Genomic DNA, 115,343 nt, shown 5'->3' with positions numbered 1-115,343 from the left:
TCCCGATCGTTCTGCCGATCTGGTTTCCGTGTACGACCGTTCCCTGTACGAAATAGGCATATCCAAGCAAAAGCTCTGCCTTTTCCATATTTCCGGCGGCAATCTCTTCACGGATAAACGTACTGCTGATATCGCGCCCCTCATACTGCATCTTGTCCACGATCTGTGCCTCGTAATGATACTCCGGCGCATATTTTTGTAACATACGGTAATCTCCGCGCCGTTGGTATCCGAAGCTGCAGTCTGTACCGGCAACGATACAGCGGATCGAAAGCTGCTCCACAATTTTTTTTAGGAATTCTTCCGCCGGCATATGCATGATTTCTTCGGTAAACGGGCACTCGATCAGATAATCGATACCGATCTGCTCAAAGAGATGCATTTTTTCCTCGTTGGTCGTAAGCACCCGTGCCGCGTCCTGTTCCAAAGATTTTTTCGGCGGTACATCAAATGTAAAAATGACCGCCTTCATCCCTTCTTTTTTCTTTTGAAAGACATAATCCATGAGCAGTTCATGTCCACGGTGCAGTCCGTCAAATTTTCCAATGGACAGTACCGTCGGCTCTGCCACATGAAAATCAAGTCTGCCTTTTATGTACTCCATACTTCTGTCCTATTCCATAAAAATTTTCACCGGCTTTAAAGTAAGTCCGGCATCATCGATACGGTAAATTCCGATAAACGCTCCGTTCCAGTCGTATACCCGGACCGGTTCAGCGGAACCGTCTGCGCGGTAATCCGAAAAACACGAAAGCGCCATACGGTTTCCGTTGTAGAGCATTTTTTCATACTCCGGCTTTGCCGTGACTGCCGGATACTGCGCAAATATCGAATCTATCGGCCGGATTGCGGAATCTATCGTCCCGTCCTTTGCCATCTGCTCGATCTGCGAAAGCGTAAAGGACTGCTCCAGCGTAAAGTCCGCCACCCGCGTGCGCACCAGGGATTCCACACAGCCGCCACAGCCAAGTGCCTCTCCGATATCCTCACACAGTGTCCTTATATAAGTTCCCCGTGCGCAGGAAACCCGAAAGCTCACTCTCGGCAGCGCGATCTCTTTTATCGTAATCTCATAGATCATCCGCTTTCTCGGCTTGCGCTCCACCGTAACGCCTGCTCTTGCCAGATCACACAGTTTTTTTCCGTCCACTTTCAATGCCGAATACATGGGCGGAATCTGTTCGATCTCACCGACAAAACGCTGCATGACCGTGCGCACTTCCTGCTCTGTCACAGTCACGTCCTTTTCTTCAAGCACAGTTCCCGAAATATCCAGTGTATCTGTTTTCTTTCCAAGCAGCAATACCGCCTCATATTCCTTGTCCTTGTCGGTCAAAAGCTCGCAGACTTTTGTCGCCTTGCCAAGGCACACCGGCAGGACTCCGGTTGCGTCCGGATCTAAGGTTCCGGTATGTCCGATCTTTTTCTGACCGAGGATACCTCTTAATTTTGCAACTACATCAAAGGAAGTAAAACCCTTTTCCTTCCTCACATTTATGATTCCATTTTTCATGATCCAAGTTCCAGTTGTTGTTCTATTTCCGCAAGAAGAATGTCACGGATCTCCGAAATCGAGCCGTACATGGTGACTCCCGCCGCGCGTATATGTCCGCCGCCGCCGAATTTCATCGCGATCTTCGCAACATCGACCTCACTTTGGGAACGCATGCTGACTTTATAGCCGTGTTCTTCTGTCTCGTACAGAAAAACAGCGACCTCCACATCCTTTGTCACGCGGAGCTGATTTACAATGCCGTCCAAATGCTTTGGCAGCACATCAAATGCTTTCATATCCGCATCCGTCACCGCAGTAAAGATCACTTTCCCATCCAGATGCAGCGTACTGTCCATCAGGGCTTTTCCCATGATCCGGTTCTGATTGTAGGTCTTCTCATAAAAAGTCTTATCTACAATAGAGGTAAAATCAATTCCCATTTCCATGAGCTTTCCGGCGATCGCCATTGTTTTCGCGGATGTGCAGGAATACTGGAATACTCCGGTATCATGCACGATCCCGACATAAATGCACTCTGCGATCTCTTTTGTGATCTTTTCTTCCTCGATCAGTTCAAAGACCAGTTCGCTGGCGGAACTCGCTTTCGGGAAAATATAATTTTCATCCGCAAATCCCGTATTGCTCACATGATGGTCGATACATACGGTCTTTTTTGCCTCTTCAAAATATACCGCAGCATCTCCGAGTCTTGCAGTATCTCCACAATCCAGCATGATAAAAAGATCATACGCCGGCATCTGCGGATATTCACTTTTGATTTTTTCGGAATTTTTTAAAAATTTGAAAATATTCGGAATCGGCTGTAAATACAGATCCACCTGTATCTGTGGAGCGTATGTTTTAATATAATTATAAACAGCCAGGCAGGAGCCTACGCAGTCTCCATCCGGTCTTACATGACCGGCGATCGCTACGGTTCCCACCCCTTCTAACTGGGATTTTAAATTCTCCATCAGCTTCCCTCTTATTCTTCTCTGCTCTTTGCTTTGCTCTCGTCCTGTTCGCATACATCATCGATCATTTTGGACATATTGACACCATATTCGATCGACTGATCCATAATAAAGCGGATCTGCGGTGTATTTCGCAGATTAACGCTCTTCGCCAGTTCCCGGCGGATATATCCTTCCGCGCTGGTAAGCCCGGCAAGCGTATCCTTCTGGGATTTTTCATCCCCGAGGACACTGATGTATGCTTTTGCGCTCTTTAGATCCGGCGCAACTTCAACCGCGACAACGCTGGTCATCGGGTTGATACGCGGATCCTTGATCTCGCTGCGGATAATGTTGGACAGTTCACGATGCACTTCCTCATTGATCCGCATATTTTTCATACTGTTCTTGCGCATGGTTTCTCCTTTTTTTACTCAAATCTATCTCGGAACTTCGACCATCTTATATGCTTCTACCAGATCCAGTTCCTGAATTTCATTAAATCCTTCAAATACCAGACCACATTCATAGCCTGCTTTTACTTCCTTCACATCATCTTTAAAACGCTTTAAGGATGCGAGATCACCTTCAAAGATCTGCTCGCCCTCTCTGCTGATACGCACTTTGCAGCCACGTTCAAACTGGCCGTCCAGCACATAGGAACCAGCGATCGTTCCGACACCGGAAGCCTTAAACAGCTGACGGATCTCGGCATGACCGATCACTTTTTCCTCAAAGATCGGATCTAACATACCCTTCATTGCTGCCGCAACGTCTTCGATCGCGTTGTAGATAACCTTATACAGTCTTACATCAACGCCCTCACGGTCTGCGGTTGCCTTCGCCTGCGGATCCGGTCTGACATTGAAACCAATGATGATCGCGTTAGACGCAGACGCCAGGATGACATCCGACTCGTTGATCGCGCCGACACCACCATGGATGATCTTTACAACAACTTCCTCGTTGGAAAGTTTGACAAGACTCTGTTTTACTGCTTCCACAGAACCCTGTACATCCGCTTTTACGATGATATCCAGCTCTTTGACATTACCGGACTGGATCTGTGAGAACAGATCATCCAGCGACATTCTGGAGCGTGTCTCTTCCAACAGTTTTTCTCTGTCCTGAGATACATAGGTCTCTGCAAAGCTTCTCGCGTCTTTTTCGTTGTCCATTGCGATGAATGTTTCACCCGCAGCCGGAACATTGTTTAAACCGATGATCTCTACCGGCGTGGAAGGTCCTGCCTCTTTTACGCGTCTTCCCTTGTCATCTACCATGGCACGCACTTTACCGTACGCGCTTCCGCATGCGATCGGTTCGCCGACTTTCAACGTACCTTTCTGTACCAGTACGGTTGCTACCGCACCTCTTCCTTTATCCAGTTTCGCCTCGATCACAACACCTCTTGCCTTACGCTTCGGATTTGCCTTTAACTCGCATACCTCAGCGGTAAGAAGGATCATCTCAAGCAGCTGGTCGATTCCTTCTCCGGTGCGTGCGGATACCGGAACAAAGATCGTGCTTCCGCCCCAGTCTTCCGGGATCAGTTCGTATTCTGAAAGCTCCTGTTTTACACGCTCGATATTTGCGCTCGGCTTATCGATCTTGTTGATCGCAACAATGATCTCGATTCCCGCTGCTTTCGCATGGTTGATCGCTTCGATGGTCTGCGGCATAACACCGTCATCCGCAGCGACAACAAGGATTGCGATATCTGTGGAATTCGCGCCACGCATACGCATTGCGGTAAATGCCTCATGTCCCGGTGTATCCAGGAATGTGATCGTCTGTCCGTTGCAGCTTACCACAGACGCACCGATGTGCTGTGTGATACCGCCTGCCTCACGGTCTGTCACTTTGGTTGAACGGATCGCGTCAAGAAGGGATGTTTTACCATGATCAACGTGTCCCATAACACATACAACAGGTGGACGCGGAACCATTTTGCTCTCATCCTCTTCGTCCTCTTTTAAGAGTTCTGCGATCACATCGATCTTTTCTTCCGGTTCGCAGATGCAGTTGAATTCAAGCGCGATCTCTTCCGCTGTCTCATAATCCACATCCTGGTTTACCGTAACCATCTGTCCTTTTAAGAACAGCTTCTTCACGATCACGGATGCCTGCACTTTCATCTTATCCGCAAGCTCTTTGATGGTCAGATGTTCCGGAAGTGTGATCGTTTTGATCTCCTCCTCTGCCGCTTTCTGCTGCGGTGTCTGCGGCTGCTGGTTTCTCTTCTTGTGGCCGCTGTGCTTCTCCAGGTTTACATAATTTTCCTGTCTCTTACCAAGCTTATCATGTTCCTGTTTCTTTGCATTTCCTCTGCGGTTGGTATCACGGCTCTCCTTGCGAAGTTCTTCCGGTGCTGCCTTCACCGCGTCTTTATTGAATTTTGAAATCTCCTGCTCTAATTTTCCACGGTATTCGCCTCTCTGACGATCCTGGCCGTTTCTGCGGTTTCCGTTGCCGCCACGGTCATTTGCGCCACCCGGACGATTGTTGGAATACGGTCTTGCGCCACCACGGTTTCCGTTATCCGGACGTCCATTTCTGTCTCCGCGTCCACCCTGCTGACGGTCTCCGTAATTTCTCTGTTCGCCGTTACGGCCACCCTGCGGGCGGTTATTGTTGTAGCGTCCGCCACGGTTTCCATCCTGGCGTGTATTGTTGTCGCGTGTATTATTATCACGCGTATTCTCGCGAACATTTTCTGCAGGTCTTGCGTTTTCATTTTTTACTGTTTCCCCGGCCGGAGCACCCTGCGGCTTTCCGTTCTGCTGCGGTCTTGCTGCCGCATTCGGATTCTGCGGACGTCCGTTTCCGTTTCGCTGCATACCGGTTCCCTGTGTGCGGTAACCCTGCTGTCTTCTGGTTCCCATCTGCTTGCTGTTCTGCGGGTTAAACACAGCTGAAATGCTCGCTTTCTTCTTTGGACGCTCATTTGCCTTTGCTTCTGTCTTCGCTTCCGTCTTTCCCTCTGTTTTTGTTTCTGCAGGCACTGCCTGTTTCTTTTCTTCTGTTTTTTCGTTCATATCCTGTATAGTTTTTCCTTTATTTTTAAATTTATTCCGAACAATCTGCTGTGCCACTTCATCAATACTGCTGCTGTGGCTGCTGACTGCATGTTCCGTACCGCTCAACGCATCTATAATTTCCTGGGATTTCAAGTTCAATTCTTTTGCCAATTCATGTACTCTCAATATTAACTCTACCTCCATATTCAGTTGTTAGTTTATATCCAGCTGCTTTTGCAATGTATCTGCAATTCCTTCATTTGTCACCGCCAGGGAAGCACGAAACTCCTTTCCTATGTGATGTCCAAGTTCCTCTTTCGTTCCATACACCGCAAACGGGATCTGACGGAATTCACACATGTTCTCGAATTTCTTTTTGGTATTATCCGACGCGTCCTGTGCCACAATGACTAACGCGGCTTTGCCACTCTTTATCGCGTTTTCCGTACAGAACTCTCCGCTTTGCACACTGCCTGCCTTTTCGGCAATGCCAAGCATCGACAACACTCTATCTGGTTTCAATGCGTTCCATCTCCTCCTGCAGTTTTTCGTAAATTTCTTCCGGGATCGCTGTTTTTAAGGAACGTTCCAGCCCTTTGCTCTTTTTTGCTTTTTTAAAGCATTCCGCCGATCTGCAAAGATAAGCCCCTCTTCCGTTTTTCTTTCCGGTTTCATCTAATACGATCTCATTTTCTGCGATTTTCAAGACACGGATCAGCTCCCGTTTCTCTTTCATTTCACCGCAGCCGACACACTGGCGCATCGGTATCTTTTTATTCGTCATAGCTTTCTTCTTCGCCTGCATATTCTCCATCTTCGTAGCCTTCGCCGTCATAATCCTCTTCATAGTCCTCGTCTTCATAGTCGTTGACATAGTCCATGAAATCTCCGGATTCTCTTGCCTGTGTCTCACTCTTGATATCGATCTTGAATCCGGTAAGTCTTGCCGCAAGTCTAGCGTTCTGACCTTCTTTTCCGATCGCAAGTGATAACTGGTAATCCGGTACGACAACCTTGGCTGTCTTTTCTTCATCATCCGCAATAACGGAGATAACTTTTGCAGGGCTTAACGCGTTTTCAATAAGCATTGCCGGATTTTCGTTCCAGTTGATGATATCGATCTTTTCTCCGCGCAGCTCGTTTACGATCGCATTGACACGCGCTCCGTTCATACCGACGCATGCTCCGACCGGATCTACATCCGGATCATTGGACCATACCGCGATCTTGGTTCTGCTTCCGGCTTCTCTCGCGATACTCTTGATCTCAACAATGCCGTCCTTTACTTCTGTAACTTCGGACTCAAACAGACGTTTTACCAATTCCGGATGTGTTCTGGAAACCAGGATCTTCGGCCCCTTCGGTGTTGCCTTTACTTCAAGGATATATACCTTGATACGTTCTGTCGGCTGGAATACCTCACCTTTTACCTGCTCATTCTCTGTCAGGATCGCATCCACTTTTCCGAGGTTGATACTTACGTTCTTGCCGACATAGCGCTGTACGATTCCGGTCACTACGTCTTTTTCCATACTGTAATACTGGCTGTAAAGCACTTTTCTTTCTTCCTCGCGGATCTTCTGTAAGATGACATTCTTTGCGTTCTGTGTCGCGATACGGCCAAATTCCTTGGATTTTACTTCCACATTTACGATATCGCCCAGTTCATACTTGGAATCTTCCATACGCGCATTCGCAAGGCTGATCTCCGTACAAGGATCCTCTACCTGTTCTACCACGGTTTTTTCCTGAAATACATGATATTCACAGGTTTCCGGATTCATGTTCACCTTGACATTGTCTGATTTTCCAAAATGATTCTTGCAGGCGGTGATCAGAGAATTCTCGATTGCCTCAAGCAGGGTATCCTTCGAAATGTTTTTTTCCTTCTCCAATATATTTAACGCCTCTAATAACTCATTGTTACTGCTCATTTTCTTTATCCTCCTAAATATTCTTTGTTATTGTACGCTAAAAATCAAATGCCAGTCGGATCAGCGCCATGTCGGATTTCGCAAATTTCATCTCTGCGCCGTCGTCTTTTGTGATCGTAACAGAATCCGAATCATACGCAGTCAGCACCCCGTAAAATTCCTTCTCGTGCTCGATTGCCCGGTAAGTACGGATCTCCAGTCGTTTTCCCATACTTCTCGCATAATCTTTTTCTTTTTTGAGCGGTCTTCCAAGTCCCGGTGAGCTCACCTCAAAAACATAAGAGCCTTCAATATAGTCTTTTTCATCTAAAAGTTCATTCATCCGGCGGCTGACGTCCTCGCAGTCATTTACCGTGATTCCGCCCTCTTTGTCAATGTATGCCCGAAGATACCAGGTACCGCCTTCTTTTACATACTCAACATCCACAAGTTCAAACTGTAATTCTTCCAGGATCGGCAGGATCAGTTCTTCTGTCTTTTGTTCATAGATCTCTCGCTGTGTCATCTCTTTCACCATCCTTTTCTTATGAAGTCTTCTTTTGGTCTAACTGTACCTAAACGTGAATTGAGAGTGGACGAAACGCCCACTCTCAAAGTAATCATCATCATGCTATCGTATTTACTATAACACTTTCATTTTTAAGATGCAACCTTAATTTATAAAACCGGTTCTATCTTTTTATGAAAGAAAAAAGTACTGTAAAACTTACAGTACTTTCTCGGGTTGGGCTGTTAAAACAGTCAGCAGTTCGTACGGGAATCGAACCCGTGATTCCGCCGTGAGAGGGCGGCGTCTTAACCTCTTGACCAACGAACCGTGTATTACTATATCATACGATTTTTAATATTGCAATACCTTTTTTGAATTTTTTTTAATTTTTTTCAAAAAACTTTTTCTTTCCAGGTTTTATGCTAAAATAAAGTCAGTTGTAAACAGCTAATCCAAATCACAGAAAGGATATTTTTTATGGATAAACGTATTGTTGACCTGCACGTCCATTCCACGGAATCGGACGGCACCTTTACACCGGAGGAACTTGTCACGGAAGCACTGCATGCCGGTCTTTGCGCTTTTGCCCTGACGGATCATGACACAATAGGCGGGATTGCCGCTGCAAAAGCCGCTGCCCGTGAAACCGGTCTTACCGTTATTCCCGGCATAGAGCTCTCCTGCTACAATGATGACCACGAAGTTCACATGGTCGGTCTTTTTATAGACGAAACAAACGCAGCGTTTAAAGAATCTTTAAAAAGCGTACAGGATTCCCGCGAAGAACGAAACAAAAAAATGATCGACCGCCTGCGGGAGGAAGCCGGGTTTGATATTTCCGTAGAAGCGCTCCGCGCCTATTTCCCGGACGCTGTCCTGACCCGTGCGCATATTGCCCGCTATCTTTACGAAAAGGGCTGTATCCAGAACTTAAACGTTGCCTTTCAAAAATATATCGGCGATCACTGCCCTTACTATGTTCCACGGGAAAAAATGACACCCGTTCAGGCGATCGATCTGATCCACGCTGCCGGAGGGCTCGCCATCCTCGCCCATCCGCTGCTCTACCATTTGAGTGACGCCCGCTTAAAACAGCTTATGACTGACTTAAAAGCCCACGGGCTCGACGGCGTTGAGGCGATCTATTCTACTTACACCGCCGGCGAAGAACGACAGATGAAAGAACTTGCCGCCGAACTGGATCTTGCCGTCTCCGGCGGTTCTGATTTTCATGGCGCAAACAAACCAAAGATCCATCTCGGAACAGGAAAAGGCAGTCTTTTCGTTCCGTATGCGGTGTTCGAGCATCTGAAAAGCCTGAAAGAAGCGCATCCCAATTAATGTAATTTTGTTACTGTCATAAAAAAGACACGCCGGATCATCCTCTGACGTGTCTCTTTTTTAATCAACCGGTTCTGCCGGGATAAATACCCGTTCCATATATTCTTTCGGTGCCTTTGGCACTTCCGCGACTGCTTCTTTGCAGAACTGTTCCTGCGAATTCACAAGCATTTTTCCGCGCTTGTCGATCTTTTCGTAGGTGCCGTCTTCCTGCAGCACATTTGCCTTGGTGTTATCCGCAAGCTCTACTTTTAAAATGTGCATGACTTTCTTTTTCAAGTTCTCGTTTTCCACTGGGAAAATGATCTCCACACGACGATCCAGATTTCTTGGCATCCAGTCTGCGCTGCCCATATAGATCTCTTCCTGCCCGTCATTATAAAAATAGAAAATACGGCTGTGCTCGAGGAAATTTCCAACGATGGAACGCACTCTGATGTTCTCGCTGACTTTCGGGATCCCCACACGCAGACAGCAGATACCGCGCACGATCAGGTCTATGGAAACGCCTGCCGCCGATGCCTCATACAATGCCGCAATGATCTCCTGGTCGCAGAGAGAATTCATTTTTGCGACAATGCGCGCTTTCTTTCCCGCCCTGGCGTTTTTGGTCTCACGCTGGATCAGCTTGATAAACTTTTTACGCAGCCAGATCGGCGCAACGACAAGCTTATTCCAGCTGAGCGGTTCCGAATAACCGGAAAGCATATTAAACACCGCTGTGGCATCCTCTCCGATCGCCTCCGAGCATGTGAACATTCCGCAGTCCGTATAAAGCTTTGCGGTTGAGTCATTATAGTTTCCGGTTCCGAGATGTACATATCTGCGGATGCCGTCTTCCTCCCGGCGCACCACAAGCGCGATCTTGCTGTGTGTTTTTAGGCCCACCAGACCGTAAATAACATGGCATCCTGCCTTTTCAAGCATCTTTGCCCATACAATATTATTTTCCTCGTCAAAACGCGCTTTTAACTCCACCAGTACCGACACCTGTTTTCCGTTCTCCGCCGCCTGTGCCAGTGACGCGATGATCGGCGAATTTCCGCTTACACGGTAAAGTGTCTGCTTGATCGCGAGTACATCCGGATCCACTGCTGCCTGACGGATGAAATCCACCACCGGATCAAAGGTCTGATACGGGTGATGCAGCAAAATATCGCCTTTCCTGATCTCATCAAAGATATTCTGTCCCGGCTCGATCTGCGGGACACGCTGCGGCGTATAGGGCGCATAGCGAAGCTCCTCTTTATCTTTTAATCCGTATAATTTCATCAGAAATGTAAAATCAAGCGGTCCGTTGATCTTATAGATATCATCATCCGATGCGATATGCAGCTCTTCTTTTAAAAAGTTCAAAAGCTTCTTATCAATCTTCGATTCTACTTCCAGACGGATCACTTCACCCCACTGGCGCATTTTAAGCTGTTTCTGGATCTCCTTTAACAGATCGGATGCCTCATCCTCATCAATGCTCAGATCCGCATTCCGCATGATACGGTACGGATATGCACAGATCACATTGTAATTCAAAAACAGTTTTGCGATGTTCCGCTCGATGATCTGCTCTAACAGAATATAGGTCGTATCTTCTTCTTTCTCGGAAGGGATCTCTACCAGACGCGGCAGCACGGACGGCACCTGAACCGTAGCGAATTCAGCGTCATGCTTTGCCATACGTTTATCCGTATTTTCTTTTTTCATCAAAAGCGCAACAATATTGAGCGTCTTGTTCCGGATCAGCGGAAACGGTCTTGACGCATCTACCGCCATTGGAGTGAGCACCGGGTAAACGTTCTCTTTGAAATATTTATCGACATAAGCCGCCTGTTCACTGCTTAATTTCTCGAACTCATCAATGACGATGATCCCGTTTGCTTTCATGAGCGGAACTAAAGACCGGTTATAGGTCGTATACTGTGTCTCCACCAGCTCCCTGGTTGCCGTATTGATGGCGGAAAGCTGTTCTTTCGCTGTCATTCCCGCTATGTCTTTCTTTTTATAGCCGGCATGCACCATATCCTTTAACGATGCGACACGCACCATAAAAAATTCATCCAGGTTCGATGATGTGATACTTACGAATTTCAGCCGTTCTAACAACGGGATCGTCTTATCCCTCGCCTCATTTAAAACCCGCTCATCAAATTTGATCCAGCTCAGTTCCCGGTTTTCAAAATATTCCGGCTTAAAATACTCTTTTGCTGTTTCCATATTCCCGCCTCCTCTGTCATGTATGCTTTTCTTTTATAACCGGTTTCACACTGAAGATACGTTCGAAATCTCCCGACTTTGCGGCAAACAGTCCCTTTTCCAGGACGATGTCATCCATCGACTCGATCGTGATCACTAACTGCTTTCCGCGCAGCGAAGCCTTGACATTTTTAAATTTCTGTTTATGGCTGCGATCCATTGCGTTTGATACTTTTAATATTGCCGCCAGTTTCGCCACGACCATGTAGCTCTCCTGGTCTAACTTATCCGCAAGAACTTCGTAATCATCAAGCGGATAGGTATTGTATTTTACCGTACACGCGACGATCTCCCTCTCCAGATGGGAAAGCCCTATGATCTCGGATGCCATGATAATGCTGTATGCACATTCCGGTCCATTTACCAGGCTCACATATTTTCCGCAGTCATGCAGGATCGCAGCGACCTGGAGCAGCAGGCGCTCTCTTTTCCCCATGCCATGCACACGCTTCATGCTGTCAAAAACAAGCGTCGCCATCTCGGTCAGTGCGTCGATATGCGGCGTATAGCCATGATAGCGCTGTGCCATATATTTTGATGCGGAAATGACATCCTCGTCAAAATCATGCTCCACCCTGATCATATTATGTTCTAACGCGTAGTCACACGCGATACCGTCATTGATATCGGAACCCGGTACCCAGATGGAATCCGCGTCCAGTTCTTCCGCGATCCGCTTATAAAGCACGATCGAAGGGAGAAGAAGCGGGTCGGTCGCATTGGAAAGGCTCAGCTCCTCCGCGATCTTTCCAAGGCTGTTGCGGTTCATTTTATTTAAGTATTTTACGAATTTCCCCGCGTCTACGGTCGTGCGGTCCAGATTCTTTTCGAGCTTGCGCACGATCTCCGTACTGTAATCTCCCATCATGATCAGGTACTGCAGCCGGTTGTCTTTCAGATAAATATCTTTGAAACGCTCCAGTTCCTTATCTACCAGTTCTTTGATCAGATCATCATAATATATGACAGCGTTTCCGATCTCGGAAAGTTTTTCATAGATACGCATGGTTCCAAGTAAAAGGTGCTGCGTCGTGATCGCCTTTCCTTTCTGGAACAGCGTGATCTGCAGACTTCCGCCCCCGACATCGACAACCGCCGCGCCCTTTTCGATCATCTTGTTAAATTCCGGACGTGCCGCAACGGATTTATAGCTGATAAACCGATGCTCCGAGTTACTCAACACCTCGACATCAAGTTTGGTGCGGAGCTTGATCTGATCCAGAATGAACAGTTCATTTTTCGCGTCACGGATCGCCGCGCTCGCGCACACTTTGTACGCATCCACCTTGTACCCCGCCATGATCTTGGTATATTCGGACAGCACGCTGCACAGTTCCTCTGCCAGTTCATATCCGATATATCCCTTCGCGTAAGCATCCTTTCCAAGCTCTACCCTCTTGCGGATATAATCGACCTCACGTATCTTTCGTTTGGCTGAGAGTTCAAATATCTTCATGCTGATCTCATAAGATCCGATATAGATTGCTGCAAATGTCGTAATATTCATACTTCCATCCTCTCTGCACTGCCCCCACTTTAAGCGTCCGCTCCCTGCTGTCCGAGCAGATAGTTGATGAACTGCTGCGCCGTCCGGCCGGAAAGTCCGCCATGGGAAAGCTCCCACTTGTTTGCTTCCGCAAGCAGTTCTTCCTCGCTCATCGTTACATGCTGTTTCTCTGCCAGTACTTTTACGATATTTTTAAATTCCTTCGGTGTCGGTGCCCCGAAATAAATCGACACACCAAACCGTGCCACAAGGGAAAGTTTTTCCTGCACGGTATCGTTATTGTGCAGATCGTCCTCCTGCTGTGTACGGTCACTGAATGTCTCTCTGACTAAATGTCTGCGGTTCGATGTCGCATAGATCAGTACATTATCCGGCTTTTTCTCCAGTCCGCCCTCGATCACCGCCTTCAGATACTTATATTCTATCTCAAATTCCTCGAAAGAGAGATCATCCATATAAATGATAAATTTATAATTCCGGTTTTTGATCTGTGCGATCACCGCGTTCAGATCCTGGAACTGATGCTTGTATACTTCGATCATCCGAAGTCCATCATCATAATATTCATTGATGATCGCCTTGATACTGGAAGATTTTCCGGTTCCGGCATCTCCGAATAACAGACAGTTGTTTGCCGATCTTCCCTTTACAAACGCCTCGGTATTATCGATCAGTTTTTTCTTCGCGGATTCATAACCGACAAGGTCATCCAATTTGACATGCGCGATACGGCTGATCGGCGCAATAACGGCATTTCCCTTTTCATCGTGTTCGATCCGGAATGCCTTGTGCAGTCCCAAGGTTCCAACCCCGAAGTCCTTATAAAACTCTGCCACATAAGAAAGGAACTGCTGCACATCCTCTGCCTGTTCCAACTGTCTGCTCAGAGAAACAATGCGGTCGCGGATTCTCTTATTTAAGATCTTTCCGTTATCCGCCGTGCTGACATAGTTCTTTAACACCGCAATGTCATCCAGTTCCAGCTCCTCTTTTAAGATATCGAGATCAAAATCGAAAAAGCCTTTAAAGATTGAAAAATCATGCAGTGCGATCTCCTCCAGGCTTCCGCCGATCTTTCCCCGCTTTTCACTGGCTGTACTGTAAGCATTCTCATTGTTGATCAAAAGAAACGTCAGGAAATTGTGCCAGAGGTTTCCCTCAAACCCGTGGCTTCCCGCAAGCTCCAGCAGATCATGAAAGCATTCATAAAATAAAGCTCTGATGTCCTCTTTGTTGTAGTAATCGTTTTTATAATTTTCCAGGATCCATGTGAAATTATAAAACAGCCTCCCGTTCTTAAAATCTTTATAAATAATCAGTTCTTTTGCACTTTTCATTTCTGCTGCCTTTCTTTCCTGTTTGTTAGTAATTTCCGAGTATTTTTAACTTCACCGTCTCTTCTTTCAATCCGCGGAGCGCGTTTTTTACCGCACAGTCCTCAAGGTTTCCGACAAAGTCTATGAAGAAACGATACTCCCAGTTTCTGTCCTGGATCGGGCGTGATTCAATGTGATCCATGTTCAGATTATTATAGATAAAATGGGAAAGCGCATGGTACAACGATCCGCTTTCATGCGGGATCTCAAAACAGATACTGATCTTTTTGGCGTCCCGCACATACATCTTTTTGCTGGACACAATGATAAAACGTGTACTGTTGTTTGGATTGTCCTGCACACTTTCTTTTAACAGCTTCAGTCCGTAAATATCCGCCGTCAGCCGGCTCGCGATTGCCGCCTGGTTCTTCTTCGCATCCTCTTTGATCTTCTTTGCCGCCATTGCGGTATTCTTGGTGCTGATGCTCTCCCATCCGCGATGCGCTTCCAGAAATCCGGCGCACTGCATCAGTCCCTGCGGATGCGAATACACCTGGGTAATATCTGAAAGCTGTGCGTCTTTTGTACCGAGCAGGCAGTGATCGATCTTTATGATCTGCTCACCGACGATGCAGTTGTCATACTCCATCAAAAGATCATAATTCTGGGACACAATGCCAGCAGACGAATTTTCAAGCGGAAGTACCGCATAGTCGGCTTCTCCGTTTTTGATCGCCTCCATCGCGTCACGCCAGCTCTCGACATGGAAATTCTCGGTATCGTTTCCGAAAAAGGTTTCCATGGCTACCTGCGCATACGCGCCCTCCACGCCCTGAAAAACGATCTTTTTATGTTCTACCGGAAGACTCTCCACCGGTACAAAATCCATTTCGTCCGTGATCCCATGCTCACGCAGCATCTGGTACTGCCGCTTTCTGCTCATTGCCATGATCTGTTCAAACAGTTCCGTAACTCCACATCTCGTAAAATCTGTCGAGGCAAGTCCGGCGATCTTTTCCAGTTTGCTTTTTTCCCGCTCTTTATCCAAAACTTTTTTTCCGGTGCCGATCTTGTATTCCGCCACCTGTTCCGCCAGCTTCATTCTCTTCTCATATAATGCCACAATGTCAGCATCCACGGAATCGATCTCCTTACGGATATCCACTAATTCTCGCATAATCTTTCTCACCTTTATCCTGTTTTAATTTTATATTAAAAGTCCTGTTCTTATTTGTCAATGAACAAAAATGCCTCTCTAGGAAAAGTCAAAGAGTGACAGCTGGTTGGATTCCGGCAGCCCCTCGAGCAGCCCGAGATCCGACATCAGTTCGATCGCTGTTTTCGTTGCTTTCGTCCGCTGTCTGAAATCGTCTTTGGAAAGGAATTTTCCATCTTTTGCCGCCTCTACGACCTGTTCTGCCGCCTTGCCTCCGAGACCTTCAATCGTATTCAGTGCCGGCATCAGTTTTCCGTCAATGATCTGGAAATACCGGTCACTCGCCCGGTAAATATCCACGGGCATAAATTCATAACCGCGCGCATACATTTCCTGAACGATACGCATGTCGCGGTAAACATCCTGCTCCTTTTTGGAGAGCTGGTCTTTCCGCTTTTCGTAATCATGCATAAAGTAATTTAATTTGTCCTTGCCCTGGCACATCAGTTCATAGTTGAATCCAGTCGCGCGGATCGAAAAATATGCCGCATAGTAGGCAAGCGGATAGAATACCTTGCAGTAGGCGATACGCCACGCCATCATAACATACGCAGCCGCATGCGCCTTCGGGAACATGTACTTGATCTTCTTACACGACCAGATATACCAGTCCGGCACACCGTGCTCGAGCATTAACTTCTCCCACTCCGGCTTTAAGCCCTTTCCTTTTCGCACGGACTCCATGATCGTAAACGCGGTCTCACTTTCGAGTCCCATACTGATCAGATAGATCATGATATCGTCACGGGTACAGATCGCCGTGGAAATCGTTGCCGTTCCCTCTTTGATCAGGGTCTCCGCATTTCCTAGCCACACGTCCGTACCATGGGAAAGCCCGGATATCCGCACAAGATCCGAAAATTCCGTCGGCTGTGTGGCGAGAAGCATTCCCATCGCGAAATCCGTACCAAACTCCGGTATTCCGAGCGCTCCAAGCTGACAGCCGTTGATATCGTCCGGTGTCACCTGAATGGCGTCCGTATTCTGAAACAGCGACATGACCGCCTTGTCATCAAGCGGGATCGTTCTGGCATTTAATCCGGTCAGATCCTCCAACATACGGATCATCGTCGGATCGTCGTGCCCGAGGATATCAAGCTTTAACAGGTTGTGGTCAATGGAATGGTATTCAAAATGGGTCGTGATCGTATCGGTCGTCATATCATTGGCCGGATGCTGGATCGGTGTGAAGGAATAGATCTCTTCTCCGACCGGAAGCACTACAATACCACCCGGATGCTGTCCGGTCGTCCGGCGGATCCCGACGCACCCCTGCACGATACGGTCGATCTCACAGTTTCTCTTGTGAACCCCACGTTCCTCATAATAATTTTTAACGTATCCGAACGCGGTCTTGTCCGCAAGTGTACCGATCGTTCCCGCACGGAACGTCTGACCGGCTCCGAAAATAACTTCGGTGTATTTATGTGCCTTACTCTGGTAATCCCCGGAAAAGTTCAGATCGATATCCGGCTCTTTGTTTCCCTTAAATCCAAGGAATGTCTCAAACGGAATATCAAATCCATCCTTTTTTAACAACTTGCCGCATTTCGGGCAGATCTTGTCCGGCATATCACAGCCCGCGCGCCCGGTATAGGCCTTTACATCTTCCGAATCAAAATCGGAGTAATGACAATTCTCACAGTAATAATGCGCATGCAGCGGATTTACTTCCGTGATACCGGACATGGTCGCTACGAACGAGGATCCTACCGATCCACGGGAACCTACCAGGTATCCGTCCTCATTGGACTTCCACACCAGTTTCTGGGCAATGATATACATAACCGCGTAACCGTTGGAAATGATGGAATTCAGCTCACGGTCCAGCCGCTCCTTTACAACGGACGGCAGTTCTTCCCCGTACATCTCGTGCGCCTTGTTATAACAGATATCACGCAGCATCTGATCTGAATTTTCAATGACCGGCGGACACTTGTCCGGACGCACCGGAGAGATCCGTTCGCACATATCCGCGATCAGATTCGGATTTTTGATGACTACCTCTTCCGCCTTTTCACTGCCAAGATAGGTAAATTCGTTTAACATCTCCTCGGTCGTGCGCAGATATAATGGTGCCTGATCGTCCGCATCTTTAAACCCGTTTCCGGCAAGAATGATCCTGCGGTAGACTTCGTCCTCCGGATCAAGAAAATGCACGTCACAGGTTGCGACCACAAGTTTGTGAAATTCTTCACCAAGTGCAACGATCTTCCGGTTGATATCCTGCAGTTCTTCGATCGAGCTGACCGGTGATTTTTCATCCCGCAGCATGAACATGTTGTTTCCAAGCGGCTGGATCTCGAGATAATCATAAAAGTTGACCAGTCGCGCGATCTCCTCGTTCGGACGTCCGAGCAGGATCGCCTGATAGAGTTCCCCGGCTTCGCAGGCGGAACCAAGCAGAATTCCCTCCCGGTATTTTACAAATTCACTTTTGGGGATCTTCGGCCGTTTGTTAAAATAGGTAAGGTGGGAAAGTGACACCAGTTTATAGAGGTTCACGCGTCCGATATCGTTGGTCGCCAGCATGATCGCATGGAAAGATTTCATCTTGCGCACACTTTCTTTGTCGATATTTCCCTCCGCGTTCACCTCATCCAGGGTGTGGATCCCGCGCTCTTTTAACATCTCGATAAATTTTAAGAAAATGTCTGCGGTACACGCGGCATCATCCACCGCCCGGTGATGGTTTCCAAGGTGTACACCGATCGCTTTTGCCACGGTATCCAGACGGAAACGGTTCAGATTCGGCAGCAGTAACTGCGCCAACGTCATGGTATCTCCGATCGTAAAATCATAGGAGATTCCCTGTCTGTCGCAGTTCTTTTTGATGAAGCTCATATCAAATTCCGCATTGTGCGCCACCATGATCGAGCCTTCGCAGAATTTCATAAATTCCGGGAGGATCTCTTCGATCGTCGGCGCGTCAATGACCATATCATCCCGTATGCTCGTAAGCTCCTCGATCTTATATGGGATTGGTTCTTTCGGGTTTACAAACGTGGAGAAGCGGTCTACGATCTGTCCGTTTTCTACCTTTACCGCACCGATCTCTATGATCTTACAGGTATTCGGACTTAATCCCGTGGTCTCAAGATCGAATACGACATAACGGTCATCCAGGCTCTGGTTTTTGGAATTTTCGATAATATCCTTCAAGTCGTCCACCAGATACGCCTCTAATCCGTAGATCACCTTAAAGTCCGTGCCATCCGGTATCGCATGATTTGCGATCGGGAATGCCTGTACTGCCCCGTGATCCGTAATGGCGATCGCTTTGTGCCCCCAGGCGGCGGCGCGTTTTATGATATCCCCGACATCGGAAACGCCATCCATATCGCTCATCTTGGTATGGCAGTGCAACTCCACCCGCTTCTTCGGACTGTTGTCCATGCGCGATGAGGTAAAGTCCGGGATCTTCTTGATGCCGACCACCGATCCGATCGTGAGCTCACTGTCAAATTTATCGATCGTTGTGACACCTTTGATCTTGACATACGCACCTTTCTTCAAACCGCCCAGCAGTTCATCGAGATTTTCATCGCGGACAAAGATCTTTAATACGATCGTATCGGTAAAATCGGTCACAGACATGATCACGATCGTTTTTTCGTTGCGGATCGGTCTGGTATCTAACGATAATATCTGACCGCGGATCACAACCTCTCCCATTTCTCCCGCGATCGTCTCAATTGCGATCGCTTCCTCATCAAAATCCCTGCCATAGATAACATCCGGGTTGTCCGAACGGCGGTAGGAAAATTTTCTTCCCTCTTCTCTCGGTTTGGCGGATTTGAATGTTTTTGCCGGAGCCGGCTGCTTTTTCGTCTCCTTTTCCTTTAAAGGTTTTGTCTCTTCTTTTTCCTGCGAAACCGGTTCATCCTCCCGGTGCTGTCCAAGCGCCGACATTTTAACGATATGCTCCACCTCATGCGCGATCTGGATATCACTGTCTTTCCGATGTTCCGAAAGCTCCGCTTCTTCCTGAAACTGCGGTTCGATCATCAGCTTCAGTCCACAGCGTTCGCAGACTATCTTTTCCAGAATATCGATCAGTTCATCAGATCGTTTTTCCGCCACGATCGTATCCGGCAGCGTTAAGATCATATGATCTTCGCGGTCAAATTCCAGTGTCGCCTGACGGAACAGATTATAAACTAAAAGACTGTACTCCCTTAATTCCAGAAGGATACTGTCTTTGTATACATTCATCAGATTTTCCGGCGTATACTGGCTGGACAACTGAAACTTTTCAATAAATTTGATTGTCATATCCCTGGTCGGAAAAAGCTGCTTTTTGATCCCTGTCTCTAACTGATAGATCTTCTTTTTCGGGATCAGCCGTCTTCCCGCTATGTAAACGCGCAGGATGTCCTTCCTTGTATTGGTGGACACCCTGGTTACTTCTACTTCCGATAACAGATTTTTTGTTTCCTCTCCCACTTTTAACGTCGGAAATACCTCAAAAAACGGTTTTGCCATTTACTTTCACCTGTTTTATTTCTCTTTTTCCTGTTCCCAGTGCAGCAGTTCCTCACGCAGTGCAGGCAGAAGTTCTGCCTCCGGAACTTTCTTATAAATCTCTCCGTGCTTAATGATGAGTCCCTCTCCGACACCGCCTGCGATCCCGATATCGGCTTCCCTTGCCTCACCCGGGCCGTTTACCACGCAGCCCATGACTGCGACTTTGAGATCGAGCGGAATATCTGCCACCATATTTTCAACCTGATTTGCCAGACCGATGAGATCGATCCTTGTTCTGCCACAGGTCGGACAGGAAACCACTTCGATGCCTCCCTTTCTCAGTCCCAGTGTCCGTAAGATGATCTTTGCGGATTTGATCTCCTCCGTCGGATCTCCGGTCAGTGAGACACGGATCGTATCACCGATCCCCTGATTCAGGATCAGCCCAAGCCCGATCGCGGATTTGATGTTTCCGCTTGTGACTGTGCCTGACTCGGTAATTCCGACATGAAGCGGATGATCGGTCTGCTTTGCGATCAGTTCATGTGCCTTTACGCACATCATTACATCCGAAGACTTGATGCTGATGACCAGATTGTCGTATCCCATGTCCTCGATCAGTTTTACTTTATCCAGTGCGCTCTCCACGAGTGCTTCCGCCGTGACGCCATGGTACTTTTCCAGCAGATCCTTTTCCAGCGAACCGCTGTTTACACCCACGCGGATCGGAATTCCGCGCTCTTTCGCCTCTGTAACGACTGCACGCACGCGTCCCTCATCCCCAATGTTTCCCGGATTGATCCGGATCTTATCCGCGCCGTTTTCCATCGCTGCGATCGCAAGCCTGTAATCGAAATGGATGTCTGCCACAAGCGGGATTTCGATCTGTTTTTTGATCTCACGCAGTGCCGCTGCCGCTTCCATCGTAGGCACCGCGCAGCGGATGATGTCACATCCGGCCGCCGTGAGTTTTTGGATCTGTGCCACCGTATCCGCCACATTTTCTGTCTTTGTATTGGTCATGGACTGGATCAGGATCGGATGGTCTGCCCCGATCACCCGGTTTCCGATCCGTACTTCTTTTGTTTTCATTCTCTGCATATCTACACCTCTAAAACAGTTTTCGGATATCACTGAACATAATGAACACCATGAGTGCCATCAGGCACATCATTCCGACAAAATGTACCATTCCTTCCTTTTCCGGATCGATCCGTTTCCTTCGTATGGCCTCAATGATAAGGAATACCAGCCGCCCGCCGTCCAGTGCCGGGATCGGCAGAAGGTTCATCACACCGAGGTTTGCGGAAAGTAAAATGGAAATGTTCAACATATTGATAAACACATAAAACATGCCGTCTGTCTTGCTCTCTTCATAAGTGTCACCGATCGTTTTTACGATGCCGACCGGTCCTGACATATCCTGCACGCCTACTTTTCCGGTGAAAAGCATCCTCACGCTCTCAAACGTCAGATCCACCCAGTATTTTGTATAATAAACGCCGTATTTTAAGGAATCTCCCACATTTGCCCTGGTTCTCGCATTGTTTTCATAAAAACCGACATAGTAGCCGCCGCTTTCTTCATCATAAACCGGTGTCAGGGTAACCTGTGTTTCTTTGCCATCCCGTTCATAGGTGACATCCACAGTCTCGCCTGCGTGAAAATAAAGATACAGATTGATCTCTCTGCAAAAATGAATGTTTTTGTGGTTCATTTTTACAATGGTATCTCCCTCCTGCATCCCCGCTTCCTGCGCCGGATATCCGTCCATCACACCACTGATCACCGGCTTGTCATAACCGATGCACGCAATTAAGATCACCGAAAAAACAAATGCCATGATGAAATTAAAAAGCGGGCCTGCTGCCACGACCGCAATGCGCGCCCAGACCGGTTTGTTGGCAAACGCCCGGTCATCACTGCTGTCTCCGTCCTCACCTTCCATCATGCATGCTCCGCCAAACGGAAGCAGATGAATGGAATATTTGGTCTCTCCTTTGGTTATGCCAAAGAGTGTCGGCCCAAGTCCCAGACAGAACTCATTTACGCGTATCCCGCACTTTTTGGCAACCAGAAAATGTCCCAGTTCATGAAACAGAATGATGATGCTGAATATGATGATCGCAATAACAATTTTCAATCTACCACCTGCCTTCTATATATTCATAGGCTGCACGTTCCGTATCCAAAATCTCTTCTACCGATGGATTCTTCACATAGTTACAGTGTTCCATGCACGCCCCAATGATTTCCGGTATCTCCAGAAATCGGATCTCGTGATTTAAGAACTTCGCAACCGCCCGCTCGTTTGCCGCATTGAAAGCCGTCGGCACATTTCCTCCCTGCTCCATCGCACGGTAAGCAAGTGCCAGCCCACGGAAAGTATCCGTATCCGGGCGTTCAAATGTGATCTGTCCAAGCTTATAAAAATCAAGCCGTTCTCCGCTTAACGGTCTCCGGTCCGGATAGTACAACGCGTACTGGATCGGCAGACGCATATCCGCCGTACCAAGCTCCGCTATGATCGCCCCGTCTTCGTATTCCACCATGGAGTGGATCACACTCTGTGGCTGTACCACAACCTGGATCTGTGAAAGTTCCACGTCAAAGAGCCATTTTGCCTCCATGACCTCGAGTCCTTTGTTTACCAGTGTGGCAGAATCCACCGTAATCTTCCTTCCCATGCTCCAGTTCGGATGTTTGAGCGCATCCTCGACTGTTACATCTTTTAATTCCTCACGCGTCTTTCCTCGGAACGGTCCGCCGGATGCCGTGAGCAGGATCTTATGGATCTTATTGTGCCGTTCCCCGTTTAATGACTGAAAGATCGCGCTGTGCTCGCTGTCCACCGGCAGGATCGAAACGTGATTTTCCTCCGCCATCGGCATGATCAGATGCCCTGCTGTGACAAGCGTCTCTTTATTCGCAAGCGCAATATCCTTTCCCGCGCGGATCGCTGCGATCGTTGGCCGGATTCCAAGCATTCCGACGATCGCCGTGACCAGGATCTCCGCTTCCGGTATCTGTGCCACGGCAAGCAGTCCATCCATGCCGTCTAAGATCTCAACGGAGAGATCCGCTGTCTTTATCTTTAATTCTTCTGCTTTCTTTTTGTCCCATACCGCCACAAGACGCGGATGAAACTCCCGGATCTGCTGCTCTAACAGAGCAATATTGCTCCCGGCGGCAAGCGCGGCGACAGAGATATCCCCCTGTTCCCGCACTACATCCAGTGTCTGTGTTCCAATCGAACCGGTAGATCCCAGGATCGCTATTTTCTTCATCTTTCAAACCCTCTTTTTATTTTATGAAATAATCCGCCAGATAGAATATGACAGGTGCCGTAAAAATAACAGAGTCAAACCGGTCCAGTATTCCGCCATGACCCGGGATCAGTTTTCCATAATCTTTGATCTCATAGTTTCGTTTGATCGCAGACGCGGTAAGGTCCCCGATCATGGAAATGACCGCGCCGACTGCACAGATCGCCGCCATCGCGAAAATATCTTTCTGTGTGGTTCCCATTTTGTTCTGGAAAACAAATCCGTAGATCAGTCCGAGCAATGCAGCACCGATGATCCCGCCTGCCGCGCCTTCCCAGGATTTTTTCGGGGAAAGCTTCGGCGTCATCTTGTGTTTTCCGATCAGCATACCCACGCAGTACGCACAGGTATCACAGCCCCAGGAGCACAGAAAGATCAGCCATACGGTATACGCGCCCTGCAGAAGCATTCTGGTCTGGTAAATATAGGACAGCATGACTGCCACATAAAACACACCGAAAAATGCCGCAAGCATCTGCTCTGTATGATATTTTGGGTAAGAAAACACATAAATAAACATCAGAACGACCAGAAATCCGATCACAAACATCATCGTATCCGGAATGAGCGCGAATTTTAAATTGCAATAGAATAACACTGCCGCAAGAAATCCTGCAATTCCCGCAATCGTTCGTTCAATATGAAAAATTCGATACAATTCAAACATTCCGATCAGCGCGATAACCGCTGTCGATGTCAGAAGTATATTTCCTCCGGTGATGATCAGCGCAAGCGCAAGTGCTACCAGCACGATCCCGCTTATCAATCTTGTCTTAAACATTATTCTTCCTCCTTTAATCCGCCATATCTGCGGTCGCGGTTACTGTATTCTTCCACCGCTTTTTTTAATTCCTCCGGCGAGAAATCCGGCCACGGAACTTTTGTGAAATAAAACTCACTGTATGCAAGCTGCCACAAAAGATAATTGGACAGCCGCTGTTCCCCGCTGGTGCGGATCAGCAGATCCGGATCCGGAATGTCATGCGTATCCAGATAACGCGTAAAACTCTCTTCATTGATCTCCGAAACAGGCAGTCTGCCTGCGTCATGATCCTCCACCATCTTTTTCATGGCACGGATCATCTCATCCCTGCTGCCGTAATTGAGCGCGATCTGAAAATTCAGACCGTCGTTCTGCTTTGATGCCTCTTCCAGCTCCGCGATCTGCTTTTGCATCGCCGGATCGAGACCGGTGATATCCCCGATCACACGCACACGCATATTGTTTTTCGCTGCGGTCTTAATACAGTTTTTCAGATAACTGTTTAGCAGCTTCATCAGCGCACTCACTTCGCTGTCCGGCCGGTTCCAGTTCTCTGTGGAAAACGCGTACAGCGTCAGATAGGATATTCCCATATCATGCGCTGCCTTACAGATCACTTCTACATTTTTTGCTCCCATCGTATGTCCATAATTACGCGGCATTCCTTTACTCTTCGCCCATCTTCCATTTCCATCGAGAATGATGGCGACATGCTGCGGTATCTTCATCTTCGTATCCTCCTTGTTGTAACAGGTCTGTCTGTTATTTTAACACATTTCAAAGAATTTTCCTACTCACAAAGCTGTTTTACAAGAAAAGGCATGGCAAAAAACTCTGCCATGCCCCTAGAATCCTATGTTCTGCACTAATCTTAAATTTTTGTGAACTGCAAAAATCCGCTTATACCGTAAGGATTTCCTTGTTTTTCTCATCCACTGCCTTGTCAATCTGCGCAATGTATTTATCGGTCAGCTTCTGCACACCATCTTCCAGTTCTTTGATCTCATCTTCAGAAATATCCGCTGATTTGGAAAGCTTTTTGAATGCGTCATTGGCATCACGGCGGATATTACGCACTGCCACTTTTGCGCTCTCACCCTTTTTCTTGATGTCTTTCGCGATCTCTTTTCTGCGTTCCTCGGTCAGTTCCGGGAATACCAGACGGATCACTTTTCCATCATTGGTCGGGTTGATGCCGAGATCGGAAGTCATGATCGCTTTTTCAATCTCCTTTACCAGGGATGCTTCCCATGGCTGGATCTGGATCATACGCGGTTCCGGTACATTGATATTCGCAACCTGCTGTAAAGCAGTCGGTGTTCCGTAATAATCTACTTTGATCTTGTCTAATACATGCGGATTGGCACGTCCTGCGCGGATCCCTCCGAATTCTGCAAGCAGATTATCCAGAGACTTCTGCATTTTTTCATTGTATTGTGCTAATCTCTCGTCCATTTTATTTCCTCCAATAATACTAATGATTTATACGGTGACTTTTGTCCCGCTGAATTTGCCGCTCATCGCGTTCACGATACTGTTTTCTTCGTTTAATCCGAAAACATACATCGGCATCTTGTTCTCCATACACATGATCGATGCTGTGAGATCGACAACCGCCAGTTTCTTCGCGATCACTTCCTCGATCGACACTTCATCGAATTTCTTTGCCGCAGGGTTTAACTTCGGATCGCTGTCATATACGCCATCCACTGCCTTTGCCAGATAGATGCCGTCCGCGTCCATTTCGATCGCGCGCAGCACGATACCGGTATCTGTGGAAAAATACGGATGTCCGGTTCCACCTGCGAAAAATACGACCATTCCTTTTTCAAAGTATTTGTTTGCACGGTCTTTGGAAAACAGTTTTGTCATGGATCCACACTCAAACGGTGTTAAGATCTGTGTTTTCATTCCCACATAACGGAAGATCTCGGACACATAGATGCAGTTCATGACCGTAGCGAGCATTCCGATCTGATCTGCCTTGGTACGGTCGATCGTCTCGCTGGTACGTCCTCTCCAGAAGTTTCCTCCTCCGATCACGATACCGACTTCCATACCGCCGTCCACGATCTGCTTTACCTGTTTTGCGACTTCCGTAACGGTTGCTTCATCAAATCCCGTCTTTTTTTCTCCGGCAAGCGCTTCGCCGCTCAGTTTTAAAAATACTCTTTTCATGGATTATTTGCCTTTCTTCTCTCCAAAGAGATTTTCCATATCGATATCCGCATAGCACTGAGAACAGAAACCTTCAATAACCGCTCCGTTATTGATCTGTACAGAACGTGATTTGATGTTTCCGACAACAACTGCGGAAGTATCTACAACAACCGGTCCCTGCACATCAATATCACCCTTGATCGCGCCTGCGATCACTGCAGATGTTGCTTTTACATTTCCGATGACAACAGAACCAAGTCCGATCTTTACCGTTCCGACACTTGTGATCTCACCCTCGATTTTTGCGGAATCTGCAAAGAACTCAGAAGAGTTGCTGTTTCCGGTTACGGTACCGGTTACGGAAAGTTTTCCATTACAGGTCACATCACCTTTGATCTCACCCTGGATATCCAAAGATCCGGTAGATGTGATATTACCTTCGATCTTCATTCCGGTTGTGATCACTGCTGTCTCATCGGTAACTGCCGCCGCATTCACTCCGTTTACGGTGTTTTCTGTTTCGACTTCTGCGTTTGTTAAATTTTCTTCCTGCTTGCTGCTCATAATAGCATCCTCCTTGGCATCCTCTTTTTCTTCGATATCTTGTTCCGGTTCTACTGGCATCTCCGGTAAAACTTCTTCTGGCTCTGCTGCTTCCGGCACGATCTCCGGTTCTTCTGCAGTCTCTTCTGCCACATCTTTCACTGCTTCCTGTGGCTCTTCTTCCATGATCTCTTTTATTTCTTCCGGTTCCGGCAGTGTCTCTGTTTCCTCTTCCGGAAATGCGATATCCGGTAACGGTTCCACATCCTCTGCCTCAGCTTCCGGTTCTTTTACCGGTTCGTCTTCCGGCACCGGCGCTACATCCAGATCATCTTCCGGCATCGGAACTTCTTCTGCTTCCTTGCTTACTTTTTCCAGAAGCCCATCTAATTTCAAGAGTTCGGATTCCACATCCACGTCATTGCTCACAGTTCCTGTGTCCGCAGTGGAATCAACCGGTTCGATGTCTTCCAGCTCATCTTCCCCCGGCATCAGCTCATTTACTGCCTGCGATAAGTCATCTTTAAATTCCTTAAAAAAGCTCATTCTCTTACCTCCATATTATATTGCAACACCTATTCAACGCTATCTGCCTTGATATGCTGAACCAGCGTCGTATTCTCATCAATCGGAAGAATCTGTGCTCCCATTCCCTGTAATGCCTCAATCATCGGGCCAAGTGCTTCCACTGTCGTAGACTTGGTGTTGGAATCATGCATAAGCACCACGGATGTTTTATATTTTGGCACATCCGTAAGGACATTATTAAGCAGTTCATCTGCCGTATATGCCTGTGAGGTTGCGTCTCCGCTAGATACATTCCAGTCGAAATAGGTCACACCCTCTTCATTCAGGAAACGGATAAATTCCGACATATCCGTATTGCTGACCTGATTGCTGCTTCCTCCCGGAAAGCGGTACAGTCTGCACTCCTGTCCGGTTATATCATAAAGATAGGACTGCAGCTGATTGAAATCTGTCTCAAACGCATCCAGCGAATCATATACCACACTGTATTTATGAGAATATGAATGCATTCCCAGCGTGTGTCCTTCATTCACTATGCGCTGATACATCTCTTTTGACTGATCGTCCGTCTTGCCGACCACAAAAAACGTTGCCTTCACATTGTACTTTGCAAGCGTGTCCAAAATTGCCGCCGTATTGTCACTTGGTCCGTCATCAAACGTAAGATATACCTTCAACTGGTCGTTCTCTTCCGCAAAGTTTTCCGAATCCGATTCCACCGCGTTGGAAACGTTTGCGATCACCTGCTCGGTAGCCTTTTCGCCTCCTATCGACTCCGTAGAATCATAGGAAAACACACCGGATTTATCTGACGTATTTTCACTCATTGTCTCCGCCGCGCTTTTGCTCACGGTCGCGTCCGAGACAAGCTGTGAAATCTGTTTTTCCAGACTGTTTACTTTAAACAGCAGCACCACACACAGGAACATGCACAAAAGCATCCAGATCCCGATAAAGGAAATCAGTCCTCTTTTGATGCGGTTGATGCGCTTTCTTCTCTCCTGTTGTTCCTTCAAGCTGCTTTGGTTCTTTCCTTCCATAAGTGACCTCCAGGTCATAACATCTTTTTTTATTGTATCATTAATTGTATATTCATTTCAACCAATTTTTCAAACCTTTTTATTAAATATGGATTTTCCGGGTTCTTCCGGCATTTCAAAATATCTGTTCTTATCATTATGCGGAAACAGCTTTTCCATATAAAGGCTTCCAAGAAGATTTTTCACCCGGTCAGGATCCACCTGATTCACCGGCATTTCTTTCATATCGCGCAGGTTTAAGAGCAGCTGTCTGATGTGTTCCTCTTCGATCTTTTGTCTGTCATCTTCTGTCCTTTGCGCAGCCTGTGCATCCGCCTCCTCCGCCATCTGTATCTCCTCCGGTTCCTGGGTCGCAAGCTCCTGAGTCATAAGTTCGCGTGTCTCCGGGATCTTATAGATCAGGTTCTCACACGTCTTGGCAAAACACTCCGGATCATACTTTGCCAGAAACGTCAGATCATCGATGGTAAGCGTCCGCTTATTGTATATTTTTACATAGATTGACGCAAGCTTTGCATTTTTTTCCATAGTATTACTTCTCCCTTTCCTATTTAAAATACCATATCTGATCTTACTTTTCCACCCAAAGAGCTAAAAAAATACCGCATCAGCATTTTTACTGCTGATGCGGTAACTTATGAGATCCCATTCATCGGATCTGGTCTTACAATTATAACTGTGCTGCAACCTCTGCTGCGAAATCTTCCTGTTTCTTTTCGATTCCTTCACCGGTCTCAAAACGAACAAATTTCTTGATTGTAACAGTAGCTCCAACTTCTTTTGAAACCTGCTCCAGATATTTTTCTACGGTCTGTTTTCCGTCTTCTGCTTTTACATATACCTGGTCTACCAGACAGATCTCTTTTAATTCTTTCTTGATACGGCCCTGGATCATTCCCTCTTTTACCTTTTCCGGTTTCTGGGATTCCTTCGGATCATTGTTGATCTGTGCCATTAAGATTTCTTTTTCATGTGCGATGTAATCTGCGCTTACTTCGCTGTCAGAAACATATTTCGGATTTAAAGCCGCGATCTGCATTGCAAGGTTCTTTAATGCTTCTTTTACGGTATCGTTTACTACTGCAGTTTCTGCTACAACTAATACGCCGATACGTCCGCCGCCATGGATATACGGAACAACACATCCGTTATCAGCACTGACTTTTTCAAATCTTCTGATCTTTAAGTTCTCACCGATCACTGCAACCTGCTCAACCAGTGCATCCTTTACGGTCTTAGCAGCGTCACCCTGCCATTTTTCTTCCATAAATGCATCTACATCTGTTGCTTCTGTGGTTAACACCTGCTTTGCAACTTCTGCAACGTAGTTCTGGAACTTCTCGTTCTTTGCAACGAAATCTGTCTCAGAGTTTACTTCTACGATAGCTGCCTTTGTGTCACCGTCTACGGCAACATTTACAACACCTTCTGCAGCAACTCTGGAAGCTTTCTTCTCTGCTTTTGCCTGTCCATTCTTTCTTAAGAATTCAACAGCCTCGTCCATATTTCCGTTTGTCTCATTGAGTGCCTTTTTACAATCCATCATTCCTGCGCCGGTCATTTCACGCAGATCTTTTACCATTGCTGCTGTAATAGCCATTTTCGATTCCTCCAAATAATAAATTGAATTTATGCTTCTTCCTCTGCTTCACCTTCTGCAGCTTCAAGATCTACATTTTCAAGACCCTGATTTGCTTCGATAACAGCATCAGCCATTTTGGAAACGATCAATTTTACAGCTCTGATCGCATCATCGTTACCAGGAATGACATAATCTAATTCTTCCGGATCACAGTTGGTATCTGCAATACCGATAAGTGGAATACCAAGTGCGTGTGCTTCCTGTACACAGATTCTTTCCTTCTTCGGATCTACGATGAAGATCGCATCCGGGATCTTCTTCATTTCTTTGATACCGCCAAGGTTCTTCTGTAATTTTTCAAGTTCTTTCTTTAACTGGATAACTTCTTTCTTCGGAAGAACATCGAATGTTCCGTCTTCTTCCATCTTTTCGATCGCTTTTAATCTTGCGATACGGCTCTGGATTGTCTTGAAGTTTGTAAGCATACCACCAAGCCATCTCTCGTTTACATAGAACATATTGCAACGTTCTGCTTCTGTCTTGATCGCATCCTGTGCCTGTTTCTTTGTTCCAACGAAAAGGATTGTGCCGCCGTCTGCTGCAATATCAGATACTGCTTTGTAAGCTTCATCTACTTTTCCAACGGATTTCTGTAAATCGATGATGTAGATTCCGTTTCTTTCTGTGTAGATGTACGGAGCCATTTTCGGGTTCCATCTTCTGGTCTGATGTCCGAAATGAACACCTGCTTCTAATAACTGTTTCATTGAAATAACGCTCATGTTTCTACCTCCAACTGGTTTTTCATCCATATGCTTCCTTTTGCAGGATAACCTTTCGGCACCCATCCTGCCATCGACATATGTGTCTTTTTTTGCAACTTATCCGGGCGTTTCTCGGATAAGCGCTCTGCAACTTTTGTAGTATATCACAAAAGCCCCTGACACGCAAGGGCTTTTTGTTTTTCCATTATGAATTTATGGTGCGAGAACCTTTAAGATCTCATCATAGGAAGCTCCGGAACGGATCTTGAAATCTCCCGTCCGCAGTCTGCTGTCATATCCTTTACTTATCATATAACGGTTGAACGCGGTCGCATCATCCACAAGTCCCGCTTTATACAGGTTAAACGCCACGGTATCTGAAGATTCCCCGGATTTGACGGTAAATGCCACTTCACCGGAAGTCTCCTGCTTTACTTCTCCCACAACATTTCCTGTGGTATCTTCCGGCGCTGCCGGCTCTGCAGCGGCTTCGGTCTGCGGCTCTGTTTCCGGTTCCGATGCGTTTTCTGTGTTTTCATCGGCATTTTCTTCGGTGCCTGCTTCTGTATTCTGTACATCCTGCTCTGTCTCAGGCTGCGCTTCTGTCCCGGTATTTTCTTCTGTTCCGGTTTCCGTCTGTCCCTCATCTGCCATAACCATGCCAAGCTGTTCTGCCCGCTGCATGATCTCCTGATCCGAAAGTTTTTCTTTTTTTCCGGAAAACGCGACCATCAATACCAGTGTGGTGACAATAATTCCAATTCCAAGTCCCCGTAAATAATACTTTAACTTCACTATGCTTCTTCCTCTCTGAACAGTCCCAGTACCAGCTTCACTTCACCGACGCCAAGTCCTAATTCTTTCGCGATCTTTATCTCAGACGCTCCCTGTCTGTGAAGCTCTAAGATCGCTGCATTGTGATTGCTCTCCTGCTGCACCGTTTCTTCTTTTTCTTCCACTTCCGGTTCTGCTTCTTCTTCCGGTACTTCTTCTGTCTGCTCTTCGCTTATTTCTTCCACTTCCGGCAGCTGCTGTTCTGCTTCCTGCTCGGCCGCTTTTTCCGCCAGAAACGCGTTGATCGCCTCGATGAAGTCTGCTGTCTTTGCTTCCATTTCCTGCGAAAGTTCCTCTTCGCGCTCTTTGATATGCTCCTCAAATTTTGCAAGCGCAGCCGCAAGATCCGTATCCTGCGTTTCTTTCTTCTGATCAATTTCCGAAAGCAGCTTCTGCAGTTCTTCCATGTGCTCGGTCATCGTCGCATGCTTGTCGTTTAACATGCTATATAAAAACATAATCTCATTATGCGTTTTATTCATATTTTCCATCACGGTATCGGAGAACTCGCTGATCGCCATGATCTTTTCGTTCGTCTCTTTATCCAGCGCGCGATCCACGCGGTCGGAAGACTGTTCGATCGAGTTTACGATCGACTGTTCGATCTGCGTATCGATTTTCTGCTGTGCGCTCGTAAGCTCACGTTCCAAGATCCTCCGGATCTCATCCTCACTGAGTTCCGAAACCTTGTTCAGTTCCGAGCCGGAAAGTCTTTCTGTAATCAGAAAGCTTCCGACCATAAATACTATCCCAACCAGTAAAAGGGTAATTTCTAATCCTGTCATTGCCGTAATACTCCTTTATATGCGAATGTCAAACCCACCGGACATTCCCTTTGCTTTTATCTTTCCGTCTTCTTTTTTTCTGTCGCGCTTCTTATTTTTCTGCTGTTCATACTGAGAATTGCCCTTTTCCTTCGCATCATAGCGATATTCCTGTTCATTGGCATCATCCGCATGTACTACCTGCTTTAATTTCTGCTCTCCCTGTTTACCAAAATGTGTCTGTATGTTCTGCTGATCCACCATTGGTTTTGCGTCTTCCTGCTGTTTTAAGGTACCGACGTCCTGAGACCTCTGTACCATTCCATTTAAATCAACTGGTCGAATTGACATATCCTCACCTCTATAATGGAATAATCTTTATTTCTCCGTCCTGACGGATAAACTGACTGTAAGTACGTTCATTTTTTAATGTCATTCTCGTATCCGATATCACGATCGTTACACCGGAATAGATCGTATTGGCAACTTTGACACGGGCAGAACTTCCAAGCGCCAGGATCCCGTTTATTTTTGCCGCTTCTGCTTTTAAAGGTTCTGCTGCTCCCTTTAACTGCTTTAACTGTTCCGCAAGTTTTCTGACATAAGTAAGCTGTTCCTGTGACAGATGCTCGCCGTGCTTTAACTTTTCACTGTATGTTGTCACGATCGGTTTGATCCGGTCGATCTGCTCATTGTATGTGCGGATCTGTTTTTGCAGTTCCACATACCGTTCCTTTTCAAGCGGATCCGCCCCGACCTCGATCTGTGTGATCGTCTCCATCGCAGATCCGATCGTCTTTGCCGAAACAAGATTGCCGGCACGGATAATCCCTCCGGTAATAAAGCCTTTCTTACCGTCTACGATCACATCACTGTAAGCATCTACCTGACTGTGCAGGATCGCTTCCGAATCCACATAGCCACCGGAAATAACTTTCGCGTTTTCTATAAATTTACAGAGGACATTTCCACCTGCCTGCAGCACACCTTTTCCCATGCCGTGGATCCCGCGCTTTACGATGATCTGTCCGCCCGCATAAAGTTCCGCATCCTCCACGATGCCTTCTACCACGATATCACCTTTTGCCGAAATGCGGAACCCGCCTTTTACATTACCACGAACTGTCACACTTCCGCTGTACTCAATATTTCCCGTGGAATTGTCAACATCTGCCGGCACCTCATATACATCCGACACAAACACCTTGCCACCCACCAGGCTGGCATGTCCGGTCACATCCGAGTAAAGTTCTCTTTTGTCCTCCGAGATCGTGATATTGTTTCCATAAGACAGCTTGTTCCCTTTTACGGCATGCGGTCTTATCTCCTCACCATAGACATTGATCCCCGGCTTTCCCGGATCTTCCGGTATCAGCTCCGCGATCTTCTGTCCCTTCTCCACATGACCGATGGTATTGAGATCCTTGTAATTTACAGTTCCGTCTTCATTTCGTTTCGGCCGTAGATTGGTATTGGTATTGAAAAAATACTGTATTTTCGCATCATGTCCCTCGACAGGTTCTTTTCCCTGCGCGATCACATAATCCGTCGCGTACCTGCGTTCCCCGAGAAAAGAAAGAATCTGCTTTTGACTGATCCCTGCCTTTATCTTTTCTTTTCCAAGCCTTGCTGCGATATCTTCGAGCGTAAGCGTTTTTCCTCCGTTTGCCGGCGGATAAAAGCGCGCTGTCGCATGCATTTTATCCTGAAACACAAACAGCTCCATTGTTTCATCCAGCTTGCCGATACTGCCAGGCTCTCCTACCCGGATCTTCCTTTTCTCCTCGGTCTGTTCTGCTGCTTCTTTGATCTTTTTTAAATCATACTTATCCAGCCCGTGGCTGTCCAGATAAGCCGTTATCTCGGTAACCGCAAGAAGTTTTCCGTCTTCCTGTGGCGGTATGATCTCCACATAAACTCCGTCCTGACAGGTAACCAGTTCAAAATACGCATTTTTTCCCATAGTATTTTCCCCACTTATTCGTTTACAAGAATATCCATATATTTTCCCATTTTCGCTCTCATTTTAAGCAGTGCTTTGGTATGAAGCTGGGAAACTCTGGACTCCGACACTTCCAGTACCTTACTGATTTCTTTTAAGGTCAGATCCTCATAGTAATATAACAAAATGACCTTTTTCTCTTTCTCTGTTAAGACCTCCAGAGCCTCTTCCAGAACCTGTTTCAGTTCACTTTCACTGACAACATCCTCCGGCTGTGAGAAATGCGAATTCCCCCTTGCATCCATCACAGGCTCCTGTCCCTGCTCCAAAAATTCATTTAACGATATTACGTTTGTAATTTTCAGTCTCGACTGCCACTCCGTCAGCTCTTCCTGCTCCAGTCCCAGTTCTCCCGCGACCTGTTCGTCTGTGGCGTTTTTTCCCGTCCGCATTTCAATATTGCGGATCGCTTCGTCGATCTTTTTTTGCTTCTGTCGCACGGTTCGCGGTATCCAGTCCATCTTTCGGATCTGGTCCAGAATAGCCCCACGAATACGCAGGCTGGCATAAGTTTCAAATTTCACATCCTTTTGCATGTCAAATTTGTCAATGGCATCGATCAACCCGAAAATACCGTAACTCACCAGATCCTCATATTCCACATTATATCCCAGGTACATGCTGAGCCGTCCCGCGACCACCTTCACAAGCGGCGCATATTCCAGGATAATCTGTTCGCGCATTTCCGGAGTAGGAGACTTTCGATATGTTTCCCACAATTTTTGCTTGTCAACTGCCTTCATAATTTGCTATTCATCCCCATCAGACTTTATATTTTCCATGTCTTCAGCGGCTTCCGTGCCATCTGCTGTCTCTTCGCCTTCCTCTGTTTGCTCTTGTTCTTCTTCCTCTTCCTGCATCGGTGCAAAATTCTTATCCAAAATCACTTTTACCACGCAGCCGAGGATATAAAAGCAGATCAATACCAGAAGTAAAATCTTTAAAAATCTGCCAAATTCCATATGCTGCATAATGGAAATCACACAGGTAACAAAACCTGCCGTCAGCATAACGATCGCCGGCACCTGTTTTGTCTTCATCCACACCCCTCCACTCTATATGATTTTGAGCGGCTTTCCAACGGATTTAATGTAATAGTCTCCATTATCGCAATGAAGTTCTACGGTTCGACCGTAATTCAGTCCGGTATCTTCCGCAATCAGCCGTATTCCAAGCTGCTTTAGTTTCGCGCGGGAAGCTTCCGCATTCCGCTGTCCTACATTTCCGATATCTGAAAGTCCACTCACTTCAAACATCTTAGCTCCGCCCGCAATCTTGGCTACCAGTCTGCTTTTTACTGCTCCTGCCTTGATCATCCGGTTTAAAAGTTCCTCGATTCCGGTATCCGCAAACTTCGCAATATTTGAATTATTTCTCATCTTTGTGCTGTCCGGCAACATGATATGTGCCAGTCCGCCGATCTTGGTCGACGGATCATACAGCGCAATTCCTATACAGGATCCCAGCCCCAACGTTGTGATAATGTCAGGATCCCTGCATAGATTTAAATCAGCCATTCCAACCTTAATCACTTCACTCATCCAACTCTCTCCTTATATAGAAATTCCGAGAGATGATAATATTTTATCATAAGATTCCAATTCCGGTAACAAAATAAAGTATCCGTTAATCATAACATCATCACCAAACTCTGTTTCTATCATCAGTGCATTATCACCATATTTTCCAAACTGAATTGCAGGAACGCTCAAAATAGCCGCCGCCATATCAATCGCAAGATACGGGATCGTTGGTGCTATCGTCAGTCCGGTCATGGACGAAAGCGCATTCAAATAGGAACCTGCGATAATATTACCAATTTCCTTGATCGCAGAGAGCTCCATCTCATCAAACTCCTGCTTTTGCTCTCCTTCTCTTCCCAGCAATTTATTTACCAGAAAATGTGCCGAATCCGGTTTCAGCAAAAACATCATGCTTCCATCGATATCGCCCTGCACTTCCAGATAAATTCCGATGATCGTTTCATCTTCCGGGCAGATCGCAGATCCCAACTCCTGAAAAGTCAAGAGTTCTACCTTCGGAACGCTCATATCGATCCTGAGATTCAACATCGTGGAAATTGCCGTAGTCGCATTTCCTGCACCAATGTTTCCAATTTCCTTGAGCACGTCAAAATAGACGTTATTTACCTCTGCTAAACTAAGTTCTGACATACTTCCTCCTGTCTTTCGGAAATCATCGCATGTATATACAGGATATAGCAAGGCCCATTCAGACCTTGCTATATTCACACACTATAATACTGCCTATTCAATTTCCTCTCCGATAATAGAATTGATATTGAACAGGGAAATCAGTTCCTCTCCATTCTTTCCAATTCCGTTGATGAATGTATCTTTATCCACCTTCTTATTGTAAGCTACCTTGTCGATCTGATCCGCGCCAAGTGTAACTACTTCTTTTACTTCATCAACAATGATTCCCAGTGCGCCCTGCTGTTCAATTTTTAAAATAATGATACGGGATGCATTCGTAAAAACATCATCATCCAGTCCCATACGTTTGCGCACGCTCATAACCGGAACGATCTCACCACGAAGGTTGATGATTCCTTTGAAATAAGTCTGTGCCTTCGGCACTCTTGTGATCTTCTGCATACGGACGATATTGTCTACATAGCTGATATCAATACCATACTGTTCGCTTCCGATTTTGACTACAATATATTGTTTTTTCACGCTTTCTGTTGTTTCAATAGCCTCTGCCATTTAAAGACACCCCCTGCCTACATTAATGTATTAACATCCAAGATCAGTGCGACTTCACCGTCTCCAAGAATGGTCGCGCCGCTGATGAGCTTGTTGTTGTTAATATATTTACCGAGTGACTTGATGACGATCTCCTGCTGGCCTATCAGATTATCAACGACAAGTCCTGCATATTTTTCGCCCTTCTTTACGATTACAACCGTAAGGCTCTCCGGTTCCTCTTCTCTTGGTGCGCTGTCCAAAAGCTTGTCCAGACGAATGATCGGAATGACCAGACCACGAAGGTGGATCACTTCTTTTGCCTCTACATATTTGATATCCTTAACCGGAATATCCTCGATATTCTGGATCGAGCCAAGTGCGATCGCGTATTTTTCATCACGGATCTCAACCATCAATGCCTGAATGATCGCAAGCGTCAGTGGCAGGCGTACCGTAAAGGTTGTTCCCTCACCAAGCTTCGTCTTTACTTCTACATCACCGCCGAGTGCTTCGATATTGGATTTTACAACATCAAGACCTACACCACGTCCGGAAATATCCGTAATTGTTTTTGCCATGGAGAAACTCGGCATAAACAGGAAGTCAATGATCTCCTTCTGGGTAAGTTTCTCTGCCTGTTCTTCGGTAACAAGACCGCGTTCGATCGCTTTGCTCTTAACACGCTCTGTATCGATTCCGTTACCATCATCGCCAACTTCGATGATAACGTTGTTGCCTTCCTGGAATGCGTTTAAGCGGATCGTACCGGTTTCCGGCTTTCCTCTCTCCTTACGCAGTTCTGCGCTTTCCAGACCATGATCTGCGGAATTTCGGAGCAAATGCTGCAACGGATCACCGATCTGATCGACAACGGTACGGTCGAGCTCGGTATCCTCACCGCTCATGACCAGTTCCATCTTTTTGTTCAGCTTTCTGGACAGGTCACGGATCATACGCGGGAATTTGTTCACTACGCTCTCGATAGGAACCATTCGTACCTTCATGACTGACTCATGCAGGCTTGTCGTGATACGTTCCAGATATTCGATCTGTTCATGGAAACTCTGGTTCTGGAAGTTTCCTCCGTCGGAAGAGCTGATGGATACCAGACTGTTCTTTGCGATAATAAGCTCGCTGACCTGGTTCATCAGCGCATCCAGTTTTTCAATATCAACACGCACGGTACGGCTTGTAACCGGTTTTCCGCCCGATTTATTCTTTGCTGCTGCTTTTGTGGTCTCTTTCTTTGCAGGCGCCTCTGTTTTCTGAGGTGCCGGTGCCGCCGGAGCTGCTTTTGCCGCATCCTGTTTTGCAGCCTCTTCCTCAGCCTTTGCACTTGCTGCAAACAGAGCTTCAGATTTTACTTCCTCGCCGACTGCTTCATCAATCTCGGATACATTGCGGATCGTGGTAAGTACGGTTTCAAGGTCTGCGTCTGTTGTCAGATAGAAGGTGAAGTCATTTTCAAACTTCTCATCTTCGATATCCTGTGAACTCGGGCGGTAAACCACAATCTGTCCAAGTTCTTCCACTGCCTTAAATACCAGAAATGCTCTTGCCGCTTTTAACAGACATTCTTTCTGGATAAATACGGTAAGTCCATATACTTTGTTTCCGGCTTCCTCTGCGGATTTGATCTCATTTTTTTCATTCTCCGTGAAATCAACGTGCAGATATTTTTTCTTATCGCCGTCTTCTGCTTTTGCTTCCTCAGCCTTCGGGCTTTCTGCCGGAGCAGGTGCTGCCTCAGCCGCTACTTCTTTGCCCTCCGCTTTTGCAAGGAAAGTGTTCAGTCCCTGGATCAGGGATTCGTTGTCCTCTGTTCCTTCATCGGAAGATTCCTTGATGCAGTCAAGATACGCTTCGATCGCATCCAGGCAGCGGAACAGAAGGTCTATCATATCACTGGTGACTTTTACTCTGTCACTGCGGACTTCCTGGAATACATCTTCCATGTCATGGGTCAGATGCTGCATGCGCTTAAATCCCATGGTTCCCGCCATACCCTTTAAAGAGTGTGCCGCACGGAAGATCTCGTTGATCACGTCCTTATTGTCCGGTTCCTTTTCCAAAGTCATGATATTGTCACTCAGACTCTGGATGTGTTCACTTGTTTCATCAATAAAAATTTCAAGATATTGGCTTACATCCATTTTACTGTACCCCCACATTCTTAATAATTTCCTGTGCCACCTGTGTCAACGGAGCGACTTCATTCACCACTCCGGTCTCCACAATCGCCTTTGGCATGCCATAGACCACACAGGTCTCGGCATTCTGTGCAATAACATAAAGCGGTTTTTTCTCCCGCAGTGAAAGAATGCCTTTTGTACCATCCGCACCCATTCCTGTCAGCACAACGCAGGTGATCTCATCATATCCGCTTTCGCGTAAAGACCGATACATAATATCCGCGCACGGTTTCAATCCTCCGATCGCCGGTTCATCATTCAAAGATACTTTGTGCCGTCCATCGCTGCACTTTGTGATCTCCATATGCTTTCCGCCCGGCGCGATATACACGCATCCTTTTTTTAAGATATCTCCGTCTTCCGCCTCTTTCACTTCGATCGGACTGATCTCATTTAAGCGGTCCGCCATGGATTTTGTGAATCCTCTCGGCATATGCTGCACCAAAACCATCGGTGCATCCATATTTTTCGGAAGATAAGGGATTACGCTTTGTAAGGCCTTCGGACCTCCGGTAGAGCACGCAAGCGCAACCAGCTTGTTCCCTCTTCCCAGGGATGTCTTTGGCTTGATCAGCTGTCTTACCTGCGTTACTGTCTTATCAGTGCTTCCCGATGATATGCTCCTGTTCGCATATGCACGGGTGCTGATCACCGCCGTAAGCACAGCCGTAAGGCGCTTTTTAAAGTCTTCACCCTTTGCTTCTATGATGTTGGTCGGTTTTGTGACAAAATCAATCGCGCCCCGCTCCATGGCAAGTAATGTGATTTCTGCATCTTTTGTAGTCTCTGTGCTTACCATGATCACAGTCGCTTTGATTTTTTCCTGCTGCAACTTTTCTAACAGTTCCAGACCATTCATACGCGGCATATTCACATCCAGAACCACGCCATCATATTGTGTCGTTTTCAGTCGTTCGTATGCCTCCAGTCCATCTCTGCAGATATCGGTTGCCTGGAATCTACTGTCTGAATTAATTATATCACAGATAACCCTTCTCATGAGTGCAGAGTCATCAACGACAAGAATATTTTTCTTCATGCTGAATCATCCTTTTCTATTTCTTCGGGCTTTTCGTTCTTCCTTAAAGATGAATCGAATAATATCTTCTCTTACCCTGCTGTCTTTTAAAATGAATTCGACTCTCTGTTCGTATTTTGCAGGCGTTACGTCTTCCACTTTCCCGCTGCTTATCACACGTCCGACGATCGGGTAGACCGCATCCTGCGCTTTTTCTCCAAGTCTGATATAGACCAAAATATAAGAATCTTCCGGCAGTTCCACGTCGGTCACAAAACGCATCCCGCCGCCGCTGATATCCCGTACATACGCAGACATCTTTTCGCCTGCAGCTTCTTCGCTCTCACGAAGCGCAGTCTCGATCTCATCTGTATGTTCAAGCATCGCAATCTCTTTATTGATAATATAAAAAGCCGCTTCCATGGCACAGTTTAACCGGTAATACTCCCTGCGCTGGTATTTGTTGAGCGGCGTGTGAAGCGCGACCCGCAGCATAAAACGGTTATCCGTTTTATAGCGTTCCTTCACTTCTCCATATCCGCGGTACAGCCCGCTTTTTGTATAAAACACGAGTTCATACCGAAGACCAAGCGGCAAAAGACGGATCTGTCCGTTCTCGCTGGGCATCGATATCTCGATATCCCCGTTTTCAAAAAAATCCAAGAGCTGGCTTTTATAAATATGTGGCGGTTCGCCGGTTGTTTTCGCGTTTTCGATCTGATTTACAATTCTGATATCGATTTTATTTCCAACTTCAATAATCGCTGTATGCATATGCTTACCTCATTTGTATTTTACCTGTTTAGAAAGTTAGAAAAAAACTGGGATATTCCTTTTTTTACCACTGCTTTTTTCTGTTCCCCGTAAAGCAGATTATCCGCAAGTGTTTCAAACGCCCGCGCCGCATTCGATGAAGGCGCTTCCAAAGACACCACCTGCTGTTTTTGTACTGCCCGCTCCAATGCAAGGTCAAGCGGAACCATCCCAAGATACTGTAAATCTCCTCCAAGAAATTTGGAAACCACAAGCCGCATTTTTTCATAAAGTGCTTCCCCGTCTTCGACCGAAGCCACTTTATTCGCGACAAATCGGATCTTTGTCTCCTGTGGTTCAAATTCCGGCTGCTGATATAAAATTTTAAGCAGCGAATAAGAATCGGTAATCGAACTCGGATCCGGTGTAGTGACAAGCAGTACTTCCGGACTACTCACTACAAACTTCAGCACACTGTCTGAAATTCCGGCACCGGTATCAATAATGATCACGTCTGCCAGCTCGTCTAAAGTTCCAAGTTCATCCACCAGACGGTCTATCTGTGCCGCTGTCAGGTGATTTAGTCCGGCAATTCCGGAACCACCAGAAACGAAACCGACTCCCATCGGGCCTTCCATCACAATTTCTGAAAGCTTTTTCCCCCGATAGACCAGATCTCCGAGATTATATTTTGGGATTGTACCAAACATTACTTCTACATTGGCAAGCCCGATATCTGCATCAAAAATTATAACCCTTTTCCCCGATTTGCGCAATTGAATTGCCAGATTAACCGCCAGGTTGGATTTGCCGACACCACCCTTTCCGCTGGTGATCGTCAGCACCCTCGCTTTCGCTTTTACCTTAGGCGTAACTGTCGTTTTTATATTCCTTTGCTTGATCACGTTCCGTAACTGCTGTGCCTGATCCTGCATGCACTATTTTCCTCCCAACAGCTGCTTTACAATTTTCTGGGTGTGGAATAATTCAATATCATCCGGCACATTCTGTCCATTCGTTGTATATGAAAGATCTGCGCCTGAATACAATCTGATATTCAGTAAATTTCCATACGCTGATGTTTCATCAAGCTTCGTAAATATGAGTTTGTAATCCGCAATATCGTGATAGACATCCGCGATATTGACAAGATCCTTATATTTTGCCGTAGCGCTCACGACTAAAAATACTTCTTTTTCATATTTTTTATCCAGACTGTTTACCAGCTTTTTAATGTCATCCTTCTGTTCCATGTTCTTATGCGAAAATCCTGCGGTATCGACCAATATCAGATCATAGTCTGCCAGCTGTGCGATCGCCTGATTCAGTTCCTCCGGCGCATAGACGATGGAAAATGGCGTATCCAAGATATTCGCATAGGTCTTTAACTGCTCCGCCGCCGCGATCCGGTAAGTATCCGCTGACAACAGTGCCACCTTTTTTCCGGCATCCAGTTTGAATTTGGAAGCGACTTTCGCGATCGTTGTTGTCTTACCGACCCCGGTAGGTCCGATAAAGAAAACAACCTTCGGCTTTTTCTCTCCGAATTCGATCGGCCTCGGCTGTCCGAATTTCAAGATCATTTTCTGATATATACTGGAAAGGATGTAGTCAACACTTGACCCGCCGCGCACTACTTTTTCGATATCCTCTAAAATCACATTGGCATATTTCTCATTGATCTCATTTTCAAGCATAATGCCATAGATCATTTTTAAGAACTTCATGCCTTCTTCCTGTTCTTTTGTCATCTTCGCAGTTTTCTCCTCACGCTTTGACTGGCTCTTTGCCGTTTCCGTCTCTGCCGGAGCAAGCTTCTTTTCAAGCAGATCCTGAATATTTTCAATGCGCTCTTCCAGACGGTTCTGGCTCTCGCGCTTTAAGACTTCCGCCTGTCGGTTCGTCTCCCGTCTTGCCACAGTCTCCTGCGGCTGGATCGGAATTTTGATCTCCTCATCCGCAGAAAAATTGATATTATCCTGAATCGCAAGGCCGGAGCTTTTTGCTACCGGCTGCTGTTCCTCTACCGCAGCCGTCACTTCATATGCACTATCCTTTAAAAAATGAAACAGTCCTTTCGACTTGATCGGTCTGACATTCATGATAACCGCATTCTCACCAAGCTGTTCTTTCGCGATGCGGATCGCTTCTTCCTGCGTTCTTCCCTGATACTTATTTATGGTCATTTTATCCTGTCACCATCCCTACTGACTGTAATTCTACATTGGATTCCACCTCATTGTAAGACACAACGATCAGATCCTTAAAATAATCCTCTGTCAATTTCTTAAAATACATACGAACGATCGGAGACGTCACAACGATCGGATTTTTACCAAGGCTCTCCAGTTTTGCCACTTCTGTTTCCACGGAAGCCATGATCGCCTTTGTCCGTTCCGGATCCAGTGTAAGATACGCGCCCTGCTCTGTCTGTTTGACCGATCCCATGATATCCTGTTCCACCTTCGGATCCAGTGTGATCACGCTGGTCGTTTCATTCGCAGGGAAGTACTTACTTGAGATCGCACGCTTTAAGCTCTGTCTTACATATTCGGTCAGTACATCCGTATCCCTTGTCGTCGCCGCATGGTCCGCAAGCGTTTCAAAAATGGTCAAAAGATCACGGATGGAAATTCCCTCCGCAAGTAGGTTCTGGAGTACTTTCTGTATCTCACCAAGCCCAAGCAGCTTCGGAACCAGCTCGTCCACAAGGGCAGGATTGTTTTCTTTTAAATTGTCCACAAGATTCTGTACGTCCTGTCTGGTCAGAAATTCCGCAATATGGGAACGGATCACTTCTGTCAGATGGGTTGCGATAATGGACGGCGGATCTACAACCGTATAACCGAGACTTTCCGCCTTTTCCCGCTGTCCTTCGGTGATCCAGATCGCCGGCAGATGGAACGACGGTTCAAACGTAGGGATACCTGTGATCTCTTCTTCGACATATCCCGGGTTCATCGCCATATAGTGGTCAAACAGAATCTCACCCTCTGTGACCTGAATACCCTTGATCTTGATAATATACTGATTTGGATTCAACTGAATGTTATCACGCAGACGGATGATCGGCACAACGGTACCAAGCTCCAGCGCGATCTGCCGCCGGATCATTACAACACGATCCAAAAGGTCTCCACCCTGATTTACATCCGCAAGCGGAATGATTCCATATCCGAATTCCAACTCGATCGGATCCACCTGCAGCAGGGAAACCACATTCTCCGGCTTTCGGATCTCCTCCGCGTCTACCTCATCCTCGTTCACTTCATCCTCGATCTCTTCCATGCGTATGCTCTTCTGCATCTGCTTTCCGCTGATGATAAACACCAGACCAAGTCCGACAAACAGATACCATTTTAAAGGTGTTACAACACCAAGAAAAATAAGCGCGCTTCCAACCAGATACAATACTTTCGGAATACCAAAAAGCTGACGCACCAGCACGGTTCCAAAGTCCGCATCCTTTGATGCCTTCGTGACCAGAATACCGGTCGCCAGAGAAATCAAAAGAGACGGAATCTGGCTGCAGAGTCCGTCACCAATGGTGAGTATGCCGTACTGCTGTAATGCATCTACCGCGGTAAGGCCCTGTCTGGTAACTCCCATAACAGTTCCGCCCAAAAGATTGATCACGGTAATGATAAGTCCTGAAATAGCATCTCCCTTTACGTACTTTGTCGCACCATCCATAGAACCAAAGAAACCGGCTTCTTCCTAGATCTTATTTCTCCGCTCTCTTGCTTCTTTTTCTGTAATGGCACCTGTATTCAGATCCGCATCGATCGCCATCTGTTTACCAGGCATTGCATCCAGGGTAAAACGCGCGGAAACCTCTGCCACTCGTTCAGAACCTTTATTGATGACAATGAACTGTATCAAAATCAACACAACGAACACAATGGCACCGATGATCAGATCACCGCCACCTACGAACTGTCCGAATGTCTCAACGACGTTACCCGGATCACCGGTAGAAAGGATCAGTCTTGTCGAAGACACGTTCAGAGAAATACGAAAAATTGTCGTAAACAAAAGTAATGTCGGGAAAAACGACATTTCAAGTACTTCTTTTACGAACAGTGAATTAAACAATATAACAAGCGCAATCGAAATATTGATCGCCAGCATAACATCCAATAAGTAATTCGGAATTGGAATAATGAAAAATATGATGGCCGCCAGCAAATAGATTGCAACCCCCACATCTGATTTTTTCATGCCAACTCCTCCTTTATCTTTTATGTTTTTATCTATTCTTTAGATTATATACCATCGCAAGCACCTCGGCAACTGCCTGATACAATTCCGGCGGAATTTCCGCTCCGATATCCACATTCGCATAAAGCATTCTTGCCAATGGTTTATTTTCAACGATTTCAATATGGCACTCTCTGGCCTTCTCCTTGATCTTCTGTGCCAGATAGTCTTCCCCTTTTGCAAGGACGACCGGTGCCTTTGCCTGCTCCGCGTCATATTTTAACGCAACAGCAAGATGGGTCGGGTTCGTGATAACGACATCCGCCTTCGGAACATCCTGCATCATACGGCGCTGGGAAGCTTCACGCATCCTCTGTCTCTGGCGTCCCTTGATCTGCGGATCTCCTTCTGTATTCTTATATTCATCCTTTACTTCCTGCTTGGTCATCTTCATGTCATTTTTGAATTTGACCTTCTGATAGATCCAGTCTGCCAGACCGACGATCAGATATACGAGACTGATCTTTAACCCCGTATTCAGGATAATATTACCGCACAGTATGATTGCCTGCAGCAACGGTATATCATATAAAACAAACAGGTTATTTTCATTTCCCTTGATGCACTGATAAGCCACGATCGCGATCAGTGCGATCTTTACGATCGATTTTACCAGCTCAAATAACGCATCCTTGGAAAATATACGCTTAAATCCGCTGATCGGATTAAATTTGGAAAGATTTGGCTGTAACGGCTTTGCCGTAACTTTCCACCCAACCTGTACTATACCAAAAGCCAGGCTCACAATCAATCCTATCAGTAAAAAAGGTGCCATGATCTTTAGCATAAAAAGGAGCATTTCATGCAACAGTGCCGACACTGTACGCAGAGTGATCCCGCCAATACTGTCATTTATAACATCCGGTATCTTGTTGTAAAACACGGAAAATGTTCCAAAGAAATTATCGTAAACAAATGACATGAATAGTTTCAATATCAGAAATAATACGATCAAGTCGACCGCAGAACTGATCTCCCGGCTCTTTGCAACCTTACCTTCTTTTCTTGCATCTGTTAATTTTTTCGCTGTCGCCGGTTCTGTTTTCTCTCCGCCCGGCCCGTCTTTCGCGAACCGCTGCAGATCATAAGTCAGCAGAAGCCTTTTTTCCTTTTCCACTTCTAATGCATTCCCTCTAACATCATTGTCATGATCTTTTTCATCTCACTGAACACAAAATCTGAAATGTATGGCAGTAATCCAATCGTCAGAAACATGATCAAAAATCCCAGCAGGATCTTTAACTGGATACCGATTGCAAACATATTCATCTGTGGCGCCACCTTCGCCATGATTCCAAGAATCACATTCAATATCATAATACAGGCAAACACCGGTAAAACCATACGGAATGCCAGAATAAAGATATCACTCATCAAAGTGACCATCGTTGTCATCATATGATTCCAGTTAAAATTCTGCCCGTTGATCGGCAGAACCTGATAGGAATCCACGATCGCCCGCAGAATATAATGCTGCATATTGGTTACTACCAGCAACAGCAGCACCAGATAATTATATAAGTTACCGGACACCGCGGACTGCGTCATTGTCACCGGATCATATTCGGTTGCCATAGAAAGACCGATGTGCATATCGATCATATTTCCGGCGACCTGCATGATGTATGTACAGATATTCGCCGCAAGCCCAAGAAAAAGCCCTGTTGTAACTTCTTTTACTACGATCACAGAATACCCCAGCATCCCATCATACGTCAAAACCGTTTTCGGCAAAATCTCATAGACGATTACCGAAACACATGCCGCAAAGCCGATCTTAACTCTCCGCGGTGTATTCGACATATTAAAAAACGGCGCTGACACCATAAAACTGGCGATCCTGATCAGAATCAGGATAAAATATTCTATGCTCTCCAGCGAAAAATTTATATTTATCATTTCCTGTTATCCTAGCTTATGTATATTCCAAAGTCATTCCACAGCTTTACCATGAAATCTGACAACTGATTCAACATCCAGGAACCACATAAGATCATTCCAACAAACACCGCGATGATCTTCGGTATAAATGTAAGTGTCTGTTCCTGTATGGATGTCACCGTCTGAAAAATACTGACAACTAATCCAACAATCAGTGATATTAAAAGAAGAGGCGCTGACACGGTAATAATCGTATAAAGCGCATCTCTAGCAATATCGAGAACCTGCCCCTGTGTAATCAAAGCCGCCTCACTCCCTCGTTAATAAAATGTCTGCACCAGATTCTTAATCACAAGATCCCATCCGTCTGCCAGTATAAAAAGCAATATCTTAAACGGCAGCGAGATCGTTGTGGGCGGGAGCATCATCATACCCATTGACATAAGTACGGACGCCACGACCATATCGATCACAATGAACGGAATATAGATCAAAAACCCGATGATAAATGCTGTTCTGAGTTCACTGATAATGAAACTCGGTATTAAAACAGAATTCGGAATATCTGCCTTGATCTGATCCAGATCCGCGCCCGGATCATAAGAGATCTGCGCAATTTCACAGAACATATTGATATCCTTCCTCTGTGTCTGTCCAAACATAAACTCCCGAATCGGTTCCATCCCGGCTTCGAAAGCTTCTTCCTGTGTGATCTCACCTGCATCTAACGGTTTTATCGCATTCTCATTCACCTGTGTAAAGACCGGCTGCATGATAAATATTGTCAAAAACAGTGCCAGACCAATCAATACCTGGTTTGGCGGTGAAGTCTGTGTACCGATCGCAGAACGCAGAAAATGCAGCACGATAATGATACGGGTATAGGAAGTCAGCATAATCAAAATCGACGGTGCCAAAGCTATTATGGTGATCACCAGAAATATCTTGATATCCGCTGATACGCTTCCCTCATCATTGTTATAAATAATATGTAATCCGTTATTATTATCGCTTGTTGACTTTTCACCCTCTCCCGGTGTACTCGTCACATTTAAGGAGCCGATGTCCTCCGCATCCCGGCCGGATGCGGTTTCTGTGGAAGCCGCACGCACGATACCCGGATGGGAAAGCAACAAAGCCGCGCAAATCATTAATGCCGCGAAAGCAAATGATACAGCACAATATATTTTTTTCAACTTACTCATTCTAATCCTACTTCTTCGGTAAATGATCCTTGAATTTTTTCAGTACCTCACTGAAATTCTCCACGGTACCCGAACTATTCTCCAGTTCCTCTAAACTCTCCGCATTCAGCTGTTCTTTTGTAAGCATCGTCAAAAACGTAATCTCATCTTTTCCGATTCCGATCGCCATATAAGCATCACCAGCTCTTATGATCTGTATGTACTTATTGGTTGTCAGTTTCAGTGTCTCAACCACCTGCAGGTTCTTGTTAAAAGAACGGCCTTTCTGATATGATGCGATCCACTTTGTTGTAAGATACGTCAGTCCCAGCACCATGACAAAAATGACCAGCACTCCAAGCAACTGAAAAAAGTTACTCACACTTCCTGTACGAACTTCAAGTAAGATCATCTTAGCCAACTACTTTTTTCACAGCTTCCAATACACGCTCTGCCTGGAACGGCTTTACGATAAAGTCTTTTGCGCCAGACTGGATCGCTTCGATAACCATGGCCTGCTGTCCCATTGCGGAACACATGATTACACATGCATTCGGATCTCCCTCTTTAATCTTCTTTAATGCCTGGATTCCGTCCATCTCCGGCATGGTGATATCCATCAATACCAGATCCGGTTTTGTCTCGTTGTACTTTTCTACTGCTTTCTGACCATTCTCAGCTTCTCCTGCAATTTCATAACCATTCTTTGTCAGAATGTCCTTGATCATCATTCTCATAAAAGCTGCATCATCACAAATTAAAATATTCTTTGCCATATCTGTATCTCCTATTCTTCTCTCAATAATTATTATTTTCTATTTTACAATATCTGTAATTCGAATACCATAACTTTCTTCAATTACTACAACTTCGCCCTTTGCCACATATTTGCCGTTTACCAGTACATCGATCGGTTCTCCGGCAATTTTATTTAATTCGATAATAGTTCCCGGAGCGAAATCCAGAATATCCTGAATGGATTTGCTTGTTCTTCCAAGCTCTACGGTCACTTCAAGCGGTACATCCATGATCAGATCTATATTTTCACTCTGGAAAGCCGGATTCAGATCATTGGTAAATGCCTGGAACTGAGCCTGCTGTACATTTACCGGTTGTGTCATCATCGGCTGTGCCATCATTGGCTGTTGATTCATCATCTGCTGCCCCATTCCTGCTGTCGGCTGTGCCATCATCGGCTGTTCTGCCGGCTGTGGTGCCGGTTCCGGTGCTGGTGCCGCACTGCTTTCTGTACTTGTTTCCGGTCCCATATTCTTGGTAATGCTTGTACACATTTCCTGTGCAAAGGATACCGGATATAACTGCATGATCTCACTGTCTACCAGATCGCCAATCTCCATCTTGAAAGAGATCTTCACAAATTCGCCTGTTAAGAATTTTTCGATTTCTCCCTCATCCTCTGTATCCTGAAGATCGATCAGATCCGCAACAGGAGGACTGATATCGATTGTTTTATTGAGCATGGAGGAAAGAGACGTCGCGGATGATCCCATCATCTGGTTCATAGCCTCGCTGATCGCACTCAAATGCAGTTCGCCAAGCTCAACATCTGTGTTAGTACCATCTCCCCCCATCATAAGATCAGTAATAACTTTTACATCATTTTCCTTTAAGACCAAAAGGTTGGTTCCATCCAGACCTACCGTATAAGCGATCCGGATAAAAACGCATGGCCGCTCATAAGCAGCAACCACGTCTTCCCACTGCGCCATATCAACAACCGGCGTTGAGATCTCAACTTTCCTGTTTACCAGCGAAGACAATGTCGTCGCTGCCGTTCCCATACTGATATTGGCAACTTCACCGATTGCATCTTTGTCGCTGTCTGACAGGATTCCAGTGCTGCTGTCTGTACTTTTATCCGCAGATCCCTGATCTTTCGCAAGTAACGCGCTTATTTCTTCCTGCGATAAAACTCCATCCATTCTTTCACTGCTCCTCTCTGATTATTGAAGTAACCCTTACTGCGTATTCATCTCCCGATGCTCCCGGCAGTGCGGTAAACTTTCTGATATTTCCTACATATACATTTAATTCCTGGTCTACTTTTGTATCCAGTCTTATAATGTCACCCCTCTGTAAATTAACAAATTCATTTACTGAGATCGTACTTGTACCAAGTACTGCTTTCACCGGTATCTGTGCTCTCGCGATCAAGTTCTCGATCGCCTCATGATATTCCTTTTCATCCTTTTCCTGCATGGATGAGAACCAGTATTTCGTATTCAGTTTGTCCATGATGCTTTCCAATGTCAGGTACGGCAGACAAATATTCATCATGCCTTCCACATCACCGATTTTCATGTTAATCGTCAAAATAGCGATCATTTCAGACGGAGATATGATCTGTGCGAACTGAGAATTCGTCTCAATTCTTTCCAGACGCGGATGAATATCCGCAACATTCTCCCACGGTTCTCTGAGCAGATTCACACATACCGTCATGATCCTTTCAATGATCAGTAACTCTATCTCTGTAAAATCTCTCGGTTTTTCAAGCGGAGATCCATTGCCGCCCAACATACGATCTACCATCGCATAGCCCAGATTGGATGCTAACTCTATAATGATATTGCCGGATAACGGCGCAAAATTAACAATTCCAAGTAAGACCGGATTGGACAGAGCATTGGAAAATTCAGAATAGGTAACCGCCTCTGAATTCATCACTTCTACCTGAATATTCTTTCGCAGGTATACCGGAAGATTGGTTGATAAAAGCCTTCCATAATGTTCGAAAATAATTTCCAGTGTTCTTAAATGTTCCTTGGAGAATTTGGATGGTCTTGCAAAGTCATAGTTCTTTACCTGCTTTTCGCCATTGTCTTTCATCTCCTCAACATCTAACTCACCACTGCTTAATGCCTGCAGCAAATTGTCTATCTCATTTTGAGATAAGACTTCCCCCATGCACTCTCACCACCTAACTAATCCTAGTTTTATTTTATTGATAAGTAGCGCTGGAGAACCCAACACTTACAATAAAATCTGAATCAAATAACTTCTGTAAATCTTTCAAAATCGCATCCTGAACCTGCTGCTGGTTGTCACGGATCTGATCATATGTATACTCTGCCACGATCGTATTGATCTCGTTTTTGATCAGACTCTGTTTTGTATCCAGTGTCGGCTGATAGGTTTCATAATCAGGATCTCCCTTATTTAAGGAAAGCGAAACAGTAAGCACCGCGTAATGGTCTTTTCCGTCATCCCCGCGTTTCAAGTTGATCGTCATACTGTCCGGAATATCGTATGTTTCAATGTCGTCGATCGGCACAGTAGACGCATCAGTTCCTTCCCCGCTCTTCAGTTCGAGATTGATTGCACTGCACACCTGATTAATCAATTCATTGGATTTCTTGGTTTCTGGCAGGATTGTGATTGTAAGGATTGCCGTCAAAACAAGGTTTACGACAAGTAATGCCAGAATTAAAACTGAAATAAGATTCTTTTTCATTTTCTTCTTCCTTTCTGCTACTGGTTGCCCGAATTATATGAATTATATATTTTTATTTCCACACGCCGGTTTCTTGCTCTTCCCTCCTCCGTACTGTTATCCGCGATCGGAACATATTCGCCGCGCCCGGAAGATTTGATATATGCCGGATTCAGATTGGTAATGCTTCTGACATAATCCGCAACTGTCAACGCTCGAAACATTGACAGCACATTATTGTCCGCATATTTTGAACTGTGAATCGGAATGTTATCGGTATGTCCTTCTATTTCTATAATATTCTGGTTATAATTCTGCAGGATCGCCCCAATCTTGTCAACCAGCGGATATGCATCCTGACGGATCTCCGCCTTTCCCGAATCAAACAACAGTGCGCCATTTAAGGTGAGCGCTACATATTGTCCGTTAAAGTCTACTTCCACTTGATCCTGAATGCCATACTGCGCGGCCATCTGTTCGATCTGTTCCGCCATCTCTTCGGATTCTGCCAGCTCCTGCTGTTCGTAAAGTTCTACCGCATCCTGTGTGGAATCCGTCTCTGCGTCACTTTCTTCCTCAGATTCACCATCCACTGTTCCATCACTGAAATAAGTACTCATCTGGGACAGCTGGCTGACGCCTGCCGAAATTGCCTGTCCGTCACTGATGACCGAACTGCCGCTCGTTGAAAAGATACTGAAACTGCTGTGAAAAGAAGCCACCAGCTGTTCATATTTTTCCGTATCTACGGAAGACATTGCAAACAAAAGCACAAAGAAACACAAAAGCAGATTCATCAGGTCAGCAAAAGTATTCAGCCAGCTTGCTCCGCCCTGCGGCTCCTCTTTCTTCTTTCTAGCCACTATGCCTCACCTCCGGCCTGCTCGTTTGACATACCCTCACGCATCTTCGGAGACAGGAAGGATTTCAATTTTTCTTCTATTACTCGTGGATTTTCTCCTGCCTGAATGGACAGAAGTCCCTCGACCGTAACCTCTTTCAGCATGATCTCTGTATCATTATTTACAGTCAGCTTTGCCGCCGTTGGCGCGCAAAGCCAGTTCGCAATAATGGAACCATACAATGTTGTAACAAGAGCAACCGCCATATTCGGTCCTACGGTCGAAACATCACTCAAAGTCTTTAACATATTGATAAGTCCGATCAGGGTACCGATCATACCCCAGGCAGGACCAAGTTCTGCCCACTTCAGCCAGAAGCCGATGACTTTTTTATGTCTTGCCTCTATGCAGTCGAGATCGGTTTCAAGAATTCCGCGAACCAGTTCCGGATCCGTACCGTCTACGACCAGCATAACGCCTTTTTTTAAGAATTCATCTTCAATTCCGTTGGCTGCTTCTTCCAGTGCAAGAAGTCCTTCCTTTCTTGCTATATTCGATAAATCAATTATATTCTTAATCACTTCGCCCACGTCTGATTTTTCGTCTTTAAAGAACAGCGAAAAACTCTTCAAACCGGCAATGAAATCCGGTAATTTATGTGATGCAAGCACGCCTGCAAGGGAACCACCGATCGTAATCAGTACGGACGAAAAATCGTACATATTTCCCAGTGCCGCCATACCCTCATCACCGGAAGATACTCCGTACACGAACATTACCACACCCATTAAAAAACCTGCTATAGACGCTATATCCAACTTAGCCACCTGTCCTTTCGTCCTGAAATTCGTAAATCAGGAGTCCTATCCCTGGGCTCCCCCATCCAACTGTCCTTCTCTTTCCCCCGGTTGCAACCAGGCAAGGCCAGTAGACATACATTCTTTCTTATATAATATTACTAAATTTTTAATCTCTTGTCTACTTTCTTTTACAATTATCTTTTTTCCCGTAACAAATGATATGACAGTATCCGGCGTCTCCTCCACCGTTTCGATCAATTCCGCATTTATCAGGGTTTTTACTCCATTCAGCTTTGTAACTTCTATCATAACATCACCCGCTATTTTTTGCACATCATGTCGCATTCCGGAGAATCCTGCCGCAGCAGGATCCCCAAAATACGGTTTTAATCACTGACTATTAACGTTTCAGGTTTACGAGTTCTTCCAGTAAGGTATCAGATGTTGTGATGATTCTTGAGTTCGCCTGAAAGCCTCTCTGTGTTGTGATCATATCTGTAAACTCTGTAGAAAGATCTACGTTTGACATTTCGAGCTGTCCGGATGTCATCTTACTTCCATCCGCAGTGATCTCGGTTCCGATTCCGTCGAAATCACCGGAGTTCAAGGTTGTTGTATAGCAGTTCTCACCGACTTTTTCAAGACCGGATGCGTTTGCGAACTGTGCGCTTGCGATCTGGCAGAGAAGCTCGGTATTTCCGTTATCATAAGTACCCCAGATCTTTCCCGATGTATCTACCGAAAGTCCGGTCAGAGCACCCAGTTTCTTTCCTTTTCCGGTTGTATCCTGGCTGGATGTACCCGGCTTTGCGCTGATCGTGGACTGTTTGTTATTGTTGTCCATCTTGCAGGCACTGAAATCTACTGTGATATCTGAGAACTGATCATTCCATGTTCCTGCCAGATTCATCGTTACAGAATTGGTTCCTGCCGCATTCACATAATCAAATGTACCGTTATCCGGATTGAATTTTAATTTTGTATCCGCAAATACTGCTGTCTTATTTCCGGTAATCTTTCCGTTTGCAAAGCAGGATTCGTTGTTCTGATCGATGATGTCGGTCAGGCTCACGGTATAATCACCCTTCTCCTGTGATCCGGCTGATGTCGGAACGATATTGAATTTTGCGGTGTATGTATATCCGAGCTTATCGGTAAAGTTAAGGGTCATCGTCAGACCGCCATTGGTCAGATCCGCAGTGTTCTTATCCAGGATACCGGCAACATATGCTTTGGTGGTCTCTTCCGGTGCGGATGTCATATTATCCGCAGACATAACTTTAAGCGCGGAAACCGTATCCTTCTTGATCGTACGCTCGCCGGTCATCGGATCGGTCTGTACCTGCCATCCCATAACTGTATAACCGGTAGATGTCATACACAGGTTTCCGGATCCGTCTACATAGAAGGAACCTGCTCTTGTAAAAAGATTCTCAGAGCCATTGTTTACAACAAAGAAGTTTGTTGAGTTTGCATCTGTCAGACGGATATCAAATGCGTTTCCAGTTGTCTGTGCCGCGCCGGAAGATGTGATGCTCACATTGGTTGCGCCGGTTGTAACACCAAGACCAATCTGTTTTGCGTTGATACCACCGGTTCCGGTTGCCTCGTTCGCTCCCGAAGCGGAAGAAATTGTCTGATACATGATTTCACTGAATGTAACTGCGGATGATTTAAACGCAACGGTATTTACGTTTGCGATATTATTACCAATAACATCCATTTTTGTCTGATGTGTCTTCAAACCTGACACAGCAGAATACATTGATCTCATCATAATGAAATGACCTCCTTATTCTCTCTCGCTGTAAGCTGTCTTCTCTGTCATTCAAAGACATAAGCCTCCGTAAGGTCCGGCTTATGCGATTACAGCTCCGTCAATATTTGTAAAAACATTTTTTTCGGTCTCTCCCTGATCCATCGCCGTGACAACCGTCTTATTCGGCACGTTTACAATAAACGCCAGAGAATCGACCATTACTAAAGATTCCTGAATTCCTTTTTCACTTGCTTTCTGAACACCGGCTTCCAGACGTTCGCTCTGCTTTCTGGAAAGATTGATATTTCTGTCTTCCAGTCTCATCGCTGCATGCTTGGAAAATTTCAGTTCAAAAGCTTCGGATACATCCTGTTTCCGTTTTAAAATTTCCTCAAAAGAAACATCTGACGTCCCCTTTGCGGCTGAACTGCTGTTTGCATTTAAGTATCTGTCTGTAACCTGCTGAATGGAAGTGAACTGATTTTCAATTTTATTCATAGTATTCTCTCCTTTTCAGCCTTCTGTCTTATTCTTTGCTCTTGATCTCTTTGATCCTTGCTTCCGCAGCTTCCAGTTTCTTTACATCTTCCGAGCTCACATAGCCCTTCTGTGTAGTTGTCATGCCGTCATAAAGGGTTCTTGCTTCTTTTACCGCCTCTTCATCCGTAAGTGCCAGATCTTCTGTCTCCGGAAGAGCGCTGATCATCTGACTGAACTTTGAAACGACCACAACCGCTTCCTGATACTCTTTTGTTGTTACCGTATCCAGATCATCCAATGAATACAAACCTCCGTTGACCGACAGATACGTCTTGCCGTTTTCGTAGGTCACATAATCCACATATCCGGCAATGACATTTGTGTTTCCGGTCGCCTTTGAAGTAACATTCAAAAGAACATATTTTCCAATCAGGTTATTTCCCTGCATATTCTCAACGGTTCCCTGCATCTCCTCAATATCCTGTACCTGGGTAAAGGTTGCGAGCTGTGCGATATAATCGGTATTTGACTGTGGTTCCAACGGATCCTGATACTGCATCTCCGCTACCAGAAGTTCCAGGAAATCCTGCTGACCTAACGTGTTGCCGTTTTTGGTCTTTGACGTTGACTCTGATGTTGCGGATGCTGTGGTATCTACCAGCTGACCGTCTTTTACTGCCTGTACATATGCCATGTTTTTTCTCCTTTCTCTTGTTTTTACGCTGTTATATCCATCTGATTGCCATTTTCCTGCATGATCTTTGCAGTCAGGCTTTCTTCTTCTGTCATTGTTCCATCCAGGCTGCCCGGATCTGCCAGATTGATATTTCTTCTGTTTCCGGCACTTCTCTGCTCTTCTTCCTGCTCGGCCCTCTTTTGTTCCCTGCCGGCATTCTGCTCCAGGTTCTGCTCAAATTCATGATTTTCGATCGTGACTTCTACCGCATCTACCTTAATGCCCTGCTGGTTTAAATTTGTCTTTAAGTCTGCCACCTGTGCCTGAAGCGCTTCTCTGACATTTTCATTTGTCGCAGCGATCTGCGCAGTGATCGTTCCCGCCTTCTCCGTTACATGGATATAAATCTTTCCAAGATTTTCCGGATTCAGCTGCATCTCAAGAACATTGGTGTCACCTGCTGACATAACTCTCGTATATGTGGAGATCTGCTCCATGATATCCTGTACATCCACATAAGCCTGTACCGGTGTCCGGTTTGCGGTCTCAGGTGCATCCGCTCTGGCCGGCTGCTGTATATGCTGTTCTGTCACATGCGTCTGGCTGTTCATATACGCGTCCGCATCACTGTTTTCTGTCTCATCCGAGAAATCCAGATCTGTGGTTTCCTGCCCGTCACTGTCTGCGGTCTTACCTGTGGCAGTTTCTGCCTCCGGTTCTTCCACCGGCTGTTTTGTCTGCGTCGTTTCTTCCTGCTTTGGTGCCGCTTTTTCTGTTCCGGCTGTCTCTGTCAATGTCTTTTGCGCCACTTCCGTCCGGTCTGTCTCCGGTTCGGTCTTGGCTGTCACATCTGCCGCTTTTTCTGTTGCCACTTCAGTCTCTGCTGCCGGCGGTTCTGCGCTCACATCTTCCGATACCGGTTCTGTGTTCTGCGCCAGGATCTCATCACATGCCGCTAGGAACTCTTCCTTACTCATTCCAAGTTCATCTAACAATGCACTGCTGATCTCTTCCATGCTGCCCATGATCTCCTGAAAACCTTCTGTCATAAGAAGCTGCATCGGATTGTCGCATCCGGTAAGTTCTGTTACCAGTGCCGCAAGATTTTTCGAATCCATAAGATCCGTAACCTGCATTCCGAGCACTGCCATCGCATCCTTGATCTGTTCGTCTGTAACACCCAGTTCTTCTTTCAGGACATTTTTTACATCTTCCGCAAATGTTCCGAGTTTGTCTTTCACTTCGGAAATTTTTTCAGCAGAAATGCCGTTGTCACTGGCGCTCTTGATCGCCGCGCCGGCTTTGTACTGGTATCTGTCATAAGTTGCCCCTGCTGTTGCCGCATTTGCGTCTGTCTTGTAATTCTGCGCCACATTCTGTCCAAAAGACCCTGTATTTAAAAAGGTAGAAAAGTCATTTTGAACTTTTGTGTTCTTATCCGCAGGAATCACTGACGCTGTGCTGTCCACACAAAAAAGCCCCGCGACATTTGATATTTCTGATGCCATGCTCCGTTCCTCCTTTCTCTGTTATTTTCCCGGAATCAAAAACTCCGGTATCTATTCTGCAGGCTCCATGAGTTCCGACACCTTTGCGGCTGTCTGGGAATCCATTTTACCGAGAATATTCGCTGCGGACTGTCTGTCCATCTGGTTTAAGATTTTTGCGACCAGCTCAAGGTTGTCTGTCATCGTGTCAAAAATTGCTGCCGCTTCTTTTGGTTTCATCTGTGAATAGGTGCTCACATAGTCAGTAAGTTCCTGACTGGTCTGCTCCTGCTGCACAACTTCTTTATACAATTCCTCTGCATTCGCAGGGTCGATACTTTCATAATATTTCTGATACTCACTGATATCCGGAGCCTTATCATTAAATACTACTTCTTCATAAAACTGTGCTTTCTCATTCTCAAAATCAGCTTCATTCTGCTCATACTGCTGAAGCTTGGCAACCTCTGATTCAAGCTGTGCCACATATGCGCTGTTTTCCGAGCTGCCTTCCTGCGCTGTCTGAAGTTCCAGCTCAAGCTCCTTGATGTACGCAACCGCCTCATCCAGTGTCTGATACGGATATTCGGTATCTTCGGTGCCAAGCTCACTTTCATCTGTCGCCGGCAGGATCTTATTGATATAAGGAACATCCTTTAATACCGGAGCCAGTACGGTTGAGCCAAATCCGCCCACATCCATCTTTACTAACAGAGCCAGAATTGCGAGCCAGATGATGATGATGATCAGTGTAACAAATACCAGCGCCACTTTACTGCCGCCACTGCTTTCTTCTGTATCGTCCTCAAGTTCCTGCTGTTTTGCCAGTTTCTTCTCTTCTTTTTTACGCTGCTTTTCAGCTTTTTTTTCTGCTTTTCGTGCTGCCTTTGCGTCCAGAATTTCTTCTTTTTCGTCTGCCATTTTTTTCACCACCTGTAATTATTCTTCTGCCTTATGATATGTGTAACTTACGAGTTCATCGACTGCCTTGTTCTCTTCATACGCCACTTCCTGCTTGAATGCTTCAAATGCGTGTTCCCGCAGCTTTTCGTGCGTTTTCCGGTCGATCATGACCTCTTTCAAACGTTGTCTTGCCTGCTCTAAGTTTGCCTCTGCGGCATGTACCTGGATCATCTGGGAACGGATCAGTGTTTTCATGGTGTCGATCGCGTGCTTGGTCATTCTTATCCGCGCAAGATCGATCGTCCCACTCACAAGCCCCGTCAGTTCCTTCTCATAACCGGCTCTTTGCAACAGGAGCTTTCGTAATTTCTTTTTTTCATCCTCAAGTTTCACATTTGCGATCCCGTAGTTGATCTTCTCCTGTTCTTCCAGTTTTCTTTTTACATCCAGTATATTCTGCATTCGGTATTTGAATTTTGCCATTTACCATCACCCGCTTACTGTTCAAACAAAGCCGCCAGCATTTCTTCTTCTTCCTCGAAATCGAATTTTTCCATGGTATCCTGAACCAGGAATTCATTCACTGCATCGATCTTATCGATCGCATAATCGATATTTTTATTCGATCCGCGCTTATACGCCCCGATATTGATAAGATCTTCCGCTTCCTGGTAAGTCGCCAGCACGGTTTTTAATTTGCCCGCGTTCGCTTTATGTTCTTTTCCAACGATTGCGCTCATAACACGGGAAATACTCTGCAGCACATCGATCGCCGGATAATGGTTTTTATGCCCGAGTTTTCGGTCTAACATGATATGTCCGTCCAGAATGCTTCGCGCCGTATCCGTGATCGGCTCATTGAAGTCATCACCATCGACTAAGACTGTATACAGACCGGTGATCGAACCCTTCTCAGATGTTCCGGCTCTCTCTAAGAGTTTCGGCATCTCCGCATACACACTCGGCGGATATCCTCTTGTAACCGGCGGTTCCCCGGATGCCAGCCCGATCTCCCGCTGTGCCATGGAAAAACGGGTCAGGGAATCCATCATAAGAAGCACATCTTTTCCCTGATCCCTAAAATACTCCGCGATCGCCGTTGCCGTCTTTGCCGCTTTATTTCGGATCAGTGCCGGCTTGTCCGAGGTTGCGACCACGACAACCGAACGTCTCATGCCTTCTTCACCAAGGTCTCGCTCGATAAATTCGCGCACCTCCCTGCCTCGTTCTCCGATCAGTGCGATCACATTAATGTCTGCTTTGGTGTTTCGCGCAAACATACCAAGCAGTGTGCTCTTTCCAACACCCGATCCGGCAAAGATCCCGATACGCTGTCCCTTGCCGACTGTGATAAGACCGTCAACCGCCTTTACCCCAAGCGGTAACACTTCACTTATGATCTTTCTCTTCATCGGATCCGGCGGCGCCGCGTCTATCGGATACTCTGACTTTAATTCCAGCGTTTCAACGTCGGTCGGTCTGCCGATCCCGTCTAATGTATGCCCCAGTATATTATCATCCACAGAAACAGATAATGGATGTCCCGTATTCTCTACGATACATCCAACTCCCAGTCCTTCCATGCTGTCAAATGGCATCAGGAGCAGTCTTTTTTCACGAAAGCCAACCACTTCCGCCATGACATATTGATTTTCTTCTCTGTTGATATAAATGCGGCACAGATCATTTAATTTCGCATCCGGACCAACGGATTCCACCGTAAGTCCGACGATCTTAACTACCTTCCCCAGACGGTCAAAAAATGTATGCTCTTTCAGTTCTTCATATTTGCTTAAATCAACTGCCACTTTTTCACCCTCATAAGCTCAAAGTTTTTATTTCTTTTATCAGATTCTTCATCTCAACATCAACGCTGCAGTCAAACACTCCGGCTTCCGTCTCGATCATGCACTGTTCTTCTGTAAGTGCCGCGTCTTCAATGACGTCTATCCGTAAGTCTTCTCCCACGCGCTGCTGTAATTCTGCTTTGTGTTCACTGACATACGCATAGCTGTTCTCACCCAGATGAACCCGGAATTCCCGACATCCATCCGCATTCTGGATCGCGTTCTGTACCAGATACAGCAGCACATTTTTCTGATCCGCGAACTGAATCTGGAACACTTTTTCCACCACACCGGTGATCACATCTACCAGCTTTGGTTCAAGCTCTGCACACTTTGCCTCGTAATCTCTTCTTAAATCTTCCTGTAATCCGCGCAGGCGGTTCTGTTCTGCCTCTATTTCCTGCATCGCCTGTTCCTGACCGGAGCGATATCCTTCTTTCTGTCCTTCTTCTATTGCCTGCTCCCGCATATGCTCTGCCTGCATTTTTGCATCTTCGAGGATCTGATCCGCTTCCGCTTTTGCCGCTTCCAGAATATCCTGTGCCTGTTCTTCTTCGTTCACATTTTCTTCCGCATGCGGTTCTTCCAGTTCCTGCGCATCTTCTACTACTTCCACACTCTCCGCATCGAGTCCTTCAATGAATTCCCCGTCTGCAAGTGCTTCTTCCCGTTTCAGGCGAATGTAATCTTCCATTCGTTCCGTGGCTTTTTCATTCGAATCAATGATACGCTTGCCGGTATTGTTGTTGATAACAAAACGGCTTTTATAAAGATTAGACAATAATCTCGTCACCTCCGCCTCTGGAAATAACAATTTCTGCCGAATCCTCAAGCTTACGGATGATACTTACAATCTTCTGCTGTGCCTCTTCTACATCCTTCATTCGTACAGGACCCATGTATTCCATATCTTCCTTGATCATCGCTGCCAGACGTTTGGACAGGTTCTTGAAGATAACGCCCTGTACCTCTTCATTCGCACCCTTCAGCGCAACCGCAAGGTCATTATTGTCTACATCGCGGAGTACACGCTGGATCGCACGGTCATCCAGAAGAAGGATATCCTCAAATACAAACATCTTCTTGCGGATCTCATCAGCAAGTTCCGGCTCTTCAATTTCAAGAGACTCCATAATATGTTTTTCTGTTCCGCGGTCTACGGTATTCAAAATACCAACGATCGCATCCACACCTCCGACGATCGTGTAGTCCTGATTCATCAGAGAAGACAGTTTTCTTTCCAATACGCGTTCTACTTCCTTTATTACATCCGGGGATGTACGATCCATCATCGCGATACGTTTTGCTACGTCCGCCTGTTTTTCCGGTGTCAGCGCTCCAAGGATCATCGCCGCCTGTCCGGATGATAAATAGGACAGGATCATCGCGATTGTCTGCGGATGTTCATCCTGGATAAAGTTAAGAACCTGACTCGGATCTGTCTTACGCACAAACTCGAAAGGTCTGACCTGTAAGGACGCTGTAAGTTTGGAAATAACTTCCTGTGCCTTTTCGTTTCCAAGTGCCTTTTCAAGAAGATCCTTCGCATATCCGATACCGCCCTCTGCAATGTACTGCTGAGCCAGACATACCTGATAAAACTCATTCAAGATATCTTCCTTCGTCTGCGGTGACACACTTCGCGTATTCGCAATTTCAAGTGTCAGTTCTTCTATTTCATCTTCCTTCAGGTGTTTGAAAATTGCTGCTGACTTTTCCGGTCCAAGTGCGATCAGAAGGATCGCCGCTTTCTGGACGCCATTATACTCTTCCGTACTTCCCATAAATTAATTCCACTCCTCATTCAGCCAGTTACGCAGTAATGATGCAACTGCTTCCGGATTTTCATCGACAAATTTTTCTATCATAAGTCTTGTCTCAGACTTCTCATTGAATCCGATATCTTCAAGCTGTTCGGACTCCGCCTCTTTCGTTGTTTCCAGTAAGGATTCTACCGACAATTCCGGTTCCACCTCCACTGCTTCTTCTTTTCTTGTACTGCGGAATACCACATAACCAAGCATTGCAAGGATCAGTACCGCAAGCGCGATCTGCAGATAATCCGTCAGCGTTCTTCCGTTATTTTCTGAATACTGAAAAAACGGCACATCATAGGCAACGATTGAAATATTATTTTCAGATATTCCGGTCGCCCGTGATACCATTGTATAAAAGTCCGGATCGACATCCGTTTTTACGCGGTCACTGTTCGCTGCCACATATTCATCAAATGTCATTCCGTCCAATGTTCCATCTGCTTTCAGTGCATCTTCGTTATATACCACATATCTGGTAAGTGCAACGGTGATCGATGACTGGTCATAGTCAATATTCCCAACAGATCCCGTTGTTGTTGTGATCCGCTCATTCGGGAGATAATCTTTGCTGTAATCCGATACTGTCGTATGTGTTGTATTGTTATCCTGGATCACATAAGTTGTATCATCATTGGAGTCCGTACCCGGTGTTGCCGCTGCGCCCCCGTCGGATTCTGATTCATATGAGCTTTCGCTGTCCAGATAGCCCTGTGTCTGTCCATCCGCCACATAGTATTCGTGGTCTGTCACATCCGTCTTGTCAAAATCAAGCACCAGATTCAGGCCAACCTCTGCATTGTCATACACATCCGTGCCAAGGACAACATCCTTCACTTTGCTTTTTACCGCATTTTCCGTCTTGCTTGTAAGTGCCAGCTGGCTGTTGGCATTTCCGGTCTGTGAATTGGAATCCCCGCCGGAGAAAAGGACATTTCCATCCGAATCCAGAATCAAAATGCTGTCTGTATCATCATTGCCGACTTCCGTCGCTATGTACTGCGCAATTCCCGCCGCCTGGTCATCCGTCATTTCTCCGTTCAGTTTCAGGATCACGCTGGCATAAGTGTCCTGCCCCTGTGAAATGATCGTTCCGTCATCTTCCGGAATGGACAGTGTAACCGTCGCGGTTTCTATGTTTGAAATCGTCTCCAGTTTATCCGCAAATGCGCTTTCCAGATAAAGCTGGTATTTCTTAGTCTTATCCGCTTCCGTAGTACTGAAGCTTCCGTCGATCGCATCATCAATACTGTACCCTTCGGACGGGATACTGTTTGATCCAAGCAGGATCGAAGCATTTGCTTCATCCTTCTTATTTACTGTAAACGTCAGTCCATCCTGCGACAGTTCGTAAGGGATTGACTCCCCGTCCAGTAAATCTTTTACCTGCGAAGCCTGCGTAGCTGAATCGCATGTGATAAGTGTCACCATGGTCGGTCTTGAAACAACCATTCCCAAAATGATCAAAGCCACAACTACGACCGCGGCAATGCTTACGATCAGTGTCTTCTGTTTTGTGGAAAATCTTTTCCACCAGTCTCCTATTTTATCAATTATCTGTTTCAGTCTTTCCGGCATTTCTTTTCCCTACCCATTAAATCTGCATATTCATGATCTCTTTATAGGCATCCAGCAGCTTGTCACGCACCGCAACTGTAAACTGCAATGCTGAATTTGCTTTATACTGTGCCACCTGAAGATCATGTGTGTTTTCGGCTTCACCAAGTGCGAAACGAATCTCTTCGGACTCTGCCTTATTGATATAGCTGTTCGTCTCATTCACCATTCCCATCGCAGAGCCAAGCGCATTCGCGAACGTGTCTGCTCCGGTCGGTGTTTTTGCCTTTTCAGCCGCGATTTTAATGTCATCAGCAGAGACATTTGTAAGTGCTGAAATATCCATCTCTCTTTACCTCCCCCTATTTACCGATCTGAAGTCCTGCCTGTGCCATAGACTTTGTCGCATCAAAAGCAGTTGTATTTGCCTCATACGCACGGCTTGCATCGATCAGGTTTGTCATTTCCGTGACAATATTTACATTCGGATATGACACATATCCATTTTCATCCGCATCCGGATGTGACGGATCATATTTCATGATATAGTCGGATTCATAATCCTCTGTCAGTTTGGAAACCTTTACGCCGTTCCCCGCGAATGCATTCCGCGTATTAGACAGTACGTCTGAAAACGGTGTGATCTGTTTCTCCTGGAATGTAACAATCTTTCTCCGGTACGGCGTTCCATCCCCGGTGTTCGTCGTATTGATATTCGCCACATTCTCCGCTATCACGTCCGTACGGAAACGCTCAGCCGTCATTCCAGACGCGCTGATATCAAAAGCCTGAAATAAAGCCATTGTCATTACCTCCTCTTAACTCCTTAACTCATCGCTGTTTTCAATCTGGAAAATTCCTGCGAAATGCTGTCCGTCAACGTCTGATACTTGATTGTCTCGGAAGCGCGTTCTACTTCCTCAGTGTCAATATCCACGTTGTTACGGTCTTCCCTGTATGAATAGTTCGCATAATCTGTATAGACAGACGCATTCAGGTGATTCAGATTTAAATTTCTCACCTTCTGATCCAAAGATACGTATTTGTAATGTCCAAGTTCCTCCGCAAGGACACTGGAAAAATCAATGTCCTGCCGTTTGTAGCCCGGTGTATCCACGTTCGCGAGATTGTTATTGATACATTCGCTTCGTGTCCAGCTGGCATCCGCCGCCTTGTCCAGAATATTGATATAACTGAACGCATCTGTATTTATCATATGTGTACCTCCAACTCCACTTGGTTTCTGCTTACCACTACTTATTATAGAAGTTAATGCCAAAAAAGACAAGTAGTTTTTGTCTATTTTTATACAATTCTGCATACTTTTGTCATATCGTGTACAATCTTCCGCTTCCATCAAAAAAGAGATTTATAGATCATTCTTTCTACAAATCTCCTTTTTCGCTCTGGCACTGTTATCTCTTTTCTTTTTTTATTTTTTCAAGTTCGTCAAAAACAACATCATTTATAACCTTGATATAGGTTCCTTTCATACCGGAAGACCGCGACTCGATCACCCCGGCACTCTCAAATTTACGCAATGCGTTGACAATGACCGAACGTGTGATCCCCACACGGTCAGCAATCTTGCTGGCAACCAGGATTCCCTCGTTTCCGTTCAGTTCATCAAAAATATATGTGATTGCTTCGAGTTCGGAAAAAGATAAAGTTCCGATCGCAGAACGCACGATCTGTACTTTTCTTTTCTCCTCCGCTTTTTCCTCGTTGACAGAGCGCATCATCTCAAGACCTACCACGGTGGTTCCATATTCACTCACAATGATATCATCGATTCCAAAATCCTGCTCGCCCCGGTAGATAAAGAGCGTTCCAAGACGTTCTCCGGCAATGTCGATCGGTGTGATGATCGCGCGGTACGCTTTTGTATTTTCGACAAAACCAAGCGTTTCCAGATTCACATTTTCCTTTGTGGAAAGGATCCCGAGCAGCCGGTCATTCAACGCGCCATCGATAAATCCCCCGACCTCATCCGTGATCAGTTCCGATATCTTCGGGATACTGGTGTCCGTGCTCATGCCGAGCACCTTTCCCTTTTTACTGATAACCAGGACATCCGCATCCAGAATATCCGTCATAACCCTGCATATATCATTGAATACCACTTTGGAAGAATGATTATTATGCAAAAGTTTATTGATCTTTCTTGTTTTATCCAATAATTGTACGCTCATCTTCGTCCTCCTGTCCAGTCGGCAGTTCCGCTGTCTCACAGTTTAGCACGTTTGCTCTCAATATTCAATATATAGCAGATTATTCTGTCAATTTATTTCTCTTTTTCGTCGGTTTTCTTTTTTTCTTCGACATAGCCGCACTGTTCATCCGCGCAGACCAGCTTGCTTCCCTTTTCTACCATATAGCCGCCGCACTTCGGGCATTTCTTTACGGAAGGACGCTGCCATGACATGAATCCGCATTCCGGATTGTTCTCGCAGCCATAGTATTTTCTGCCTTTTTTGGTCTTCTTTAACACGACTTCTTTGCCGCAGAGCGGGCACGGTACTCCGATCTTCTCAAGATACGGTTTGGTGTTACGGCACTCCGGGAAGCCCGGGCACGCAAGGAATTTTCCATGCGGTCCGTATTTTACCACCATATTGCGGCCGCACTCCTCACAGATCACATCGGTCACTTCATCCGCGATCTGCACTTTTTCCAGATTTTTCTCCGCGATCGCAACCGCTTCCGCAAGATCCGGGTAGAAGTTGCTTACCACTGTCTTCCAGCTTACCTTTCCTTCCTCCACCATATCGAGCAGGGATTCCAGATTTGCCGTAAAATGCTCATCCACAATGCTCGGGAACGAATCCTTCATAATGTTGTTTACCGCCTCACCGAGCTCTGTCACATACAGATTTTTATTTTCTTTTACAATATAACGTCTCGCAAGGATCGTGGTGATCGTCGGTGAGTAGGTACTCGGACGTCCGATCCCAAGTTCTTCCAGTGCTTTTACCAGTGATGCCTCTGTATAATGCGCCGGCGGCTGGGTAAAGTGCTGTTTTTCGTCAAATTCCTGGAAGGTAAGCTTTGTATCCTTGTCGATCGATTTTAAGAGCACATTGCTCTCCGCTTTTTCATCCTCATCATTGGTGTATACCGACATAAAACCATCGAATGCGATTTTGGACGCGGATACCGAAAAACGGTACTCCCCTGCCCCGATCTTTACGGAAGTCGTCTCATACACAGCCTCTTTCATGCGGCTCGCGGTAAAACGGTTCCAGATCAGCTGATACAGGCGGAACTGATCTCTGGAGAGCGATTCCTTCATTGCCTGCGGCGTTCTCGTAATGTCAGAAGGACGTATCGCCTCATGCGCGTCCTGGATCTTTGCGTTGCTCTTTTTTGCCGCAACCGTCTTTGCCACATATTCTGCTCCGTATGTAGTTCCAATATAATCTCTCGCTGCCGCGTCCGCTTCTTCCGAGATACGGGTCGAGTCCGTTCTCAGGTAAGTGATAAGACCGACGGTACCGGCTCCTTTTAAGTCAATTCCTTCGTAAAGCTGCTGCGCAAGGCGCATGGTCTTCTGCGTGGAAAAATTAAGTACCTTGGACGCTTCCTGCTGCAGGGTACTTGTGATAAACGGAAGCGGCGCCTTTTTCACACGCTCTCCCTTTTTCACCTCAAGCACCTGGTACTTCTCCTGCTTTAACTGATCCATGACCGCATCCATCTGTTCTCTGGAGGAGATCGTCATCTTGCCTTTTGCGTTACCGGTAAATTTCGCCACAAGCGGCTTTTTCTCTCCCTTGATGCCGAGCATGACATCCAGGCTCCAGTACTCTTCCGGTATGAACGCGCTGATCTCGTCTTCCCTGTCACAGATGATACGAAGCGCAACGGACTGTACTCTTCCTGCGCTGAGTCCACGTTTTACCTTTGCCCAGAGCAGCGGGCTGATACGGTAGCCCACCATACGGTCCAGCATTCTGCGCGCCTGCTGCGCATCCACAAGATCCATATCGATCTCACGCGCCTGTTTTAAGGATGCCTTCACCGCGCTCTGCGTGATCTCGTTAAAACTGATACGGTACATCTTTTTGTCTTCCAGCTTCAGCGCCTTGGACAGATGCCAGGATATCGCCTCTCCCTCGCGGTCGGGATCGGTTGCGAGGTATACTTTATCTGCTTTTTTTGCTTCCTTTCTCAGTTTTGCGAGAATTTCGCCCTTTCCCCGGATCGTGATATATTTTGGTTCATAATCGTGTTCCACATCTATACCGAGCTGACTCTTCGGCAGATCACGAACATGTCCGTTGGAAGCCATTACTTCATAATTTTTTCCCAGAAATTTTTTTATCGTCTTTACTTTCGCAGGTGATTCCACAATCACAAGATACTTTGCCATTTTTTTACTCCTTCACAGCTCTTTTTCAAGAACGGACATAATAATTTTTAAAAACTTCCTTTATTTTCCCTTTCTGCTGCAGCCCGATCAAAGCCCCGCTGACCTCAGAAAGCATCATCCCTGTTCTTTTCATAATCTCATCCAAACTCCTCGGTTCGAAATCTAGACCACTATACACCACCATCTCCGGTTTTTCAAGTAAATTTTTCTTAAAGTTTTCGACTTTTCTCCTGCTTTTTGCTTCGATCTGAAGATCTTTTAAGAAATCTTCCACCGACAAAACAAGCCCTGCACCCTGCTTGATCAGACGGTTGCATCCGCCCGAAAGACGGTCTGTCACTCTGCCCGGAAGCGCGTAAACATCCTTGCCCTGTTCCATTGCAAAATCCGCCGTGATCAAGGAGCCGCTCCGCTCCCTTGCCTCGATCACAACCACAATGTCACTCATTCCGCTGAGGATCCGGTTCCTTGCGGGAAAAAACGCGCCAAACGGCGGCGTTCCCGGCGCATATTCCGAGATGAGCCCGCCCGCATTTTGTATCTCTTCATACAGCCCTGCGTTTTCCGGCGGATAGCACACATCCACACCGCAGCCAAGTACCGCATAAGTCTCTCCGCCTGCGCGCAGTGCGCCCGCATGTCCCGCAGAATCCACGCCTCTTGCCATTCCGCTTAAAATGATAACGCCCTCTGCCGCCAGAGCCTCCGCGATCTCACCCGCAAATGCCCTGCCGTATTCCGAACAGCATCTCGCCCCTACAATCGCCACAGAAAGCACATTTTCCACCGGGAGCCGCCCTTTTACATAGAGAGCGTCCGGCGCGCCCTCGATATTTCCAAGGCGTGCCGGAAATATTTTTTCTTCCTTTGTAATAAAGTCCACCCCTGCGCTTTTTAATTTTTCATAAGAAAGCTTCAGATCATAAGTATTTCGATCCGCCATGATCCGCTTTACATCCTGTTTCATCAGAAACGGGATCTCAAGCAGTTCCTCTTCTCTCATTTCAAAAATGTCTTTGGCGCTCCTTCCGTCCGCAAGCAGTATGCTCCGTTTCTGCACTCCGATGCCCGGAAGCCGGTTCAGCCAGTAATCGTACCTTTTATCCGTCATTTTATTTCCCCCTTTTATGCCTGCTCCCAGAATTTCGGCTCAGGATTCCGATAGCAGACCGCTTCATTCAGATGCCGCAGCTCAACTTCCTTACTTTCCTCCAGATCCGCTATGGTGCGTGCCACTTTTAGCAGCTTATGATATGCCCTTGCGCTCAGATCCAGGCTCGTATAGATCTGCTTTAAGTACTGCTTCTTTTTTCTATCCAGCATGCAGTACGCTTCCAGCTGCCCCGCCGGTATCTCACTGTTATGCAAAAATCCGCCTTCCCGGTAACGTTCTCTTTGTATCTGCCATGCCGCTTCCACACGTTTTCGTATATTTTCGGAGCACTCCTCTTTTTTCCCTGCGCCGGTCACTTCCTCATAGGATAATCTCGTTACCCAGACACACAGATCCATACGATCGATCAGCGGTTTGCTGACACGTCCGAGATAGCGCGCGATCTCCCGCCGGCTGCAGGAACACTTCTGCCTGTCCGGATAATTTCCACAGGCGCACGGATTCATCGCGGCAACCAGCATAAAATCCGCCGGATACCGATAGTTTCCTCCCGTCCGTACGAGCTGCACCTGTCTTTCTTCCATTGGCTGGCGCAGCGCTTCTAATGCCTCTTTTCGAAATTCGGTCAGTTCGTCCAAAAACAGCACCCCATGATGCGCAAGACTGATCTCTCCCGGCTTCGGGATGCACCCGCCACCGGAAAGTCCCTGTGGCGTCACCGTATGGTGCGGCGCGCGAAACGGGCGTATATCCAAAAGATCTCCCCGCTCCTCAAACAGCCCGCAGACACTGTATATTTTTGACAGCTCGATCTGCTCCTTCCTGCTCATCGGCGGCAGGATCGACGGGATCCGCTTTGCCGCCATGGTTTTTCCGGTTCCCGGAGGCCCGACCATCAGAAGATTATGCATGCCCGCCACTGCCACCTCACAGGCCCGCTTTAGCATTCCCTGTCCATGGAGCTCCGCAAAATCCGGCTGTTCCGCTTTGAACGCGCATTTCCCGCTTTCCTCCGTTTTCTTTTCGGCATCTTCCGTTTTCTTTGTTTTAAAATAGGAAATAACAGAAAAAAGACTGCTCACCGGTATGATCTCAATTCCCGGTACCACACACGCCTCCCTGTAATTTCCCGCCGGAACCATGCATTTTAAAAATCCGCGTTCCGCTGCGCCGAATATGGCGGGCAGGATCCCCCGCACTGGCTGTACCTGTCCGTTTAAACCAATTTCCCCGACCACAAGGATGTCCGCCATATTCTCTTTTGGAACGATCTCAAGCGCCGCCATCAACGCTACTGTGATCGGAAGATCAAAGGCTGATCCGGATTTCCGGACGCCCGCCGGCGAAAGATTTACCGTGATACGCTTTGCCGGCAGTAGATATCCGGCATTTCGCAGTGCCGTGCGCACACGCTCCTTGGCCTCCTTGACTTCCGCGCCAAGAAAACCAACCATTTCAAAATAAGGCATCCCGTTACTCACGTCCGCCTCAACCTGCACCGGGATACTGTCGATCCCATGCACGATCGCTGTAGATACAATACTGTACAATCTACTCCTCCTTTTTGATTTTGTTTTTTGTTTGAATTCTGCTGCCGATCCGGCTTCTGACTCTGATCAGATGACAGTCTCTCTGTCATAAAGATAAAAAAGATGGAATCATCATAACATGATTTCCATCTTTTTCAAATAGTTTTATTCCTCATTTAAGCTTTTTTTTAGTTTTTCCAGCGCATGCTTCTCGATCCGGCTGACATAGGATCTGGAAATGCCGATCCGGTTTGCGATCTCACGCTGCGTCTGCACCTTTTTGTTATACAGTCCATAACGCAGGATAATGATCTCTTTTTCCCGTTCGTTCAGTACCTCCGGCAGTTTCCGGTAAATCTTTTCCACATTCTTATGCAGTTCGATCTTTTCAAGGATATCCGGCTCATCACTCTCGACAATATCCAAAAGCGAGATCTGATTTCCCTCTTTATCCGTCCCGATCGGCTCATAGAGTGAGATTTCGCGCGACACCTTTCGTTTCGCGCGAAGATACATTAACAGTTCATTGTCGATACAGCGCGCCGCATAGGTTGCAAGACGGCTCCCTCTTTCCGCGTCAAACGTAGTCACCGCCTTGATCAGCCCGATCGTCCCAATAGATATAAGATCCTCCGGATCTTCCCCGGTATTCTGATACTTTTTCGACACATGAGCGACCAGCCGCATATTCCGTTCGATCAGCGTATTTTTCGCCTCAAGGCTGCCTTCTTTCATTTTGATCAGACATTCCGCTTCTTCTTTCGCATTCAATGGGGATAAAAAAGTTTTCAAAAAAAGCACCTCAAAGCTGATTTACTACATTTTATGAAATTGAAACGATAAAGTGCCTTTCCCTATTTTATTTTGCCCGTCCGCAGGTTATAATAACAGCAATAACAACACCAGGAGGCATTGGATGAACCGGACACTTTCCTATCAGATCACGGCAGAGGATAACAACAAAACAGTCGCCACGTTTCTAAAAGAACAGGGGTTTTCGCGTCATATCCTGATCGATCTGAAAAAAGCAAAAAACAGCATTCTGCGCGACGGGATCTGGCTTTATTTTCAGGACATCTTACATACCGGGGACACCATTTTGGTATCTTTAACCGAAAATACCGGCTCCGATGGCATTCTCCCCGTGGATCTTCCGCTTACGATTCTCTACGAGGACGAAGATATCCTTGTCGTAAACAAGCCCTCCGGCATGCCGACGCATCCGTCTATGGACAATTATGACAACACACTCGCAAACGCGGTTCTCATGTATTACAAAAAGCAGGGCATTCCTTTTACCTTCCGCTGTCTCAACCGTCTCGACCGGGACACGACCGGGCTTACGGTCATTGCAAAAAACGCGCTCAGCAGTGCGCTTCTTTCTTCCGCGATCCGCACACGCCAGATCCACCGGAGTTATCTCGCCATTGTTTCCGGCATCACTCCGGAATCCGGCACGATCGACGCTCCGATCGCGCGCAAAGGCAGTTCCGTGATCGAAAGAGAAGTAAATTTTTCATCCGGGGAGCGTGCGGTCACGCATTTTCGGCGGCTTGCGGAAAGAAACGGGCTTTCCCTCGTTTTGCTTACGTTAGAGACCGGACGCACGCATCAGATCCGTGTCCATATGAAATACATCGGGCATCCACTGATCGGAGATTTTCTCTATCACCCTGATTTCCGCCAGATCGACCGTCAGGCACTGCATGCAGCCCGGCTTTCTTTCCTTCATCCAATCAAAAAGGAGCCGCTTGTTTTTACGGCTCCTCTTCCCCCTGATATGCAGGCACTCTTTCCTGGTGTAAAATTTCCAGCAGACTAACGGATCCTTTCTGTCAGTCCGATCTTTTTTTGTACCTTGCGCAGTGTCTTATTCGCGAAATAACTTGCCTTCTCGTCGTTTTCCTTAATGCAGGACTCGATATAAGCCTTATCCGCGATCAGCTGTTTATAACGCTCCTGAAGCGGTCTTAACTCATCCGCAACGGCCTCTCCTACTGCAAGTTTGAAATCTCCATATCCTTTTCCGTCAAATTCTCTTTCGATCTCTTCCATGGTCTTTCCGGTCACACAGCCATAGATGCTCATCAGATTGCTGACGCCCGGTTTTTCTTCCGAATAACGGACTTCACTGCCGGAATCTGTCACCGCGCGCTTGAATTTGCGGATGATCGTATCGGTATCATCGAGAAGCCGGATGGTCGCATTGACATTTTCATCTGATTTGGACATTTTCTTTTCCGGCTCCTGAAGGCTCATGATCTTTGCGCCGGCCTTCGGGATATATGCCTCCGGTATGGTAAATACTTCTCCGTAGATATTGTTGAAACGTTCCGCAATATCCCTGCAGATCTCAAGATGCTGCTTCTGATCCACGCCAACCGGAACCAGGTCTGTCTGATACAGCAAAATATCCGCTGCCATAAGAACCGGATATGTGTAGAGTCCCGCATTGATATTATCCGCGTGTTTTGCGGCTTTATCCTTAAACTGGGTCATGCGGTTCAGCTCACCCATATAGGTAAAGCAGTCCAGGATCCAGCCGAGTTCCGCGTGTGCGGAGACATGTGACTGGTAATAGAGGCAGTTCTTTTTCGGATCCAGCCCCGCCGCTACATAAAGCGCATACAGATTTCTCGCATTTTTCCGAAACTCCGCCGGTTCCTGACGTACGGTCAGGGAATGCAGATCCATAACGCCGTAAAAGCACTCATATTCCTGATCCCAGTTCAGCCAGTTCTTTAAAGCCCCCAGATAATTTCCAAGTGTCAGTGTTCCTGTCGCCTGCATACCGCTGTACAGGATCTTTTTGTCTTTTACCATATCTCGTTCCTTCTTTCTGTCTTTCCTTTATTTATAGTTTTTATTCTGATTTCTGTCAATAGGATATTTTCCCTTTTAAGACTTCGTTTTTGATAAACGCGAATGTCTTATCCTCGCCCTCTTCTGCCAGCATATGAAGCAGCAGTTCCAAAAGCCTCTGCGTGTCAGGATGCAGAATGTGGCATTTTTTGCCCTGTTCATAGTATTCCAGGGCACTGCGGTCTATATATTTCTCTTTCTGATAATTTTTGGACGCCGCAACCCGGTCGATAAACATCTCCACCACATAATTGATCGGCATCTTCATCCCCTCAAGCCCTTTATTTTCGCCTTTATGCGGTCCCTCTTTATCCGGCACCCCATAGTCGATCCAGTACTCCATATGGTGCTTGTTTCTTCCCTTGTGGTGAAGCCACGCCGAGGAATAGCCCTTCACCTCGCGTTCCGCGTTATTCGGGCTCCGGTTTCCCTGATAGTATCTGCAGCCGACCAGAAATTCCGTCGGCGAGTATTTGGAAAGATCATGCAAAAGCCCCTGCCGGTACAACCCGACACGAAAGCATCCTTTCATGACCAGATATTTATGATGTGTAATCGTACAAAAATGTTTCCACGCTTTCATTCCCTACCTCTTTCCAACAAAGACCGCAACAGACTGCGGCGCGATCACAGCCTGTTTCTGCTCTATTTCCACGCCGTTATCCAAAACCGCGTCCTTTTCTCTTGCGGTATCGATCACGCGATACCAGCCCTTCGTCTTCTCCGTCTTCGGGAGCGCCAGTTTTTTCTCCGTCACATGGAAATTAAACGCGATATAGATATCGTCATCCTCCGTGGCATCGTCCCGCAGCGCGTAGCCACCGCCGTAGAGCAGGCCTACCACCTGTCTGCCCGGATCAAAGCCCGCCATCCATGCTTCTTCGCCGTGATAGGAAAGATCCGGCAGTCCGATCCCCTTATAATCGCACATCTGCATCGGTTCCGGGCTCCTAAACACCGGATGCTCCTTCCGGAAACGGATCACCGCTCTGGTAAACTCCAAAAGCTCCCTGTTTCTTCCTTTTTCTTTCCAGTTGATCCACCCGATCGCATTATCCTGGCAGTACGCGTTATTGTTGCCTTCCTGTGAATTTCCAAATTCATCCCCGGAAAACAGAAGCGGGATTCCCTGCGCAAGAAAGACAGCCGCTATGGCGTTCTTTGCCAGCCGTTTGCGCTGGTTTTTAATGTATTTCCGGTTCGTCTCCCCTTCCGCGCCGCAATTACAGCTGTAATTCCAGCTGCTTCCGTCCGTGTTTTTCTCTCCGTTTTTCTCATTGTGCTTTTCACTGTATGAAAAAAGATCTGCCAGCGTAAATCCATTATTGTCACAGATATAATTCACATACGAAGCGCGCTCCTGCTGTTTGCGCATCTGATTGACAAACTCATACAGGCTGGCATCCCTGCCGCAGAGCATGCGGCGGATCGGATATTCAAATTCATCATTGTAAAAGTACAAATGGCTGTCCGCGTCCTCTTTTGCGACAACCGCCTCTTCAAACCACACATAAAAGATCTTGGTCGCATGAAGCAGCAGATCCTCCGCGATCACCTGTACCGGCAGATTTTCTCCCTGCAAATGAAATCCGTCCACATGGTACTCAAGTACCCAGTAATGCAATGCGTCGATGATCTCAGCCGCCGGAACTCCCGCCGGGAAAAACATCTCAAGAATGCACTCCATCCCCTGGTTATGAAGCGCCTGGATCAGTCTTTTCAACTCCACAGCCGCATGATCCGAAGCCGCAAATGATGCTTTGGGCGCAAAATAGTTTCCTCTGGTATAGCCCCAGAAATTCACCCGCGTTTCCGCCCTCTTTTCTTTTGCTTTTTTCTTCCATGTCACATAATCCGGCAGCTTGTCCTTCGTTTTCTGCTCGATCTCCTCAAATTCATAGACCGGCATCAGTTCGACCGATGTCACTCCCAGATCACGCAGGTACGGGATCTTCTTTTGCAGTGCCGCAAAGGTTCCCCGGTTTGCCGCCGACGTGTCCATCGTAAATCCACGCACATGCAGCTTATAGAGGAACATGTCCTCTTTTTTGACCTTTGGCCGCTGTTCCTTCCAGTGAAAGACGGAAAAATCAAATCCTCCACGCAGCACATTTTTCCCCTGCCGCGCCTTGTCGCACCAGTGCTCCCTGCCCACGATCTTTCTGGCATAGGGATCTGTCACGACTTCTCCATCGATCTCATAGTTATAATCAAATTTATGGTAATCTATATTCCGTATGCAGACAGAACGAAGGAAACCTGCCTGAAACTCCACGGGCAGCTCGATCCTAAACTGTTTTTTGCCGCTCTCCCTGTCATAAAGCAGCACAGCACATGTCTGATTTTGTTTCGCGGCAAACGTAAATACCAGATCTCTTCCCTGTCTGGTCACTCCCATTGCCGCATAATTTCCTTCCTTTATCTCATACTTCATCTGTTTTTTCCTCTGTTGCACATTTGTATTTTATTATACCTGTTTTTATTTTATTTGTATAGAAAAATTCTGATATTTTTCCGGTGCCGGTTGCGAAGCGGGCACAGAACTGATAGAATGATACTGCATCAGCAATTTATCACAGAAAAGAGGTACTGATATGGGAAAACAGGAAAATTCCAATGATGATGAAGATATGTTCGTAACACTTAGCCTGGATGACGATTCCGAAGTCGAATGCCGCATTCTCACGATCTTTGAAGCAGCTGACCAGGATTATATCGCGCTGCTTCCGCTCGATGAAAACGGTGCGGACAATGCCGAGGGAAAGGTCTACATCTACCGCTATTTTGAAGATGAAGACGGCAATCCTTCCCTGGACAATATCACCGATGATGAAGAATACGAGATCGTCGCTGACCGTTTTGATGAACTTTTAGATGAAGAGGAATTTGAAGAGATGGATTAATCCCCCGTTTCGTTCATTTCCCGGATAAATCTGGAGATCTCTGTCTCGTGATTGTTTAGCTTTTTCACGGAACAGAGCTTCAGCTTTTCTCTGGCGCGTGTGATACCAACGTAGAACATGCGCCTTTCTTCTTCGATATCCGCTTCTAACACTGCCTTTTTGTATGGCATGACTCCCTCATTGACATCCACGATATAAACCTTTTGAAACTCAAGTCCCTTGGCGCTGTGCAGTGTCGCAAGCAGCACCCCGTTTTTATTTTTACGCTGTTTCTCACTCTGACGCTTTAATTCTTCGGTATATTCCTCAATATGGGTAAACCATTCATCAAAGTCACGGTAGCCCTTGGCACCCTCCTGCAGTTCATCTAACTTTTCAAGCAGTTCTTCCTCGCTGATCCTGCGATAATCCGCGTATTCCCTGCAAAAGTCATCATAGCCGACGCTCTGCCGTATGTAATTGATCGCCGCAAACGGTGTGATCCGCCCGATCACTTTTAGGTCATACTCCATTTTTTCGATCCGCTCGGCGATCCATGGCTTATCGCGGTAGATATCGAGTAACACCTCGAACGCGATCTCCTCCTCATCCACATTTTCCCTGCTGATATAACGCTTTGGCCGGTTCATGATCTGCAAAAAGTTCTTTCGGGTGCGGCTTCCCTGCGCCATGTAAATGTAGGCAAAGATATCCTTCGCGATCCAGTGCTCATAGAGATTGGGGATATTGTCCCTTGTGACAAACGGAATATCATAATCCATCAGCTGTTCCATCAAAAGTCTCGGCTGCGTATTGGTGCGGAACAGTATCGCGATATCCGAATACATTCCACTGCCTTCCACATGGTCCCTGATCTCTTCTATGATCTTTCTGTTTTCCGCTCTCTGGTCTTCAAATACCGCAAATTCCACCGCCGCGCCGCTGCTTCCCGCCGCGTGGATCTCCTTTTGGAAGCGCTCTGTATTATGTCCGATCAGGCGAAGGGACGCATCCACGATATTCGCTGTGGAACGGTAATTTTCTTTCAGTACGATTTTTTTCGCGTTCGGATAATCTTTGTCAAAATGCAGCATGATCTCCGGTCTCGCCCCGCGGAAACGATAAATCGACTGATCGTCATCCCCGACCACAAAGAGATTGTTTTCGGGAAGCGCAAGCATTTTCATGATGTCAAACTGAAGCTTGTTGATGTCCTGGAACTCATCGATCAGAATATAACGGTACTTTTTCTGCCAGGCCGAAAGGATGTCTTTGCGCTCTGAAAAAAGCTCGTAAGTGTAGACTAACATATCATCAAAATCGAGCAGCCGGTTGCGTCTTAATTTTTCATCATACGCACGGTAAATCTTGCGGAACACATGCTCGGGAAGATTGGAAGAATAATAATTTTCAAGCGCTACTCCGGCATTTTTCACCATACTGATCTCACCGAACAAAGACGATAAAAACTCCGCCTCGTCATCGTACTCCAATCCCATATGCGCAACGATCTCCCGCATATACTGGTATTTGACATCTTCTTTTATGATATTTCCCGCATGAAAATGATAGGCGTATTTGAGGACCGTAAAAAATACCGCATGAAACGTTCCAAATGTCACCGGATATTTTTTCCCCATCCGCCGGATAAACCGCTCTTCCATTTCTCTTGCGGCTGCCCGCGTGAATGTGATGACCAGTATCCGGGACGGATCCACGCCATGTTCGGTGATCAGCCGGCTGGTGCGCTCGGTGATCACCGCTGTCTTTCCGCTTCCCGGCCCCGCCAGTATGAGTGCCGGTCCATCCTTATGTTCGATTGCCTCTGTCTGTGATCTGCTGAACTCCACTTCTTACTCCCTGTCAAAAAAAGAGTGAAAATATAATATCTTCACTCTCTTTCTTTATGCTCTTATTTGCTTAATAATTCAATTCCTTTTCTGATACGGGCAAGGGATTCCTCTTTTCCGAGGATCTCCATGATCTCTGTCGCGCCACCCGGTGTCATCTGTTTTCCGGATACCGCTGTACGGATCGGCCACATCACATATCCGTTCTTACAGCCCTTTTCTGCCACATAATCACACAACATCGCATAGAGCGCATCGTTACTGTAATCTTCCTGTGCCTCGAGTCTCGGAAGAATCTCTGTAAGCACTTCTAAGGCTGTCTCCGCATTGGTCTTCATCTTCTTATGCGTATACATCGCGATATCATATTCCGGTAACTGCTCAAAGAAATCAATGTGGTCTTTGATGTCCGGGAAAATCTCGATCCTGGTCTTTACAAGGGTCGCGATCTTCTTTAAGTCATAATCTTTGGTCACCACTTCTTTGATATACGGCTCTGCCATCTGGTAAAAACGGTCAAAATCCATCGCTTTGATGTATTCTCCGTTCATCCATTTGAGCTTTGTGTAATCAAAAACTGCCGGTGATTTGTTGATATGATGATAATCAAACGCTTCTACCAGTTCAGACAGGGACATGATCTCACGGTTGTCTGACGGGCTCCAGCCAAGCAGCGCAACAAAGTTTACTACGGCTTCCGTCAGAAATCCCTGATCGATCAGATCTTCGTATGACGCATGACCACAGCGCTTGCTTAACTTCTGGTGCTCTTCATTGGTAATCAACGGGCAGTGGATATATTCCGGTACTTCCCAGCCAAACGCCTCATAGAGACGGTTGTATTTCGGTGAAGAGGAAAGGTACTCGTTTCCGCGCACTACATGGGTGATCCCCATCAGGTGATCGTCCACAACATTCGCGAAGTTGTAAGTTGGATATCCGTCTGATTTGATCAGGATCATATCGTCGAGTTCCGAATTATCTACCGTGATATCACCATAGATGTCATCGTGAAACGTTGTTGTTCCGGTTCTCGGGTTATTCTGGCGGATGACATACGGTTTGCCAGCTGCAAGATTTGCCTCTACCTCTTCTTTGCTTAATGACAGACAGTGTTTGTCGTACACGGAGATCTCTTTTCCCGCAACGGTCTGTTTTAAGCCTTCCAGACGCTCTTTATCGCAAAAGCAGTAATATGCTTCTCCTTTTTCAATCAGCTTTTTGGCGTATTCCAGATAAATCCCTTTTGCCTGACGTTCGCTCTGGACATAAGGTCCCACGCCTCCGTCTTTATCCGGTCCCTCATCATGCACAAGACCGGTCTTTTCCAGGGTGCGGTAAATGATCTCAACCGCACCTTCCACATAACGTTCCTGATCGGTATCTTCGATTCTTAAAATAAAATCTCCGCCTTCATGCTTCGCGATCAGATACGCATACAAAGCTGTTCTTAAATTTCCAACGTGCATCCGTCCCGTAGGGCTTGGTGCAAATCTTGTTCTGACTTTACTCATTTTACAGTTCCTCTTTCTTTTTATCCCGCTTTAGAGCAGTTCGATATCTGCCAGTTCCTTCGGTGGGATTTTCTGTTCTGATCCTTCCTGGATCTTCTTTACTTCCTGCTGTGCCTTATTGAGTGCAAGGATGGTTCCCGCTCCTGCGATACAGCCGCCCGGGCATCCCATTCCTTCAATCATACAGCCATCTTTCTTTCCTGCTTTTGCAAGCATGAGCGCTTTCTTACATTCCGCAAGTCCGTCCGCATGTTCGATCTTGACCTCAACACCCGGATAATACTCATGGATACACTGCTCGATCGCTCCAGCGACACCGCCTGCGCAGGCATATCCACGTCCGGCTGCTGTCGCGTCATGAAGTCCTTCTGTTCCTTCCACTGTGTTCGGGTCGATACCCTTTGCGGCGAACATCGCGTCAAGCTCTTCAAACGTGATGACAAAATCAACGTCGCTGCGCACGGAAGAACGGCTGGCTTCCAGCTTCTTAGCCGCACAAGGTCCGATAAATACGACTTTCACATCCGGATTTTCTTTCTTGATGCTTCGCGCGGTTGCGACCATCGGGGTCAGCTCCTGGGATACGGAACCGATCAGATCCGGGAACTGTTTTTTCGCCAGCATGGACCATGCCGGACAACAGGAGGTAAGTAAAAACGGCAGTTCACCGGTCGCTACATGCTCAGCATAATGCTTTGCCTCTGCAACAGCTCCGATATCCGCGCCATATGCAACTTCACGCACATCGGTAAATCCAAGTTCCAGTAATGCTTCCTTCACATTTTCCGGAGACGCGTTCGGTCCGAACTGTCCGACATACGCCGGCGCGATTTCCGCAACTACTTTTCCGCCCTCTTTCATGCAGCGGAGCAGCTGGAAGATCTGTGATTTATCTCCGATCGCGCCAAACGGGCAGCTTACCATACACTGGCCACATGCCACGCATTTGTTCGGATCGATCTTCGCGCGTCCGAGCTCATCGGTAGAGATCGCGCCAACACCACATGCCACGGAACACGGTCTTACTTTCTTTGCGATCGCGTCATACGGACAGGCTGCCTTACATTTTCCGCATTTGATACACTTGGACTGATCGATATAGGATTTACCATTCACCCGTGTGATTGCACCCTTCGGACAGACTTCGGTACACGGATGCGCGATACATCCCTGGCACATGTTGGATACTTCGTATTTTTTCTCTTCACACATATTACATGCGGACGGAATGACCTGCATAAGCGGCGGCTCGTAATATTTCTCGGAAATATTGCTTTCTTCCAGTCCGCTGGTGACATGCACCGGACGGTCTGCCGGTCTTAATGACATACCCATTGCCAGTCTTACTTTTTCTGCCGCGATCGTACGCTCACGGTAAATGCTTTCACGGTAGCGCGGAACATCTCCCGGACATACGGTATATGGAATTGCTTCCACCGCGTCATTGAGATTTGCCTCATCGTTGCATGCAACTTTTGCAACTTCGGTAAAAATCTGTTTTCTTAAATCGGATACGGCTGTTCGTATTCCTCTCATGATATGTACTCCTCCTGTTTTTTCGGTTATCGTTAATATTTTAACGTTATTATCTGAATCTACTCTAACATAGAAGTTCCTCTAATACAAGAACATTCCCATATGTTTTCAAAAAAATACCTTTATCGCCCGCAGGATCCGCAGTTTCCACTGCATCCGGCACACTTTCCGCTTCTTTTTTTCTTCCAGGAAGCGCGCGCTGCCAATATTCCCCAGAGGAAAAGAAAAAGCAGCACAAGTCCATCGATCAGATTCATAAAAAGATCCCTCCTGCCCGATATACGATAAATGCCACGATCCAGGCTGCCACACACTGCATGACCACAACTCCGACACTCTGAAGCCTGGAATCCATCTCCCGGCGGATCGCCGCGATCGCCGCCACACACGGCGTGTATAACAGCGTAAATACCAGAAAGCTCACTGCCGTAAGCGGAGTGAACATGCCGCCCAGCGCCGCACCGAGATTTGCCATGCTCGTTCCGGTCAGCACGCTCATTGTGCTCACGACCGCCTCTTTTGCCGTAAATCCGCAGATTAACGACGTGGAAACCCGCCAGTCATCAAATCCAAGCGGAGCAAACACCGGAGCGATCCATTTTCCCACCAGCGCAAGCAGGCTGTCACTGCTGTCCGCCACCACATTGAGCCTGGTATCGAACGTCTGCAAAAACCAGATGATGATCGTTGCAAAAAAGATGACTGTAAATGCTCTCTGGATGAAATCTTTTGCCTTGTCCCACATCAGAAGCAGCACGCTTTTTGCGGACGGGAAACGGTAATTGGGAAGTTCCATCACAAACGGAACCGGATTTCCCTTAAACAGCGTGTGATTAAACAATAACGCCACAAGGATACCGACTACGATACCGCCGACATATAATCCCATCATGACAAGCGCCTGATATTTTTCAAAAAACGCCGCCGCAAACACGGCATAGATCGGTATTTTAGCCGAACAGCTGATATACGGTGTCAGCATGATCGTCATCTTCCGGTCGCGCTCCGAAGAAAGCGTCCGGCTTGACATGACCGCAGGAACTGTACATCCAAATCCGATCAGCATCGGCACAAAGCTGCGCCCGGAAAGTCCGATCTTGCGTAACAGCTTATCCATCACAAACGCGACTCTTGCCATGTATCCCGAATCTTCTAAGATCGACAGGAAAAAGAACAACACCACGATGATCGGCAGGAAACTGAGTACGCTTCCGACCCCGGCGAACACACCGTCGATGACCAGACTGTGTACGACCGGATTCATTCCGTAAACTGTGAGTGCATGATCCGCAAGCGCCGTCACACGGTCGATCCCAATACTGAGCAGATCACTGAGCCCCTGTCCGATCAGTCCGAAGGTCAGCCAGAAGATGAGCAGCATGATCCCGAGAAACATCGGGATCGCCAGATATTTGTCCGTCAGCACGCGGTCGATCTTCACACTGCGCTTATGTTCTCTGCTCTCCTGACACTTTGTTACGGTTTTCGCGCATACTTTTTCAATAAAAGTATAGCGCATATCCGCAAGTGCCGCATTCCGGTCCATATGATGGTCTGTCTCCATCTCCTCGATGCTGTGCTCCATCATGTCCAGCTCGTTTTGACTGAGTTCCAGACGTTTTATGATATCGGTATCGTTCTCTATGATCTTGACTGCTGCAAAACGCGGTGACATGCCGTTATTCTGCGCATGATCCTCCACCTGGTGACAGACCGCGTGAATACAGCGGTGTACATCACCTTTTTCACAGAAATCCGTCACGCGCGGCATCTCCTTTTTCTTTGCCACACGGTAAACGGTATCAATGAGATCTTCCACACCTTCATCTTTTACCGCGCTGATCGGCACGACCGGTATTCCCAGTTCCACCGCCATCTGTTCTACATCCACAGAACCGCCGTTTCCGCGCACTTCATCCATCATGTTGAGCGCAAGCACCATCGGGATATGCATCTCAAGAAGCTGCAGCGTCAGATAGAGATTTCGCTCGATATTCGTCGCGTCCACAATGTTGATGATCCCATCCGGCTTTTCATTTAAGATAAAGTCTCTGGTCACGATCTCCTCATTTGTATAGGGACGCAGGGAATAAATGCCCGGCAGATCCACGACCTGGCATCCCTTTTTGGAGCGGACTTCTCCCATTTTCTGATCGACGGTAACTCCCGGGAAATTTCCCACATGCTGGTTGGAACCGGTCAGCTGGTTAAAAAGCGTGGTCTTTCCACAGTTCTGATTTCCTACTAATGCTAAGATCATGCTTCCTTCTCCTCCGGCTCTACTTCTATTTTTCCGGCATCCTCTTTCCGTATCGTCAGTTCATATCCACGGATATGCAGTTCGATCGGATCTCCCATCGGTGCCACTTTCTGTACCACTACTTTTGTCTTCGGGATCAGTCCCATATCCAAGAACCGGCAGCGCAGCGCGCCCTCTCCGCTCACTTTTGTGATCACCGCTTCTTTTCCAATTGGTAATTCATCCAATGTCATATCTTTTCCTCTTTTCCATCGCTTCTCGTTAGTAAATTCTAATCTTAATTAGTGTAATTGCACTTTTCCCTCTTGTCAATTGAAAAATTTTATCAAAAAGGCTCAAAAAGGCTGCATCTCCTTTCGAAATGCAGCCTTCTCGTCATCGTTTCGTTGATTAAAGTGTCTTAGAACGATCCTGTATATTCTTTTTAAAATTGATGACCTTTCTCTCATAACATTCATCCATCAAAGAAGAAAGGATCATAAAATCTGCGGAAGAACGGTTATTTGCGATCGGTATGTCATATACCTGCGCAATACGCAGCAGCGCCTTCACATCCGGGTCATGCGGCTGTGCTGTCAGCGGGTCGGAAAAGAATATGACAAAATCTACCTTTCCCTCCACGATCTTTGCTCCGATCTGCTGGTCTCCGCCGAGCGGGCCGCTGTTATAGCCCTTGACCGGCAGTCCGGTCTGATCCGTGATCATGCGCGCAGTCGTTCCGGTACCGCATAAGAAATGTTTTTTCAAAATCTCTTTGTGTTCGTTGCACCAGTCGATCAGTTCCGCTTTTTTATTATCATGCGCGATCAGTGCGATATTCTTTTGTTTTTCGATGGTCAGTGTGATAAATTCCTCGCTCATCTTCTCCTCCTCGTATTTTCGCAGTTTATGCTTTTATTTTACCCCAGTTTTTTCTCTTTCACAACGTATTTTTATCAAATGCCGGGTTAAACGCGTAATAATTTTTGCTGTCGAGATGTTCTCTCACCATATTTAAGCCCTCACCGAAGCGCTGGAAGTGTACGATCTCCCTTGCTCTTAAAAAGCGGATCGGATCGCAGACCTCCGGATCTTTCACCAGACGTAAAATATTGTCATACGTCTTTCTCGCTTTCTGCTCCGCCGCCATATCTTCAAACAGATCCGTGATCGGATCGCCGCTCGACTGGAACTGGTTTGCGTTAAACGGCACTCCTCCCGCCGACTGCGGCCAGATCCCTACCGTGTGATCGGTATAGTACGGCGCAAACCCGGATGCCTTGATCTCATCCATCGTAAGATTTCTTGTAAGCTGATGCACGATCGCAGCAACGATCTCAAGATGCGCCAGTTCTTCGGTACCTACTTTTGCAGTGCAGTACGCCAGACCCGCCCGTCCCGGAACAGGTAGAGCAGATCGTTTTCTCCGATGATGATACTTTTTAACTCCGCAGTATCTTTCCTGCCATCCAAACGCGCACCGCTTTTTTCTTCCGCCTCGAGAAATCCCTGATACAGCACCGGATCCGCCACGCGCTTTCCGGCACAGCCCGATCTTTTTCTTCCGTATTCTGCCACATTCGCGCAGAGCCAGCTCTGGGAGATACTTCCGTCCCGCCGTCTGCGCACCCTGCTCACGCAGGTACTGCCACAGCATCCGCACCTCACCTTTCCACTGCACCAGTAACGGTTCCGGTATTTTTTCATCTCCTCCGGTGCTCTTTTCTTTTCGGATAACCGCGCCTGCGCTTCCAAAAAAAGCTGTCTTGAAATGATCGCGGGATGATGGTCTTTTTGTATGACAAATTTCTCCGCCCCGTCATTCTTTCTTTTTGCATGCGTCAGATAATCCGCGGTATACGTCTTTTTCTGCACCAGATCTCCCACATATTTTTCATTTTTTAGGATCCGGCTCACCGCAAGATCCGTCCATGGATTTTTTCGTGCGGTCAGATATCCCTCGGCGTTTAATTCCCGGGCGATCTCTCCGGTCTTCTTTTTTTCTTTTACATAGTTCCGGTAGATCCTTTGCACCACCTCTGCTTCCGCCTCACAAACACTTAATACCCCGTGATCCAGCTCATACCCGAACAGCCTTCTGCCGAAAACGATTCCTCGCTCCATCTGGCGTTTCTGCCCCCATTTCACCCGCTGCGATATTTTTCGGCTCTCCTCCTGTGCCATGGATGCCATAAGCGTCAGCCGGATCTCTCCATCATTTTCTCTTGTATCGATGTGATCCAGAATAAAAAATACACCCACGCCAAATGTGCGCAGTGTGCGCACGGCAATGAGTGTATCTACGGTATTTCGCGCAAAACGGCTGACCTCTTTCGTTAAGATCAGATCTATCTTTCCCGTTTTCGCGTCTTCCATCATCTGCTGAAAAGCTTCTCTTTTTTTTACACTGGTTCCGGAAATGCCCTCGTCTGCGTAGATCCCGGCAAATTTCCAGTTTTCTTCTTTTTTTTGAATAAAGGACGCAAAATATTCCTGCTGGTTTTTTAGGGAATTCTGCTGATCGTCCAGCTCGGTAGAAACTCTGCAATATGCGGCAACTTTCATGGTTCTCACCTGTTTTTTATCAGTGTATGCCGCATTTTTTTCTTCATTCCCCGTTTTCTTTTTTCTAACGCTCTAAGAAAGCAAGGATATCTTTGGGTGTGTCCGCAAAATACTTTGCCCCGTGTGCTTCCAGAAATGCCCGGTCACGGAATCCCCAGGTCACGCTGATACAGGAAAGTCCCGCGTTTTTTGCGGTTTCAATGTCCACATCCGAGTCTCCGACATAGACACTGTGCGCGCTGTCGCTTCCGAGTCTTTTCATCGCCTCAAACGCCGTATCCGGTGCCGGTTTCCGGCGGATCCCGGTCTTTTCACCGATCGCCACCCCGATCTTTCCTTTAAAATACAGATCCCGCAGCTGCTGCACCGCGAAATCTCCTTTATTGGATACGATGGCAAGCTTCATGCCCTGCGCGTTTAACTGATCGAGCAGTTCCGGTATTCCCGCATAAGGACACGTCTTCTTCGCGCAGTTTTCTCCGTAATGTGCGCAGAAATCTGTAAACACTGCCTGAAACTGTTCCTCTGTCACGTCAGACGGCAATGCCCGCTCCATCAGCTTTTTCAATCCGTTTCCGACAAAACGGCGCACTTCATCGATCGTGTGCGTGTGAAACCCATACTTGTCCATCGCATAATTTACACTGTCTGTCAGATCTTCCAGGGTATTAAGCAATGTTCCGTCCAGATCAAAAATTACGGTATCATAGTTTTTCATAGACTTCTCCTTATCCAATTAATACAGATTCGCAAAAACAGACGCGCCGATTACCGTGATAAGACCCGCAACCGCAATGGCAAGACTGCTCATGGCTCCTTCTACTTCTCCAAGTTCCATCGCCCGGGCGGTTCCGATCGCATGCGCCGAAGTTCCGAGTGCCACACCCTTTGCAACCGCTTCCTTGATATGGAAAATCTTAAACACTGCCTCGCCGATGATATTTCCAAATACACCGGTAATGATGATCACTGCCACGGTAACCGTGACAAGGCCGCCAAGCTCTTCCGACACGCCCATCCCGATCGCAGTTGTGATCGACTTCGGGAGCAGTGTCACATACATCTGATGGTCAAACCCGCATATCACGCAGAGCCCGAGCACCGACAAAATACTGGTGAGCACGCCCGCAACGATCCCGCCGCAGATTGCTTTATAGTTGCTTTTTAACATGGAAAGCTGCTGATAAAGCGGTACCGCAAGACATACCGTAGCCGGTGTGAGCAGGTAGCTCAAATATTTCGCGCCCTCGTTATAACTTTCATAATCCACGCCGGTTCCCGCAAGGATCACCATCACGACCACGATCGCGATCAGCAGTGGATTGAAAAGCGCCAGTTTGAATTTTCTCTTTAATAAAAGTCCGATCTCATATCCGGCAATGCTTGCAAACACGCCGAAGAATACAGAGGTACTAAGCATCTTGTCCATCGTCCGCCTTGCCTCCCTTTCGTATGATAAACTGTGTCACAAGTCCTGTTACCGCCATGACAACGACTGTTGTGATCAACGTGACCGCTGTAAGCGGTACGCAGATCCCTTTGATCTGTGCCCAGGAATCCATCAGCCCTACGGCCGCCGGAATAAACATCATCGGCATGATCTCGATCAGAAATGTCGCTGCCTCCTTCACCTGATCCAGTTTTAAAATACCGGTGCAAAGCGCAAGCAGCATCAGAACCAGCCCGTAAATGCTTGCCGGGATCGGAAGCGGAATGACATACTTTAACGCCTCTCCGAGGAACGTGACTGCCAGAATAATCCCAAATTGTTTCATGAATTTCATAATCGCATCTCTTTTCTTTTTCTTCTGTCAATGTGATATTGTATAACTCAGCATTCGATTCGTCAACCTTTCTTTTTCCCGATTTTTTTGTACTGCTGCATCGGTACCTATATCGGTCAGCAGACCGGAAACTTTGCGGTACGGCATGGAATATCTCTGGGAGAGGTAACGCATGGACGCGCCCATTTCGCCGTCTGGGCCTCCGTACTACCGTAAGATATAACAATTATGTATTATTTCCTATTTATATGTCACATTCTTTTTCACAAAAAGCTACTGATCTTTTTTAAGATCAATAGCTTCCTTTTATTCTTCCCTCTATTTGATGCCTTCCAGATATTTTTCTATCGTTCCCGCCAGTGTTTATCATCATCGGTCGGAATCACCGACCAACCTTTATAACTATATCCGGGGCGTTGCCCTTCTGGAAGTGTCCCGAGAACCGATCTTTTAACACGGCTCAATCCCGCAATTATATTAAAAAACTGTTTGCTGTCCGGCTCTACCCCAAAGTATTTATTACAATTTTCCCGGAGCCAAAAAGACAGAGAATGAATATAAAAGTGCTCTCCCTCTGGGCTTACTAAATGCCAATCTATCGCCGCCCTGTTTGTTTCAAACCTTCCGGATTTCGGGCTTTTCTTCGCGGCTTCCGTGGCTTTTCGCTGTATTTCCATATTTCGCGGATTCGTGCGCCTTGCTTCTGACATTCTGCGTTTGCTCTCCTCGGATTGCTTTGACCCTTTATGAGTTTTGCTTAAATATTTCAGTCTGCATTCTCGCGAGCATGTTACTATATTGCGTGATGGGGGACACTGATATTCTTTTCCGCAAATAACACACCTTTTTATATTTCCAGGCATTTTATTCCTCTAGCTCTTCTTTGATATTTTTCCATTTATAGGCTTGCAATTACCTCTGCCTCTCTGATGATAATTTCTCCAGCATCATACCCATATTCCATTGAGTCGCCACCAATCAGATAAATTTTCTTTCCATATGCCTTAACCTTTGCGATCATTTCCTCTACATTGTCCTCGGAAGCCTTTAAAGCACATGTTCCATCAAGCTCTCCTGCATCATAGAAGCCTGCATACGGTCCTTCCTCTACCAGTTCCCCACCGCAATCTGCATCCTGAAAAAGCTGGTGTGAATTATCCATTACTTCGCCAACCTTATAATCTCTGCTATCTGTGCGAATACCAATGTATTCAAATTCTGCGTCTTCAATTAGATTTTTGATTTCTTCTACGGTCATAGCTTTTCTCCTTATGGCGTTTTCTCTTTGCTATGGTTATATTATAGTCTATTATCGTGTATGTGTCAATAGTCTATTTTCATGTACTCAAATTATTTTTATATTCCATTATATCTCCAGGCTGGCAATTTAGTAATTTGCATAGATTACATATAACCTCACAAGTCACATTCTCATTCTTAGTCAACTTTGCTACCGTATTGGAATGTATCCCGTTGTTCTTTAACCACTGCTTATTATATCCTTTTCTATCTAAAATAGTCCACAGCTTAGAAAAGTCAATATATCCGTTTGCTCCATAATTTGCCATTTGCAACACCTCTTTCCTTTTATATATGATAATAGATTTTCTGTATTATGTCAACGTCTATTTTTGTGTACTCTTTATACAAATCACATACTCGTTTTCCGTCTATTATTGTATACTATGTCAATAGACTTTTCATCTATTATCGTGTACAATATAATCATCAAAGGAACACAGATAATAAGGAGGATACAAAATGAATGAACACAGAGCAGAACTTAAAGAGATTACGCAGAACTAAAATTAAATCATATTGCTAATTATAAACAATCAATGGTAAAATAAAAAACGGAGGTATTATTATGATTTATTGGAGTGGAAAATCAACAGACGGAATTTGGAAACGTAGCTTTGAGGCCAGCAGCTTTGCAGACTTATTTAACTTGTTAATGAGCAAGGAAATTATCAACGACTATGATTACGATGTTTATGATCGCGCAGTGCTCGAAAAATATGACAAGACAGAGGACGATGAAGAATTCAAGGATACCGATGGCGAACTTGATTACGACAAGGTCCAGGCATTTGTGGATCAGCATCATTTGACAGACGAGGAATTATGGCTCCTCATTGCAAACAGAGACGGGAAAGCCTATTACCAAACTTTTGAGAGAAACACAAAAAATGGTCGAATCGAAATCGGGGAAAATGACTTTGATGAAGACGGGCATTATAAATATTAGGAGGCAACATGGGTTTCATAAATTCACAAGGTGAAAATATCAGTTTTGAGTGTTCGGAACTGATCGAAGAATTAAAGGAAGATATCGCAGAATTTGGTGGAGATAAGATTGTCGCCGTATGGTGTAAAGAAAGCGCAGATGTTACACTTTACACGAATTATGATTTTATCGAAAAAGAAGAACCAATAGGCGCAAGCGAATTGCACCACGACGAGTACATTCAGGAAATGACAATGACAGCGTTATTAACACTTCTCGAAAAGCAGAACGAAATAATATGATTAACACAAATTATAGCAAAAGGCAATCCGGTAGTATACTCCCCCGGATTGCCTTTTGTTTTAGATTCCAAGCATTGCTTTCCAAACTTCTGGCGTCACTCTTCCATCTGTTCCATCTTCACCGATTGTGATTCCGACGTGCTTTTTGTAGTCAAGTGTTGCAAGATATGTACCGGCATTAAATTCTCCAGACAAGTTCCCTGCTCGTCCATCCTCGCCCAGATCATACCCGCAACCTGCAAGCAGCTTTTGCCATAATAAAACTGCATTACCTTTCATTCCTCCGCCCAAAATTGGTACTTCAAACATGTATACATCCTCCCTTTTCTCCTCTTTTTCGGTCGGCTCTGCTTCTGCCGCTTTGATCTCTGGCTGTTTTGCTGGCGCTGATGCCGCCGGCTTTGCCGCTGATACTGATGCTTTAGATCCATTCTGTAACGCCATGACCGTATGGCTTCCTGGTTTAACCAGGATGTCTCCGCGCTTTAAATGCGCATCTGAGGTAAGATACTTTTTGTCGGTCAATACATCAAATTTGCCCGTTGCCGCAAAGCGCGCCCGCATATTGGATGTAGTCGGCGCATTTCCGGTATATTCAAGACTTGACACTCCCGCCGCAATGGCACAAAGCGTCATAAAAGCCGAGCAATCCGTATTACACCTCGACGTAATCTTTGCAAGGTCATAACCAACTTTGTGCGCCTGGGCGTGCGCACTGTTCCGGTCTGCCTGTGAGTATCCAATGTTGTTGTTTGCGCATCCTTTTTCACAAGCGCGCGCCATGCGCTCCGCTATCGCAGGATCCTTGCATCTGAGCACGAGGCTCCACGGCTTGCTGTACCACGTCCTGGTACATACCTCACGTCCCGTCTGATCTCCGGCAGCGCCATTTACACTGCCATTTTCGCTAATGCTTGCATGTCCAATTTTAATTGCCATGATTATCCCTCGCTTTCTTTGACTTCTGTTTTCGCATCAAGTAATTTCTGTGTCACAGAAAGTCCAACAATCAAAAATGTCGGCACTTTCACATTCATCTCTACGAGGTTTTCTAAAATGCTACGGATCTCGTTAATAAGGTATGTTGCAAGTGTAAACCACCCAAAAAACTGTACAAAAGACAAATCAACGCCGATAACCTCTCCCATATATGTGAAACTCATCGAAACAAAAAAGGCAATTCCAATAACAGTCCAGTACCATACTTTTTTAAAGATGCCTTTTGCGCCGATCGCACTGGATTCATTCTTATTATAGAATTTCGCTTTGCAGTACCCAGTTGCATAATCAATCACATTTAACAACAGGAATCCTGCAAACAGGAACCAGTATTTTCCGAGTAATGCTACCCCCATAGTTGCAATCAGTCCATAAATCATATTAATTTTATCAATTTTCATTTTGTTTTCCTCTCTTTCTGCCAGAAATTCCTGGCTTAAACTGTAATCTCTTTTTCGTCATTTGATCGTTCTGTAATTTCTGCATAGTCCTCTTCGGTCAGCCTCCCGATGCTGACAAGATATGCCAGTCTCTTTTTGCTCCAGTGTTTTGGATAATTCTTTTCAGCCAACTCCTTTACGTTCATGTTCATCACCTCCTTACAGATCCACGCCTGCTACTGCTGCAAGATATTCCACATCCGCCGCAGCCTGTTTTGCCACTTCCAGTGCTGACTTTTTTTTCAATCGGACACTATATGTATACGTTCCGTCAGTGTTTTTCCGCGCCACCACTTCATCATCAAGGACCGTGTACCCGGTGTACCGCATCTTCTTTTTCTCATTTTCCAGGATCACCGTACTGTCGTCCGTCAAATTCTCAAAAACTTTGACTGCTGTCTCCATCTGACCGGAGCTTTTAAATGTGACACACAAGATTTCCTCATTATCCAATCGTCCCATCTGTGCTCCAAGACCTACCGGTTCAAGCTCTTTCCCATTCACATACATTTTTAACATGTCTTTTACTTCCTCCCTTTCAGTTCTTCGATTTCTCTATTCAGGATTTGCACCATTCCGATCAAGTAAGGTACAAATGCTGTCGCATTTACGCCCGGCAATGTTTTATTTCCCATATCCCCCAAAAGTTCATTAAACTCTTCTTCATTCCAGTCCTCCGGTATTTCTACCGCTTCTGGTATGATTTTCTCTATCTCGTCAACAATTACGCCAACGACATCTTTTTTATCGTTGCCAAAGCCCGGCCTGTAATCAAAGCTTTCTATTGGTACTTCAAGGATTTTTCTGATCCTTTCGTCCAACGTCCTGGAGATATTTTCTTTTGCTCCTCGATACGAATCATGTACCAGCGATCCTCCATAATGGACATTAAGGCACTGCACATCCATGTTGCTGGTAGCTTCTGCATTTACCACGTTCAACAGCCGTCCAAACACGTTTACATTTTTCGTGTTTCCCGATGATTTTAAGTGCAACTCGTCATTCGATTTTATCAATCTAAACCAGTAAATCCCATGGTTTCCACTCGTAGAAAGATCCGCATTAACAATCACGTTCCCTGTTACCGTACCACCTGTCAGCTTTAGGCACTTATCTGCCCTTGCCTGCGCGTCTGTCTGGATATCCGCAAAATGTTTCCCATCCACAGTATCCGCATTACCTGCAGACGTGGCAGATTTAACAGATTTATCTTTGTCTGCTGTATTGTCACATTTTCCAAGCCCAACCTGTGCTTTTGTAACACCATGCGGATTCTTTTTATCCCCAATATGATCTATCAATGCCTTTACAGCCTTTTTCAGTTTTCCCCACGCTGTGGTATATTTTTCCCCGCTGGTCAACTCTTCGAGGTCTTTTACTTCCTCATAGGTCGGAGCACTGAATTTCTTGTCCAATGCCTCCATGTCTTCCTGCGTGGCGTAAACCCCGCTCGGAAATGTATACTGGAAAAGGATCTTATCGCAGTTCTGGATCTGCAGATAGTTTTCATAGATCAACGTTACGGGTGCGGTATCGTGATCCGGGAAGTAATCTGCCTTTTCCGCGATAGTGATCGCTACCAGCTTTTCTTCTCCATCTGCCAGCTTGCCATAAATCCCAATCTCCCGGATGTAATATCCAACCAATGTCTCATCGTTATTGATGCGGCTCTGGATTTTCAGGTTGTTATCATCGATCACCGAGACCTTTGTCACATCAAACACCTGTTTTGGATCCTTTAATGCAACAATCGCAGTCAGCTCTTCTCCGGTGTATTCTCCGGCTCCGACTGCGATTTGTGTGAACGTGATAGCAGTATCTGTCAGCATTGCATCTGCAAGCATAGCCAGTCCTGCTGTTGTTATTACTGATTTTTTAAACTCCGCCACTTTCTCTCCCTCCTTATTTTACCGTTAAAAACATTACTGTTACCGGTGGCGACAGCCCGGCTTTCGCCTCTGCTTTCGTTGTTGCTCCAAAATTGATATGCTCCAGATGCGACCTTGCATTTTTGACGCCATCGATCATCTTCCGGAATTTTTCAAACGCCTCTTCTGTCCTTGTCTCAGGTATGCTGAGTGAGAATGTCCCCGGCGCGCCACCTGTCTCAAACCACTCATGTACTTCTCCAGTCCCGAATATATACCGGATCATTTTTTCCACTGCCTCCGGTGTCCCTGCCTTCGAATAAATATACAGTGCGTTTTTAACAATCTGTCTTTTGTTTTCAATCGGAAGTGCCTGATCGTAGTATTGAGCCCGCAGTTCCGCTGCAAGAACATCCACAATTTTTTCCGGCAGATCATCTATCGCCGCATAAATCATTGACTGCGACACCTTTTCCAGGATCCTTTTCTGGCTCAATTTAATTGCATAGCTGATTGCCTGTACCTCTGGCTGTCCCGCCAAATTGAGCGGCAGAATATCTTTGATCTCACTGTCGGCCAAACTAATCATATTCAATCCCTCCATATGTCACTGTTTTTGTTCCAATCTGCGGTATCGCCGTCTTTTCAACAACCGTATGCACCGGTTCGTTGATTTCCACACGTCGAGCACCCGCCGCCACGATCAGGTGCGTCAAATAGGATGGATTGATATCTTTTCCTATCTTACTGTTTTGCCACAGGATATAGCTTTCGATCGCATCCTGGACTTTTTTCTGTATCTCCAGCGCAACCGCTTTTTGCGCGTCTGCAATATAGTAAGTCAGGTCTATGTTGTATGTGACTGTATCCGGTGCCAGCACCTTCACCTTGTCTGTCAGCGGCCGCCTGTCGCGCGCGCTCAGATATTCTGTTACACTGGTAATCAATTCTTCGCTTGGCAGTCTGCCTCCCTGCATGGACAACCGTACCTCAACTTCTGTCGGTGCCGGTGAGGATACATATACATCCTCGATCAACGGATTTGCCACTTTTGCATAATACGCATATGCATCTGCCGGTCCCGCCACCGAATAGGCAGACGGTGCGTGATATACCCTGTCTGCCAGATGGTCATCCGTCTCCTCATCCGCACCTCCGGCAGTCTCCTTTATATTTGTTGCGGTATCAACAAAGGGAATGGTATCTACCATCCTGCTTATCTCGCCCGGCAAATATCCATTCCCTTTTTCCCCAAGTTCTGTACACTGTGCCGGGATGTCCACAGATTCTTGTCCTGCCTTAATCTCACCAACTTCTGTTGTTGCAAACACGATTCCATTTCCTGACACTTTTGTGCCGGCCGGAATCGTGATCGCTGATGGCATCACATCATCCACTGCAAAACGCAGTGTAGTCATGGCACATGCTCCCTTATCCCTTTGTACCCCTCTGAGTGCCGCCACCTGATCTAAAAATGATCCCCTGGAATATTTCAGCAGATTCATTTTTGCTGCATTATCAAGATGCATATACATCTGATAGTGTTGTAACGTCACTGCATACAGGATCAACCTGTATGGATTTGCAAGCGATAGCTCTATGTCTTTTCCGGTTATTTCCCGGTACTTTGTGGTAAAATCACTAATCATCTGATTTTGCAGATCCTCCAGTGTCAGTCCATCTATAAAGCTGACATCCGGTATGTTTTTGATTGTATCTTCCATTTATGTCTCCCTCCCCCGCTCCAGGTATATGACCGGTGTCACTTTCCCGGATTTCTGGTCAGATTCAAACGTCACCTGTCGTACAAACACTCTCGGCTCATACTTTTCTGTCTTTGTCATGATCTCCACTGCATACTGGTTTTGCAAAACCGGCATTGTTTCGCCCAAGAAATCTCCTTTAATTCCAAACTCCCGATCAAGCGGCATCGTTCCAGCACGCGTGGAATACAACGTCTTTAAGCCAAGTTCTATGTCCTTATCCAAATCAAAGTCTGCTTTTATCTTTGCATCATTCAGATCCATTTAATATTCCTCCACCGTCAACGTTATTTTGCATTCATAAAGCAATCCATTCCTGTATATCGTGTTCCATGCTTCGCTGATCTTTGTAATCTTGTAATAAATACCATTGCCAAACCCGACACGCCTCCCGCCTATGACCAGCATCTCGACCGCACCTGACTTGACCTGATACTCCAACAGATCCAGCATCAGGCGCGGATTGATACCATGCGCCATTGATAGTATGATGTCAAATGTCATGCTGCTCAGATCCCAACCAATGTACTCGCTCTCTGCTTTTGACAGGATTCCCTCATGCGTACTCCATTTTCCGGAAACCTCTCTCTGAAAATTTGAAAACGTAAACATATAGCTGTCTGACACCGCAAAGTTCATGTACGGTCCAAATGATCCGATCACCGTGGCTGGCATCCAGTTCTCCCGATTGTATGCTGCTAAATCCGCCGCATCATTCGCCTCGCTCATCCTAATCTCCTTCCAGCAATCCCGCCACCTTACTTAACGCCACACTCTTTTCGCCCAGTTCAAAGATAATGTCGTTTTCCGTGGCTGTGACTGCACAACTGTCATTAAATCTCTTATAGTAAATCCCTTTTCCTGACTTCTCCGGTGGGTTCAGTTCATTATGCATTGTTCCAAGTGCAACCGTTCCTCCATCGCCTTCGATCACGAATACCAGCTCGCCTTTTTTTGGCATCCGGTACTCGCCGTTTGCGATGTATGGAATGTTTTTCGATACCTTGTCACTCCCTGCATACGCCACGCGGACCATACCTTTTCCATAGTCCACATTCGATACATACGCTATCTTTGCGCCCATCCCTATCACCTACGCTTCTATTCTCTGCTCTATTTTTTGCAGCTCCAATGTCATTTTGTAGCTTCCGCCGAGCGAATGTGTCACCTGGTTTACGAAATATTTTCCATCCATGATCCCAAATCCATACAGCTTTATATTCGACGTCGCAACAAGTTTCTTCGGGAGCTTCAATGAGCATGACATCGTTGTGCATCCTCTGTTACTCGCATTCAGCTTCTCTACTGTGATCCGCTGTGCATCCTGTAAGCTGTCCGCCTCCTCGCTGACCTCTAGCACACGCTCTTCTGATCCGATCGTAAAATCATACGTTTCTCCCGACTCCGAATTGGTATAGTTATAGTGTGCTCCAGTGTACGAGTCAAGCAACGACGTGTTCCAGCTCCAGGAGTCAAAGTCACTCTCCACCAGCTGCATGACCGGATCCTTTGCCTCATACGCCTTATACTGGTACAGCACGATTTTCTGCGAATAAACCTTCATTGCGAACCCATACTTTTCCGCAAGCTCGCTTAAAAAACTGCTGTCCGATCTTTTTTCTTGCTCTACATGAGATATGGATATCTCTTCACCGTCATATGTCAATGGCAGTGCATAGTTTGCCGCCACATCTGTCGCCACCTGTTTCAGAGTGGTGTTATTCCAACTTTTTTCTCTTTCTTTAGACTTCCAGTTTGTATCAACCGGGGCAGATTGTGCGCCGATCGTTCCGATCAGCGGCCGTCCGGAAAGCCCGATCTCGTCTACCACAAAATCTCCACAGTCCAGGAACTTTTCTTCCACTCCGTTTTCTCTGTGCATGATAACAGCTTCGATCCTGTCCCCTTTTCTTAGCGCATATGTCACCATCCAGCGATAATCAAGATTATTGACCTTTGCAGATATGGCGTCACTGCTGCCCGCCGCGTAATCCGTGTATGAAAACTGCTCAATCTTATCCGAAAAAGTTTTATCCGGTCCATCTCTCCAGATTCCAATACCTACGCTGTATTTTCTCGGTTCCATCAACGCCTCCACTCCGGAAGATTGACATCCTCCTTCTGCTGTGTTTCGATTTCCGGTGTGTTTAAAACCGTACCGGCAGAAAATACAAAAATGTCTATTTTATCCAAATTGTTTTTCATGAGCTGTTCGGTGTACTTTTCATCGCCGTACACTTCTTTCGCGATCACATCCCACGTCTGGTTCTGTCTGGTTGTGTACTGTTCTGCCATATCCTCCTCCTAAAATGTAAGCCTTTTATTTTCCCGGATGTACTGTCCCATCATCTTTTTAAAATCATCAAATGACATTTTCACCGCATCCTGGACTTCCGGTTTTGAGGTATCTCCCTCAAAATGATAAACCGGTGAAAAGATGATCTGCACTGTCTGCGCATCTGCTTCTTTTTCCGAGCTTCCCGATTCGGATACTGTTGGCCGGAAAGTCTTGTCCTCTTTCGATTCCGCTCCGCTCGGCACTCCAAGCAGCAAGCCTGCCTGCTCCCACAGGGATACCGCACGCTTTGATCCATCCAATGGGATAAGCGCCTCGCTACTACCCGCTTCTGCGTACCAGCCAACCTGTGGCGTGTCAAAAATTCCTCCTACCGCATTTCTTTGCAGTCCGCTCCTCATTTTTCCGGATGTGTTTTTGCTTCCGGAACTTTTAGTGCTTGTTTTGGTTGTGGTCTTTGTCGTGGTCTTGCTTGTGCTTTTACTTCTGCCAGAACTGCTTCTCGATGATGCTCCTACCCAATCCAGACTCTGCGACTGCAAGTTACTGATCGCTGCATTACTGAGTGGCGCGCCCGCCTGTAAATCATAACTGGTGCGGACCGGAACATTGATATCTATTCCCGCCCCAAACAGTTCCATCGCATTCTGTTTCATTGACTGTAAAAGCCCGTTCAAAGCTGTTTTTGCTTCTGTTTTTGCGGCTTCGATCGCATCTCTGAGTGGATCGGGGATAAATATACCTGCATCTACCATTGCCTGATAGATGTTGAATTTATCAGGGCTGTCCATGATTGCATCGGACAGATACATATACATAGCATCTGCATCTCCCGCAAGCATTCCAAGCATTTCTGCATTGGTAAGCCCTTCACTCAGTGCTTGTGGAAATTCCATTCCCGCTTCGATGTACTGGCTTCGCAGGCTTTCCATTTGCTCGACATTCGGCTCCAGATATTTATATAAATCCGCAAGCGCATCCTTCGTTGCCTGATCCAGTCCGTTACCTTCAGTCAGATCCCGGAAAAATCCATCCCAGCTCACTGTATTTGGCGAATCGATAATGTCCTGAATTGCGAATGCTGTCTTGTCCTGCAGCTCTGGTAACGCTTTATCCAGCTCATCACTGTACTGCTTAGTAATTGCCTGAACCTCATAGCTCATCGCATTATCTGTTGACTGTGCAAGCTCCTGGAGATATTTCGCATCTGCCTGTGCTTTTCGAACCGTAAATTCATCTTCTGTGATCCAGCCGCTGTCTAACTCCGTATGGTACTCGGACATTGCCGTGCTATATGCTTCGTTGTATGTTTTAGCATCGTTTTCGGCTATTTCAGCAATTTTTTCCTGCAAATTCTGGAATGTGTCTGCATCAAGTTCTACTCCGCCAAACTCTACGTCCAGTGCATCATACGCCGCTTTGGATTTGCTGTCTGCAAGCATAGACTGCATCTCCGCAATTTGCGCCTGTAATTCCTGGATTTCTTTTACTTCGTCGATGTCCAGGAAGCCATCTTCAAATGCGCTGTTCACCGCATCCTGCAGTTTTGTTCCCAAATCCTGTAACGTCGAATAGTTGCTGCTGTAAAACTCATTCGTCTTTTCACGGATTCCGGCTCCAATTGTGCTGTCATCCGTAAATAGCTCAAGGTTCATGCTGACCGCATACTGTTTTTGCAACAGCAAATCCTGTGTCTGCTGTATATAAGATGCAATGTTCTGCTGATACTCGGACTTTTCATCGTCGGACAGCTTTAATCCTATGCTGACCTCCCATTCTGTCTTGTTCAGCGCTGCTATCGTGTCCTCGATAGATTGTGACAATGTATCTGCTTTTCCCAGCTCTTCCAGCGACTGGCTGAATTGTCCGAACGTGTCCGTTCGAACAATCCTTTGCGACACATCCTCCAGCTCTTCCATTGACAACGTGATGTCGCCAAAATGTTCGCTGAGATTCGCATTTTTCAATTCTTTTCTGGTTTCTTTTATTTCGGTCCTGATCGCGGAAAAAGCTCCGATCCCGACACCAATCGCAGAGATAGCAAGTGTCCAGGGATTCGCTTTCATTGCAAAATTCATTGCTTGGATCGCGCCTGTAACTTCTTTGATTTTCGAAGCGATCTTAAACGATACCAGTGTAGTTCCAATCCCCACCAGAGTCGATTTCACGATATCCGGATGATCTGCAAGCCATTCTCCTGTCGTAATCAGCGGCTCTGATATTTCTTTTATTTCTCTTCCCGCTTCTTTTGCCTCGCGGACAAAGGTCGGGAGCTTCTGGTTTAGATTATCAAATGTGTCACTTAATATTCCTGTGCTTTCCAGATACTCCCTTGCGTTGTTTACATAACTCGTTGCAAGCTGTGTCCCGCTTCTCAACAGTGGATTCATATCGTCAAACGCTGATATCCCCAGTCCTTCTGCAGCACTTGCGAAAAGTGTGGCATCGCCTTTCAGATTATCGATCCGGATCTGTGCCATTTTTTCTGCAGCACCGGTACAGTTGTTGATTGACTCTGCAAGTTTATTTACATCCGCATCACTCGCATTTACTACCGCGAGCAGTCCAGACATTGCCTCCTGGCCGGCAAGTGCCGACGCAACCTGTGTCTTTTCTTCATCCGATAATCCGGCAAATCCGTTTCTCAGATCGGATACCACCTCATTCAAGGATTTCATTTTGCCATCGATCGTGAGCTCAACACCTACACGTTTCATCGCCGCAGCCACATCATCTGTCGGTCTTACCATTCGCGACAATATCGCACGCAGTGATGTACCCGCCTGGCTCGCCTTGATACCTGAGTTTGCCATTAAGCCAATGACTTCTGCTGTGTCTTCTACGCTGTATTTCATCGCTCCGGCTACTGGCGCTACATATTTAAACGTCTCTCCCATCATAGAGACATTGGTGTTTGCATTACTGGATGCCGCTGCAAGGACGTCCGCAAAGTGACCTGAGTCTGCCGCCGAAAGCCCGAATGCGGTAAGCGCGTCTGTGACGATATCCGATACCGCGCCCAAATCTTCGCCCGATGCCGCCGCAAGGTTCATAATTCCGCCGATACCATTGACCATATCCTGCGTCTTCCAGCCTGCCATTGCCATGTATTCCATGGCTTCTCCCGCCTGTGAAGCCGAAAACACGGTGGTAGCTCCCATCTCTTTCGCTTTATCGCCTAAGATCTTCATGTCCTCTGCCGATGCCATAGATATTGCCTGTACCGTAGACATCTGTGCCTCGTAGGACGATCCTACTTTCACCGCATATGCTCCAGCCGCAGATGCGGCAGTGAGCCCGGCGGCGGAAATCTTCGCAGTCAGTTCCAGTGCCTCTTTCGCGACACTGCTGATACGTTCCATTCCGCCGTTTACGGTATCAAACGCACTTGACATCTGCTGTCTGATTGACTGGTTTGATGAGATCGCGTCTCTCGTGATCTTCCGCAGTTCACGCCTGGTCATACCCATGGCATTACCAAACGATTTCTCCATCTCTCCGGCGATCTTTATCGCAATCTCATACTCTTTACCGCCGTTTTTTCCCAAGCTCCGATACCTCCCTAATCAGATCCGCCAGATCAAAAACGGACAGGCCTGACAAATAGTCAATTCCTGTCCGTAAGCGGATCGATAGTGTTATTATTGTTTTTTTTACAATGTCCGCGTCACCGGGTGTTAAGCCGGATTGTAGAAAAAACGCAGCATCCGTCCGCGGATCCGGATCGCGTCATACGGTTTTAATGCATCGAAAAACTCAATCGGTAAGCCTGTTACCTTTGACGCCATAAAAAGTGCATACGGCAGATCCATCTCCTCGTCCATATTGCTAAACCCGATCCTCCTCATGTATCTGGATGCATCGATCATATCCTGTGCAGTCAGATCCTCCATACCGCTGAGATCCAGTTTCTCATAAGTCTGTCCCTCAAACTTATAGGCTCTTGACAGCATCATGTCTGTCTCCTTCTGTTCCACTACTGCAGCTTCTTTTTCTTCGATTTTGGTCTCTTTCTTTTCTTCGCTCATGTTATCCTCCTTAGCACATATTTCTGATCGGTGCCAGCATATCTTTTCCGTTTACAGCAAAAATGCTGTTGAGTTTATCTACCTCGACCATCTTTTCGCCTTCCAGCTCTACCATAAAATACAACAGTTCCAGCGTTACGGAGCTTCCCATCTGCTCTGCTCCCTTTACTTTTCCCGGCGTAAAGGATGCCATTTTACCTCTTACTACAACACGCATCTGCTGCATCTTTGCAGCCGCCGTTTCTGTGTCCATGGTCTGGATTCCCCCGCGCAGGGTAAGACTTACCGCATTGAGCTGATCGCACAACTCAAAGTACCCCTTTGTGATCGTCAGAAATGGAATCGTGATCTTCATACTCTCCATCTGGCCGATTACCGGTTCTTCGATATCTCCAAGGATTCCGGCTCCATTGACTGTCGTCGTTTTCGAGTTGATCTCCGGGAGTGATACTTCTCCTGTTAATCCAATCAACCTGTTGCCTGCGTTGTATACATTAAACTGGTTAATAACTGACGGATAATCCATATCTTAGTTTCCTCCTTCAAATTCCGCTTCGAGCATGCTTGTGTCAAACTCAAGCGTATTAGTGATATACTCCATTGGTGTATATGGAGCCAGTTTCTGTGTGAACTCAATGTTCCCTTCAATGAGATCTTCTGTGTCAACCTGCGATGCATCAAATGAGATGCTTGCTCCCGCACATTTCCCCTGCGCCGCAAGGCTATTCCCTTTGATATTTTCCGTGTCCACCAGAGCCTCAATCTTTTTGATCGTTGCCGGACTGTCAATATACTCATGGTAGTCCAGAATGAAACGATTTCCCCACCATGAAAAGAATCTCCGGCATCCAATCCGGCGGTCTTTGACATCTGTTACGCGCGGATACGCGGATGTATTATTGCCCCAGGTATAGATTTTTCCGGCGAAATTATTTACCGTCACGACACCGATCGCATTCAGCTCATTCGCCTGCATCTCATCCAGTGTCACTTCCGTACCGTCTTCCAGTACCGCCGCTGTGGCCCCAATATCCTGATTGGATGCCGAGATCGCAACCACATCATCATTGGCCATATCATTTGCGGCTAATTTTGCAGCATATAACGCGCTGTAAGCGAATTTGCGGTCTCCTACTGCGATCATTGGCCACAGCACCGCGGCATCTTCGCTGTCAAATCCACACGCTTCTTTCTCCTTGGCGACATCCTCATACTTCGTCGCCTTCGCGGTGCTAATGTCAATCACCGCGAAAGCGCGGAATAAACCATTAACCTCTTTACATTTGGAGATCAACGCTGCACCTACATTTGCGTCTTTTGACCATCCCGGCGCGATCAACAGCCCCGGCACAAGCCCTGTGCTTGGGAACACCTGACGGATGCACGCCATACCAGTCTCTTTTCCCGTAACTGCATCATATCCGCCAATGATGTCCTGCGCAGTCACCTTTTCCGGAGCGATCCTGTCTCCAGATACTTTAAGCGTAGTTGCCGCGCCTGCAGATCCTGATTCCAACAGCGAAATCACAACATATCCATCCTCATCGAATGTGGCAATGTAATCCGTTCCACTCTTTAACTCTGCGTCCTCTTTTTTTACCACGAGGGCTTTCATCAGCATCCCGCTTTTCTTTAACGTAGCCTGTCTGTTTTCGACCTTGACCTCCTGCTCCGTGACCGCTTCTTTGTGGCGCGCCGGATCCAGTACATTGATTAACACGATCGGTGCCACGCTAAACTGCTTAAAGCTCGCGTATATACTCTGCGAGATCGTGTATTTTTCATAGTCTTCCGAGTACCCCATCTTCTTTACAGCCTCTTCGTAGCTTCTCACCGCAATCGGTTTGTTGACCGCCTTTTTCGGATCATCTAACAGATTGATCGGTGATGTTCCGATCACCACTGCGATCCCCGATGTTCCTTCCTTGGGCTTCACGGTCTCTGTCGGATTTTCATTGATCTTAATACCATGCTTGTACATTACAGTTCTCCTTTCATTTTTTCATAAAAAATCGAGCGCGCCGAATTAACATCTCTCAGTTCTTTTTTCACTGCTGCCATTTGCGACGTCGCAACGATCAGTTCCTTTGCGATCGGGTGTGCCTCCAGATACGCCTTTACTTTTTCTGGATACCCGTTGGTAAACACCGTTCCCTCCTGCATTACATTTTTAATTGACGGTCCCATGTAAACGACCGATCCCGTTTTTACATTTGACCGGTCAGCAGGCTTTACTACCTGTTCTGCCGTTTTCACTGCCTGTTCTTTCCCTTTTGCCTCGCTCATGCGTAAATGCTCTCCTCTCTCTCAATTTTAAAAATCTGGAATCTCATGCTCATACCTCCAAAATAATACGGATAGGCATCCTCGCTATCCAAAGCCCAGCTGATCTTTCCAATCTGCCTAAAGCATTTGAGCATATTGTTTTTTTCAAACCGTTCTGTGATCCGCTGCATCACGCCCAGCACATGTCTTTTCCCATCGTTCATTTTATCCGCCTTCCGGATTCCAATGTACAGTGTCACATCCGCAACGTTCTCCGCCATCTCCTGTGATGCGGATCCTGAATCCAACGTCACCACGATGTATGGAAACGGCTCTTCCTCATCGTCATACTTCTGGTACGGTAGAGAAAACTCAAACACATTCATTTTTACAGGTTTTGTATTTTCATCTTCAAAATACAGCTCCCCTGTGACTTTTCTCAGCTCCTCTGCAAGTTCTTTTACTAACTCGATCGGTGTCATTTAGTTCCTCCCAAAACTGCTCCAATATGTTCTTCCAATTTTTTGTAAAGCGTCTGCTGCAGATCCACATCTCCTTTGTCATATGCCTGCCCGATCATCTGCGGCACGGATGGGGATAACTTCTTTTCCAGCTTTTCCCAGTGTTTATTTTTCTTTTTTGCCGCTCGCATATACTTTCCGTGCGCTCTTTCCACCACAGCTACATGTCCGCTTTTAAACCTCACCACAAATGCATCATACAGCCTCTCCATACCGCCGCTTCTCAGCACCTTGGCTCTGACCATCTTTCTGGTTCCCGGTGTCATGTTTGACACTTTAAAGTCCCCCAGTTCCGTAGCCTCGCCTTTTGCTTTCAGCGTTGCCTCTACTTTTCCAACTGTTGCATTTTCTATTGAGATCTGCTCTCTGATGCCCTTTGCGTTATACTTTTTACTCGCATAGCGCTTTTGGACTTCTTTGGCCAGCTCTTTTCTGGCTTCTTTGGCGCTTGCATTTACAACCTTTTTTAATTCATTCGGTGTTTTTTCCTGTACTTCCTGGAGTTTTTTATCAATTTCATTGATCTTTTCCTCCGGGATTCTAACCTCAATCATGCCTTCGCCGCCTCCAGTGATATCGAATAGATGCCATCCTCATTGATTGCATCTGTGACAACATAGCTTTTCCTGTCAAGCAGCATCACACCTCCAATCTTTGGCATTCCGCCAAGATCCTCCGCCTGGATGTAAAAAAGCAGGCGCTTTTTAAAAACGCCCGCCATACTTATATCTCTTCTTTTTTCACGTTCTACCAGTTCATTTGTGTCGATGATAATCACTTTTTCTTCCCCATCGACCAGATGGGTTTCCCCAAACTCGTCAAAATTCAAAAATATTTCTTTTGTATCCTGTTGGACCAGCTCTTTAAACGTCATGCTTCGGCACCTTTCCCACCAGGTCCTCTCCTGACGGCGGAATGGCAATCCCCGGAAGTCCCGCCGTTGCAGAAGCTCTTTTTGCCCGTGTTCTTTTAACCGGTTCCACGTTTTCCACTGCGGATCCCGCGTTTATCCACTCTTTCACCGGTCCATCATCCGGGAGCTCATCTCCCGGATAATACTGCTTGTTGTTATATAAAATTTCTTTAATCGCTATCGCCATACACTTTACCCCAACAGTTTTACGAGGATTTCTGTTTCGCCGGCTTTTGCCGCAGACGCCGCATAGCCAGCCGGTGTGTTTCCGGCTGCGGTCGTTGTGATCTGCTCTCCGTCAAAATACACAAGGGCTCCCATTGCAGCTTCATCTTCCGCTTTCTTCGGGATCTCGAAGACTCCCTCCACGATCAGGCTTCCTTTGTCTCCCGGTGCAATGCTGGTTCCCGCAATCCCGATTCTGGTCGAGATCGCAATCACTGTGTTTTCCGGGATTACACTTGTTGTGCTGTTTTCGTAATCAAGCGCTTCGCCACGCTGCCAAAACTCTGCTTTCGTCATTTACCTTCGCCTCCTATTCCAACGGTGCTTTGATCTTGATTCCAGGATTCATCACTGCACCTCTCCAGTCCATCACTGTAATACCCCAGTCAAGATATACGTCCCATACGAATCCAAGCTGCCCCGGTGTTTCCATTCTGCGGATCTGTGGGATCTCATTTCCATTTAAGTAATCGACCTCGACAAAGTCTGTATCCGACTTGTCGCCAATCAAAAACCACGGAATTGCTCCATCTCCTCCAAGCGCATTCAGCGTAGGATCCTCAATGACTTCAATCGATTCCTTGTAGCGATACAGTGGGTTGACTGCCTGTGTGTTTCCGGATGTATTTACCACCGGCGACCAGAAAAGCTCATACATCTCAAATCCATATCCAATGGGCACAACGATGTATGCTGGTCTGACAATAATTGCCTCTCCAAACTCATCTTTCTGCATCTGCAGTGCCATAAACATGGTCTGTACCGCTTCTTTTGTGATTCCGGTTCCTTTTGCAAGTACGTTTTTGTGTATGTCTTTATCAAACAGCTTTTTTCCATCGTAAATAGCCGGATTCCCCACCATGATCTCATAGCACTGCGTATTCTGCGTCTTTCTCGCGCTGGCTGCATATTTTGCCGGGACTTTCGAAAGGAAATCAATATCATCATTGATAAACGCCTGACGTGACATCGTAAACTGGCGCCCATACGTTTTCAGTTTTCTTGCCGGGCGTTTCGCATCCTTCGGAGTATCATGTACTAACTCTCCGCCTTCCTTAACTTCCATAAATTTTCCTGCCGGTCCTGCCAGATAATTGTTGTCATGTGTTTTAAAGTCTTTCAGGGTTCCTTTTTTAGTCCACTTGTCAAACGTAACTGCTACTGTCCTGTGTCCCTCCACATACGCTTTGTTGATCGCAGCATCCATAATCGCCGGAAAAGCATTTGTCGGATTAAAGTACGCCCTCTGTGAAATCAATGTCTGGTAAACATCATCTGCTGATCTTCTTGACATATTCTGTCCATCTCCGGATCTTTCAAGGCACTCAATCGCCAGATCACGAAGTCCCATACCCATAAGGCTTCTTGCGCCTTCCTCCGGCTTTTCGATTTCTACTCCGCCTCTCATAACCATTGCATCCGCCGCAGCTCTGACAAACTTGTCCTGCTCATCCACCGTTACATCAGCTCTTCCTCTCTGATCGATCGGTCCGTTTTCTTTTCTCAACTTGTCCAGGATTGCTGCTCTTACCGCATCCACGGTACTACCATCTTTGATATACTCTTCCGCTTCTGTTCCAAAATCCCGGCATAACTGGCTGATGTCTGCCACTCTCTGCCGTTCTTCCTGGATACCTTTCTGCCGTTCTTCCCCTGACGTTGGCTCTTCGCTTTTCTCATAATTCCTGATTGCGGTGGTCAGTTTATCAAATTCTCTCTTTTCTTCCTCGTTCAAATCTCTTCCCGCTTTTTTGGCCACGTCCACAAGTTCCTGCTGACGCGCCAGCATTGCTTCTAAATTCATCTTTTTCCTCCTGCTCTCTTTTTGTTGATCTGCAACTGTTTTTCATATAGCCCCAACAGTCCGGATGGCTTTTCCATCTGTCTGCCGACGCCAACCGTGGCATCCGCCGGGACTGATACGATTGAGATCTCGTATGGCGTCCATTTTCGTGCTATCCGGCACGGTCCCTTGAACCGTCCGTCCGCCGACTCCTTGTTATTTAACACCTCTTCCCAGGCATCTACCACATATCCTACGGATACACCTTTTAATGTTCCGCTTTTAACTTTCTGGTAAATTTTTTCCGCGTCCTCATCGGTATCAAATTCGATTTCCGCTTTTCCTCTGTTGTTTTCCGTCCAGACACGGTTTACTTTTGCGATTACCGCATCCCTGTTGTGGTTAAAAAGTACACATCCGATTTCCCGCAGTCTGGTTAAGTCCATGCATCCTTCCCCATGATCGAGGATTTCGACTCCCCAGTACCGCGTATACGGCTCCTCGCTTGAAAAGCTCAATTCGAATTTTCTTTCGTTTCCTTCGCCTCCCAACGCCCGGATGCCTGCATTATACTCACGGATCATTGATCTGTCCGTTGTACTGCTGCCCATAGATCACACCTCCCATCTCTACTCCTTTTTCTTTTCCATATTGGATCACATTTGCCATCTCCTCGATCTGCTCCCGCCAGTCTTTTCCGTTTTCCGCCGAGATCTGCTGGAATGTCTTCTGCCCCGTCTGGAGCGCCGTCTTGTTTGCCGAGCTCTCCTTCAAAGGATCGATCCAACGCTTTGGCTGCTGGAACCATTCATGCGCCAGATATTCTTCTTTGTTCTGCCAAAAGTCTTTTATCTCAAACAATCCGGAAAGCACTCCGGAAATGACAAATGTCTCATATATTTCGTCCATAACTTCCTGCAAAAGTTCTTTATCTTTTGCATAAGTCATGTCATCCTCGATCATACTTTGACGTGCGGATGAGTAATTGGTCTGTGACATATCCCGGCTTGTTGCCTCATACGACAGTCCCTGACCCGCTCCAATCAGATGCTGCATTGTTTTTATATGATTCGTTGCATCATCTGACTGTCCGCCCGGATTGACTGTCTCCACTTCCTCTCCCGGATTCAGTTCTTTAATCATTCCAGGTACAAGCATTTTTCCGTTATAGTTGTACTGATCGCCGGTGCTGTTAAGTCCACGCCCTATCCCGCCGCCTGGTGCTATTTTTTTGATAAACACCGACAGACATGCCATGATCCTCTGCTTTACGGATACCGCAGTTATAAACTCATTTGTGTCCCGGATTCTGGTCATCGTCGTTGTCATGTCTGATATCTCCCTGACCTGCGACGGTCTTTTTTTAGTAAAATAAAAGATCATGTCTTTTGCCGGGATGTAAATCGGATCTTCGATCGAAAATCCATCTACGGAATACTGTCTAATCCAGTACCCCTCCGGTCGATTATACCCATTGTACTCAATTCCACCAACCACCTTATTTCCCTGTTTTCGTGGCGTCATCTGCGCCGATTCAAGTTCATCCACTTCTAGTAGTTGTAACTTAAATGGCACCACGCCACCACTCGTATAAGTCTTATGTATCAGCACCCCACCATCCACCTTTTTGCGCTGGACACACATCCGGAGCATCTGATTAAAGCTCTGCTGATTTGTAACATCACAATTCTGCTTCTTTATCCACTGTTTCCAGTATTTTTCTAATTGGTTATTTGTTTTTTCATCCGGTGTCCTAGCCTGCAGTGTGTACCCGCCGCCTACTACGTTCCGTTCAAACGCTCCTACTACTGCATTCATCATATCCGAGTTGCGTTCCAGATCTCTCGCGCGTGCACGGATAATGTCACGTTCGCTCCGATCTATCATCTCCCCCGACTGATTCACGGCTCGCCAGTTCGCGTTGAGCCGTCCCTGGTCTCCGGCATCATAATTCCGTACCTCATCCAGGCTAATCCGCCATGCCTCCCGCATATATGCGGCTTTGGGCGACACAAACCCAATCAGATTGTCAAGCCAACTCATTTATCTACCTCCAAATATAGCCACATAAGTGTTATCCAGCAAACTGCCGTTTTTGTCATTCACCTGCGCCTGCAATTCATTCCGCAGCTCGCGCAGCATACCGAGATCTGCTCTTGTAAGCGATCTACTGCCGATTTTATACGACTGTCCACCCACCAGCACTGTAGTCATTGCCTTATTCACTTCTTTCAACATGTCGTTTGGGCTTAAATTTTCAAAATCTGCCATTTACAACCACCTCTCATTCGCATTGATCCAATTTTCCTCCGGGCTTTCTGTCTGTTTTTCCTGTTTCGACTCCTCCTGTTGCAGATGCATATAGCGGATGCCTCGGATATCCCCAGCCGCCATGGCATATACTTCTGCGTCCAGATAGTGATTCTCCGCATGAGACCTCTTTACTTCCCATTTTTGCGTCATTTTTCCATTTTTTCGCACGCTCACTTTATGCTCCGCAGTCACCTGCTGTGCGTATTCTAAATCGCATCCCTTGTATACCATCCATGCACCGCGTCCATTCTGGCGCCTCATGCGCCCTGCGATCATGTCCTTATACTTGTCTGTGTCTACGATCACAAGCTGCATTCCATACGCTTTGGATCCCTCTTTGTCAATTTTGCTGATTCGGTAATATGTTGCCATTTCATGTGATGACCCTTTCACTGGTACCGCCCAGTCCGAATTATTCACACAAAAATCATACACATTGTCTGTGTCGTTTCCAGAATCGACAAGTGCCAGTTCCACTATCATCTGCGTTCCATCCGCTTTTTTATACACGGCATTCATGACATCTTCAATTTCGCGCCACGACAACGCCTGACCATGTGCTATATTCTGACTCGTCAGGAAATCTCCAAATGCCCGAATCGTCCAGTACATACAGTTTTCCTGCACATCCACTCCGCCTGTCAGCAATTTCGCATAATCTGGTACGACAAATTCTTCCAGATCCGTCTGGCGTTCCTTCACGGTGTCTTCTGTTGTTTTCAGTTTGGTGTCTTCCCATGGTTCCGCGAGCCAAGAATTGACAAAGTTCTGCAACTTTTCCGGATCATCCTTGCACTGCAGGAACTCTTTTACTATATCGCCCCACGTCAAAAACCTGCTGTACAGTGCATTTATCCAAAACGACACCGACTGTGGCTTTCCTACACATTTCTTATGTTCATCCTGCCACTCTCCTTTTCGTAGGATCTTGATCTTCTGCTTATCCGTTATTTCGCAGCCACATTCTTGGCATACATATACCGCTTTCTTTGCCCGCTCATCTGCTGTGAAATCTTCCCCTGATGGAAAATGTATCTGTTTCCATTTCAGATCGATCATTTCTCCGCAATGTGGGCACGGTACTTTATAGATACGCTGTACGTCTGCTTTTTCATGTAACTGCCAAACGTAATTGGTCTTTAGCGTCGGCGTTGAGCATGTATATATCTTCTTCGAGTATGTAAATGTTCGAGTTCTTTCTTTTGCCAGATTGTAAGGTGAGGCTTCTTTTTTGCTCGCCCCACCGATTTTGTCTATCTCGTCAAAAAACAGGTATTTTATTGCTTTTGATGCAAGTTTTGACGGCGATCCGGCACTGCGCAGGTAAATGGTCATTCCGCGAAACTTTAGGTTGAGTTCGTTAGATGCCCTCTCTAAATATTTGTTTTTTATTTCTTCCGTTTTGAGCAGCGACGGTCTCAATCTGTCCCTTGACGTATCTTTTGCAAGGTCATCTGTCGGATATACGATCATTGCCGGTGCTGGATCCTCAGATATGATCCAGCCCAGCATGTTTAGCATGGCTTCTGTCCCACCGACCTGCGTCGGCTTGCAAAAATTGATCTCCTGAATATATGGATCGTTGATTGCATCCATGATACCTATCAGATACGGTGTTATCTCATTTGACCAACGACCTTTAAAATTACTGGAGCTGTCCAAGATCCTGTATTTTTCCGCCCACTCACTAACCTTTAGCTTTTCCGGTATTTTCAGCACGTTTCGCAAGGTTTTGATGAAAAGCTTTCTCGTGCGCTGCCGCGACCGTATTTTTTCAGATGTCGGCATCTTCTTCATCCTCTTCGTCTTCAAAGATTCCTATGCTGTTTTTGTCTATTTTTTCCGGATCATACTCCGACAGTTCTTCCAGTGTTTCAAATATTTCCTTTTCGAGTACCTCTGATATTCTGTTAATGTCGTCCTCACCCACAATTAGTGGCGCTACCTTCTGCGGTATTGACAGCAGCCGGCTTTTAAAGCTCATCAGCATGTTTGTCAAATATTCCTCAACATCTCCTGCCTCATGCAGTTCTCTTCTTAGCCTTCTCAGTTTCAGAATTGATATTTTTTTCTTGATCTGCTCATGCTCCGCCTGCTCTCTCTCTTTGTTGTAAGTTGCACCCCCTCTGGCTTCCCCTTTTGCTTTAAAGGCAATATACTCCGGAACGCATTTTTCGAGCCTGTACTTTTTCTGTTTTTTTCCATCAATAACCTCGCGCTCAAAAAGCCCGTGAACGTTTGTTAATTCGCGGACTTGGCGAGTTGAAATGTTCAGAATCTCTGCAAGTTGTTTTTGCGTCGCGTCCATCGTATTCTCACCACCTGTTTCTCGTCTCCAAAAGCGGAAGGAAGTCACTACTTTTTTTTTAATTTTTCAAGTGACTTCGTGCGCCTCGCCAGCCCCGCATAGGGGGTGGGTCCCGGAAGTACCTTGAAACCTCCCCCTGCTTGACAAAAACAAAGGACGAGGTTTCACTTTGCCTCGTCCTTCTTTCTTCATGCTACCATAATAGCACACCTGACTGTCACCTTGTGTAACCACTTTCATTTTTTTAAATCTTTTTTATACTTCACCATAAACTCCGCTGTCACTGCTGCATCCTCTCCTTCCAGCAGATTTTTTATTTCCTCTGTTGTGTATCCCATTTTTATAATTTGTTCCAACGTTTCTCTTTTTACTCCTCGCACTGCTGCCATACGTTCTATTTTCTCTGCCTCATCCTCTGCGCAGCCCAGTATCCTTTTAAGTCTATTTCTATATCCGTTTGGTCCTATCTCATCCGCATATATTCCGCTTTGGCACATCACTTGTCCTAAGCGCTCTATCCATTCAATGTCCATCACGCCGACTCCTCCTTGTTCTGTTGCATAGCATATTCTTTTTCGATGACCGTCCTCACTTTCTTAAATTGTATCAGTTTTTGTATACCGCTATTAAGGTACTGATAGCAGCTTTTCCGCGACATATGCTCTCTGCTTGCAATTTGTTCCATTCGCTCTACATCTATGTATTTACATTCTAAGATTCTGCGTTCCAGCGTTTCCTTCCCAAGATAATCCATAATTTCCATGGCTTCCAGCATGTACTTAGCTTCCAGGTTCTTTTCGTCCAGGATTCTCTCCTCTATCTCTGCCATGCGCAACATAAAGCTCGCCGACTTGTCTGATATTGTATTTGTCCTACTGTGCGGCGTAGGTTTGTAGCCGCATCCTCCGATTGGCGTATCCATCTCCTCCTGTATACTCCAAAGCCTTTTTTCCAGTTGGTTCTTTCTCGCGCGGGCGTCTGCATACCTTCCCAGGTACTCTTTCAACGTTTTTTTGTAATCCTCTTCCGTCATCCGATCTCTCCTTTCTTTAGCAGCATGGTTTCGGTATCAATGCTATCTCGTAATATTCTCGGTCAGTCTGTTTTTTCGTTAGCATAGCAATCATTTACCGCATCAAGCATTGTATTTCGAGCATCTTCATATCCTTCTACATAAGCTTTCATTTCTTTAAAATCCATCGGTCTATTTGGTCGCATCGCCGTCTTATCCATTTTATCAATAATATCGTTTCTCTCCTTATCCGTCATCACCAATATCCTCCTTCATTTTTTCTCAACCCTTATCTACAATTTGCTTTTTCACTGCTGCATCGATTTTTATCATCCTATCCGCTTCTCCCTCCGGTCTTTCCTTGAATTTCACCTTTTGACCGCATACCGGGCAGCATGTCCAGCCTTTCTCAACATGTATTCCGCACTTTATGTTCGGACATCTCCATTCCTCTTGCGCGCTGCCGCCAAGCACTGTGTACCCTGTGAATTCTGCTTTCCTTTTGATGATTTTCATCGGTTACCTCCTTCCCAGCACAACATTTTTATCTTTTATATATCTTTTAATTTACATAACTTATTCCTGTGTTCTTAACACATTCAGTATTCCTTCTACCGCTTTATCCCAAAAAGCATTTGCAAAATCCGCAACTGTACAAATCGTGTCATCCTCCCAATCCACAACAGTTGCATCATCTGCTTGGCATAATCCACATCCCAATTTTTTCAATGATTCGTTTGCATATTCTGTTACAACTGCCTGTGTGTCAGCATAATCACACCCTCTGTTTAAAATATCTTCAAGTTCCTCTATTGTTTTTTTTGGTATTTTTGCCATATCTCTGCCTCCTCCACTAAAGTTCAGTTTAAATACTCAACGAAATCTGCCCGTCTTCCATTTCATAATTCATCCATAACGTTTCTATTCTGGCGCGTCCACCTTCTGCCCTTGTAGCTTTCTGTACCTTGTTCCATCCTCTCAACATATCGTTATACAAATTATTTTCATATCCTGATAGTAAAACTTTTCCTGGATGTTTAAGCAAAATCTTTAATAATTCTTCATGATCCGCATCAGTCATCTCATACTTATAAAGGTAATTTTTTCTCGTTCCATGCAAATACGGAGGGTCCGCATATATAAAAACATCTTCCGTATTATATCTTTCTATCAATTCTACAGCCGGTAGATTTTCAATCTGAACACCCTTCAATCTCTCAGTTGCCAATTTCAACGTTTCAGAAAGCTCACTCCACGCTCTGGCTGGATTTGGGGAATTAGTCTGCTGACCGGATTTAAACCCATTTTGGTATAAATTTCCGCAACCAAATCCCATCCAACACTTAACGGCAAATCGTCTTGCGTTCTCCAGATCATCATTAGATGGTTCGTAAGCTGCCCTGTACTCTGACCGGGAAAATGGTGTAAACTCTATCATTCGTTCCAACTCATCACTTCGATCTCTCAATATCCGAAAGAAATTTACGATTTCTCCATCGAGGTCGTTCACTGTCTCGATATGACTTCGTTGCTTATTAAAAAGCACCGCCAGACTGCCGCCGAACGGCTCTAAATAGACATCATGTTTCGGTATGTATTCGCATATCCACGGTGCAAGGCGATTCTTTGCTCCTGGATATTTCAAAACGCTTTTCATTCTTACACTCTCCTCCGCTAAATATCAGTTTAACAAAGTATATCTGATGGAAGAGACATATAATTGATGTTTTCAGCCAATGCAGATATAGGATAATCTTCAACTTTGCCATCAATATTTACTTCAACTACTCCACTATGAATACTCCCATCTTCACAAATACATAATTTTTTAAATCCTGTTATTTGAAATCTCCTCCCATCATTCAACAACCCATGTGTGAAATTTCTTACAATCGCTTTTTTCATTGTCTTTTACCTCCC

Annotated in this window: 126 protein-coding genes, 1 tRNA gene and 3 pseudogenes (1 of these 130 only partly in view); 5 read left to right on the top strand and 125 right to left on the bottom strand. The window is 46.3% G+C overall.

The genetic code is table 11. The annotated features are described in order from the left end of the window. The 10 genes from H8Z76_RS03590 to H8Z76_RS03545 form a co-directional block, all read right to left on the bottom strand. Positions 1–604, bottom strand: partial view of a bifunctional riboflavin kinase/FAD synthetase gene (locus H8Z76_RS03590; RefSeq protein ID WP_186981693.1) — the 5' portion only. It extends 329 nt beyond the left edge of the window; 604 of the gene's 933 nt are visible here — the first part of the coding sequence; the start codon lies at positions 602–604; its stop codon lies off the left edge, out of view. 9 nt (positions 605–613) lie between these two features. Further along, positions 614–1,513 carry a tRNA pseudouridine(55) synthase TruB gene (gene truB, locus H8Z76_RS03585; protein ID WP_186981692.1) on the bottom strand — a complete coding sequence of 300 codons (900 nt, stop codon included), beginning with the start codon at positions 1,511–1,513 and terminating at the stop codon, positions 614–616. Beyond that, positions 1,510–2,469: a DHH family phosphoesterase gene (locus tag H8Z76_RS03580; protein WP_186981691.1), complete on the bottom strand. Its 960-nt coding sequence runs from the start codon at positions 2,467–2,469 to the stop codon at positions 1,510–1,512. Before H8Z76_RS03580 ends, truB begins: the two co-directional genes overlap by 4 nt. An 11-nt stretch (positions 2,470–2,480) precedes the next feature. Then, a complete protein-coding gene (gene rbfA / locus H8Z76_RS03575) occupies positions 2,481–2,864 on the bottom strand; it encodes a 30S ribosome-binding factor RbfA (protein WP_022516059.1) in 384 nt (127 codons plus the stop codon). A 24-nt stretch (positions 2,865–2,888) separates the two neighbouring features. After that, positions 2,889–5,672, bottom strand: a complete 2,784-nt coding sequence (infB, locus tag H8Z76_RS03570; protein WP_186981690.1) for a translation initiation factor IF-2 — start codon at positions 5,670–5,672, stop codon at positions 2,889–2,891. Between the two features lie 9 nt (positions 5,673–5,681). Then, positions 5,682–5,990 carry a L7Ae/L30e/S12e/Gadd45 family ribosomal protein gene (locus H8Z76_RS03565; protein ID WP_186981689.1) on the bottom strand — a complete coding sequence of 103 codons (309 nt, stop codon included), beginning with the start codon at positions 5,988–5,990 and terminating at the stop codon, positions 5,682–5,684. After that, entirely contained in the window at positions 5,977–6,252 is a 276-nt protein-coding gene (gene rnpM, locus H8Z76_RS03560; protein ID WP_147618190.1) for an RNase P modulator RnpM, read from the bottom strand. Before rnpM ends, H8Z76_RS03565 begins: the two co-directional genes overlap by 14 nt. Beyond that, positions 6,242–7,402: a transcription termination factor NusA gene (gene nusA / locus H8Z76_RS03555; protein ID WP_022516064.1), complete on the bottom strand. Its 1,161-nt coding sequence runs from the start codon at positions 7,400–7,402 to the stop codon at positions 6,242–6,244. The genes rnpM and nusA overlap by 11 nt, the downstream gene beginning before the upstream one ends. A 37-nt stretch (positions 7,403–7,439) precedes the next feature. Next, a complete protein-coding gene (locus tag H8Z76_RS03550; RefSeq protein WP_022516065.1) occupies positions 7,440–7,907 on the bottom strand; it encodes a ribosome maturation factor RimP in 468 nt (155 codons plus the stop codon). 240 nt (positions 7,908–8,147) lie between these two features. Further along, positions 8,148–8,219, bottom strand: a tRNA-Glu gene (locus H8Z76_RS03545). Between the two features lie 150 nt (positions 8,220–8,369). Between H8Z76_RS03545 and H8Z76_RS03540 the strand changes: the two genes are divergently transcribed. After that, a complete protein-coding gene (locus tag H8Z76_RS03540) occupies positions 8,370–9,233 on the top strand; it encodes a PHP domain-containing protein (RefSeq protein ID WP_186981688.1) in 864 nt (287 codons plus the stop codon). Positions 9,234–9,293: 60 nt separating this feature from the next. Here H8Z76_RS03540 and H8Z76_RS03535 read toward each other — a convergent pair whose 3' ends face one another. The 62 genes and pseudogenes from H8Z76_RS03535 to sigK all read right to left on the bottom strand — a co-directional run bounded on the left by H8Z76_RS03535 (position 9,294) and on the right by sigK (position 71,720). Further along, positions 9,294–11,444, bottom strand: a complete 2,151-nt coding sequence (locus H8Z76_RS03535; RefSeq protein WP_022514676.1) for an RNA degradosome polyphosphate kinase — start codon at positions 11,442–11,444, stop codon at positions 9,294–9,296. A gap of 16 nt (positions 11,445–11,460) precedes the next feature. Further along, positions 11,461–12,990: a Ppx/GppA phosphatase family protein gene (locus H8Z76_RS03530; RefSeq protein WP_147618117.1), complete on the bottom strand. Its 1,530-nt coding sequence runs from the start codon at positions 12,988–12,990 to the stop codon at positions 11,461–11,463. Positions 12,991–13,019: 29 nt separating this feature from the next. Then, entirely contained in the window at positions 13,020–14,327 is a 1,308-nt protein-coding gene (locus H8Z76_RS03525) for an ATP-binding protein (RefSeq protein ID WP_022515164.1), read from the bottom strand. Between the two features lie 25 nt (positions 14,328–14,352). Continuing rightward, positions 14,353–15,483 carry a prephenate dehydratase gene (gene pheA / locus H8Z76_RS03520; RefSeq protein WP_186981687.1) on the bottom strand — a complete coding sequence of 377 codons (1,131 nt, stop codon included), beginning with the start codon at positions 15,481–15,483 and terminating at the stop codon, positions 14,353–14,355. Positions 15,484–15,561: 78 nt separating this feature from the next. Next, entirely contained in the window at positions 15,562–20,007 is a 4,446-nt protein-coding gene (locus tag H8Z76_RS03515) for a PolC-type DNA polymerase III (RefSeq protein WP_186981686.1), read from the bottom strand. A 15-nt stretch (positions 20,008–20,022) separates the two neighbouring features. Beyond that, on the bottom strand, positions 20,023–21,081 hold the full coding sequence (ispG, locus tag H8Z76_RS03510) for a flavodoxin-dependent (E)-4-hydroxy-3-methylbut-2-enyl-diphosphate synthase (protein WP_147618191.1): 1,059 nt from the start codon (positions 21,079–21,081) through the stop codon (positions 20,023–20,025). 19 nt (positions 21,082–21,100) lie between these two features. Beyond that, entirely contained in the window at positions 21,101–22,132 is a 1,032-nt protein-coding gene (gene rseP, locus H8Z76_RS03505) for an RIP metalloprotease RseP (protein ID WP_186981685.1), read from the bottom strand. Position 22,133: 1 nt separating this feature from the next. Beyond that, on the bottom strand, positions 22,134–23,276 hold the full coding sequence (gene dxr, locus H8Z76_RS03500) for a 1-deoxy-D-xylulose-5-phosphate reductoisomerase (RefSeq protein WP_022515571.1): 1,143 nt from the start codon (positions 23,274–23,276) through the stop codon (positions 22,134–22,136). 16 nt (positions 23,277–23,292) lie between these two features. After that, positions 23,293–24,096 carry a phosphatidate cytidylyltransferase gene (locus tag H8Z76_RS03495; RefSeq protein WP_186981684.1) on the bottom strand — a complete coding sequence of 268 codons (804 nt, stop codon included), beginning with the start codon at positions 24,094–24,096 and terminating at the stop codon, positions 23,293–23,295. Continuing rightward, the gene (locus H8Z76_RS03490; protein ID WP_186981683.1) at positions 24,096–24,806 is read right to left on the bottom strand and encodes an isoprenyl transferase; all 711 of its coding nucleotides are present in this window, start codon (positions 24,804–24,806) and stop codon (positions 24,096–24,098) included. The genes H8Z76_RS03495 and H8Z76_RS03490 overlap by 1 nt, the downstream gene beginning before the upstream one ends. A 172-nt stretch (positions 24,807–24,978) precedes the next feature. Continuing rightward, positions 24,979–25,533 carry a ribosome recycling factor gene (gene frr / locus H8Z76_RS03485; RefSeq protein WP_022515574.1) on the bottom strand — a complete coding sequence of 185 codons (555 nt, stop codon included), beginning with the start codon at positions 25,531–25,533 and terminating at the stop codon, positions 24,979–24,981. Positions 25,534–25,560: 27 nt separating this feature from the next. Then, entirely contained in the window at positions 25,561–26,256 is a 696-nt protein-coding gene (gene pyrH / locus H8Z76_RS03480; RefSeq protein WP_022515575.1) for a UMP kinase, read from the bottom strand. Positions 26,257–26,259: 3 nt separating this feature from the next. Beyond that, positions 26,260–27,327, bottom strand: coding sequence for a polymer-forming cytoskeletal protein (locus tag H8Z76_RS03475; RefSeq protein WP_186981682.1), 1,068 nt, complete (start codon positions 27,325–27,327; stop codon positions 26,260–26,262). A 29-nt stretch (positions 27,328–27,356) separates the two neighbouring features. Further along, positions 27,357–28,349 (bottom strand): polysaccharide deacetylase family protein, encoded by a 993-nt coding sequence (locus H8Z76_RS03470; protein WP_022515577.1) that lies wholly within the window; start codon positions 28,347–28,349, stop codon positions 27,357–27,359. A 69-nt stretch (positions 28,350–28,418) separates the two neighbouring features. Further along, on the bottom strand, positions 28,419–28,877 hold the full coding sequence (locus H8Z76_RS03465) for a hypothetical protein (RefSeq protein ID WP_022515578.1): 459 nt from the start codon (positions 28,875–28,877) through the stop codon (positions 28,419–28,421). Between the two features lie 142 nt (positions 28,878–29,019). Further along, positions 29,020–29,949, bottom strand: coding sequence for a translation elongation factor Ts (tsf, locus tag H8Z76_RS03460; RefSeq protein WP_022515579.1), 930 nt, complete (start codon positions 29,947–29,949; stop codon positions 29,020–29,022). Positions 29,950–29,978: 29 nt separating this feature from the next. After that, positions 29,979–30,713 carry a 30S ribosomal protein S2 gene (gene rpsB, locus H8Z76_RS03455; protein WP_022515580.1) on the bottom strand — a complete coding sequence of 245 codons (735 nt, stop codon included), beginning with the start codon at positions 30,711–30,713 and terminating at the stop codon, positions 29,979–29,981. 195 nt (positions 30,714–30,908) lie between these two features. Beyond that, the gene (locus H8Z76_RS03450) at positions 30,909–31,490 is read right to left on the bottom strand and encodes an endolytic transglycosylase MltG (protein WP_022515581.1); all 582 of its coding nucleotides are present in this window, start codon (positions 31,488–31,490) and stop codon (positions 30,909–30,911) included. Continuing rightward, positions 31,490–32,314, bottom strand: coding sequence for a DUF6115 domain-containing protein (locus tag H8Z76_RS03445; protein WP_186981681.1), 825 nt, complete (start codon positions 32,312–32,314; stop codon positions 31,490–31,492). Before H8Z76_RS03445 ends, H8Z76_RS03450 begins: the two co-directional genes overlap by 1 nt. Before the next feature lie 15 nt (positions 32,315–32,329). After that, on the bottom strand, positions 32,330–32,644 hold the full coding sequence (locus H8Z76_RS03440) for a hypothetical protein (RefSeq protein ID WP_186981680.1): 315 nt from the start codon (positions 32,642–32,644) through the stop codon (positions 32,330–32,332). 10 nt (positions 32,645–32,654) lie between these two features. After that, on the bottom strand, positions 32,655–34,256 hold the full coding sequence (locus H8Z76_RS03435; protein ID WP_186981679.1) for a DUF342 domain-containing protein: 1,602 nt from the start codon (positions 34,254–34,256) through the stop codon (positions 32,655–32,657). A gap of 14 nt (positions 34,257–34,270) precedes the next feature. Continuing rightward, entirely contained in the window at positions 34,271–35,038 is a 768-nt protein-coding gene (locus H8Z76_RS03430) for a FliA/WhiG family RNA polymerase sigma factor (RefSeq protein ID WP_022515585.1), read from the bottom strand. Between the two features lie 6 nt (positions 35,039–35,044). Next, on the bottom strand, positions 35,045–35,335 hold the full coding sequence (locus H8Z76_RS03425; protein WP_022515586.1) for a hypothetical protein: 291 nt from the start codon (positions 35,333–35,335) through the stop codon (positions 35,045–35,047). Positions 35,336–35,350: 15 nt separating this feature from the next. Beyond that, on the bottom strand, positions 35,351–35,836 hold the full coding sequence (locus tag H8Z76_RS03420; RefSeq protein WP_022515587.1) for a chemotaxis protein CheD: 486 nt from the start codon (positions 35,834–35,836) through the stop codon (positions 35,351–35,353). A gap of 12 nt (positions 35,837–35,848) precedes the next feature. Beyond that, positions 35,849–36,469 (bottom strand): chemotaxis protein CheC, encoded by a 621-nt coding sequence (locus tag H8Z76_RS03415; protein WP_022515588.1) that lies wholly within the window; start codon positions 36,467–36,469, stop codon positions 35,849–35,851. A 93-nt stretch (positions 36,470–36,562) separates the two neighbouring features. Beyond that, on the bottom strand, positions 36,563–37,024 hold the full coding sequence (locus tag H8Z76_RS03410; protein ID WP_022515589.1) for a chemotaxis protein CheW: 462 nt from the start codon (positions 37,022–37,024) through the stop codon (positions 36,563–36,565). Between the two features lie 17 nt (positions 37,025–37,041). Beyond that, positions 37,042–39,159, bottom strand: coding sequence for a chemotaxis protein CheA (locus H8Z76_RS03405; protein WP_147618128.1), 2,118 nt, complete (start codon positions 39,157–39,159; stop codon positions 37,042–37,044). A gap of 1 nt (position 39,160) precedes the next feature. After that, positions 39,161–40,237, bottom strand: coding sequence for a protein-glutamate methylesterase/protein-glutamine glutaminase (locus tag H8Z76_RS03400; RefSeq protein ID WP_022515591.1), 1,077 nt, complete (start codon positions 40,235–40,237; stop codon positions 39,161–39,163). A 6-nt stretch (positions 40,238–40,243) separates the two neighbouring features. Then, a complete protein-coding gene (locus tag H8Z76_RS03395; RefSeq protein ID WP_022515592.1) occupies positions 40,244–40,990 on the bottom strand; it encodes a flagellar brake protein in 747 nt (248 codons plus the stop codon). A 20-nt stretch (positions 40,991–41,010) separates the two neighbouring features. Then, a complete protein-coding gene (locus H8Z76_RS03390) occupies positions 41,011–41,904 on the bottom strand; it encodes a MinD/ParA family protein (protein ID WP_022515593.1) in 894 nt (297 codons plus the stop codon). Positions 41,905–41,907: 3 nt separating this feature from the next. Then, complete coding sequence (flhF, locus tag H8Z76_RS03385) at positions 41,908–43,155, bottom strand: flagellar biosynthesis protein FlhF (protein ID WP_147618130.1); 1,248 nt, start codon at positions 43,153–43,155, stop codon at positions 41,908–41,910. Between the two features lies 1 nt (position 43,156). Further along, positions 43,157–45,190: pseudogene (gene flhA / locus H8Z76_RS03380) on the bottom strand (flagellar biosynthesis protein FlhA). Between the two features lie 28 nt (positions 45,191–45,218). Further along, positions 45,219–46,346 carry a flagellar biosynthesis protein FlhB gene (gene flhB, locus H8Z76_RS03375; RefSeq protein ID WP_147618132.1) on the bottom strand — a complete coding sequence of 376 codons (1,128 nt, stop codon included), beginning with the start codon at positions 46,344–46,346 and terminating at the stop codon, positions 45,219–45,221. A 2-nt stretch (positions 46,347–46,348) separates the two neighbouring features. Beyond that, positions 46,349–47,128 carry a flagellar biosynthetic protein FliR gene (fliR, locus tag H8Z76_RS03370; protein WP_147618133.1) on the bottom strand — a complete coding sequence of 260 codons (780 nt, stop codon included), beginning with the start codon at positions 47,126–47,128 and terminating at the stop codon, positions 46,349–46,351. Between the two features lie 11 nt (positions 47,129–47,139). Then, positions 47,140–47,412: a flagellar biosynthesis protein FliQ gene (gene fliQ, locus H8Z76_RS03365; RefSeq protein ID WP_022514658.1), complete on the bottom strand. Its 273-nt coding sequence runs from the start codon at positions 47,410–47,412 to the stop codon at positions 47,140–47,142. A gap of 18 nt (positions 47,413–47,430) precedes the next feature. After that, on the bottom strand, positions 47,431–48,315 hold the full coding sequence (gene fliP / locus H8Z76_RS03360) for a flagellar type III secretion system pore protein FliP (protein WP_147618134.1): 885 nt from the start codon (positions 48,313–48,315) through the stop codon (positions 47,431–47,433). Between the two features lie 7 nt (positions 48,316–48,322). After that, positions 48,323–48,706, bottom strand: a complete 384-nt coding sequence (locus tag H8Z76_RS03355; RefSeq protein WP_147618135.1) for a flagellar biosynthetic protein FliO — start codon at positions 48,704–48,706, stop codon at positions 48,323–48,325. A 1-nt stretch (position 48,707) separates the two neighbouring features. Continuing rightward, on the bottom strand, positions 48,708–49,070 hold the full coding sequence (locus tag H8Z76_RS03350) for a response regulator (RefSeq protein ID WP_022514661.1): 363 nt from the start codon (positions 49,068–49,070) through the stop codon (positions 48,708–48,710). A 39-nt stretch (positions 49,071–49,109) separates the two neighbouring features. Beyond that, a complete protein-coding gene (gene fliY, locus H8Z76_RS03345; RefSeq protein ID WP_022514662.1) occupies positions 49,110–50,237 on the bottom strand; it encodes a flagellar motor switch phosphatase FliY in 1,128 nt (375 codons plus the stop codon). Positions 50,238–50,241: 4 nt separating this feature from the next. Next, a complete protein-coding gene (gene fliM / locus H8Z76_RS03340; RefSeq protein WP_022514663.1) occupies positions 50,242–51,222 on the bottom strand; it encodes a flagellar motor switch protein FliM in 981 nt (326 codons plus the stop codon). 34 nt (positions 51,223–51,256) lie between these two features. Continuing rightward, entirely contained in the window at positions 51,257–51,769 is a 513-nt protein-coding gene (locus tag H8Z76_RS03335; RefSeq protein ID WP_022514664.1) for a flagellar basal body-associated FliL family protein, read from the bottom strand. A 17-nt stretch (positions 51,770–51,786) separates the two neighbouring features. Then, the gene (locus H8Z76_RS03330; RefSeq protein ID WP_186981678.1) at positions 51,787–52,611 is read right to left on the bottom strand and encodes a flagellar motor protein MotB; all 825 of its coding nucleotides are present in this window, start codon (positions 52,609–52,611) and stop codon (positions 51,787–51,789) included. Continuing rightward, complete coding sequence (locus tag H8Z76_RS03325; RefSeq protein ID WP_186981814.1) at positions 52,611–53,408, bottom strand: motility protein A; 798 nt, start codon at positions 53,406–53,408, stop codon at positions 52,611–52,613. Before H8Z76_RS03325 ends, H8Z76_RS03330 begins: the two co-directional genes overlap by 1 nt. A gap of 45 nt (positions 53,409–53,453) precedes the next feature. Next, positions 53,454–53,699: a flagellar FlbD family protein gene (locus tag H8Z76_RS03320; RefSeq protein WP_186981677.1), complete on the bottom strand. Its 246-nt coding sequence runs from the start codon at positions 53,697–53,699 to the stop codon at positions 53,454–53,456. A gap of 91 nt (positions 53,700–53,790) precedes the next feature. After that, positions 53,791–55,167 (bottom strand): flagellar hook protein FlgE, encoded by a 1,377-nt coding sequence (locus H8Z76_RS03315; RefSeq protein ID WP_186981676.1) that lies wholly within the window; start codon positions 55,165–55,167, stop codon positions 53,791–53,793. 81 nt (positions 55,168–55,248) lie between these two features. Next, on the bottom strand, positions 55,249–55,647 hold the full coding sequence (locus H8Z76_RS03310) for a TIGR02530 family flagellar biosynthesis protein (RefSeq protein ID WP_022514669.1): 399 nt from the start codon (positions 55,645–55,647) through the stop codon (positions 55,249–55,251). Between the two features lie 28 nt (positions 55,648–55,675). Then, positions 55,676–56,323: a flagellar hook assembly protein FlgD gene (locus H8Z76_RS03305; protein ID WP_186981675.1), complete on the bottom strand. Its 648-nt coding sequence runs from the start codon at positions 56,321–56,323 to the stop codon at positions 55,676–55,678. A 23-nt stretch (positions 56,324–56,346) separates the two neighbouring features. Further along, entirely contained in the window at positions 56,347–57,813 is a 1,467-nt protein-coding gene (locus tag H8Z76_RS03300) for a flagellar hook-length control protein FliK (protein WP_186981674.1), read from the bottom strand. A gap of 51 nt (positions 57,814–57,864) precedes the next feature. Beyond that, on the bottom strand, positions 57,865–58,713 hold the full coding sequence (locus tag H8Z76_RS03295; protein ID WP_186981673.1) for a MotE family protein: 849 nt from the start codon (positions 58,711–58,713) through the stop codon (positions 57,865–57,867). An 18-nt stretch (positions 58,714–58,731) separates the two neighbouring features. Next, positions 58,732–59,178, bottom strand: coding sequence for a flagellar export protein FliJ (gene fliJ, locus H8Z76_RS03290; protein ID WP_186981672.1), 447 nt, complete (start codon positions 59,176–59,178; stop codon positions 58,732–58,734). A gap of 14 nt (positions 59,179–59,192) precedes the next feature. Then, positions 59,193–60,503, bottom strand: coding sequence for a flagellar protein export ATPase FliI (gene fliI, locus H8Z76_RS03285; protein WP_147618142.1), 1,311 nt, complete (start codon positions 60,501–60,503; stop codon positions 59,193–59,195). Between the two features lie 10 nt (positions 60,504–60,513). Further along, positions 60,514–61,335 (bottom strand): FliH/SctL family protein, encoded by an 822-nt coding sequence (locus tag H8Z76_RS13850; RefSeq protein ID WP_022514498.1) that lies wholly within the window; start codon positions 61,333–61,335, stop codon positions 60,514–60,516. Next, complete coding sequence (gene fliG, locus H8Z76_RS03275) at positions 61,316–62,326, bottom strand: flagellar motor switch protein FliG (RefSeq protein WP_022514497.1); 1,011 nt, start codon at positions 62,324–62,326, stop codon at positions 61,316–61,318. Before fliG ends, H8Z76_RS13850 begins: the two co-directional genes overlap by 20 nt. Before the next feature lie 3 nt (positions 62,327–62,329). Then, positions 62,330–63,934, bottom strand: a complete 1,605-nt coding sequence (gene fliF / locus H8Z76_RS03270; RefSeq protein ID WP_147618144.1) for a flagellar basal-body MS-ring/collar protein FliF — start codon at positions 63,932–63,934, stop codon at positions 62,330–62,332. A gap of 16 nt (positions 63,935–63,950) precedes the next feature. Continuing rightward, on the bottom strand, positions 63,951–64,259 hold the full coding sequence (locus tag H8Z76_RS03265) for a flagellar hook-basal body complex protein FliE (protein WP_022514495.1): 309 nt from the start codon (positions 64,257–64,259) through the stop codon (positions 63,951–63,953). Between the two features lie 16 nt (positions 64,260–64,275). Beyond that, a complete protein-coding gene (gene flgC, locus H8Z76_RS03260; RefSeq protein ID WP_186981671.1) occupies positions 64,276–64,716 on the bottom strand; it encodes a flagellar basal body rod protein FlgC in 441 nt (146 codons plus the stop codon). A 23-nt stretch (positions 64,717–64,739) separates the two neighbouring features. Beyond that, a complete protein-coding gene (gene flgB / locus H8Z76_RS03255; protein ID WP_022514493.1) occupies positions 64,740–65,129 on the bottom strand; it encodes a flagellar basal body rod protein FlgB in 390 nt (129 codons plus the stop codon). 199 nt (positions 65,130–65,328) lie between these two features. Then, complete coding sequence (gene codY / locus H8Z76_RS03250; protein ID WP_186981670.1) at positions 65,329–66,105, bottom strand: GTP-sensing pleiotropic transcriptional regulator CodY; 777 nt, start codon at positions 66,103–66,105, stop codon at positions 65,329–65,331. Between the two features lie 92 nt (positions 66,106–66,197). Further along, positions 66,198–68,285, bottom strand: coding sequence for a type I DNA topoisomerase (gene topA / locus H8Z76_RS03245; RefSeq protein ID WP_147618146.1), 2,088 nt, complete (start codon positions 68,283–68,285; stop codon positions 66,198–66,200). Between the two features lie 25 nt (positions 68,286–68,310). Then, positions 68,311–69,396 carry a DNA-processing protein DprA gene (gene dprA / locus H8Z76_RS03240; protein ID WP_186981669.1) on the bottom strand — a complete coding sequence of 362 codons (1,086 nt, stop codon included), beginning with the start codon at positions 69,394–69,396 and terminating at the stop codon, positions 68,311–68,313. A gap of 14 nt (positions 69,397–69,410) precedes the next feature. Further along, positions 69,411–70,949 (bottom strand): YifB family Mg chelatase-like AAA ATPase, encoded by a 1,539-nt coding sequence (locus H8Z76_RS03235; protein ID WP_186981668.1) that lies wholly within the window; start codon positions 70,947–70,949, stop codon positions 69,411–69,413. A 144-nt stretch (positions 70,950–71,093) separates the two neighbouring features. Next, a complete protein-coding gene (gene sigK / locus H8Z76_RS03230) occupies positions 71,094–71,720 on the bottom strand; it encodes an RNA polymerase sporulation sigma factor SigK (protein WP_022516576.1) in 627 nt (208 codons plus the stop codon). 124 nt (positions 71,721–71,844) lie between these two features. On the opposite strand from sigK, the gene H8Z76_RS03225 reads away from it, so the two are divergent. After that, complete coding sequence (locus tag H8Z76_RS03225; protein WP_186981667.1) at positions 71,845–72,750, top strand: RluA family pseudouridine synthase; 906 nt, start codon at positions 71,845–71,847, stop codon at positions 72,748–72,750. Here the strand turns inward: H8Z76_RS03225 and trpS are convergent. From trpS to H8Z76_RS03210, 3 genes are read right to left on the bottom strand one after another with little or no spacing between them, the layout of a single operon-like run. Beyond that, entirely contained in the window at positions 72,747–73,751 is a 1,005-nt protein-coding gene (trpS, locus tag H8Z76_RS03220; protein ID WP_147618151.1) for a tryptophan--tRNA ligase, read from the bottom strand. The genes H8Z76_RS03225 and trpS overlap by 4 nt on opposite strands. Positions 73,752–73,806: 55 nt before the next feature. Beyond that, entirely contained in the window at positions 73,807–74,373 is a 567-nt protein-coding gene (locus H8Z76_RS03215) for a DUF5662 family protein (protein WP_147618152.1), read from the bottom strand. Positions 74,374–74,376: 3 nt separating this feature from the next. Then, positions 74,377–76,224, bottom strand: a complete 1,848-nt coding sequence (locus H8Z76_RS03210) for an alpha-amylase family glycosyl hydrolase (protein ID WP_186981666.1) — start codon at positions 76,222–76,224, stop codon at positions 74,377–74,379. A gap of 160 nt (positions 76,225–76,384) precedes the next feature. Here H8Z76_RS03210 and H8Z76_RS03205 point away from each other — a divergent pair, with 160 nt between their 5' ends. Further along, on the top strand, positions 76,385–76,693 hold the full coding sequence (locus H8Z76_RS03205; protein ID WP_022516572.1) for a DUF1292 domain-containing protein: 309 nt from the start codon (positions 76,385–76,387) through the stop codon (positions 76,691–76,693). On the opposite strand, the gene H8Z76_RS03200 is transcribed toward H8Z76_RS03205, so the two are convergent. From H8Z76_RS03200 to H8Z76_RS03125, 15 genes and pseudogenes are all read right to left on the bottom strand, one after another. After that, complete coding sequence (locus tag H8Z76_RS03200; RefSeq protein ID WP_186981665.1) at positions 76,690–78,522, bottom strand: ATP-dependent helicase; 1,833 nt, start codon at positions 78,520–78,522, stop codon at positions 76,690–76,692. The genes H8Z76_RS03205 and H8Z76_RS03200 overlap by 4 nt on opposite strands. A gap of 62 nt (positions 78,523–78,584) precedes the next feature. Further along, on the bottom strand, positions 78,585–80,036 hold the full coding sequence (gene gltX, locus H8Z76_RS03195) for a glutamate--tRNA ligase (RefSeq protein WP_186981664.1): 1,452 nt from the start codon (positions 80,034–80,036) through the stop codon (positions 78,585–78,587). 30 nt (positions 80,037–80,066) lie between these two features. Next, positions 80,067–81,572 (bottom strand): 4Fe-4S dicluster domain-containing protein, encoded by a 1,506-nt coding sequence (locus H8Z76_RS03190; protein WP_022515276.1) that lies wholly within the window; start codon positions 81,570–81,572, stop codon positions 80,067–80,069. A 122-nt stretch (positions 81,573–81,694) separates the two neighbouring features. Beyond that, positions 81,695–81,829: a FeoB-associated Cys-rich membrane protein gene (locus H8Z76_RS03185; RefSeq protein WP_022515275.1), complete on the bottom strand. Its 135-nt coding sequence runs from the start codon at positions 81,827–81,829 to the stop codon at positions 81,695–81,697. Beyond that, positions 81,826–84,065 (bottom strand): annotated as a pseudogene (gene feoB, locus H8Z76_RS03180) (ferrous iron transport protein B). The gene H8Z76_RS03185 and the pseudogene feoB overlap by 4 nt, the downstream one beginning before the upstream one ends. A gap of 157 nt (positions 84,066–84,222) precedes the next feature. Further along, positions 84,223–84,693 carry a methylglyoxal synthase gene (locus H8Z76_RS03170; protein ID WP_022515272.1) on the bottom strand — a complete coding sequence of 157 codons (471 nt, stop codon included), beginning with the start codon at positions 84,691–84,693 and terminating at the stop codon, positions 84,223–84,225. Positions 84,694–84,751: 58 nt separating this feature from the next. After that, the gene (locus tag H8Z76_RS03165; protein ID WP_408639481.1) at positions 84,752–85,198 is read right to left on the bottom strand and encodes a manganese catalase family protein; all 447 of its coding nucleotides are present in this window, start codon (positions 85,196–85,198) and stop codon (positions 84,752–84,754) included. Beyond that, complete coding sequence (locus H8Z76_RS03160; RefSeq protein WP_186981663.1) at positions 85,174–86,376, bottom strand: recombinase family protein; 1,203 nt, start codon at positions 86,374–86,376, stop codon at positions 85,174–85,176. Before H8Z76_RS03160 ends, H8Z76_RS03165 begins: the two co-directional genes overlap by 25 nt. Positions 86,377–86,440: 64 nt before the next feature. Then, a complete protein-coding gene (locus H8Z76_RS03155; protein ID WP_022515268.1) occupies positions 86,441–87,094 on the bottom strand; it encodes an HAD family hydrolase in 654 nt (217 codons plus the stop codon). An 18-nt stretch (positions 87,095–87,112) separates the two neighbouring features. Further along, positions 87,113–87,805: an LrgB family protein gene (locus H8Z76_RS03150; protein ID WP_186981662.1), complete on the bottom strand. Its 693-nt coding sequence runs from the start codon at positions 87,803–87,805 to the stop codon at positions 87,113–87,115. Then, positions 87,789–88,160, bottom strand: a complete 372-nt coding sequence (locus tag H8Z76_RS03145; protein WP_186981661.1) for a CidA/LrgA family protein — start codon at positions 88,158–88,160, stop codon at positions 87,789–87,791. Before H8Z76_RS03145 ends, H8Z76_RS03150 begins: the two co-directional genes overlap by 17 nt. A 99-nt stretch (positions 88,161–88,259) precedes the next feature. Beyond that, positions 88,260–88,367: pseudogene (locus tag H8Z76_RS13940) on the bottom strand (manganese catalase family protein); the annotation flags it as partial. Positions 88,368–88,504: 137 nt separating this feature from the next. After that, entirely contained in the window at positions 88,505–88,870 is a 366-nt protein-coding gene (locus tag H8Z76_RS03135; protein ID WP_186981659.1) for a hypothetical protein, read from the bottom strand. Between the two features lie 188 nt (positions 88,871–89,058). Continuing rightward, positions 89,059–89,418: a hypothetical protein gene (locus tag H8Z76_RS03130; protein WP_186981658.1), complete on the bottom strand. Its 360-nt coding sequence runs from the start codon at positions 89,416–89,418 to the stop codon at positions 89,059–89,061. 79 nt (positions 89,419–89,497) lie between these two features. Next, positions 89,498–89,728 carry a helix-turn-helix domain-containing protein gene (locus H8Z76_RS03125; RefSeq protein ID WP_022515088.1) on the bottom strand — a complete coding sequence of 77 codons (231 nt, stop codon included), beginning with the start codon at positions 89,726–89,728 and terminating at the stop codon, positions 89,498–89,500. 299 nt (positions 89,729–90,027) lie between these two features. On the opposite strand from H8Z76_RS03125, the gene H8Z76_RS03120 reads away from it, so the two are divergent. After that, a complete protein-coding gene (locus H8Z76_RS03120; RefSeq protein WP_186981657.1) occupies positions 90,028–90,408 on the top strand; it encodes a hypothetical protein in 381 nt (126 codons plus the stop codon). An 8-nt stretch (positions 90,409–90,416) separates the two neighbouring features. Then, complete coding sequence (locus tag H8Z76_RS03115; RefSeq protein ID WP_186981656.1) at positions 90,417–90,689, top strand: hypothetical protein; 273 nt, start codon at positions 90,417–90,419, stop codon at positions 90,687–90,689. Between the two features lie 60 nt (positions 90,690–90,749). Here the strand turns inward: H8Z76_RS03115 and H8Z76_RS03110 are convergent, their stop codons facing one another. The 35 genes from H8Z76_RS03110 to H8Z76_RS02940 form a co-directional block, all read right to left on the bottom strand. Then, complete coding sequence (locus H8Z76_RS03110; protein WP_186981655.1) at positions 90,750–91,628, bottom strand: endolysin-like domain-containing protein; 879 nt, start codon at positions 91,626–91,628, stop codon at positions 90,750–90,752. A gap of 2 nt (positions 91,629–91,630) precedes the next feature. Next, positions 91,631–92,089: a phage holin family protein gene (locus tag H8Z76_RS03105; RefSeq protein ID WP_186981654.1), complete on the bottom strand. Its 459-nt coding sequence runs from the start codon at positions 92,087–92,089 to the stop codon at positions 91,631–91,633. A gap of 35 nt (positions 92,090–92,124) precedes the next feature. After that, positions 92,125–92,274, bottom strand: a complete 150-nt coding sequence (locus H8Z76_RS03100) for an XkdX family protein (protein WP_186981653.1) — start codon at positions 92,272–92,274, stop codon at positions 92,125–92,127. 13 nt (positions 92,275–92,287) lie between these two features. After that, entirely contained in the window at positions 92,288–92,647 is a 360-nt protein-coding gene (locus tag H8Z76_RS03095; RefSeq protein ID WP_186981652.1) for a hypothetical protein, read from the bottom strand. 5 nt (positions 92,648–92,652) lie between these two features. Continuing rightward, a complete protein-coding gene (locus H8Z76_RS13845; RefSeq protein WP_186981651.1) occupies positions 92,653–94,017 on the bottom strand; it encodes a phage tail-collar fiber domain-containing protein in 1,365 nt (454 codons plus the stop codon). Positions 94,018–94,030: 13 nt separating this feature from the next. Next, a complete protein-coding gene (locus tag H8Z76_RS03085; protein WP_186981650.1) occupies positions 94,031–94,585 on the bottom strand; it encodes a phage tail protein I in 555 nt (184 codons plus the stop codon). Continuing rightward, complete coding sequence (locus H8Z76_RS03080) at positions 94,578–95,720, bottom strand: baseplate assembly protein (RefSeq protein ID WP_186981649.1); 1,143 nt, start codon at positions 95,718–95,720, stop codon at positions 94,578–94,580. Before H8Z76_RS03080 ends, H8Z76_RS03085 begins: the two co-directional genes overlap by 8 nt. Next, the gene (locus H8Z76_RS03075; RefSeq protein ID WP_186981648.1) at positions 95,721–96,023 is read right to left on the bottom strand and encodes a hypothetical protein; all 303 of its coding nucleotides are present in this window, start codon (positions 96,021–96,023) and stop codon (positions 95,721–95,723) included. After that, positions 96,024–96,488, bottom strand: coding sequence for a phage tail protein (locus tag H8Z76_RS03070; RefSeq protein ID WP_186981647.1), 465 nt, complete (start codon positions 96,486–96,488; stop codon positions 96,024–96,026). 1 nt (position 96,489) lies between these two features. Further along, complete coding sequence (locus tag H8Z76_RS03065; protein ID WP_186981646.1) at positions 96,490–96,843, bottom strand: hypothetical protein; 354 nt, start codon at positions 96,841–96,843, stop codon at positions 96,490–96,492. Positions 96,844–96,852: 9 nt separating this feature from the next. Next, the gene (locus tag H8Z76_RS03060) at positions 96,853–97,845 is read right to left on the bottom strand and encodes a phage late control D family protein (RefSeq protein ID WP_186981645.1); all 993 of its coding nucleotides are present in this window, start codon (positions 97,843–97,845) and stop codon (positions 96,853–96,855) included. After that, complete coding sequence (locus tag H8Z76_RS03055) at positions 97,845–98,054, bottom strand: tail protein X (protein ID WP_186981644.1); 210 nt, start codon at positions 98,052–98,054, stop codon at positions 97,845–97,847. Before H8Z76_RS03055 ends, H8Z76_RS03060 begins: the two co-directional genes overlap by 1 nt. Positions 98,055–98,063: 9 nt before the next feature. Beyond that, positions 98,064–101,603: a phage tail tape measure protein gene (locus H8Z76_RS03050; RefSeq protein ID WP_243240409.1), complete on the bottom strand. Its 3,540-nt coding sequence runs from the start codon at positions 101,601–101,603 to the stop codon at positions 98,064–98,066. A 129-nt stretch (positions 101,604–101,732) separates the two neighbouring features. After that, a complete protein-coding gene (locus tag H8Z76_RS03045; RefSeq protein ID WP_186981643.1) occupies positions 101,733–102,083 on the bottom strand; it encodes a phage tail assembly protein in 351 nt (116 codons plus the stop codon). 10 nt (positions 102,084–102,093) lie between these two features. Then, positions 102,094–102,609: a phage major tail tube protein gene (locus H8Z76_RS03040; protein ID WP_186981642.1), complete on the bottom strand. Its 516-nt coding sequence runs from the start codon at positions 102,607–102,609 to the stop codon at positions 102,094–102,096. 3 nt (positions 102,610–102,612) lie between these two features. Beyond that, on the bottom strand, positions 102,613–104,064 hold the full coding sequence (locus tag H8Z76_RS03035; protein ID WP_186981641.1) for a phage tail sheath family protein: 1,452 nt from the start codon (positions 104,062–104,064) through the stop codon (positions 102,613–102,615). Beyond that, positions 104,064–104,369 carry a hypothetical protein gene (locus H8Z76_RS03030; RefSeq protein ID WP_186981640.1) on the bottom strand — a complete coding sequence of 102 codons (306 nt, stop codon included), beginning with the start codon at positions 104,367–104,369 and terminating at the stop codon, positions 104,064–104,066. Before H8Z76_RS03030 ends, H8Z76_RS03035 begins: the two co-directional genes overlap by 1 nt. Continuing rightward, entirely contained in the window at positions 104,366–104,830 is a 465-nt protein-coding gene (locus H8Z76_RS03025) for a hypothetical protein (RefSeq protein ID WP_186981639.1), read from the bottom strand. Before H8Z76_RS03025 ends, H8Z76_RS03030 begins: the two co-directional genes overlap by 4 nt. After that, positions 104,827–105,423, bottom strand: a complete 597-nt coding sequence (locus H8Z76_RS03020) for a phage tail protein (RefSeq protein WP_186981638.1) — start codon at positions 105,421–105,423, stop codon at positions 104,827–104,829. The genes H8Z76_RS03025 and H8Z76_RS03020 overlap by 4 nt, the downstream gene beginning before the upstream one ends. After that, entirely contained in the window at positions 105,420–105,743 is a 324-nt protein-coding gene (locus H8Z76_RS03015) for a hypothetical protein (RefSeq protein ID WP_186981637.1), read from the bottom strand. The genes H8Z76_RS03020 and H8Z76_RS03015 overlap by 4 nt, the downstream gene beginning before the upstream one ends. Further along, on the bottom strand, positions 105,733–105,969 hold the full coding sequence (locus H8Z76_RS03010; RefSeq protein ID WP_186981636.1) for a hypothetical protein: 237 nt from the start codon (positions 105,967–105,969) through the stop codon (positions 105,733–105,735). Before H8Z76_RS03010 ends, H8Z76_RS03015 begins: the two co-directional genes overlap by 11 nt. A gap of 5 nt (positions 105,970–105,974) precedes the next feature. Further along, complete coding sequence (locus tag H8Z76_RS03005) at positions 105,975–106,304, bottom strand: DUF2190 family protein (RefSeq protein ID WP_186981635.1); 330 nt, start codon at positions 106,302–106,304, stop codon at positions 105,975–105,977. Between the two features lie 13 nt (positions 106,305–106,317). Beyond that, a complete protein-coding gene (locus H8Z76_RS03000; protein WP_186981634.1) occupies positions 106,318–107,811 on the bottom strand; it encodes a phage major capsid protein in 1,494 nt (497 codons plus the stop codon). After that, positions 107,808–108,401, bottom strand: coding sequence for an HK97 family phage prohead protease (locus H8Z76_RS02995; protein ID WP_186981633.1), 594 nt, complete (start codon positions 108,399–108,401; stop codon positions 107,808–107,810). Before H8Z76_RS02995 ends, H8Z76_RS03000 begins: the two co-directional genes overlap by 4 nt. Continuing rightward, positions 108,364–109,833: a phage portal protein gene (locus H8Z76_RS02990; RefSeq protein WP_186981632.1), complete on the bottom strand. Its 1,470-nt coding sequence runs from the start codon at positions 109,831–109,833 to the stop codon at positions 108,364–108,366. The genes H8Z76_RS02995 and H8Z76_RS02990 overlap by 38 nt, the downstream gene beginning before the upstream one ends. Next, complete coding sequence (locus tag H8Z76_RS02985) at positions 109,834–110,061, bottom strand: peptidylprolyl isomerase (protein ID WP_186981631.1); 228 nt, start codon at positions 110,059–110,061, stop codon at positions 109,834–109,836. It lies immediately after the preceding gene. Next, on the bottom strand, positions 110,062–111,891 hold the full coding sequence (locus H8Z76_RS02980) for a terminase gpA endonuclease subunit (RefSeq protein ID WP_186981630.1): 1,830 nt from the start codon (positions 111,889–111,891) through the stop codon (positions 110,062–110,064). Beyond that, positions 111,878–112,411 (bottom strand): DNA-packaging protein, encoded by a 534-nt coding sequence (locus tag H8Z76_RS02975; protein WP_186981629.1) that lies wholly within the window; start codon positions 112,409–112,411, stop codon positions 111,878–111,880. Before H8Z76_RS02975 ends, H8Z76_RS02980 begins: the two co-directional genes overlap by 14 nt. A gap of 236 nt (positions 112,412–112,647) precedes the next feature. Next, positions 112,648–112,944 carry a hypothetical protein gene (locus H8Z76_RS02970; RefSeq protein ID WP_186981628.1) on the bottom strand — a complete coding sequence of 99 codons (297 nt, stop codon included), beginning with the start codon at positions 112,942–112,944 and terminating at the stop codon, positions 112,648–112,650. Further along, positions 112,944–113,444 (bottom strand): hypothetical protein, encoded by a 501-nt coding sequence (locus H8Z76_RS02965; RefSeq protein WP_186981627.1) that lies wholly within the window; start codon positions 113,442–113,444, stop codon positions 112,944–112,946. Before H8Z76_RS02965 ends, H8Z76_RS02970 begins: the two co-directional genes overlap by 1 nt. A 62-nt stretch (positions 113,445–113,506) precedes the next feature. Next, positions 113,507–113,680: a hypothetical protein gene (locus tag H8Z76_RS02960; RefSeq protein ID WP_186981626.1), complete on the bottom strand. Its 174-nt coding sequence runs from the start codon at positions 113,678–113,680 to the stop codon at positions 113,507–113,509. 25 nt (positions 113,681–113,705) lie between these two features. Continuing rightward, positions 113,706–113,939, bottom strand: coding sequence for a hypothetical protein (locus tag H8Z76_RS02955; protein WP_186981625.1), 234 nt, complete (start codon positions 113,937–113,939; stop codon positions 113,706–113,708). Positions 113,940–113,999: 60 nt separating this feature from the next. Further along, a complete protein-coding gene (locus H8Z76_RS02950) occupies positions 114,000–114,260 on the bottom strand; it encodes a hypothetical protein (protein ID WP_186981624.1) in 261 nt (86 codons plus the stop codon). A gap of 28 nt (positions 114,261–114,288) precedes the next feature. After that, positions 114,289–115,080: a DNA adenine methylase gene (locus tag H8Z76_RS02945; protein WP_186981623.1), complete on the bottom strand. Its 792-nt coding sequence runs from the start codon at positions 115,078–115,080 to the stop codon at positions 114,289–114,291. Positions 115,081–115,109: 29 nt separating this feature from the next. Next, positions 115,110–115,328: a hypothetical protein gene (locus tag H8Z76_RS02940; protein ID WP_186981622.1), complete on the bottom strand. Its 219-nt coding sequence runs from the start codon at positions 115,326–115,328 to the stop codon at positions 115,110–115,112. Positions 115,329–115,343 lie beyond the last annotated feature (15 nt).

It is taken from the genome of Roseburia yibonii, from assembly GCF_014297335.1.
Taxonomy (GTDB): Bacteria; Bacillota; Clostridia; order Lachnospirales; family Lachnospiraceae; genus Roseburia_D; species Roseburia_D yibonii.
Note: the sequence above shows the minus strand (reverse complement) of the source record. Positions and strands in the feature narration are given on the sequence as shown.

Coding starts and splice junctions, on each gene's coding strand:
- H8Z76_RS03550 (WP_022516065.1), bottom strand. CDS start 7,907: ATGACACAGCGAGAGATCTATGAACAAAAGACAGAAGAACTGATCCTG.
- fliM (WP_022514663.1), bottom strand. CDS start 51,222: ATGGGGGAAGTCTTATCTCAAAATGAGATAGACAATTTGCTGCAGGCA.
- H8Z76_RS02980 (WP_186981630.1), bottom strand. CDS start 111,891: ATGCCGACATCTGAAAAAATACGGTCGCGGCAGCGCACGAGAAAGCTT.
- H8Z76_RS02970 (WP_186981628.1), bottom strand. CDS start 112,944: ATGGACATTGAATGGATAGAGCGCTTAGGACAAGTGATGTGCCAAAGC.
- H8Z76_RS03010 (WP_186981636.1), bottom strand. CDS start 105,969: ATGGCGATAGCGATTAAAGAAATTTTATATAACAACAAGCAGTATTAT.
- H8Z76_RS03305 (WP_186981675.1), bottom strand. CDS start 56,323: ATGGCATATGTACAGGCAGTAAAAGACGGTCAGCTGGTAGATACCACA.
- fliR (WP_147618133.1), bottom strand. CDS start 47,128: ATGATAAATATAAATTTTTCGCTGGAGAGCATAGAATATTTTATCCTG.
- pheA (WP_186981687.1), bottom strand. CDS start 15,483: ATGCGAGAATTAGTGGATATCCGTAAGGAGATCGATTCCGTGGATGCT.
- H8Z76_RS03035 (WP_186981641.1), bottom strand. CDS start 104,064: ATGTACAAGCATGGTATTAAGATCAATGAAAATCCGACAGAGACCGTG.
- H8Z76_RS03130 (WP_186981658.1), bottom strand. CDS start 89,418: ATGACCGTAGAAGAAATCAAAAATCTAATTGAAGACGCAGAATTTGAA.
- H8Z76_RS03435 (WP_186981679.1), bottom strand. CDS start 34,256: ATGGGAAAAAATGCGTATTTTGAACTGGTTACCTGTCAGGACGGAGTT.
- H8Z76_RS03135 (WP_186981659.1), bottom strand. CDS start 88,870: ATGTCAGAAGCAAGGCGCACGAATCCGCGAAATATGGAAATACAGCGA.
- H8Z76_RS02955 (WP_186981625.1), bottom strand. CDS start 113,939: ATGAAAATCATCAAAAGGAAAGCAGAATTCACAGGGTACACAGTGCTT.
- H8Z76_RS03300 (WP_186981674.1), bottom strand. CDS start 57,813: ATGGCATCAGAAATATCAAATGTCGCGGGGCTTTTTTGTGTGGACAGC.
- H8Z76_RS03115 (WP_186981656.1), top strand. CDS start 90,417: ATGGGTTTCATAAATTCACAAGGTGAAAATATCAGTTTTGAGTGTTCG.
- H8Z76_RS03030 (WP_186981640.1), bottom strand. CDS start 104,369: ATGAGCGAGGCAAAAGGGAAAGAACAGGCAGTGAAAACGGCAGAACAG.
- nusA (WP_022516064.1), bottom strand. CDS start 7,402: ATGAGCAGTAACAATGAGTTATTAGAGGCGTTAAATATATTGGAGAAG.
- pyrH (WP_022515575.1), bottom strand. CDS start 26,256: ATGAAAAGAGTATTTTTAAAACTGAGCGGCGAAGCGCTTGCCGGAGAA.
- H8Z76_RS03060 (WP_186981645.1), bottom strand. CDS start 97,845: ATGGAACCGAGAAAATACAGCGTAGGTATTGGAATCTGGAGAGATGGA.
- H8Z76_RS03425 (WP_022515586.1), bottom strand. CDS start 35,335: ATGAAGACAAAACAGGTGCCGGCGATCGTTATGCTGACGGCAGGTTTT.
- dprA (WP_186981669.1), bottom strand. CDS start 69,396: ATGACGGATAAAAGGTACGATTACTGGCTGAACCGGCTTCCGGGCATC.
- H8Z76_RS03400 (WP_022515591.1), bottom strand. CDS start 40,237: ATGAAGAAAAATATTCTTGTCGTTGATGACTCTGCACTCATGAGAAGG.
- H8Z76_RS03155 (WP_022515268.1), bottom strand. CDS start 87,094: ATGAAAAACTATGATACCGTAATTTTTGATCTGGACGGAACATTGCTT.
- H8Z76_RS03110 (WP_186981655.1), bottom strand. CDS start 91,628: ATGGCAATTAAAATTGGACATGCAAGCATTAGCGAAAATGGCAGTGTA.
- H8Z76_RS03350 (WP_022514661.1), bottom strand. CDS start 49,070: ATGGCAAAGAATATTTTAATTTGTGATGATGCAGCTTTTATGAGAATG.
- H8Z76_RS03020 (WP_186981638.1), bottom strand. CDS start 105,423: ATGATTGAGGTTAGAATCCCGGAGGAAAAGATCAATGAAATTGATAAA.
- H8Z76_RS03125 (WP_022515088.1), bottom strand. CDS start 89,728: ATGGCAAATTATGGAGCAAACGGATATATTGACTTTTCTAAGCTGTGG.
- H8Z76_RS03445 (WP_186981681.1), bottom strand. CDS start 32,314: ATGACAGGATTAGAAATTACCCTTTTACTGGTTGGGATAGTATTTATG.
- H8Z76_RS03525 (WP_022515164.1), bottom strand. CDS start 14,327: ATGAAAAGTGCAAAAGAACTGATTATTTATAAAGATTTTAAGAACGGG.
- fliJ (WP_186981672.1), bottom strand. CDS start 59,178: ATGGCAAAATTCAAATACCGAATGCAGAATATACTGGATGTAAAAAGA.
- rbfA (WP_022516059.1), bottom strand. CDS start 2,864: ATGCGCAAGAACAGTATGAAAAATATGCGGATCAATGAGGAAGTGCAT.
- H8Z76_RS03515 (WP_186981686.1), bottom strand. CDS start 20,007: ATGGCAAAACCGTTTTTTGAGGTATTTCCGACGTTAAAAGTGGGAGAG.
- H8Z76_RS03045 (WP_186981643.1), bottom strand. CDS start 102,083: ATGAGCGAAGAAAAGAAAGAGACCAAAATCGAAGAAAAAGAAGCTGCA.
- infB (WP_186981690.1), bottom strand. CDS start 5,672: ATGGAGGTAGAGTTAATATTGAGAGTACATGAATTGGCAAAAGAATTG.
- H8Z76_RS03580 (WP_186981691.1), bottom strand. CDS start 2,469: ATGGAGAATTTAAAATCCCAGTTAGAAGGGGTGGGAACCGTAGCGATC.
- H8Z76_RS03225 (WP_186981667.1), top strand. CDS start 71,845: ATGAACCGGACACTTTCCTATCAGATCACGGCAGAGGATAACAACAAA.
- truB (WP_186981692.1), bottom strand. CDS start 1,513: ATGAAAAATGGAATCATAAATGTGAGGAAGGAAAAGGGTTTTACTTCC.
- H8Z76_RS02950 (WP_186981624.1), bottom strand. CDS start 114,260: ATGGCAAAAATACCAAAAAAAACAATAGAGGAACTTGAAGATATTTTA.
- H8Z76_RS03000 (WP_186981634.1), bottom strand. CDS start 107,811: ATGAATTTAGAAGCAATGCTGGCGCGTCAGCAGGAACTTGTGGACGTG.
- H8Z76_RS03265 (WP_022514495.1), bottom strand. CDS start 64,259: ATGGATATTTCAGCACTTACAAATGTCTCTGCTGATGACATTAAAATC.
- H8Z76_RS03295 (WP_186981673.1), bottom strand. CDS start 58,713: ATGGCAGACGAAAAAGAAGAAATTCTGGACGCAAAGGCAGCACGAAAA.
- H8Z76_RS03210 (WP_186981666.1), bottom strand. CDS start 76,224: ATGAAGTATGAGATAAAGGAAGGAAATTATGCGGCAATGGGAGTGACC.
- H8Z76_RS03415 (WP_022515588.1), bottom strand. CDS start 36,469: ATGTCAGAACTTAGTTTAGCAGAGGTAAATAACGTCTATTTTGACGTG.
- H8Z76_RS03405 (WP_147618128.1), bottom strand. CDS start 39,159: ATGGATGTAAGCCAATATCTTGAAATTTTTATTGATGAAACAAGTGAA.
- H8Z76_RS03410 (WP_022515589.1), bottom strand. CDS start 37,024: ATGGCAGAGGCTATTGAAACAACAGAAAGCGTGAAAAAACAATATATT.
- H8Z76_RS03395 (WP_022515592.1), bottom strand. CDS start 40,990: ATGCATACAGCGATTATTGAAGTTGGAAATAAAATCGATATCAGAATT.
- H8Z76_RS03085 (WP_186981650.1), bottom strand. CDS start 94,585: ATGATTAGTTTGGCCGACAGTGAGATCAAAGATATTCTGCCGCTCAAT.
- H8Z76_RS03100 (WP_186981653.1), bottom strand. CDS start 92,274: ATGAACGTAAAGGAGTTGGCTGAAAAGAATTATCCAAAACACTGGAGC.
- fliG (WP_022514497.1), bottom strand. CDS start 62,326: ATGGGAAGTACGGAAGAGTATAATGGCGTCCAGAAAGCGGCGATCCTT.
- H8Z76_RS03040 (WP_186981642.1), bottom strand. CDS start 102,609: ATGGATTATCCGTCAGTTATTAACCAGTTTAATGTATACAACGCAGGC.
- H8Z76_RS03390 (WP_022515593.1), bottom strand. CDS start 41,904: ATGCAGGATCAGGCACAGCAGTTACGGAACGTGATCAAGCAAAGGAAT.
- H8Z76_RS03315 (WP_186981676.1), bottom strand. CDS start 55,167: ATGATGAGATCAATGTATTCTGCTGTGTCAGGTTTGAAGACACATCAG.
- H8Z76_RS03310 (WP_022514669.1), bottom strand. CDS start 55,647: ATGAATAAAATTGAAAATCAGTTCACTTCCATTCAGCAGGTTACAGAC.
- fliY (WP_022514662.1), bottom strand. CDS start 50,237: ATGGATGGAGTTTTATCGCAGGAAGAAATAAGCGCGTTACTTGCGAAA.
- H8Z76_RS03070 (WP_186981647.1), bottom strand. CDS start 96,488: ATGAGCGAGGCGAATGATGCGGCGGATTTAGCAGCATACAATCGGGAG.
- H8Z76_RS03430 (WP_022515585.1), bottom strand. CDS start 35,038: ATGAAGGCAGTTGACAAGCAAAAATTGTGGGAAACATATCGAAAGTCT.
- H8Z76_RS03005 (WP_186981635.1), bottom strand. CDS start 106,304: ATGACGAAAGCAGAGTTTTGGCAGCGTGGCGAAGCGCTTGATTACGAA.
- H8Z76_RS02990 (WP_186981632.1), bottom strand. CDS start 109,833: ATGAGTTGGCTTGACAATCTGATTGGGTTTGTGTCGCCCAAAGCCGCA.
- H8Z76_RS02965 (WP_186981627.1), bottom strand. CDS start 113,444: ATGACGGAAGAGGATTACAAAAAAACGTTGAAAGAGTACCTGGGAAGG.
- H8Z76_RS03015 (WP_186981637.1), bottom strand. CDS start 105,743: ATGACGTTTAAAGAGCTGGTCCAACAGGATACAAAAGAAATATTTTTG.
- H8Z76_RS02945 (WP_186981623.1), bottom strand. CDS start 115,080: ATGAAAAGCGTTTTGAAATATCCAGGAGCAAAGAATCGCCTTGCACCG.
- dxr (WP_022515571.1), bottom strand. CDS start 23,276: ATGAAGAAAATAGCGATCCTGGGATCTACCGGTTCGATTGGAACACAG.
- H8Z76_RS03535 (WP_022514676.1), bottom strand. CDS start 11,444: ATGGAAACAGCAAAAGAGTATTTTAAGCCGGAATATTTTGAAAACCGG.
- H8Z76_RS03170 (WP_022515272.1), bottom strand. CDS start 84,693: ATGAGCGAGGAATTTATCACACTGACCATCGAAAAACAAAAGAATATC.
- H8Z76_RS03205 (WP_022516572.1), top strand. CDS start 76,385: ATGGGAAAACAGGAAAATTCCAATGATGATGAAGATATGTTCGTAACA.
- H8Z76_RS02960 (WP_186981626.1), bottom strand. CDS start 113,680: ATGACGGATAAGGAGAGAAACGATATTATTGATAAAATGGATAAGACG.
- H8Z76_RS02995 (WP_186981633.1), bottom strand. CDS start 108,401: ATGGGCAGCAGTACAACGGACAGATCAATGATCCGTGAGTATAATGCA.
- H8Z76_RS03105 (WP_186981654.1), bottom strand. CDS start 92,089: ATGAAAATTGATAAAATTAATATGATTTATGGACTGATTGCAACTATG.
- H8Z76_RS03355 (WP_147618135.1), bottom strand. CDS start 48,706: ATGATCTTACTTGAAGTTCGTACAGGAAGTGTGAGTAACTTTTTTCAG.
- gltX (WP_186981664.1), bottom strand. CDS start 80,036: ATGAGTAAAGTCAGAACAAGATTTGCACCAAGCCCTACGGGACGGATG.
- H8Z76_RS03160 (WP_186981663.1), bottom strand. CDS start 86,376: ATGAAAGTTGCCGCATATTGCAGAGTTTCTACCGAGCTGGACGATCAG.
- H8Z76_RS03065 (WP_186981646.1), bottom strand. CDS start 96,843: ATGGGCGCAAAGATAGCGTATGTATCGAATGTGGACTATGGAAAAGGT.
- H8Z76_RS03540 (WP_186981688.1), top strand. CDS start 8,370: ATGGATAAACGTATTGTTGACCTGCACGTCCATTCCACGGAATCGGAC.
- frr (WP_022515574.1), bottom strand. CDS start 25,533: ATGGACGAGAGATTAGCACAATACAATGAAAAAATGCAGAAGTCTCTG.
- H8Z76_RS03335 (WP_022514664.1), bottom strand. CDS start 51,769: ATGAAAAAGAATCTTATTTCAGTTTTAATTCTGGCATTACTTGTCGTA.
- H8Z76_RS03080 (WP_186981649.1), bottom strand. CDS start 95,720: ATGGAAGATACAATCAAAAACATACCGGATGTCAGCTTTATAGATGGA.
- H8Z76_RS03075 (WP_186981648.1), bottom strand. CDS start 96,023: ATGGATCTGAATGATGCAAAGATAAAAGCAGACTTTGATTTGGATAAG.
- rpsB (WP_022515580.1), bottom strand. CDS start 30,713: ATGAGCGTTATTTCAATGAAACAGTTATTAGAAGCAGGTGTTCATTTC.
- flhF (WP_147618130.1), bottom strand. CDS start 43,155: ATGACCATAAATAAGTATCAGGGAAGAACGCAGGAAGAAGCGATCCGC.
- H8Z76_RS03465 (WP_022515578.1), bottom strand. CDS start 28,877: ATGGAAAAAAATGCAAAGCTTGCGTCAATCTATGTAAAAATATACAAT.
- fliP (WP_147618134.1), bottom strand. CDS start 48,315: ATGAGTAAGTTGAAAAAAATATATTGTGCTGTATCATTTGCTTTCGCG.
- rnpM (WP_147618190.1), bottom strand. CDS start 6,252: ATGACGAATAAAAAGATACCGATGCGCCAGTGTGTCGGCTGCGGTGAA.
- H8Z76_RS03215 (WP_147618152.1), bottom strand. CDS start 74,373: ATGAAAGCGTGGAAACATTTTTGTACGATTACACATCATAAATATCTG.
- H8Z76_RS03055 (WP_186981644.1), bottom strand. CDS start 98,054: ATGGCAGAACAGTACACAACCAGACAGAACCAGACGTGGGATGTGATC.
- codY (WP_186981670.1), bottom strand. CDS start 66,105: ATGAGCGTACAATTATTGGATAAAACAAGAAAGATCAATAAACTTTTG.
- H8Z76_RS03420 (WP_022515587.1), bottom strand. CDS start 35,836: ATGAGTGAAGTGATTAAGGTTGGAATGGCTGATTTAAATCTATGCAGG.
- H8Z76_RS03190 (WP_022515276.1), bottom strand. CDS start 81,572: ATGAGAGGAATACGAACAGCCGTATCCGATTTAAGAAAACAGATTTTT.
- flgB (WP_022514493.1), bottom strand. CDS start 65,129: ATGATAAATACAGATGCGTTCAGTTATATCAATATTCTGGACAAGGCG.
- ispG (WP_147618191.1), bottom strand. CDS start 21,081: ATGAAAACAAAAGAAGTACGGATCGGAAACCGGGTGATCGGGGCAGAC.
- flgC (WP_186981671.1), bottom strand. CDS start 64,716: ATGGCTTTATTTCAGGCTTTTGATATCAGCGCGTCTGGAATGACGGCT.
- H8Z76_RS02940 (WP_186981622.1), bottom strand. CDS start 115,328: ATGAAAAAAGCGATTGTAAGAAATTTCACACATGGGTTGTTGAATGAT.
- H8Z76_RS03145 (WP_186981661.1), bottom strand. CDS start 88,160: ATGAAATTCATGAAACAATTTGGGATTATTCTGGCAGTCACGTTCCTC.
- H8Z76_RS03475 (WP_186981682.1), bottom strand. CDS start 27,327: ATGAGCTTTTTTAAGGAATTTAAAGATGACTTATCGCAGGCAGTAAAT.
- H8Z76_RS03095 (WP_186981652.1), bottom strand. CDS start 92,647: ATGTTAAAAATGTATGTGAATGGGAAAGAGCTTGAACCGGTAGGTCTT.
- H8Z76_RS03150 (WP_186981662.1), bottom strand. CDS start 87,805: ATGGACAAGATGCTTAGTACCTCTGTATTCTTCGGCGTGTTTGCAAGC.
- trpS (WP_147618151.1), bottom strand. CDS start 73,751: ATGGTAAAAGACAAAAAGATCCTGTACAGCGGTATGCAGGCGACAGGA.
- H8Z76_RS03495 (WP_186981684.1), bottom strand. CDS start 24,096: ATGTTTAAGACAAGATTGATAAGCGGGATCGTGCTGGTAGCACTTGCG.
- H8Z76_RS02975 (WP_186981629.1), bottom strand. CDS start 112,411: ATGGACGCGACGCAAAAACAACTTGCAGAGATTCTGAACATTTCAACT.
- H8Z76_RS03185 (WP_022515275.1), bottom strand. CDS start 81,829: ATGAATCTGATCGATGGACTTGTGCTGCTTTTTCTTTTCCTCTGGGGA.
- H8Z76_RS03440 (WP_186981680.1), bottom strand. CDS start 32,644: ATGTCAATTCGACCAGTTGATTTAAATGGAATGGTACAGAGGTCTCAG.
- H8Z76_RS03530 (WP_147618117.1), bottom strand. CDS start 12,990: ATGAATATTACGACATTTGCAGCAATCTATATCGGATCTTATGAGATC.
- H8Z76_RS03120 (WP_186981657.1), top strand. CDS start 90,028: ATGATTTATTGGAGTGGAAAATCAACAGACGGAATTTGGAAACGTAGC.
- H8Z76_RS03490 (WP_186981683.1), bottom strand. CDS start 24,806: ATGAAGATACCGCAGCATGTCGCCATCATTCTCGATGGAAATGGAAGA.
- H8Z76_RS03320 (WP_186981677.1), bottom strand. CDS start 53,699: ATGATAGAAGTTACAAAGCTGAATGGAGTAAAAACCCTGATAAATGCG.
- H8Z76_RS03025 (WP_186981639.1), bottom strand. CDS start 104,830: ATGACACCGATCGAGTTAGTAAAAGAACTTGCAGAGGAGCTGAGAAAA.
- fliF (WP_147618144.1), bottom strand. CDS start 63,934: ATGCCGGAAAGACTGAAACAGATAATTGATAAAATAGGAGACTGGTGG.
- H8Z76_RS02985 (WP_186981631.1), bottom strand. CDS start 110,061: ATGGCAGATTTTGAAAATTTAAGCCCAAACGACATGTTGAAAGAAGTG.
- H8Z76_RS03470 (WP_022515577.1), bottom strand. CDS start 28,349: ATGGAAGGAAAGAACCAAAGCAGCTTGAAGGAACAACAGGAGAGAAGA.
- tsf (WP_022515579.1), bottom strand. CDS start 29,949: ATGGCTATTACAGCAGCAATGGTAAAAGATCTGCGTGAAATGACCGGC.
- topA (WP_147618146.1), bottom strand. CDS start 68,285: ATGGCAAAGTATCTTGTGATTGTGGAATCACCTGCGAAAGTAAAGACG.